This is a genomic window from Rhodococcus sp. ACT016, assembly GCF_050477185.1.
Lineage (GTDB): Bacteria > Actinomycetota > Actinomycetes > Mycobacteriales > Mycobacteriaceae > Prescottella.
In genome coordinates, this window is the sequence record NZ_JBEAET010000001.1 from 1,131,113 (window position 1) to 1,246,455 (window position 115,343).

The window sequence follows — 115,343 nt, forward strand, 5'->3', positions numbered from 1 at the left end:
CTGCGTGCGCCGAAGATAACCCGTGAGGAACTGATCGAACTCCTCGTCACCGCGCTGCCGGCGGTCGCACTCAGCGCGTCGGCCGCTGCGACGCTGCTCGGCGACTGACGGACTCCTCGCGTTTCGCGCACTTGTCGCGGTCTCGGGACGTCCTGGCTCGCGCATTGCGCACTTGTCGCGGAGTGCCCGCAACGACACCGGCCCGCCCACTCCGGAAGAGTGGGCGGGCCGGTTCGTCTCAGCCTGTCAGCCGATCAGGCAGGTCACTTCGTGGGCGTGAACGCCGCGTCGATGATCTCCTGCTGCTCGACCGCGTGGACCTTGCTCGAGCCCGACGACGGCGCCGACATCGCACGCCGCGAGACGCGCTTGATGCCTGCCAGCTTCTCCGGCAGCAGCTCCGGCAGGGCCAGGCCGAGGAACGGCCATGCACCCTGGTTCGCCGGCTCCTCCTGGACCCAGAAGAACTCGTTCACGTTCGGGTAGCGGTCCAGCGTCTCCGCGATGCGGCGGCGCGGGATCGGGTACAGCTGCTCGATCCGGACGATCGCGACGTCGTCGCGGTTCTCCTTCTGCTTCTTCGCCAGCAGCTCCCAGTAGATCTTGCCGGAGGTCAGCAGCACGCGCTTGACCTGGGTGCGGTCGCCGCCCTGGGTGTCGTACGACGGCTCCTCGAACACCGAACGGAACTTGCCGGTCGTGAAGTCCTCGAGGTTGCTGACCGCAGCCTTGTTGCGCAGCATCGACTTCGGCGTGAACACCACCAGCGGGCGGCGGATGCCGTCCAGGTGGTGACGACGCAGCAGGTGGAAGTAGCTGGCCGGGGTCGACGGCATCGCGACCGTCATCGAGCCCTCGGCACACAGCTGCAGGAACCGCTCGATGCGACCCGACGTGTGGTCCGGGCCCTGGCCCTCGTGGCCGTGCGGCAGCAGCAGCACGACGTCGGACAGCTGGCCCCACTTGGCCTCACCGGACGAGATGAACTCGTCGATGATGGTCTGCGCGCCGTTGACGAAGTCGCCGAACTGCGCCTCCCACAGCACCAGGGCGTCGGGGTTGCCGACCGAGTAGCCGTACTCGAAGCCCAGGCCCGCGAACTCGGTGAGCGCCGAGTCGTAGACCATGAACTTGCCGCCGTTGTCGGCCTCGTTGGCGAGCTCGGCGATCGGGTTGTACTCGTCGCCGTTCTTGCGGTCGATCAGGACCGAGTGGCGCTGCGTGAACGTGCCGCGACGCGAGTCCTGACCGGCCAGGCGCACCAGGGCACCCTGCTCGGCCAGCGAACCGAATGCGAGCAGCTCGGCGAACGCCCAGTCGACGTGGCCCTCGCGGGACATCTCGTGGCGCTTCTCGATGACCGGCTTGACGCGCGGGTGCACCGTGAAGCCCTCGGGGACGTTGACGAACGCATCGCCGATGCGGGCGAGCGTGGCCGCGTCGACCGCGGTGGTCAGGCGGGCCGGCGGGGTCTGGTCGAGCTCGACCGACTCCGACGGTTCCGGCTTGAACTTCTCGAGCTCGCGGACCTCGTTGAACACCCGCTCCAGCTGGCCCTGGTAGTCGCGCAGGGCGTCTTCGGCTTCCTTGAGCGAGATGTCGCCGCGGCCGATCAGGGCCTCGGTGTAGCTCTTGCGGACGCTGCGCTTGGTGTCGATCAGGTCGTACATCGCCGGCTGCGTCATCGACGGGTCGTCGCCCTCGTTGTGACCGCGACGGCGGTAGCAGATCAGGTCGATCACGACGTCCTTGCCGAACTTCTCACGGAAGTCGACCGCCAGCTGCGCGACCCAGACACAGGCCTCGGGGTCGTCGCCGTTCACGTGGAAGATCGGCGCGCCGATCATCTTCGCGACGTCGGTGCAGTACTCGGACGAACGCGAGTGCTCCGGGGCGGTGGTGAAGCCGACCTGGTTGTTGACGACCACGTGCACGGTGCCACCGGTGCGGTAGCCGCGCAGCAGCGCCAGGTTCAGGGTTTCGGCCACGACACCCTGGCCGGCGAACGCGGCGTCACCGTGCAGCATCAGCGGCATGACGGTGAAGCCGTCCTGGCCCTTGTCCAGGATGTCCTGCTTGGCGCGGACCAGGCCCTCGAGGACCGGGTCGACCGCCTCGAGGTGCGACGGGTTCGCGGTGAGCGAGACCTTGATGTCGTTCTCGCCGAACATCTGGATGTAGGTGCCCTCGGCGCCCAGGTGGTACTTCACGTCGCCGGAGCCGTGTGCGGCCGCCGGGTTCATGTTGCCCTCGAACTCGGTGAAGATCTTCGAGTAGGGCTTGCCGACGATGTTCGCCAGCACGTTCAGGCGACCGCGGTGCGGCATACCGATCACGACCTCGTCGAGGCTGTGCTCGGCGGCCTGGTCGATGATCGCGTCCATCATCGGGATGACCGACTCGGCGCCCTCGAGCGAGAAGCGCTTCTGGCCGACGTACTTGGTCTGCAGGAAGGTCTCGAACGCCTCGGCGGCGTTGAGCTTGCTCAGGATGTACTTCTGCTGCGCGACGGTCGGCTTGACGTGCTTGGCCTCGACGCGCTCCTGCAGCCATGCCTGCTGCTCGGGCTCGAGGATGTGCGTGTACTCGACACCGATGTGGCGTGCGTACGCGTCCCGCAGAATCGACAGGACGTCGCGCAGCTTCATCCGCGACTGGCCGTGGAAGCCGCCGACGTTGAACTCACGGTCGAGGTCCCACAGCGTCAGGCCGTGGCTCGTGACGTCGAGGTCCGGGTGGCTGCGGAACTTGTCCTTGACGAACTGCAGCGGATCGGTGTCGGCCATGAGGTGGCCGCGGTTGCGGTACGCGGCGATCATCTCGAGCACGCGGGTGCTCTTGTCGACAGCGCCCTCCGGCACGTCCTTGCGCCAGCGGACCGGCTCGTAAGGAATGTGCAGCGAGTGGAAGATCTCGTCGTAGAACTCGTCGCTGATCAGCAGGTTGTGGATCGTGCGCAGGAAGTCGCCGGACTCGGCGCCCTGGATGATCCGGTGATCGTAGGTGGAGGTCAGCGTCATCAGCTTGCCGACGCCCATCTCCGCGATACGCTCGTCGCTGGCGCCCTGGAACTCGGCGGGGTACTCCATGGCACCGGCGCCGATGATGGCGCCCTGGCCCTGCATCAGGCGCGGCACGGAGTGCACGGTGCCGATGCCACCGGGGTTGGTCAGCGAGATCGTGACACCGGAGAAGTCCTCGGCAGTGAGCTTGCCGTCACGCGCACGACGGACGATGTCCTCGTACGCGCCGTAGAACTGCACGAAGTTCATCGAGTCCGTGCCCTTGATCGCCGCGACGACCAGTGAGCGGCTGCCGTTCTTCCCCGGCAGGTCGATGGCGAGACCCAGGTTGGTGTTCGCGGGAGTGACGACGTTCGGCTTGCCGTCGATCTCCGCGAAGTGGCGGTTCATGTTCGGGAACGCCTTGACCGCCTGCACGATCGCGTACCCGAGGATGTGCGTGAACGAGACCTTGCCGCCGCGGGTACGGGCGAGGTGGTTGTTGATGACGATGCGGTTGTCGAACATCAACTTCGCGGGGATTGCGCGGACGCTGGTCGCGGTCGGGATCGTGAGCGAAGCCGACATGTTGCGGGCGACCGTTGCGGCCGCGCCACGCAGAACCTGGTTGGTGTCCTGGGTGGGGGCTTCCGCCTTCGGAGCAGCAGCGGGCTTCGGGGCGACGGTCGGCTTGGGAGCAGGCGCGGGAGCCGGAGCCGGAGGCGGGGTCGCCGCCTTGGGTGCGGGAGCAGGCGCGGGAGCTGCGGCAGGCGCCGGAGCCGCGGCACCGTTCGCGGCCTTGGTGGCGACATCACCGGCGCTGAGCGCCTCGCCGTTCCCGGTCGCATTCGCCGCGTCGGGCGAGTAATCCGTCAGAAACTCGTGCCAACTTGCGTCCACGGATGAGGGATCATCCTGGAAGCGTTGGTACATCTCGTCAACCAACCACTGGTTCTGTCCGAACTGGGAAGTAGAGCTGCTGCTCACGGCAGGTGTTCGCCTCGTTTCTTTCTTCGGTACCCGATCAGAGCGCCTATACACATGAGGCTAGCCTCCGCGCGTCGAGCTCGGGCATCCGGTCCGTCGCGTGTCGGCTGTCTCACATTGTTGCGATGGGATCACCATCGATGACGGTTCTCGTCGACGAATTATTCCCCTGTTCGCGCTCGGCTGCATCACAGAGTTGTGCGTAATGTCCACCCGCCCGCCGAAGGGCGTCGTGACCTCCGGTTTCGACGATTCGGCCCTTGTCGACGACAACGATCAGATCGGACTGTGCGGCCGTCGCCAGGCGGTGCGCGACCACGACCGACGTGCGCCTTCGAGTGACCATTCGGTTCGATTCGAGGACCATCCGCTCGGTCGCCGGATCGAGTGTCGCGGTCGCCTCGTCGAGCAGCAGGATGTCCGGGTCGACCATCTCGGCGCGGGCGAGCGCGATCAGCTGGCGCTGGCCCGCCGACAGCCCCTGCCCGCGTTCCCCGATCGGCTGGTTCATGCCACCGGGCAGGGCGGCGATGGTCGGCAGCGCGCCGACCGACCGGGCGGCGGCCTCGATCTCCGCGCGGCTCGCGTCGGGCCGCCCGTACGCGATGTTGCTCGCGACGGTGCCGGTGAACAGGTGCGCCTCCTGCGGCACGACGCCGAGGCGGCCGCGGTAGCCGTGCAGCGGATAGCGCCGCAGATCCTCGTCGTCGACCCGGACCGAGCCGGACGTCGGATCGTAGAAGCGGGCGAGCAGCTTGACGACCGTCGACTTGCCGGCGCCGGTGCGGCCGACGAGCGCGACCGTCGTGCCGGCTGGGATGTGCAGGTCGATGTCGCTCAGCGCGTCGGAGTCGGCGCCCTGGTAGCGGAAGGTGACGTCGTCGAAGGCGACGTCACCGCCCAGGTGGCCCCCGACGGGGACCGTGTCGCTCGGGTCGGCGGTCTCGATCGAACTCGGGGTCGCGAGCAGGTCCGCGATCCGGCGCAGGCCGACGTCGGCCTGCTGGTAGCCGTCGAACACCTGCGACAGCTGCTGGATCGGGCCGAACAGCAGACCCAGGTAGAGCACGAAGGCGACCAGGGTCCCGGCGGTCGCGGAGCCGTCCGCGACGCGCTGGGCGCCGACGAACACGACCGCCGCGAGCGCCAGGTCGGACAGCAGCGTGATGAACGGGAAGTACACCGAGATCGCGCGCTGGGAGCGCATCCGGCTGCGGCGGTAGCTATCGGCGCGTTCGGCGAACCGGCGTGCGGCGAACTCCTCGCGGCGGTACGCCTGGGCGGCCCGCAGGCCCGCGATGTTCTCCTGGAATTCGGCGTTGACCAGCGAGATCCGCTCCCGGGACACGCTGTAGGCGGCGCCGGAGACGCGTCGGAACACGAGGGTCGCAACGGTCAGTGGGAGCAGCGCCGAGAGCGCGACGACGGCCAGCGTCACGTCGGTCACGAGCAGTGCCACCGCGATCCCGGCGAGGGTGAGCAGCGCGACGACCGCGGTGGACAGGCCTGTCTGGATGAACGACGACAGCGCGTCGACGTCCGTGGTCATTCGCGTCATGATCCGGCCGGACAGTTCGCGCTCGTAGTAGTCGAGGCCGAGTCGTTGCAGGTGCGCGTAGCTGCGCACCCGCAGCCCGAACAGCACCCGTTCGCCGGCCCGCGCCGTGATGACGGTGAGTATCGCGACGACCAGCCAGCCGATCAGGGCGAGTGTGGTGCCGACCGCGGTGGCCGCCCACAGCGGCCCGTAGTCGCCCGGGGCCACGCCGTGGTCGATCGCGTACCGCACGATCGACGGGAACGTGATGCCGATCAGCGAGTCCAGCGCCAGGCACACCACGACACCGGCGAGCAACCAGCGGACCGGATGCAGGAGCCGGCCCAGCCGGAACTCGGAGTCGTCGCGGCGCAGTCGGGCGGTGTCGGTGTGCGGGTCCTCGTCCGCCGGGGGAAGCGCGTCGACGGCTCGTTTCAACTCCGGCGTCGCGGCCACCCCGCCGAGCGCGCCGGCCATGTGCCCGCCGCCCCCGTGCCCGCCGCCGCCGTGACCAGCCGGGCCTCCGGGCCGGCCGGCCCGGCCGGTGGCGCTGCCGTCGGCGTCCGCGTCGGTCTCCACGTCCGGCCACAACTGGGCCTCGGTCGGCTCGGCCACCGGGACCGCGCCGTCCGTCGGGGTGTCCTGCGGATCCGGCGCGGACAGCAGCGTCCGGAACAGCGGGCACCGCTCGTCGAGTTCGTCGACGGTGCCGATGTCGACGACCCGGCCGCCGTCGAGGACCGCGACGCGATCGGCCAGGGTGAGCGTCGAGCGGCGATGAGCGAGGATCAGCGTCGTGCGGTGGCGCCCGTCGCGTAGCGCCTCGAAGATCGCGGCCTCGGTGCCCGCGTCCACCGCCGAGGTCGCGTCGTCGAGGATCAACACGCGCGGATCGACGAGCAGCGCGCGGGCCAGTGCCACGCGCTGACGCTGCCCGCCCGACAGCGTCAGGCCCCGTTCGCCGACGACGGTGTCGTAGCCGTCCGACAGTGCCGAGATGAACTCGTCGGCCTGTGCGAGCTTGGCGGCGATGCGGATCTCCTCGGCGCTGGCGTCGGGGCGACCGAGCGCGATGTTCGCGGCGATCGTGTCCGAGAACAGGAACGGTTCGTCGAACACCAGGCCCACCGCTTCGCGGAGTTGTTCCGCACGCAGCTCGGCGACGTCGAAGGATCGGCCGTCGCTCGTGAGCGAGACGGTCCCGGAGCCGGGCGTGTAGAAGCGGGGCAGGAGCAGCGAGAGCGCGGTCTTGCCGGACCCGGCCGGGCCCACGACCGCGACGGACTCGCCCGGCGCGATGGCCAGGTCGAGGCCGGTCAGGACGTCCCGGCCCTCGTCGAACCCGAAAGCGACGTCATGCAGTTGCACCCCGAGCGGGCCGTCGGGGAGGTCGATCGGGTGCGCCGGATCGGAGACGTCGGGCTCGGTGTCGATCACCTCGTAGACCCGCTCGACAGCCGCGCGCGACAGCTGGGCCATGATCACGACCTGGGACAGCGTCCGGGTGGCCGCGGTCATCGTCGCCACGTATGTGGCGAAGGCGAGGAAGGTGCCGACGGTGATCGATCCGTGCAGCGCGAGCCAGCCGCCGAGCGCGATCACGCCGACCAGCCCGAGCTGGGGGAGCGCCGCCATCGACGGTGCGAATCGGGCGTTGACCCGTGCCGCGCGCATCCGTTCGGCGTACAGGGTGCGTCCCAGGCCCTCGAGCTGATCCACCGCGCGGGACTCCTGCCCGAAGCCCTTGACCACACGGACGCCGGTGACGGTCTCCTCGACGTGCTGGGCGAGGTCCGCGGCGCGCTGCTGCGCCGACCACGTCGCCGCGAACAGCGTCGGCCGCACGAGGTAGACCACGAGCCCCACGGCGGGCACCACGACGAGAGCCACCACTGTCAGGAGCGGCGACAGCCACGCCATGATCACCAGTGCGAGCGCGAACTGCAGCACGACACCGGCCGACATCGGCACCATCGCGAGCAGGCCCTGCACCAGTTGCAGGTCGGTGATCGAGCGGGACACCACCTGCCCCGTCCGGATCTGGTCCTGGCCGCGGCCGTCGAGACGTTGCAGCGAGCCGAGCAGCCCCAGCCGAATGTCGTGCTGGACATCCAGCGACAGCCGGCCGGCGAGCATGCGGCGTCCGTACTGGCAGCCGAAGCGCACGCACGCGAGGGCCGCGATGAGCGCCGCGATACCGGCGATGACGTCGGTGGCGGTGGATTCGCCGCTCGACGCGGCGTCCAAGGCAACCTTCGTCAGCAGTGGGAACACGATGTCGATGACCGCGGCGATCACCGTGACGGTGAGCGCGCCGACCGCCGTCCGGCGGTGGTTCCAGCACTCGGCGCCGAGTCGTCGAATCCAGCCGCGGCGACCGTCGGCCACCGATGTCGCGTCCTGTGTAGCCATCGCGATCAACGGTAGTCCGTGGTTCGGACAAGCCCGGACAAGCCCGGACAAGCCCGGACAAGCCCGGACAAGCCCGGACAAGCCCGGACGGCTCAGGTGATGTCGCGGGTGCGGGTCGCCCACCAGCCGAGGCCGCCGGCAGCCGCGGCCCACAGGATCAGGCACAGCAGCGACAGCGCGGTGTTCGGTGCCGACGCGAGGCCGCGGTCGTCGACGATGCCGATGAACGCGCTCACGGTGACCGAGCCGGGCAGCCACTGGCCGACGGCATCGAGATGGAGTCCCGCCAGGATGGCCCGGACGATTCCCTCGCCCATCACGTACCAGACGACGATCGCGACGGTGCTCGCGATCGACGACGCGGTCAGCAGTGCCAGCCCGGCTCCGATGAGGGCCCACAGCGCCGAGGCGAGCAGGCCCACCGCGAGGACCGCGATCATCGGACCGTTGATGCGGACGTCGTCCGACCCGGTTACGAGCAGCACCGGGACGCAGACGAGTTCGATGGCCAGGCAGTACAGGAGCCCGAAGAGCGCGCTGACCAGAAGCTTGGCGGCCACGACGTGGTCGCGACCGCGGGTGGTGAGAAATGTCGTCGTGATCGTGTTGTGCCGGTACTCGGTGCCGGCGTTGACGGCGCCGAACAGCGCCGCGAACACGAATACGAGTGCGAGCGCGACCAGGAGTCCGATGGCGCCGGCGGCGGTCCTCACTCCTCGGTCGTCCGCTTCGTCGGCGATCGCGGAGATGAGCGGGAGGCTGATCGTCCCGGAGAACAGGCCGACGACCAGCGGTGCGAGGCCCAGCGCCCACCAGAACTTCAGGGTGGTGACCTTGCGGAACTCGGACAGCAGCAGGTTGGTCGTCACTGGCCGACTCCATTCGTTCCGGGTCCGTGGCCGGGTGGCGTTCCGTAGCCGGACGGAGGTCCGTGGCCGGGCGGTGGGGCGTAGCCGGGTGGCGTTCCGTAGCCGGGAGGCGGCCCGTATCCCGGGGGCGGACCGTACTGGCCTGTCGGAGCGGCTGGACCGGGCGCCGCGAACTGTCCCGAGGTCATCGCCAGGAACACCTGCTCGAGGTCCACGTTCTCGGTGGTGGCGCCGAAGACGGTGACGTCGGCGTCCGCGGCGATCCGCCCGACGGTGACCGCATCCGATCCGGCGATGGCGATTCGGCCGTCCGGTAGGTGCCGGACGTCGGTGTTGCCGGTCGAGGCGAGTGCGGTCGCCAGGCGCACCGGGTCGGAGCAGGCCACGAGGAGGCGGGCACTGTTGGCCGCGCGCAGTTGGTCCATCGAACTCTGGTGGACGAGGACGCCGCGGCTGACGACGACGACGTGGTCGATCATCTGCTCCACCTCGCGGAGCAGGTGGCTGGAGATCAGCACGGTGCGGCCCGACCGGGCGAACCCGACGAGGAATTCGCGCAGCCACGCGATGCCCTCGGGATCGAGTCCGTTGGACGGTTCGTCGAGCACGAGGACCTGCGGGTCGCCGAGTAGAGCCGTCGCGAGGATCAGGCGTTGGCGCATGCCGAGCGAGAACGTGCCGGCTTTGCGGTCGGCGGCCTCGGTCAGGCCCACCAGGTGTAGCACCTGCCGGGCGCGGTCGTCGGGCACACCGATGGCGGACGCGTACACCCGGAGATGGTCGAGCGCGGTGCGTTTCGGGTGGATCCCGCGGGCGTCGAGCACGGCGCCGACTGCGCGGGCCGGCTCGGTGATCGCTCCGAACGGGACCCCGAGCACCGTCGAAGTGCCCGCGGTGGGCCGGACGAGCCCGAGCAGCATCCGCAGGGTCGTCGTCTTCCCGGACCCGTTGGGGCCCAGGAACCCGGTGATCGAACCGTGCGGAACGGAGAAACTCAGATTCGACACGGCCTGAACCGATTTGAACTGTTTGGTCAACCCGTACGCCTCGATGGCGGCGGGTGGGCCGGTCGGTACGCCTGAAATCACTGATCCCCCCTCGATGTCAGTCGAGTGAGACTAGCGGAGAGACCGATCGGTCCGGGCTGCGCCCGACGAATGCCGCTGCGGCGGCATCGGGCGCAGCCCGTCCGGCCTACTTGTTCAGCAGGGCCTCCATCTGGGCGATCTCGGCCTGCTGGCTCGACACGATCTGCTGCGCCAACTGCCGCACCTGATCGCTCTCACCGGTGTTCAGGATCTGCTCCGAACTGGCGACCGCACCCTGATGGTGTTCGATCATCATCTCGATCCACATCCGGTCGAACTCGGGTCCGGTCGCGTTCTCGAGGGCCTGCATCTGTTCGGCGGTCATCATGCCGTGGCCGCTACCCTCCATCCCCGGCATTCCCGGGGTGCCCATCGGCATGCTGGTCATGGGGCTGCCGTGGTCCATCTGTCCGTGATCCATGCCGCCGGCGGTGGTCTCGCTCGGCTCCGGCACGCCCCACGCCTTCAGCCACCCCTCCATCTGTTCGATCTCGGGTGCCTGGGCCTTCTCGATCTGGGCTGCCAGCGCGACAACGTCCGGGTTGCTGCTGCGGCTGGGAACGAGTTGGGCCATCTCGATCGCCTGCTCGTGGTGCGGGATCATCATCTGCACGTACGCCACGTCGGCCTCGTTGTGGGCACCGCCCTGCTCGGTGCCGGATGCGCCGGCCGTCGTCGTGACCGCGGTGCCGGTCGAGGTGTTGTCGTTGGACTCGTTGTTCGCGCACCCGACGACGAGGGTGACCGCGGCAGCTGCGGCGCCGATACCGACGAGCATTCGTTTGGTGTTCATGATCTGTGCTTTCTGCGTGAGTGATTCAGGGGACCGGACTGCGGCCGGAACGGCTCGGTGCCGCGCCGCAGTGGCCCTGTCACACCCGCAGGATGCACAGAGAGGACAGAAATTCGGACGTCGTCGGAGCGAAGGGCGGTGCGCGTCCGGCTCGCCGCGCGGGACCCGACGCGCGATGGATCTGCACGCGCTGCGCCCGAGCGGTCCTGAGCAGCAGCCACACCACCAGGGCCAGCGTCGCGGCCAGCAGCACCGCCAGGCACATGTGGAAGCCGAGGTGGTTCAGCGGGTGTGCGGGTTCGTGGTCGGGTGCCGGGGCCGTGTCCATCGGAGAACCGGTGCCACCGGACGCGTGCTCCGCTCCGTGACCGCCGCCGGCGGTGGCCATGGAGACCGTGGAACTCAACGGCGCGGTAGTCACGTGATGCATCGCGAGGATGCCGAACAGGAGCGCACACAGAGCCGCGAAGCGGGTGATCGACGCTCGAACCTGCCCGGCCATGGATTCAACTGTACCGACCGGGAGGATGCGTTCAGCGGCGCAGGAAGGGCAACACTTCGGCGAGGAATTCGCTGGGGCAGTCCAGCTGCGGGCAATGTCCGCAACTGGGGATGATCGCGATCCGGCGGTCCGCGGTGACGGCGATCCGCCGGGCCGCCCGCGCAGGCGTGAGGAGATCGTTCGCACCCCACAGCAGCAGTGCCGGCACTGCGAGGTCGTCGATCATCGCCGGTATCGGCAGGTCGGCGATCTCCTGGATGACGACACGGCCGAGGGCGAGCAGGTCGGCCACCTGTCGCTTGGTGGCGTAGTGCTGCGTGTAGTCGGCGCGCACGCGTGCGTCCGCGCGGCGGGGGTGTCGCAGTGCGGCACCGGCGTAGACGGCGCCGATCATCTGCTGGACGTACCGGTCGGGGACGGGCCCGGCGAGGACACGCGCCACCCGGTCCATACGCAGTTGGGTGCCGCGCGTCCACGACCGCGGGATCCGGGTGATCCCCGGCATGTCGGACAGGACGACGTCCGCGACTCGGTCCGGTCGGGCCGACGCCCACGCGAGCGCGGTGACGGCGCCGAGCGAGTTGCCGATCACGCTGACGTTCCCGGACTCGCCGTCGGTGAGTGCGCTGAGGGTCTCGACGTAGCCCTGGATGAGCGGCTCGCGCCAGGTGCCCGCGCTGCGCCCGAATCCGGGCAGGTCCACGACGAGGACACGGAAGTGCCGAGCCAGCGTCGGTGTCACCTTCTGCCAGGTGCCGCCGTGGTCCGAATAGCCGTGCAGCAGAACGACGGTGCGATCGCCCGATCCTGCGGACAGGACGTGGAGACCATCGTGACGTTCGGTTCGCACGGCGATCCTCTCGTCGGGCCGGCCGGTCAGGACCGGGCGCTGCGTGGCTCACGTGGCGGCGGGACGACGTGCAGCCGCGCACGGCCGACCGTCGTGGCGAGGAGATCCGGCCAGACCGCCGGAGCGGGGCCGAACGCCTCACGTGCATTGTCGATGACCCCGCGGCCGATCGCGCGGTTGCCGGCACCGCCGATCACCGCGCCGACCCCGGCGGGGAGCAGTTTGCCCAGGATGAGGGCACTGCGCTTGGCGGCATACTTCGTGACGAACTTGCGCACGAGGGAACTGTTCATCGCCCTCATCGTCCCGGGCGGGATCCGGCCGGTGACGAGCCGGGCCCAGTTGGTGGCGGTCAGGCCGGTGGCCCGCTCGACGATCTCCATGCCCGATTCGCCGAGCGCGACGGCCAACACGAGCGCACGGCGCTGCTGGTGGTCGTGCGGGGAGATCCCGTGGACGGACGCGATGGCGAGGGTCAGCAGCGCCGACGCCTCGAGGAAGAACGCGGTCTCCGCGCCGACGGCGGCGATCGATGCCGCGGTCCCGACGGCCGGCACCGCGGCGGTGGCGCCGACGGCGCTGCCGCTGCTCGTCACCGCGGTCAGGAACATCTTCTCCATCCGCTCGACGATCTGGGCGGGCGTGTCCTGTGGGTGGGCGCGTCGCACCCGCTCGACGTACCTGACGACGGTCGGTGCCTGCAACCGGCTCGCGTTGTCGAGCACCGAGACGATCGTCGATTCGATCCGCCCCTGCTTCTCGGCCATCCCAGTCCTCATCTCGGTATCCCGTTTCCGGCGTGCGGGGTCCGTGTCCGACTATATGGAACCCGGGCGGGTGACCCCGGAATTCCCAGGCAGGGAGGGATTGCCGTGGGGAGGCCGGTGTGCGGTCCGCGACTCCGAGGCGCGCGGTTCAGGCGCGCTGGGTGGTGGCCCAGTGTGTCAGTGGCACAACCTCTTCCGGGCGCGGTGGGTGCGGCGGACTGCCGTCGCCGAAGGGGTGCCCGCCGAGGGCCTCGCGGTTGTGCGGCTCGAGCCAGTGCGACAGATCGGGTCCTTTCGGGACGATCTGCGTCGGATTGATGTCCTTGTGGACGATGTAATAGTGCTGCTTGATGTGGGTGAAGTCGATCGTGTCCCCGAAACCGGGCGTCTGGAACAGATCCCGCGCGTAGTTCCACAGCACCGGCATTTCCGACAGCTTGCTCCGATTGCACTTGAAGTGTCCGTTGTACACGGCGTCGAAGCGGGCGAGCGTCGTGAACAGCCGGACGTCGACCTCGGTGATGGTGTCGCCCACGAGGTATCGCTGGGTCGACAGGCGTTCGGTGAGCCAGTCGAGGCGTCCGAACAGTTGGTCGTAGGCGTCGTCGTACGCCTCCTGTGAGCCGGCGAAGCCGCAGCGGTAGACGCCGTTGTTGACGTCCCGGAACACCAGGTCCGCAACCTCGTCGATCTTGTCGCGCAGGTCGTCCGGGTACAGGTCGGGTGCGCCTTCGCGGTGGTACTGCTTCCACTCGGTCGACAGGTCCAGCGTGATCTGCGCGAAGTCGTTGGTGACCACCTGGCCGGTCGCGATCTCGACGATCGCGGGCACCGTGATGCCGCGAGGGTAGTCGGGATAGCGGGCGAAGTATGCGTCCTGCAGACGGGGGATCTTCAGGACCGGGTCGACGCCGCCGGGATCGAGGTCGAAGGTCCAACTGCGCTCGTCGTGGGTCGGTCCGCAGATTCCCATGGACAGAACGTCTTCCAGACCGAGGAGTCGCCGCACGATGATCGCCCGGTTGGCCCACGGGCACGCGCGGGCGACGATCAGGCGATACCGGCCCGGTTCGACGGGGTAGCCGTCGCGCCCGTCGGCGGTGATCCGCGTCGGGATGTAGTTCATGTCCCGGCTGAACTGTTCGCCCGTTTCGACGAAGCTCGCGCCGACGTCCGCCGGGCGGGACCCGTCGCGGGTCTCGGTCGTGGGTTCAGTGCCGTTGTCACTCATCGCGCATCAGCTCCGTGTGTCGCCCCCTTTCACACGGTACTGGGCGCCACCGCGATCGACACGTACGTTCCGAGTTCCTCGAATCCGAGACCGGCCGCCAACCGACGGGACGCGATGTTGTCGCGGTGCGCGCGCCACTGGGGGATCAGGCCCGCGTCGAGGGCGTCGTTGGTGGCGAGTCGGGTTGCGGTGGCCGCGAACCCGCGCCGACGGGCGGGCGGGGCGGTGAGTGCGCCCATGTCGGCGATGATCCCCTGCCACTCCGCGTAGCCGGCGGAGGCGAGCGGGCGGTGCGCGTCGTCGACGACGGTGAACCAGTTCGCCTTGGTTCGCAGCCCCGCCTCGGCGACGTCGTCGGGAGGGCACGCCGCCTCGAGTGCCAGGACGTGCTCGAACTCGTGCGAGACCAACGGCTCCTCGACGGCGATGCCCTTGCCGAAGTCGCCGGCCCAGCCCAGCTCGACCGGTCCGGAGCTCCGCCCGGAGTGGTCCTTCGCGAGCGCGAGCAGGCCACCGGATCGGGCGAGCTCCTCGTCGGAACACGACCGCGCGCGTTCCACCGCCCACGCGGGGCCCACCAGCGCGCCCGCGCCGGCGATCGTCACGAAGCGAATGCGGTCGTCCGCGTCGTCGATCCGGACGTGGCGGCCCGCGGAATCGTCGAGCGCGCGATCGGTGAGGCCGAGTTCCCGCGCCCACGCGAGTCGGATGATGTCGATCTGATGGCCGTCCACGTCGTCAACGGTAGTGCGGTGCCCGGGCGGCGACGCCGACCGGATCGCCTCGTCCGGGTATCGATGCCGCCCCGTCGGCGTACCGTCGAATCTGCAGGGGCTCGAGGGAGTGGGGCGGACCATGTCACCCACCGCACGGAGCAAGGTCGGCAATCTGCCCTCCGCGCTGACGACGTTCGTGGGACGCCGCCGCGAGGTCCAGGCGACCAAGCGATTGCTTTCCGAATCCCGGTTGCTGACGTTGATCGGCATCGGCGGAGTGGGCAAGACGCGGCTCGCGCTGGAGGCCGTCGGTAGCGTGCACCGTGACTTCCCGGACGGGGCGTGGCTCGTGGAGCTGGCGGAGGTGCACGAGGCGGACCTCGTCCCGGACACGGTCGCGGCGGTGTTCGGGTTGCACGACATGGCCAGCCGTTCGCCGACGGACCTGCTGGTCGAGCATCTCGCCGGTCGAGACCTACTGCTGGTCCTCGACAACTGTGAGCACCTGGTGGATGCGGTCGCGAAGCTCGTCGACGTGCTGCTGCGCGAATGCCCGGGGTTGCGTGTCCTCGCGACGAGCCGTGAGCCGCTCGGCGTGGGAGGCGAGGCGCTGTTCCTGGTCCAACCGCTACCCGTCCCGGATCCGACGGCGCCGCCCACCCTGGAGGCGCTGCCGCGATACGAGTCCGTGAACCTGTTCGTCGACCGCGCCCGCACCGTGGTCCCGGATTTCGCTGTCACCGAGGACAATCGGGCGGCGATCGCCCAGATCTGTCACCGGCTCGACGGACTGCCGCTGCCGATCGAGCTGGCGGCCGCGCGCATGCGGGCGCTGTCGGTGGAGCAGATCCTGCAGCGGCTCACCGATCGATTCCGGTTGCTCACCACCGGCAGTAGGGTCGCCCCTTCCCGCCAACAGACGCTGCGCCTGAGCGTCGACTGGAGCTACGAACTGTGCACCCCGGAGGAGCGTCGGTTGTGGAGTCGGCTGTCGGTGTTCACCGGCGGCTTCGAGCTGGACGCGGTCGAAGGTATCTGTGAACACGCCGCCGGAACGGGGATGGTGGTGGACCTGGTGGCGTCGTTGGTCGACAAATCGATCCTCACCGTCGAGGAATCCGGTGCGGCCGTCCGATACGGGATGCTCGAGACCCTGCGCGACTACGGCCTGGAGAAGCTCGACGAGATGGGCGAGCGCACGGAGTGTCGGCGTCGACACCGGGACTGGTACCTCGGTCTCGCCGAACGTGCCGACGCGGAGTGGATCGGTCCTCACCAGGTCGACTTGATCTCGCGGCTCACTCGGGAGACTGCGAACCTGCGCGAGGCGCTGAAGTTCTGTGGGCGCGAGGCGGGCGAGGGCGCGCGCGGGGTACGGATGGCGACTGCTCTGTTCCCGTTCTGGTTCTGCCAGGGAATGTTCGGCGAGGCGCGGCGCTGGCTCGCCCGCGGACTCGCGGCATCGGACGAGCAGCCCGAACCGGTGCGCGTCACCGCACTGTGCGTCGCCAGCCATCTCGCGGCGATGCAGCAGGACTTCGTGGACGGGGCCGAACTCGTCGGACGGGCGGAGCGGCTCGCGGCGGTCATGGGCGATCCGGCCGTCGACGCGATGGTCGCCCAGTCCGCCGGCCGGCAGGCGCTCTACCGGGGCGACTTGGGGGCGGCGCTCGAGTTCCTCGAGGGGGCGGTGGCGCCGCTCCGGGAGCTTCCGAACCCCCACCGATTGATCTGGGCGCTGCAGGCTCTCGGCCTCGTCGCTGGGATGACCGGTGACGTCGCCCTCGCGCAGGCCTGCCACGAGGAGGTCCTCGCGATCACTCGGGCGCGCGGCGAGTGCGAGTACCGCGCCCGGTCGAGCTACCTGCTCGGGCTCACGCTGTGGCGGCAGGGCGCTCACGATCGGGCCTCGGCGGTGCTGAACGAGGCACTGCCGCTGACCGGATTGGTGGACGACCACTACGCGGGTGCGGGTTGTCTCGAGACGTTGGCGTGGGGTGCGGCCGCCGATCGGCAGGGGGAACGGGCCGCGGTCCTGTCCGGTGCGGCGGAGGCGCTCCGGCAGGCCATGGGCGTGCCGCCCGTCCTGATCCCGACCATGTTGGCGTGGCACGAGGAGTGCCGCAGACAGTGCCGCCGGATCCTCGGCGACCGCGCGTTCGAGGTGGCTTTAGCGAAGGGGGCCGAGCTGACCCTCGCCGAAGCGGTCGACTACGCGCTCGGCCGAAGGGACGCCCTCAGCCCGTCGCGGGCCGACATGGAGGCGCCGACCGCGCCGATGCGGATCGTGACGCCGTCGGCCGAACCCCCGGCCCTCACCCGCCGTGAGCGTCAGGTCGCCGACCTCGTCGCGCGTGGGCTCACCAATCGGGAGATCGCCGAGACACTCGTGATCTCGCAGCGGACGGCGGAGGGTCACGTCGAGCGGGTACTCGCCAAGCTCGGGTACGGGTCGCGTGCGCAGATCGCGGCGTGGGTCGCCGAGCAGCGCCACGAATCTACGCCCTGAGCTGCAGAAATCGCCCTTCGAGCGGGCCGGGAAACGAACCGTACGTGCGGTGTTACAGCACAAACCACGTATGGATACCGGTATATCGACCGTCGCGTGGACCGGGTGCGGGCCGCGAGTCTGTGATCGGACACCCCAGATGCCACGAGACGAGGTACCCGATGCGTGCACAGACACAGTTCCACCCCACGATTGATCGACGGTCGGGTGTCGGGCCGTCGTGGCGGGAGTTGGAGCTCGGCGGGCAGTCGGTCGCGTACGGGGTGGCCGGGCGCGGACGCCCGGTGGTGTTCCTGCACGGTTTCGGGCTCACCCACCGCACGTACGCGGGGGCTATCGAACGACTCGCCGCCACCGGGGCGCGCGTCTACGCGCCCGCGTTGCCGGGGTTCGGCGGCACCGACCCCCTGTCCTCTCAGCGGCTCGGTTTCGGCGAGTACGCGCGGTGGGTGGGCCGGTTCCTCGACACCGTCGGCGTCGACGAGCCGGTCACCGTGGTCGGGCATTCGTTCGGCGGTGGGGTGGCGCTCGCATCGGCGCACGACCTCGGCGATCGAGTCTCGGAACTGGTGCTCGTCAATTCCGTCGGCGGCGGTGCGTGGGCGCCGAGCGGGGCCGTGCGCGACATCCGGCACCGCCCGCTGTGGCGATGGGGCGTGTCCGCAGCCGTCGACGCCGTCCTGACCGGCACTCCGGTGTCGGCGATGGCGGCGATCGCGGGGGACGCGTTGCGCAACGTGGTCCGCGGTCCGGCCGAGTTGTGGCGCATCGGTGAACTGGCGCGGACTGCGGATCTGCGGGTGGAGGCCGATCGGATCGCCGAGCGGGGCTTGCCCACCACCCTGTTGTGGAGCCGGGGCGACACCTTCATTCCGCACGCGAGCTTCGAGTCGCTGCGCAACGCGCTGCGCGACCCGCGCGTGCACCGGGTCGCCGGCTGCCACGGTTGGCTGATCGGCAACCCGGACGCTTTCGGCCGGGCGGTCACGGAGATCTTCGGCTCGGTGACCGCCCCCGCCGCGTGACCGCTACAGCCCCAGATCGCGGCCGACGAGTTCTCATGATCTCGTTCGAGCCCGCCCAGATCTTCGTCACGCGCGCGTCCATCCAGGCGCGAGCGGCGCGGTACTCCTTCATGAAGCCGTAGCCGCCGTGCAGCTGGACGCAATGGTCCAGGATCTCGTTCTGCACCTGCGCGCTCCACCACTTGGCCTTCGCCGCGTCGATCGCGGTGAGCTCGCCGGCGTCGTGCGCGGCGACACAGTTGTCGACGTACGCCTGCGTGACGTCCAGCTTGGTGACCAGTTCCGCGATGAGGAACTTGTTCCACTGCATCTGGCCGATCGGCTGACCGAACGCCTTGCGCTCCTTGGCGTACTCGATGGTCTCCTCGAGGATCGGGCGCGCGTGCGCGAGGTTCGCGACCGCGGCACCGATCCGCTCCTGCGGCAGGAGCTGCATCATGTGGATGAACCCGCCGTCGAGCTCGCCGATCATGTTTGCGCTCGGCACCCGGACGTTGTCGAAGAACAACTCGGCGGTGTCGGATTCGGGCTGGCCGACCTTGTCGAGCTTGCGGCCGCGCTCGAAGCCTTCGGTACCGGCCTCGACCGCGAACAGTGTGATGCCGCGCGCCTTCTTCTCCGGGCTGGTGCGGGCCGCGACGACCACCAGATCGGCGCTGTATCCGTTGGTGGTGAAGGTCTTGGAACCGTTGATGATCCAGTCGTCGCCGTCGCGCACCGCGGTGGTCTCGAGCGCCGCCAGGTCGGAGCCACCGGACGGTTCGGTCATGCCGATCGCGGTCACCATCTCGCCGGAGCAGAACTTGGGCAGCCAGCGCTCCTTCTGCTCGTCGGTGGTGAGCTTGACGAGGTACGGCGCCACGATGTCGTAGTGGATGCCCAGGCACGAGCTGAAGGCAGCGCTCGCGCGGGCGAGTTCCTCGCCGAGGACGGCGTTGAAGCGGTAGTCGCTGCCGCCGTACTGCTCGGGCACCTCGAGGCCGAGGAAGCCGTTGCGCCCGGCCTCGAGCCACACCTCGCGGTCGATGTACCGCTGCATACTCACGGGTAACTTAGGGCTCGCCGTCGTGCGGTCCGGTCCGGAGTCGGTTGTGGCACGCTGTCGCCATGGCAGCAGAATCCTCCACGCCCCCGCGGCCTACGCGGCTCGAACGCTCGACCACCGGAGCCGGTGCCGAGATCGCGATCCTCACGCTCGACCACGGGCCGCTGAACCTGTTCGACGGTGCCATGTTCGATGCCGTCACCGCCGACGTCGCCGCCCTGACTGCACGACCGCCGCGCGCGGTTCTGGTGCGAGCCGAGGGCAAGGTCGTCTCAGGCGGGGTCGACGTCCACGTGTTCGACGGCCTCGCCCCCGACCAGGGCGCCGCGCTGTGGGAGTCGTTGTTCGCGCAGATCTGCCACCCGCTCGAGGCGTTGCCGTGTCCGGTGGTGTTCGCGGCTCACGGACTGACTCTCACCGCGGCATTCGAGATCGCGCTCGCGTGTGACCTGGTCGTTGCAGCGCCCAAGGCCCGGTTCGGCCTCGTCGAGACCGTCGTCGGGTTGACGCCCTCGATGGGCGGCCCGCAGCGCCTCGCGGAACGAGCGGGTTCCGGCCGGGCCCGCGAACTGGTGATGACCGCGGACCTGTACGACGCCGCGACCCTGCGTGACTGGGGTGTCGTCAACTACGTGTCCGAAGACGTCGACGCCGACGCTCGGGCGCTCGTCGCGAAACTCGCGGACGGGCCGACGCGGGCGCACGCGGCGACCAAGCAGATCGTCGGGGCGTGGCGGTCGGGCGGCGTCGCGCACGCGGACTCGGTCACCCCGGGGGTGTCGGGCGCACTGTTCGGCACCGACGACCTGCGGGGTGCGGTGCGCTCCTTCCTCGACGTCGGACCGGGGCACGCGACGTACACCGGGAAGTGACAGCGCGCAGACCGCGCGGTTCGTCCCGCGCCGATGTGACGGGGGTCATATAGTCGTGGCGAACACGACTCGGTGGAGGTGGCTATGGCGTCACTGCTGGAGTACCCCGTCGCGGACGGTCTGTCGCGTGACGATCGGATGGTGCGCTGCGCCGACGGTCTGCTGCGCTACCGCGGACTGACGTCGTGCCTCACCGAGCTTCTCGACGTCGCGGCGCATCGTTTCGCGGGGTCCGAGGCTGTCGTCGACACCGCTGTCGGCGCGCGGTTGACGTATGCGCAGCTGTGGACGTCGGCATCCCGGGTGGCCGGGGGCCTGCTCGATCGAGGTGTCGGCATCGGCGACCGGGTCGCGATCCGGATGCCGAACGGCGCTCGGTGGGTGGAGGCGTTCCTCGGCGTCCTGCTCGCGGGCGGGGTGCCGGTGCCCGTGCATCCCGGGTACCCGGACGCGACGGTGCGTCACATCCTTTCGGACAGTGGTAGCGACCCGGTGCTCGGCGAGGACCTGCCCACCGGGACCCCGTTCATCGACGACGGTGCGGCACTGAGCGATTCGGCTCTCCTCTTCTACACGGGCGGTACCACGGGGATGCCCAAGGGCGTCGAACTCTGCCACGAGAACGTGCTCTCCACGATCGAGGCCGTGGTCCGATCGTGGGGTTCCGACGCGGACGGCGCCCGGCACGCCATCGCGCTGCCGCTGAGTTCCGCGTCGGCGTGCGTCCTGCAGTTGCTTCCCACCCTGGTCTCCGGTGGGACGGTCGTCCTCGCCGCCGAGTTCGACAGTGAGACCCTGCAGCATGCGATCGACGTCGAAGGCGTCGAACGACTTTCGGTGCCCGGCCGATTGTCCCGGGAACTGGCACGCGCGTCGGCCGGCTCGGAATCGCTGCGGTTCCTCTCGCTCGACGACGAACTCGTGTCCGAGGCGACGCTGGATCGCCTGCACCGACAGTTTCCTACCGCCGACATCGTGTCGGGCTGGGGGATGACCGAGACCGGCGGCGCGGGCATGGTCCTGCGGACGGCTCCCGCGGCGGGCCGGCTCGAACTGCCGCACGACGGAATGGAGTTCGCGGTCTCGGGCCCCGAGATCGATGCGGGCGTGGGGGAGCTGTGGTGCCGCGGCCCGAGCGTGATGCGCGGGTACTGGGGTGATCCCGCGGGCACGGCCCGCACCACCGCGGGTGGCTGGCTCCACACCGGCGACGTCGTGCGGATCGAACCCACCGGGGACATCCGGTTCGTCGGCCGAGCCGCGGAGGCGGTGGAGATCCCGCGCGGCGTGGTCTACAGCCGCGAGATCGAGGAGGCCCTGCTCGACTGCCCCGGTGTGGACGAGGCGGTCGCGGTGGGGGTCATGACGCCCCGTGGGCCCGATCTGGGCGTGGTCGTCGTGCCCGAGCCGGGTGTCACGCTGCGCCTCGACGCGGTTCGTGATTTCCTCGACGAGCCGCTCGGCCACCGCCTGCCGCGACGACTGTGCGCGAGTGCGACGGTGTTGCCGCGCAGTGCCACCGGACGAATCGACCGTCGGTCGGTCCGTGCGTGGCTGGAGGATTCGTGTTCCACGACGAAGGGAAGTGTCGATGTCGGATGAGGTTCTGCTCGAGCGGCGTGATCGCGTACTGGTGATCACGATCAACCGCCCGGACGCGCGCAATGCGATCAACGCCGCGGTGAGCCGTGGCCTTGCCGCGGCGGTCGACGAACTGGACGCCGACGACGGGCTGTCGCTCGCGATCCTCACCGGCGCCGGCGGGAACTTCTGCGCGGGTATGGATCTCAAGGCATTCGTGGCGGGCGAGAACGTCGTCACCCCCGGCAAGGGGCTGGGGTTCACGGAGGCGCCACCGCGTAAGCCGATGATCGCGGCCGTGGAGGGCTACGCGCTCGCCGGCGGCACCGAACTGGTCCTCGCCACCGACCTGGTCGTGGCGTCGCGGGCGGCGAAGTTCGGGATCCCCGAGGTCAAGCGGGGGCTGGCGGCCGGCGCTGGTGGCCTGCTGCGGCTGCCGCAGCGGATCCCGTACCAGAAGGCGATGGAGTATGCGCTGACCGGAGATTCGTTCACCGCGGAGGAGGCTGCCGCGTACGGGTTCGTCAACACCCTCACCGAACCAGGCGAGGCTCTCGCGGGCGCGCTCGCTCTTGCCGACCGCATCACCGCCAACGGGCCGCTCGCGGTGGCGAAGACGAAGGAAGTGATCGTCCGATCCGGTCAATGGTCCGCGGACGAGGCGTTCGCCCGCCAGCTCGAGGTGATCGCCCCCGTGTTCGTCTCCGAGGATGCGCGCGAAGGTGCCACCGCCTTCGCGGAGAAGCGTGCACCCATGTGGAAGGGGCGCTGAGGGGATGACTGCGACACCGCTCGCGGAACTGCACATGCACATCGAGGGTGCGCTCGGACCGGAGCTGATCTTCGCGCTGGCCGAACGCAACCGGATGCATCTTCCGTACAGCGGACTCGCCGACCTCGAATCCCGCTACGAGTTCACCGATCTGCAGTCGTTCCTCGACCTGTACTACGCGAACATGGCGGTGTTGCGGACGGCCGAGGATTTCGCCGACCTCACCCGCGACTACCTGCGACGGGCCGCCGCGGCGGGAGTGCGGCACGCGGAACTCTTCTTCGATCCGCAGGCGCACGTGTCGCGGGGCGTGCCGCTGCAGGTGGTGCTCGACGGGATCCTCGACGCGCTGGCCGCGAGCGAGAGCGAGCTCGACGTGAGCAGCGGGCTGATCGCGTCGTTCCTGCGGGACGAGCCCGTCCACGACGCGGAGGAGGTGCTCTCCGAGATTCTGCGGCTGCGGGCCCCGATCATCGGTGTCGGGCTCGATTCTGCGGAGGTCGGCTATCCGCCGACGCTGTTCGAGGACGTGTTCGCGCGCGCCCGGGCCGAGGGTCTGCACGTTGTTGCGCACGCCGGTGAGGAGGGCCCGCCCGAATACATCTGGCAGGCACTGGATCTGCTCGGCGCCGAGCGGATCGACCACGGCGTGCGTTGCCTCGAGGATCCGGCCCTCGTGGAACGGCTGGTGGACGAGGAGATTCCGCTGACGGTGTGTCCGCTGTCGAACGTTCGTCTGCGCGTGGTGGATTCGATGGACGAGCATCCGCTGCGCACGATGCTGCGCGCCGGGCTCCGGGTGACCGTCAACTCCGACGATCCGGCGTACTTCGGCGGGGACATCGGAGAGAACTTCGCGCAGTTGCGCGATCGGCTCGCGCTCACCGACGACGAGGTGGACCTGCTGGCACGCAACTCGATCGAGGCATCGTTCGCGTCCCCTGCCCGCAAGGCGGAGTTGCTGCGCGGGTAAACGGGTTCGCAATCCATCCGCACGGGCCGGTGCCCGCCCCCGACGAGGGGCGGGCACCGGGGCGGAAGGTGGTCAGCGTCGTGCGGTGACCAGCTTGACGAGAAACAGGAGGACGATCGAGCCGAACAGGCACGTGAAGAAGCTGAAGATCAGACCGCCTCCCTCGACGTCGAGAAATGCGCCCAGGATGAAGCCGCCGATGAGCCCGCCGATTACTCCCACGAGGATGTTGAGGAGAATGCCCATCTGTTCGTCGGTCTTCATGATCTTGCTGCCGATCCAGCCCGCCAGACCACCGATGATGATCCAACCGAAGATTCCGAGAGATAGCACGAATGCTCCTTTCGTTCAGAAACACCGAAGAACAGTCATTGGGCTCTTCCCTTCTTCGCCGGGGCAGACCCGCAGTGGTGTATTGCCCAACTGGGCTGTGCTCAAACCTCGATTCCAGCTCGGATCGGTGATGTCGTCGTAGTCCGCGGTAACGGCCGTGTCTCGGTCGTACATGGTGGACACATCTGCTCGATGGACCGTCCGCTGCGATTCTCTGTCGAACTTCGTCCACGGTGTCACGATTGTCGTGTGGACGTGGACGCCGTCGCCGACGAACTGTATGGGCTGGATCCGTCGGACTTCGTGACCGCTCGCACCTCTTTCGTGCAGCAGGCACGTTCCGCGAAGGAGCGTGACGCGGCCCGGGCGATAGCGGGGCTGAAGAAGCCGACCACTGTGGGATGGCTCGTCAATCTGCTCTCGCGTGAGCTACCCGACGAATTGGGCACCGTGCTCGCGTTGGGCGATGCGCTGCAACGAGCGCAGCGACGCCTCGACGCCGAGGCGCTCCGTGAACTCACGCAGCGGCGGCAACGACTGGTGAACGCACTGGCGTCGAAGGCGGGCGCATTGGCCGGCGGACGGGGCCGCGTCGTGAACGACGCTGCGCTGCGGGAGGTTTCGCAGACCTTGAATGCCGCTATGGCGGATCCCCTGCTCGCGGAGACGGTGCGTCGGGGCCGTGTCCTCGCTGCGGCGAGCTACAGCGGGTTCGGTCCGGCGGGTCTCGAATCCGTCGATGTGGGTGAAGACGAGTCGGACGAGGAAACGGCTGGAGCGGCTCCGGGTGGTGCACCGGCGCGGTCGGAGCGACGCGCCCGCGACCGTGAGGACGCACTGGCGCGGGCACGTGCCGAGTTGCGCTCTGCTCGCGAAGAGGCACACCGCGCTCGTACCGTGCTGTCGGGCGCCGAGAAACAACTCGGGGAGATCCGCTCCGAGGCGGCCGAGGCGGAGGATGGTGTCCGCGCACTCCGATGCGAACTGGACCATCTGGAGGAGCGGGTCGAATTCCTCGCTCGGTCCGAGGCCAATGCAGTCCAATCCGTTTCGACTGCACGCACCGACGTCGATCGCCTGGATCAGCTGGTCGCCGAGGCCGAGGGCATCGTTTCCGGCCTCGATCGTCGCTGAGACTCGGGCGTTCAGAGGCGTAGGTTTTGCGGACGCGATCCCCGGGAATCCGACAGGGCGGTGGAACAGTCCCCGACCTTGTCGGGTCGTCCGGCCGGGCGCGGAAAGCGAGGATCCGATGAGCAGAACGGTTGTGGTGCTCGGAGCGGGCGTGGGTGGTTTGACCGTCGCGACCGAACTCCGCGCGCGTCTCCCGGAGTCCGACCGGATCGTGCTGGTGGATCGCTCCTTCTCGGGAGCCCTGGGGTTGTCGTCGCTGTGGGTGCTGCGCGGTTGGCGCACGCTCGACCAGGTCCGGGTCCGGCCGACAGCGGCGGCGCTTCCCGGCATCGCGATGGTGACCGCGGAAGTCGAACGCATCGACACCGACTCGCGGACGGTGCACTGTGACCCCGGTGGGCTGATCGGCTACGACGCCCTCGTCGTCGCGCTGGGCGCCGACCTGAACCCCACTGCCGTTCCGGGTCTCGATGAGACCCTGGCGTCGGACAAGGCCGGACAGTTCTACACACCCGAGGCAGCCGAGAGGTTGCACCACAGCACCGACAGCTTCGGCTCGGGACGACTCGGGGTGCTGGTCACTGCGATCCCGTTCAAGTGTCCCGCGGCACCGTACGAGGCGGCGTTCCTCATCGCCGACCTCCTCGGCGAGCGGTTCACCGGCGGGGCGGTGAGCGTCGACGTCTTCACCCCGGAACCGCTGCCCATGCCCGTGGCCGGCCCCGACGTCGGCAAGGCCCTGGTCGGGATGCTCGAGGCCCGAGGCATCGGCTTCCACCACGGCAAGGCGGCCGTCGGGATCGACCCGCGGACCCGCACGGTCACCTTCGCCGACGACACCACCGAGTCGTTCGACCTGCTCGCGGCCGTTCCGCCGCACTCGGTGCCCATGGCCGTGCGGGAGTCGGCGCTCTCCGGCCCGAGCGGATGGATCCCGGTCGACGCGTCGACGCTGAAGACCGGCGTCCCGGACGTCTGGGCCATCGGCGACAACACCGCACTGATGCTCGAGATGGGTAAACCGCTACCGAAGGCCGCGATTTTCGCCGAGGCCGAAGCGACCGTGGCCGCGCACCAGGTCGCCAGGCACCTCGGGTACGACGCCCCCGACACCGGATTCGCCGGTCTCGGCGCCTGCTACGTCGAGGTCGGGGCGGGCATGGCGGCGAAGGGCGTCGGAGATTTCCTGGCGACACCCGCCCCGGTCGTCACCCTGCACGAATCGAGCACCGCGTCGCACGAGGAGAAGGTGCAGCAGGAGCGCGACTGGCTCGCGCGCTGGAACGTGGCAGGGTGACGAGGCCCCGCTGACTTTTGACTGGCTATTGCCGGGCCGAACCGGTCCGACCACCGCGCGCCCAGAACAGGACTGGAATGAGCAGCAGTGCCAGTGCGCCGCCGCCGAGGGACAGCGTGGCGTAGTCGGTCGCCGACATCACCACGCCGGACATCGCGCCGCCTCCGGCACCCGCGAGGGCGATCAGGACGTCGATCGTGCCCTGTGTGCGCGGACGGTTCTCCGGCACGGTGGCGTCGACGACGAGTGCGGTCCCGGAGATCAGTCCGAAGTTCCAGCCGAGGCCCAACAGCGCCAGCGCCACGATGAGCAGTGCGAGCGAATCGCCGGGTGCGACCGCCGCGGTGATCCCGGCCAGCAGGAGCGTGGCCCCCGAGGCCGCGGCCATCGGTAGACGTCCGACCTTGTCGACGAGGACACCGGTGACCAGGGAGGGCAGATACATTGCCCCGACGTGGATTCCGATCACCAGTCCCACTTCGCCGAGACCGTGGTGGTGGGCGCGCATGTGCACCGGGGTCATCGTCATGATCGCGATCATCGCGACCTGTGTCAGCACCATCACCGCCGCGCCCACATAGGCACCCGGACCGGGCCGCGGGGCGGCGCCGGTGGGGTCGCTCGTGACGGGGTTGCCGGCGTCGATCCGGCGTGCGAGGAGGAACGGGTCGGGGCGCAGCAAGACGAACAGGGCGGTGCCGGCAGCAAGGTACGCGACGGCCGCGAGGAGGAACGGCCCGGACAGGGCCGGCAGGCCGAGGGCGGTCGCGAGGTCGCCGAGCGGTTCGACGAGGTTCGGGCCCGCCACTGCGCCGAGCGTCGTGGAGACCATCGCGACGCTGATCGCGGTACCGCGCTGGGCGGCCGGAGCGAGATCGGTTCCCGCATAACGCGCCTGAAGATTCGTTGCGGTACCCGCGCCGTACACGAAGAGCGCCACGAACAGCAGCGGCACGCTGTCGGCCATCGCGGCGATGACCACGCCGATCGCACCGACGCCACCGGTGGCGAACCCGAGACCGAGTCCGATCCGCCGCCCGCGGGACTGCGTGATCCGGCCGACGAGGAACGCCGCGAGCGCCGAGCCCAGCGTGAACAGCGCGGTCGGCGCTCCCGCGAGGCTGTCGGATCCCAGCATCTCCTGGGCCAGCAGCGCGCCGACGGTGATTCCGGCGGCGAGGCCGGCGCCGCCGAGGATCTGGCTCACGACCACGACGGCCAAGGTGCGCTTCTGCACCCGCCGGCGTTCGGCGTCGTCGAGCGTCATCGCCTCCGCGATCCCGGCGTCACTTCGCGATACCAAGGTCGACCTCCTTGCTCACGCGCCACTCGACGACGCCCTCGTCCATTGCCTTCGCATCGATACCCTGGTCGCCTAGCCACCGGGCCGCCTCACGCGCCAACCGGCAGAACTCGCCTCGGCAGTAGACGACGACCTCGGTGCCGGCGGGGATCTCCCGGTACCGATCCGGGAGTTCGGCCAGCGGGATCGAGACGGAGCCGGGGAAGTGGCCGGCGTCGAACTCCTCGCGCGGACGGACGTCGACGACGGTCATCGCCGACGTGACCGCAGACGGATCGATGGACGGGGTGGTCCGCCCCGCGTCGGCCTGCTCCATGTACGCGACCAGCGTCTGCCGCAGGTCGGGGTAGCGTCGCAGCCCCACGCTCTTGGCCGCCAGGAACAGCTCGGCGACGTCGTCGCCTGCGAGCCGGTAGTAGATCGTCGTGCGTTCTCTGCGGGTGCTGACCAGGCCGGCCTGCTTGAGGGTCTGCAGGTGACCGGACACGGTCGTCACACCCGTGTCGGACATCCGCGCGAGTGTCTCGACCGAGTGTTCTCCCTGCGCGAGCAGCTCGATCAGCTCCAGCCGACGCCCGTTCGCCATGGCCTTCACGACCTGTGCCAGGGATTCGAAGACCGCCGTCTTCTCCACTGCTCCCATATTCCCAAGATCCATGGAATAACAATTTAGCAGCCGGGTGGGGAACGGCGAAGGCGGCCGACCCGAAAGGGTCGACCGCCTTCGTCGCAGGTCGGTTCCTGCCGTCAGATGCGCTCGTAGATGGTGGCGTTCGCGGTGCCGCCGCCCTCGCACATCGTCTGCAGGCCGTAGCGGCCACCGGTGCGACGCAGGTGGTTGATCAGCGTCGTGGCCAGGCGCGCGCCCGAGCCGCCGAGCGGGTGGCCGAGTGCGATCGCGCCACCGAGCGGGTTGAGCTTGTCCGACGACGCGCCGGTCTCGAGCTGCCACGCCAGCGGCACCGACGCGAACGCCTCGTTGACCTCGAACGCGTCGATGTCGTCGATCGACAGCCCGGCCTTCTTCAGTGCCAGCGCGGTCGCCGGGATCGGGCCGGTGAGCATCTTGACCGGGTCGTCGCCGGCGACGACGGCGGTGTGGATGCGGGCGAGCGGCGTCAGGCCCAGAGCCTTCGCCTTCTCCGAGGTCATCACGAGGACCGCGGCAGCGCCGTCGGAGATCTGCGACGCGCTACCGGCGGTGATGACGCCGCCCTCGAGGAACGGGGACTTGAGCTGGCTCAGCTTCTCGGTGGTGGATCCGCGGCGGATGCCCTCGTCGGCGGCGAAGACGGTGCCGTCCGCGAGCGTGAACGGCGCGATCTCGGCGTCGAACGCACCCGCGTCCTGCGCTGCCGCGGCACGCTCGTGCGAGGCCACCGAGTACTCGTCGAGCTGCGCGCGGGAGATGTTCCACTGCTGCGCGATCAGCTCGGCGCCGACGCCCTGGTTGAAGCGGCCGTTGAAGCCGGGCGCCTCGAGCTGGGCTGCGTAGCGGTCGCGCGCCGGGCCGGCGGAGTCGCCGGTGCCCGGGACGTTCGACGAGCCGAGCGGAACCGCGGTCATCATCTCGACGCCGCCGGCGACGATGACGTCGGCCTGGCCCGAGATGACCGACGCGGCGGCCATCGAGATGGTCTGCTGCGACGATCCGCACTGGCGGTCGACGGTCAGGCCCGGCACCGACTCGGGCCAGCCGGCGCCGAGGACGGCCATGCGCCCGATGTTGCCGGTCTGCATGCCGACGCTGTTGACGTTGCCCCAGTAGACGTCGTCGACGACGGCAGGGTCGATGCCGGTGCGCTGCGCGATCGCGCGGAGCACGTGCGCGGACAGCTCCACGGCATGGACGTCGGCGAGCGATCCCTTCCGCTTGCCGACAGGGGTACGGACTGCCTCGACGATCACTGCGTCACGCATGGCGCCTCACTCTCTCCGAAGTAAATGGATTGAGTGTAATCAGTTAGCGGAATTGGAGACGGTGCTCTGTGAGCGAGCTCACTGGGGTGCGGCGACGATCCCCGTCCCCGCCACCTGTTCCGCGAGCGCGAGGACGTCCCGGTCCCGCCCGGCCGGCCCGACGATCGACAGGCCCACCGGCACGCCGTCGGTGGTCTTCACCGGGACGGTCGCCGTGGGAAGTCCGGCCACGGTCGCCACCGACGTCAACAGCCCGGTGGTGCGCAGCACCGCCGCGACGTGGACACTGCCGGGATCGTCGGTGGTCGACGGCGCCTGCGACCCCGTCGTCGGCAGGAGCAGGACCCGCGACCCGATGAAGTCCCGCACCGTCTGCGCGGCCACCCGCACCTCTTCCAGGCTGCGCTGGTACGTCGACTCCGTGACGGTCGACCCGGCCAGGAAATTCGCGCGGGCCTCGTCGCCGATCGTTCCGGTCGCCGTCGACACCCAGCCGCCGTACTGCTGCCACGCCTCGTACCCCTGGACCGCGACGATCGCGTCGTACCAGTCGGGCAGGGCGGCGATGTCGAGGTCCGCCTCGGTGAGTGTGGGCAGGCCCGACCGCTTCCACTTCGCCAGTGCGTCGCGAACCGCCGACTGGACGCGATCGTCGGCGACGGCCAGGAGCCCCGGGCTGGTCACCGCCGCGCCGAAATCGGCGTCCGCCACCGACGGCAGCAGGACGCCACCGACCTTCGCGAGGGTGGCCGCGTCGGAACACACCCAGCCGACGTTGTCGAACGTGCGGGAGAGCGGCATCAGGCCCTCGGTCGACACCGCCTCGTGGGTGGGGCCGAAACCGTACAGACCCTGGTACGACGCGGGGATTCGCACCGAACCCGTCGTGTCCGGACCCAGGCCGACCGACACGGCGCCCCGCGCGACGGCGGTCGAGGCCCCCGATGTCGCCCCGCCGGGGATGCGTCCGGCGGCCGCCGGATTGGGCGGGGTCCCGTATGCGGAGTTGAGGCCGGAGTGGCCGAACCCGAAGTCGACGGTCTGCGCGATGCCGAGCACCGACGCGCCGCGCGCGAGCAGGCGGGCGATGCTGTGCGCCGTGGTGGTCTCGATCTGCGCCTGGCCCAGCCAGACCGGATTGCCGGCGCCGACGGCCTGCCCCTGCACCGCGAAGAGATCGGTGACCGCGACGGTCAGGCCCTCGGCGTGCCCGGAACCGCTCGCGGACAGCAGGGGAGTGCCCTGGACCCGCCACGTCGCCTTGTCCGCGGGGACGGAGGTCCCGCCGGGCAGCGGGGGGACGCCGGGATCGCGCAGGCCGTCGCCGCACGCCGAGAGCAGGGCGGACCCGCCGAAGACGGTGCCGATCGCGCCCAGTCGAAGGAACGAACGGCGGTCGAGGCGTGGGGTTTTCGGTCCGGTCGGCACGCCGCTCACAGTAGCGACGTGCCGACCGATATCCGAAGGATCCGCTCCCGTGTCAGCCCAGAACCTGACGGAGATAGTCGTTGTCGAACGTTCGACTCGCGTCGAACTTGTCTCGGACGGTGCAGAAATCGTCGAACCGTGCGTAGGTGGGACGCAGGTCCGCGGCGGTGCGGCCGTGCATCTTGCCCCAGTGCGGTCGACCGTCGACCGAGCGGGCGATCGCCTCGACCGCGTCGAAGTACTCCCGGTGATCGCGCCGGTGGTACTGGTGCACCGCGATGTACGCGCTGTCGCGGCCGTTGGCCGTCGACAGCCAGACGTCGTCGGCGGGGGCGAACCGCACCTCGACCGGGAACGCGATGTTGCAGTCGGAACGCTCGAGCCAGTTCGCGATCTCGCGCAGGGTGTCCTTCACCGCCGCCTGCGGCACCGCGTACTCCATCTCGCGGAACCGCACCCGACGGGGCGACGCGAACACGCGGTAGCTGCGGTCGGTGAACTCCCGCGCCGACAGCGCCCGCGCGGAGATCTGGTTGACCTGCGGGATCGCTGCGGGGAACGCGGTGGTGAGCCGGTTGATGCCCTCGAACAGGGTGTTGGAGAGCAATTCGTCGTCGATGTAGCCGCGCACGCGGCCCACCGGCTGCAGCGGCGTGTTGCCGGGGAGTCGGGTGTTCCGCTTCGTCAGAACGCGATTGGTGTGCGGAAACCAGTAGAACTCGAAGTGGTCGACGGTCGCGAGGTCGTCCTCCAGGCCCTCGAGCGTCGCGTCGAACGTTGCCGGACCCTCGACCGCGCGCATCGCGTACGCGGGCTGAACGGCCAGGTCGAGCTTGGTGATGACGCCGATCGCCCCGAGGCTGATCCGCGCAGCCTGGTAGAGGTCGGGATTCTCGCTGTCCGAGCAGTCGACCACCGAGCCGTCCGCGAGGACGATCTGCAGGCCGCGGATGAGGGTGGCGAGCCCGCCGAATCGTGCGCCGGTTCCGTGGGTTCCGGTCGAGAGCGCGCCGGCGATCGACTGCACGTCGATGTCACCGAGGTTGATCATCGCCAGCCCGCGCGACCACAGCTGCTCGTTCAGGCTCCGCAGGCGAGTTCCGGCGAGCACGGTCGCGATCGGCCCCTCCGGCGTGGTGCGGACCGCTTCGATGCCGGCGATGTTGTCCAGGCTGACGAGGACGCCGTCGGTGACGGCGACGCCTGTGAACGAATGTCCCGCCCCCACGGCCTTGACGCGTAACCCCTGCTCGGTCGCTCGTGCGACGAGCGCGCTCAGCTCGGCAACCGATCGAGGGGTTTCGAATCGGTGCGGTGTCGACGAGTGGGTCCCCGCCCAGTTGCGCCACGTGTCTTGTGCCATTCCAGAGACTATCCACTTGGACGAGCGTCCAGGCAAATGAAACGCGAAAATTCAGTTCTGGGTTTTACGATCGGGGGATGTTGAATCGGCTCCCTGCGGAAGAACGCCGCGCCCAGCTCATCGAAGCTGCACTGAATATCGCCGAGCGCGGCGGAATCGCGTCCGTGACGATCCGCGCCGTCGCGGAGGAGGCCGGTGTTTCGCTCGGCGTCGTGCACTACTGCTTCGAGAGCAAGGAAGCCCTGGTCGCGGCCATGGCGGAGAGCCTGGTTCTGCAGCTCAGCGCCGGCATGCGCGAGGCGTTCGCGGCGGTGTGGGACTCCCAGGAGCTGAATGGTCTGCGGGACCTGCGCGAGGTGCTGCACACGGGCCTGACCGGAATGTGGCCGCTCGTCGAGGCCACCGCCGATCGTCAGTTGCTCACCTACGAAATCACTGCGTACGCACTGCGGCACCGGGCCGCCGGTGCGCCGCTCGCCGGAAGTGTCGCCGACGAGCAGTACCGAATCATGGACATCGAGGCCACCGTCTTCCTCGAGGAGAGCGCCCGCCGCACCGGGTGCGCGTGGACGGAACCGGTCGAGGCGATTGCCCGGTTCGCGCTCGCGGTGATCGACGGAATCGTGCTGCGCTGGCTCGTCGATCGCGACAGCAACGCGATCATCACCGAGCTGGACGACCTGGTGCGCATCGTCGCGAGCAAGGCGGTGGAGCCGGAACCGGACCTGGACAATCGTTCAGGAGAGTGATCGACTGGTCCGGACGCCGGCCTTCTCGGACTGACGAACGGAACTGATGTGACTGCCACGATCGACCGACTCACCGCCGCCACCACTCATCTCGATCCACCCCTGGCGGCCTTGGATCTCCCTACGCTGCACACGAATGCAGCCGATCTCGTCCGGCGGGCGGAGGGTACGCCGGTACGAGTGGCGAGCAAGTCGGTGCGGTGCCGCGCAGTCCTCGAGATCGCGCTCGGATCCGGTCTGACGTCGTCGGGCGGTTTCCGCGGCATCATGTCGTACTCGCTGCGGGAGGCGATCTGGCTCGCCCGTCAGGGCGCCGAGGACATCCTGATGGGCTATCCCACGGTCGACCGCGACGCCCTCGCCGAGCTCGGCTCCGACGCGACCCTGCTCGACCGGATCACCCTCATGGTCGACGACGTCGCGCAACTCGACGTCGTCCGCGCCGCGGTCGGGACGGACCGGGCACGGCCGCGGATCTGCCTCGACGTCGACGCCTCCCTGCGGATCGGGCCGGCGCATCTCGGGGTTCGCCGCTCGCCCCTGCGCGAACCCGCCGCGGTGGCACGGCTTGCACGGGTCGCCGATGACCGCGGGTTCGCCGTCGTCGGCGTGATGTTCTACGAGGCCCAGATCGCGGGCCTGCCCGACACCAGCTTCGCGGTGCGGATGGTCAAGAGGGCGTCGGCGGCCGAGTTGTCCACGCGCCGAACCGCGGTCGTCGATGCCGTCACCGACGTGGTCGGGAAGCTGGAGATCGTCAACAGCGGCGGCACCGGTTCGCTCGAGGTGAGCTCGGCCGACTCGGTCGTCACCGAGGTCACCGCCGGCTCGGGCCTGTACGTGCCGACGCTGTTCGACCGCTACCACTCGTTCACGCCGCGGCCCGCGATGTTCTTCGCGCTGCCGGCGGTCCGCAAGCCCACCTCGCGCGTCACGACGCTGTTCGGCGGCGGCTACATCGCCTCCGGGCCGGCAGGCAATTCGCGGGTTCCGGCGCCGGTGTGGCCGCGGGGGCTGAAGCTGCTGCGCAACGAGGGCGCCGGGGAGGTCCAGACCCCGGTCACGGGTGGCGCGGCCGCGGAACTGGCCGTGGGCGACCGGGTCTGGTTCCGGCACGCGAAGGCGGGTGAGCTGTGCGAGCGCTTCGGCGAGGTGCACCTGGTGGACGGTGACGGTAAGGCAACGGCGGCACCGACCTACCGCGGTGAGGGCCGCTGCTTCGGGTGACGGGGCGCCTCGCCGACCAGTCGCATGAACGCCCCCAGTTCGGTCAGCCCGGCCGGCGTCTCGGGTAGGTAGTGGGTGAGGGTGCGCGAGCGCACGATCACCGCGCACCACTTGCCCCGGGACACCGCGACGTTCAGCCGGTTGCGGGAGAGCAGGAACGACATTCCGCGGGGGACGTCGTCGACCGAGGACGCCGTCATCGACACGAACACCACCGCGGCCTCGCGCCCCTGGAACTTGTCGACGGTTCCGACGAGGACGTCGGTGAGTCCGGCCGCCGCGAGGTGGTGCCGGATCATCCCCACCTGCGCGTTGTAGGGCGCGACGACGAGGACGTCCGACTGGCCCAGCGGCCGGGTGCCGTCGAACGCGCTCGGGTCGGTCCAGGGCCGGCCCATCAGTCCGACGATGCCGGCGGTGATCTCGCGGGCCTCCTCGGCCGAATCCGTTGCGTTGCCGCGGTGGTCGAGCACGACGGTGTGCACCCCCGGATCGACGCCGTCGAGGTGGCGGGCCGTCGTCACCGGCTCCTCCGAACGCAGCCTGCCGTCGTACGACAGCGCGGAGACGGGTGCACACAGGGCGGGGTGCATCCGCCAGGTGCGCTCGAGGAAGTAGCCGCGGTCCGGCGGGAGGGAGTCGTGTCCGTGCGCGAGCCGGCCCAGCGCGGACTCGTCGACGGGTTCGGGATGGGTGCCCTGGCTGACCTGCGGCAGTTGTTGCGGGTCGCCGAGCAGCAGCAGGTTCCTCGCCGCCGCGCCGACCGCCACGGCGTTCGCGAGGGCGAACTGCCCGGCCTCGTCGATCACCAGCAGGTCGAGGCTGCCGGGCGGAACCCGGTCGGCGTGCGCGAAGTCCCATGCGGTGCCGCCGATGACGCAGCCGGTGCCCGCGGACGCGTCGAGGAATTCCGCGTAGGCGTTGGCGGTGATTGCCGTCCACCCGCGCTCGTGCCCGTGCCCGTCCTTCTTGGCGACGAGTCCGCCGTCGACGCCCGCCGCGACGACCGCGTCGAGCATGTTCTCGACCACTGAATGCGACTGGGCCACCACACCGATCCGCCACCGATGCCGGCCGACGAGTTCGGAGATCACCCGAGCACCGGTGTAGGTCTTGCCGGTGCCGGGCGGACCCTGCACACCCAGATAGGAATGGTCCAGATCGAGCACCGCCGCGGTGATCGTCGCCGCGGGATCGGTGCCGCGCCCGAGTCCGGGCAGCGGGGAACCGCTGCGGGTGCGGGGCGGGGTCCGCAGCAGGATGTCGACCGCGGCGTCGCGTGGCATCCCCGGGAGTGACTCGGCCATCGCGTCGGCCGCGGTCGCGATCGCGTTCTCGATCCGCACCGTGGCGACGGGGTGCCCGGGCGCGGTTGCCATCGGCAGATGGTCGTATTCGACCGTGCCGATGAGCAACTCCTCGACCACGACGACGTCGTCGAAGTTGTCGTCGGTGCCGACCGACAGCACCACCGCGGTCGACGTTCCGCGCTGCGTGGGGTTCTCGCCGGCGAGGGCCTCGGGGACCGGCGGCTGGTAGAGCGTGAACACCTCGGCGCCGGGGACCAGCGTGCTGCCGGTGCCGAGACTGCCGGTCAGCCGGAGATGTCGGCGCAACTTCCGCTGCCTCGGGCTGCTCTTGTGCCAGTTCTGCAGCACCTCCGCATGCTCGACCCGGAGCACGTCGCGGGTGTCGGCCCAGTCGTCCACCGCCTGCGTCAACCTGTCGAAGTGCGCCCACCAGAACGGCTTCCGTTCCCGGCCGTGGTATCCGATCGCAGCCGCCATGAGCGCGGCGGCCTGCTGCTCGGCCGACCGTCCGGCACGCGGACCGTCACCGGCGAACCGTCGCAGCGCTCGTTCGGTGTGCCCGGCCGTGTCGTCGTCGACGGCGGGAGGGGCAGGCGCGCGACGGTGCGGGCTCACGCCGTGCTCGGTGGCGCGGGCCAGCAGCCAGGACCGCAGCTCGCGGGTGGAGACACAGTCGTACTCGTTGTAGTCGGCGATACCGCGCAGCACCTCGTCCGCGTCGTCGCTCCGCCCGCGGTCGCGGAGGTCGCAGTACCCGGCATAGGCCACAACCGAATCAGCGGCGTTCGTGACGTCGCCGCCGCGCAGCCGGTCGCCCATGTACAGCGGCTCGAGCTTCTTGATGCTGTACGAGCGTTCCCCGATCCGCAGCGCCGAACGGACGATCGGGTAGAGGTCCACCAGCACACCGGCACGCAGTAGGTCGTCGACGGCGTCCTCGCCCACGCCGTGCCGCCCGGCCAGGCGCAGCAGCGCGGACTTCTCGTATGCCGCGTAGTGGTAGACGTGCATGCCCGGATGCTCGGTGCGCCGGGCGTCGACGTAGTCCAGGAAGTCGATCAACGCGCGTCGTTCCTGGCGGCGATCGTGGGCCCAGAACGGCCGGAACACCGGATCCGTCGACGGTTCGACCGGCTCCTCGAGCACGCCGAACAGGTATTCGAGACCCCAGTCGTTCGAACCTGGTTCGGTCCACAGCGGGTCGCCCTCGAAATCGAAGAACACGTCGCCGGGGTCGGGCTGGGGGAGGGCGGCCAGCGCGTCGGGGTCGAACACCTCGACGACGTGGCCGTCCTCCCGCTCCCCACGCAGTTGGATGGCGGCCTGCGCACGCAGCGCCGCGAGGGTTCGGCCGGACAGATCCGCGACGGGGCCCGTGTGTGCGGCGAGATCGTCGATGGTGGAGACGCCCGCCGACACCAGCTTCTGCCGACTGCTCGTTCGAATCCCGGCGACCAGCAACAGGTCCCGATGCCGTTCGATCTCCGGTTCGCACGCATCGCAGTGGCCGCACGCCAGATACCGCTCGTCGCCCCACCCGACTGGGACGCCACCGGCGCGGTGCTCGTCGAGCACGCGTTGCAGGTCGGCGCGCCGCGCGGCGTACACGGGTGCGAGATCGGCGAGGGCGTGAACCGAATCCGAGCCGTCGCCGAGCAGCAGGTGCACCGCCGATCCCGGCCGGATCCCGGCACCGGAGAGGGCGTCGGCGTACGCCGCCAACTGGAGCAGCGCGGGGACCTCGGGGTGGCGGGCCAGTTTGGCGTCGTACACCGTGTACGCGCCGTCGTCGTCCCGGACGAGGAAGTCGCAGAACCCGAGGAAGCGTCCGTCGAAGAACGTGCCCTGGTAGATCACCGGCGCGCCCGCGTGGGCGGCATCGACGGTGGCCCGGTGGGCGTCGTACAGGCCGGTGGCGGTGTACTCGGGGCGCGGAATCGTCTCGACCCGGCCGAAGCGGCGTTCGAAGTCCTCGCGCACGCGGCGCTCGTGTGCCGCGCCCAGTCGGGAGGTCCGCTCGAGCATGGGGTCGGAGGTGGATCCGGATGCGACAGCGGTGAATCCGAGGATCCCGTCGAGTCGCCTCAGTAGCGCGAACTCGCACGTCGCCGCGAGCGTCAGGTCGCCGGCGCTGTAGACCACGACGTCGTCGAGGAGGAACATCGCACCCCTTTCGGGTCGGTTCCGGCAGATTGTGCCACCGGGTGCCGACAGGGCGGGTGCCGCCGACGGCCGCGTCGACGGCGGTCCGCACAATGGACGCATGCCGTTCATCCCCGGTGCCACCGGACAGATCCACTACCGTCACTGGCCCCTCGGCTCCGGCGAGGGGCCGGCCCGGCCGCGGGCCGGGCTCGTCTTCCTGCACGGGATGGGGCAGCACACCGGTCACTATCACCGGTTCGCCGCCGGTCTCGCCGCCCACGGAATCGAGATGTGGGGCATCGATCAGGCCGGGCACGGGCTCTCCGAGGGGACGCCCGGCGCGCCCGGCGCGCTCACCGATCTGGCCGACGACGCCGCCCGGCTCACCGAGATCGCCGCCGGTGACCGACCGGGCCTGCCCCTGGTGCTCATGGGCCACTCACTCGGCGCGGCGGTGTCCGTCACCCTGCTTCGGCGCGGACGTGCACCGTTCCGTGCAGCCGTACTGTGTGGCACACCCAAATCGGTTGTGCAGCAACAGGAGACGTCCGACATTGCGGATCCAGGGTTTCCGGTGCTCGCGATCCACGGCGTCGACGACCGGCTCGCGCCGATCGACGGTGTGCGCACCTGGACGTCGGGGCTCGCCGGCGTGGCCCTGCGGGAGTACCCCGACACCGGACACGACCTGCTGCACGAGAAGATCCACCGGACGGTCACGAACGATGTCGCCGACTTCGTACTGGGCGCTACCGTGGCCTGATGGATTCCGAGAGTCTGTTGTCCGCGCTGCGTGAACAGGGCGAGATGCTGTCCGCGACCCCGATCGTGGCGTTGTCCGAACCGGTGCCGACGGTTCCCGGTTGGACCGTCGAACACGTGGTGCGACACACCGGCAAGGTGCACCAGTGGGTGCTCGCGGCACTGCAGGCCTCGGCCGACACACCGCTGCCGCAGATTGTTCGCGTCGGCGACATGCCGAGGGGCCCGGAATGCATTGCCGCGTACCGACTCGCGTTCGACGCGCTCGTGGACACCTTCACCCGTCTGGACCCCGAACACCCGGTGCCGACGATGGTCGGACCGGGCACGGTGTCCTGGTGGCTGCGGCGGCAGACCCACGAGGTGTCGGTGCACCGGATCGACGTGTCCGACACCCTGCGGGCCGCCGGCGGCCCGAGCGTTCCCGAACTCGACCCGGAGATCGCCGCCGACGGTGTGGACGAGTGGGCCCACGTCTTCCTGGGTCGGCTCGCCCGGGACGGGCGACTGCCGGACTCGCTCGACGGCCGCGCCATCCACCTGCACGGGACGGACACCGAGTCGGCGGAATGGCACCTCGCGTTCGAGCCCGGTGCAGTGACGGTGACGCGCGAACACCGCAAGGGCGACGTCGCGCTGCGCGGTCGCGCGCAGGACCTGTTGCTCACCATGTGGCGGCGACGTCCGCTCGTGCGCCTCGACGCGGTCGGGGACGTGAACGTCGCGCGCGACCTGCTCGAGTCCGCGGCGTTGTAGGTTCCGGACGGCTCGGGGCCCGGACGCCGACGGTGTCCGGGCCCCGAATCGTCTTCTCGCGCTTACGTGTAGATGCGCGCGATGGACTCCGCGTGCTGCTCGTGGATGATGTTGCGCTTGAGCTTGAGCGTCGGCGTCAGCTCGCCCGAGTCGACGGTGAAGTCGACCTCGAGGATGCGGTACTTCTTGATCTGTTCCGCGTTGGACACCTTCTTGTTGCCCTCGGACACCGCGGCATCGATCTCGGCGACCAGATCGGGATGCGTCACGAGATCGGCGATCGGGGTGTCGGCCGGCAGGCCGTTCCGCTCCAACCAACCGGGCAGGGCCTCGGGATCGAGTGTGATGAGGGCGCCGATGAACGGCTTCGCGTCGCCGACCACGAGGCACTGGCTGATGAGCGCGTGCGCACGCAGCGCGTCCTCGAGCACTGCCGGGGCGACGTTCTTGCCGCCCGAGGTCACGATGATCTCCTTCTTGCGGCCGGTGATCGAGACGTAGCCCTCGGTGTCGATCGAGCCGAGGTCGCCGGTGTGGAACCAGCCGTCGCGGATCGAGTCGGCCGTGGCCTCCTCGTTGTGCCAGTAGCCGTCGAACACGACGGGGCCGCGAATCAGCAGCTCGCCGTCCTCCGCAATCTTCGCGGCGTGGCCGTTGATCGGCTTGCCGACCGTCCCGACCTTCTGGTCGCGGGTCGTGTTGACCGTGACGGCCGCGCTGGACTCGGTGAGACCGTAGCCCTCGTATACCGGGACGCCCACGCCCCGGAAGAAGTGGCCGAGGCGGGCGCCGAGCGCGGCGCCGCCGGACACCGCGCGGTCGCACTCGCCGCCCAGCGCGGAGCGCAGCTTCGAGTAGACGAGCTTGTCGAACAGCGCGTGCCGCAGCCGCAGACCGAGACCGCCGCCGCCGGTCTCCTGCGCCTTGCTCCACTCGATCGCGGTCTCGGCGGCCTTGGCGAAGATCTTGCCCTTGCCGCCGTCCTCGGCCTTCTGCTTGGCCGAGTTGTAGACCTTCTCGAACACGCGGGGGACCGACAGGATGAAGTTCGGCTTGAACACAGCGAACTGGTCGAGCAGCGTGGTCAGGTCGGCGGTGTGGGCGACGGTGACCTTCGCGTCGAACGCGCCGAAGGAGATCGCGCGCGCGAATACGTGCGCGAGCGGCAGGAACATGAGGGTGCGCTTGCCCTCCTGCATCGCGTCGCCGAGAGCGATCTGGACGGCGGCCGACTCGGCGTAGAAGTTCGAGTGCGTCAGCTGCACGCCCTTGGGGCGCCCCGTCGTCCCGGACGTGTAGATCAGCGTCGCCGGCGACGACGCACGCACCTGGTGGCGTCGCTCGTGGAGGGCGTCGTCGCCGACGCCCGCACCGCGGGTGACCAGTTCGTCGATGGCGCCGGCGTCGATCTGCAGGACCTCGCGCAGCGCGGGGGCGGCCTCGGCGACATCCTTGATCCGTTGGGCGTGCTCGGGCGTCTCGACGACAAGTAAGGATGTCCCGGAGTCCTCGAGGATCCATTCGGCCTGGTCGGCGGACGACGTCTCGTAGATCGCGACAGTGCAGCCACCCACGGTCCAGATCGCGTAGTCGAGGACCACCCACTCGTAGCGGGTGGCGGACAGGATCGCGACGCGGTCGCCGAGTTCGATGCCGGACGCCATCAGGCCCTTCGCGACGGCCTTGACCTCCTTGGCGAACTGGGCTGCGGTGACGTCGACCCAGCCTCCGTTGCCCGGCTTCTTGAAGGGCACGAGATTCGGGCATTCCGCTTCGTACCGGAAGACCGTGTCGGCCATGGACGCGTCTTCCGGAATTGTGAACGACTGTGGAACCGAATACTCACGCACTTTGACCCCTCCAAGAAATGACATGACGGATGTGCATTGCATCACACTTGGGGTTTCATTGCACTAAGTTCGGTGCCCGATTTGCGGCATTCGGGGCCACCACCTGGGGGAATACATGTAACTGTAAGTCCTGCTAACTTTCTGCAGGTAGCGGGCTTGGCGAGTCACGGGACGCGGACGGAGTGGTCCTCGCGGGTGCACCTCCACCGCCGCACGGCGTGCTCGAGTGCCGCCGCGGGGACGTCGAGGCGGTCGGCTGCCGCGGCGAGCAGTATCGCCGGCGGGGAATCGTCGTCCGTGTCGGTCGCCGAGGACGCCAGGGCTGAACGGACGAACTCGTCGGTTGCGGCGGCTGTGTCGTCGTCGGCGCCGGGCGCACCGGCGAGCAGCAGCAGGTGCTGCCACGTCGTCTCGTCACGGGCGCCGCAGGAGTTGTCCCAGGCGGTGCGCAGGTCGTGTCGCGTTCCCTCGTTGCGGGTCGCCCCCACCAGGTCGCCGATGGAGTCGATCTGCAGGTCGTGGAGGCGCTCGGCGGCGCGCTGGATCTCGATGGCGCGCAGCGGCGCCGTCGACTCGGAGTAGCGGCGCTTGTAGTTGCCGATCTTGCCCGCCCACTGGTCGGCGCTGCCCGCCTCCTCGAATGTGCGGAGCAGGGCACGGGCGCCGTCGGTGATCGGTCCGGCCTCGTGGGCGCGCCGGTACGCGAGGTACCTGTCGACGACGGTTCCGGCGTCGGCGAACCGGGTGCCGGCGGCCTGGACCGACTCGATGATGCACAGGGCCAGGCTGTTGCGGTACTCGTCGGGCGGAACCCACCCGGCCGGGTCACCCAGCCGTTCTCGACAAGCCCGTGTCACCGTCTGTACTTGCTGTTCCGAGACGCTCACGGATCCTCCCTGACTTCGCGCGGGCCTCCGAAACGTGTATCGCCGGTGAGGGGGCTGGTGTTGCACCGGTCACGTTCCGGGTTTGCACGCCCGCGCCAACAGATCTGTCACCTCACGGTCGTCGAGCTGGTGGAAGTCGATGTAGGCGCCGCCGACGCCGCCGAGGTTCGCGGGGACGTATGGGCAGACCACCTCGTCCGCGGTTATCCGCAGCCGCGACATGGCTTCGGGGGACGCGACGGGTACCGCGACCACGATCCGGCCGGCGCCCTGGGCCCGCGCCACCTGGCAGGCGACGGCGGCCGTGGCGCCCGTGGCCATTCCGTCGTCGACGAGGATCGCGGTCCGTCCGGTCAGCGATGTCCGCGGGTGCCCGCCCCGCAGCGTGTCGGCCCGACGCTCGAGTTCCCGGCGCTCCCTGGCCCGCACCGCGTCCACCGCCTCGCGCGATACGTGGCCGAGGCGGACGACATCCTCGTTGAGCACCTCCGCATCGCCCTCACCGATCGCGCCCATCGCGAGCTCCGGCTGCCACGGCACGCCCAGCTTGCGGACCAGGATGATGTCGAGCGGCGCGCCGAGCGCGTCCGCAACCTCGAATGCGACCGGGACGCCGCCGCGGGGGAGTCCGAGTACAACCGGGTCCGCTCCGCGGAGGTGGCTCAGCGACTTGGCCAGCGCGCGACCGGCTCTCGCGCGCGTCGCGTAGTGCATGCGCGTGCTCCGTTTCGCTCTCTTCCGACGATACGCCCGTGGGCGCGGAGGCGGGCGGATACAGTTGATCAACCAATCAATTGATTGAATCAGCGATGGGTATTCGATCGACGAGTGGAGAATCGATGTCCGACGATCATGTCCACCCCTACCGGCTGGGGATCCCGTTCGACGTAATGCCGGTGCCGGTGGTCCCCGAGCACTGCGTGTCGATCGACGCCGGCCCGGTCCGGTTCGCGGTCGAGTCCCGGGTGCTCACCAACGAGATCATGATGCAGGGCCTGGCGGATGCGGGAATGGAGATGCCGGACCCGGAATACGTCGCCCGGCTGAACCTCGACGACTCCGGAATGTCGTTGCACGTCTTCGGAATAGACGACGGTCTCGAGTATCTGCGATTCGACTGTTTCGAGAGCGAGCCGCACTACCACTACGTCGATCACGGTCGCGGCGTGAACACCGTCGTGCGGATCGACAACGTCGCCGAGGCCGATCCCGTCGGGTGGGCACTGGCACGCATCTCCGAGCGGCTGCCCGAGATGCTCGCGCACGCGGGGGCGCCCGCGCTCGCGGCGGATGTGCGAGCTCGATGGGTCGAGGTGGAAGCGGGTATAGCGCCCGTCGGCGAGTTGTTGCGCGGCAATCGCCGCTGAGTGTGCGGACGGGCCACGGCGGATCGCTCCGTCGTGGCCCGTGCCGGGACGAGTCAGTCGGCCGTCGAGACCAGGTTCCCGTCGATGTGTGCCTGGTAGGCGGGCAGATCGAGCATGCCGTGACCGGACAGGCCGATCACGAGGACCTCGGGCTCGGTCAGGCCACGGGCGTACTCGGCGGCCGCGGCTATCGCGTGCGCCGACTCCGGCGCGGGCACGATGCCCTGTGTGCGCGCGAACAGCACGCCCGCGTCGAACGAATCCCGCTGGTCGACGGCCTGGCCGGTGACGTAGCCGAGCTCGACCGTGTGGCTGAGCAGCGGAGCCATGCCGTGGTAGCGCAGGCCGCCGGCGTGGATCGGGTCCGGCACGAAGTCCTGGCCGAGGGTGTGCATCTTCAGCAGCGGCGTCAGGCCTGCGACGTCGCCGTGGTCGTAGCGGTACTCACCCTTGGTGATCGACGGGCACGCGGCCGGCTCGGCGGCGATGATCCGCGTCTGCGCCTTGCCGTGCAGCACCTCGCGAATGAAGGGGAACGCCAGGCCGGCGAGGTTGGAACCGCCACCGGCGCAACCGAACACGACGTCGGCGTTCGCCTCGCCCGCGTTTCGCAACTGCTCGACGGCCTCGAGGCCGATCACCGTCTGGTGCAGCACCACGTGGTTGAGGACGCTACCCAGCGCGTACCGGGCGTCGGGGTCGTTCGCGGCGACCTCGACAGCCTCGGTGACCGCCATGCCCAGCGAGCCCGGGGTGTCGGGGAAGTCGGCGAGCATCTTGCGGCCCGACTCGGTGAGGTCCGACGGGCTCGGGTGCACCGTGCCGCCGTAGGTCTCCATCAGGTGCCGGCGGTATGGCTTCGACTCGTACGACGCGCGCACCTGCCACACCTCGAGGTCGATCCCGAACTTGGCGCACGCGAACGACAGCGCGCTGCCCCACTGGCCGGCGCCGGTCTCGGTCGTGATCTTCTTCACGCCGTCCTGCGCGTTGTAGTACGCCTGTGCGACCGCCGTGTTGGTCTTGTGGCTGCCGACCGGGCTCACGCCCTCGTACTTGACGTAGATGCGGGCCGGGGTTCCGAGGGCCTTCTCGAACTCCTGCGCGCGAATCAGCGGCGCGGGCCGCCACGTCCGGTACGCCTCACGGATCGGTTCGGGAATCTCCACGTACTGATCGGTGGTGACCTCCTGCGCGATGAGCGCGCTCGGGAACAGAGCGGCCAGGTCAGCGGCCTGAACCGGCTCCTTGGTACCCGGGTGCAGGTGGGGCGGCGGGGCGACCGGCAGGTCCGCGACGATGTTGTACCAATGGGTGGGGATGGGTGTCGTATCGGACACTGCGGGTTCCTCTCGAAGTGACGGGGGGTCGCCCCACATTGTGATCCCGGTCATTCCGGACATGCGGGCGGGGTCGTCCTGCTCCGGTTCCGACCCGAAGCCCTGAACGGGAGTTCACGATACGGATCGGCCCCGAAAGCGGTACGCGAATTCCCGGTCACGGGTTCGGCGGGGAGGCGCGGAGCGAGGGCCATACCACGCATCGACTAAACTGACTGGTCAAATGAGTGACACCGAGCGTGACCCGCAGACCGACGACAATCCCATCACCTTCGCCGACCTCCAGATCGACGAACGGGTGCTGAAGGCCCTTTCCGACGTTGGCTACGAGTCGCCCTCGCCGATCCAGGCCGCGACCATCCCGACGCTGCTCGAGGGTAAGGACGTCGTCGGCCTGGCCCAGACGGGGACCGGCAAGACGGCCGCGTTCGCGATTCCGATCCTGTCCCGCCTCGAGGTTGATCGGAAGGTGCCGCAGGCGCTGATCCTGGCGCCGACGCGTGAGCTCGCGCTGCAGGTCGCGGAGGCGTTCGGCAAGTACTCGGCACACATCCCTGGTCTCCAGGTGCTGCCGATCTACGGCGGTCAGGCGTACGGCGTCCAGCTGTCGGGTCTGCGTCGTGGCGCCCAGATCATCGTCGGCACGCCCGGTCGCGTGATCGACCACCTGGAGAAGGGCACGCTCGACCTGTCGAATCTCGAGTACCTCGTCCTCGACGAGGCCGACGAGATGCTGAAGATGGGCTTCCAGGACGACGTCGAGCGGATCCTCGCCGATACGCCCGAGTACAAGCAGGTGGCGTTGTTCTCGGCCACCATGCCGCCGGCGATCCGCAAGATCTCCAAGCAGTACCTGCACGATCCCGTCGAGATCACCGTCAAGGCGAAGACCGCGACGGCGGCGAACATCACGCAGCGGTGGGTCCAGGTGGCGCACCAGCGCAAGCTGGACGCCCTCACCCGCATCCTCGAGGTCGAGTCGTTCGAGGCGATGATCATCTTCGTCCGCACCAAGCAGGCCACCGAGGACCTCGCCGAGCGGCTGCGCGCCCGCGGCTTCTCGGCCGCCGCGATCAACGGCGACATCGTCCAGGCTCAGCGTGAGCGCACCATCGGTCAGCTCAAGTCCGGTGCCCTCGACATCCTCGTCGCCACCGACGTCGCGGCCCGCGGCTTGGACGTCGACCGCATCTCGCACGTCGTCAACTACGACATCCCGCACGACACCGAGTCGTACGTGCACCGCATCGGCCGCACCGGTCGCGCCGGACGCACGGGTGACGCGCTGCTGTTCGTGGCGCCGCGCGAGCGGCACCTGCTCAAGTCGATCGAGCGCACCACCCGGCAGCCGCTCTCCGAGATCCAGTTGCCGACCGTCGAGGACGTCAACGCGCAGCGTGTCGCGAAGTTCGGCGACTCCATCACTGCGAGCCTGAGTTCCGACAATCTGGCGCTGTTCCGCAAGCTCATCGAGGACTACGAGCGCGAGCACGACGTGCCGCTCGCCGACATCGCCGCGGCGCTGGCGGTGCAGTCGCGCGATGGCGAGTCGTTCCTCATGGAGCCGGAGCCCCCGGCCCCGCCGCGTCGCGAGCGTGAGCCGCGGGAGCGGCCGGCGCGTCGCTTCGACGAGGGCGGTCCGAGTGGCCCGCGCGTGGGTCGCGACGGCCAGGAGTTCGCGACCTACCGGATTGCGGTCGGCAAGCGTCACAAGGTTGTTCCGGGCGCCATCGTCGGTGCCATCGCGAACGAGGGCGGCCTGCGTCGCAGCGACTTCGGGCACATCAGCATCCGCCCCGATCACAGCCTCGTCGAGCTGCCGGCGAACCTGCCGCGCGAGGCGATCGAGGCGCTGCGGGCGACCCGGATCTCGGGTGTGCTGATCCAGCTGCAGCTCGACCAGGGCGCGCCGGCGGGACGGGCCGGCCGTGGCGGTCGCGACGATCGAGCGAGCGGCAAGTTCAGCCGCGGCAAGGGCGACAAGTTCGGGAAGCGTCGGCCTCGGGACTGACGTTCACCTGGGGAAACAGCGTTTCGAACGGGCGCCGGTGGGTCTTGGACCCACCGGCGCCCGTTTCTGTGAATGAGATCGTTCGTGTGACACAAGTGACTCCTGTTCTGTAATGTGCCTCACAGTTTGGGGTCGGGGGGATCCGCGCAATTCCGAGCAAGGAGGCACGAGCGTGGCCCACATGATTCGTCGAGGATTGATCGCAGCAGGACTCATCGCTGGTGGCGCAGTCGGTTTGGCCGTACCCGCCGCCGCGCAGCCCGACATCGCAGGTTCGATATCTCAGGTGGCCGACGTGGCCAACGGTCTCGCCGACGTCGTGTCGTCCGTGAGCGGCGGCAGCAGTGGCGGGACCGGGAGCGCAAGCCTGTTCGCCGGCAGCGGCGACATCGCGATTCCGCTTCCCATCCCCAGCCCCCGTGGCCTGGCGGCCCTCGCCGCGGCGACGACCCAGACCGGAAAGCCGTACCTGTGGGGCGGCAACGGCCCCGACGCGTGGGACTGCTCGGGACTGGTGCAGTGGGCGTTCCGGACTGTCGGGATCTCGCTGCCGCGCACCAGCCAGGAGATGGCACGTGACACTGGCGGCATGCTCGTCCCGGTGTCGGCGCTGCAACCCGGCGACATCATCACGATGGACACGTACGACGTTGCCGGGCACGTCGGCATCTACGCCGGCAACGGCATGGTGTTCAACGCCTACGGAACGGGCGTCCCGACCGGGCTACGGCCGCTGTCGGACTTCAGGATTCACAACATCCGCCGGTTCTTCTGATCAGCGCAGGACCTCGGTGAGGACCGGCGAGCCGGTGTCGAACTGCGTCCGGTACAGCTCGGTGTAGCGTCCGCCGGCAGCGAGCAGTTCGGAGTGGTTGCCGCGCTCGATGATTCGGCCGTCCTCGACGACGAGGATCTGATCGGCCGCGCGAATGGTGGACAGCCGGTGGGCGATGACCACCGCGGTCCGTCCCTCGAGGGCTTCGCCGAGCGCATCCTGCACCGCGGCCTCCGATGTGGAGTCGAGGTGCGCGGTGGCCTCGTCGAGGATCACGACGCGCGGCTGCGCCAGCAGCAGCCGCGCGATCGTGAGCCGTTGCCGCTCACCACCGGACAGTCGGTAGCCGCGTTCGCCGACGACGGTGTCGAGGCCGTCGGGCAGCGATTCGATCAGCGATTCGAGGTTCGCGCGCCGCAGCACGTCCCACAGGTCGGCCTCGGTCGCGTCCGGCCGGGCGAGCAGGAGGTTCGCTCGCACCGATTCGTGGAACAGGTGGCCGTCCTGCGTGACCATGCCGACGGTCGCGCGGATCGAATCGGCGGTCAGGTCGCGCACATCGACACCGCCGACCAGGACGGCACCCGAATCGACGTCATACAGGCGCGGAAGCAGTTGCGCGATAGTCGACTTGCCGGCGCCGGACGACCCGACGAGCGCGACCATCCGGCCCGGTTCCACGCGGAACGAGACGTCGTGCAGCACGGTGGAACCGCCGCGGGTGTCGAGGCCCGCGACTTCCTCGAGCGAGGCGAGCGAGACCTTGTCGGCGGAGGGGTACGCGAAGTCGACCGATCGGAACTCGACGGACACCGGTCCGGCCGGGGCCTCGACGGCGTCCGGCTTCTCCGCGATGAGCGGCTTCAGGTCGAGGATCTCGAAGACGCGCTCGAAGCTGACCATCGCGCTCATGACGTCGACGCGGGCACTCGCGAGTGAGGTGAGCGGGGAGTACAGCCGGGTCAGCAGCAGCGCAAGCGAGACGACAGCGCCGGCCTCGAGTTGCCCGCGCAGCGCGTAGTAGCCGCCCAGGCCGTAGACGAGTGCGAGCGCGAGGGCCGAGACGAGGGTCAGTGCGGTGACGAACACCGACTGCAGCATTGCGGTGCGGACACCGATGTCGCGGACACGGCGGGCGCGCACCGCGAACTCGGCGGACTCCATAGACGGACGGCCGAACAGCTTGACGAGCGTTGCGCCCGGCGCCGAGAACCGTTCGGTCATCTGCGTACTCATCACCGAGTTGTGGTTGGCGGCCTCGCGGCTCAACTGGGCCAGGCGGGTGCCCATGCGCCGCGCCGGGATCACGAACACCGGCAACAGCAGCAGCGACAACAGCGTGATCTGCCACGAGATGCTCACCATCACGACCAGGGTGATCGCCAGCGTGACGATGTTCCCGACCACGCCGGAGAGGGTGTCGCTGAACGCCCGCTGCGCGCCGATGACGTCGTTGTTGAGACGGCTGACGAGCGCGCCGGTGCGGGTGCGGGTGAAGAACGCGATGGGCATCCGCTGCACGTGATCGAACACCGCGGTGCGCAGGTCGAGGATGAGGTCCTCACCGATACTCGCGGACAGCCACCGGGTGAGCACCGACATGCCCGCCTCGACGAGCGCGATGGCCGCGATGGCCGACGCCAACACCACCACGACCCGGGCATTCTTGCCGGCGACGATCGCGTCGACCACGTGGCCGGCGAGCACGGGGGTCGCCACCGCGAGCGCGGCGGTGACAACGCTGAGCAGCACGTACCACAGGATGTGGCGACGGTGCGGTCGCGCGTATCCGGCGACCCGGCGCAGGCTCGCGCGGGAGAACGGGCGCCGGTCCTGTTGCGCGTGCATCGCGTTGTACATCGCGTTCCACGCGGTGACGTCCATACTCATCCGTCGCCCCTCTCGTCGGCCCCGCCACAGTAGGACGGGGGTACGACACCGAAGGTAGAACCTCGAGAATGGTTGAGGTCAAATGCGGCGGTGGGTCAGCGCGCGATGTCGACGACCAGGCGGGTCGGCTCGGTGAGGGTGTAGACGCGGTAGGAGACGTTCCGGTCGGACAGCCCGATGAGCGTTTGGTCGGTGCCCTCGAAGATTCCGGCGTCCCGCACCTCGGTGACGACGACGGGGTCCTGGATCTCGAGCGGGTTCGGGCCCGAGTACGGGTCGACATTGGTCATGAACGGCATCGACGAGCCGTCGATGAGAACCTGCAGGATGCCCTGACCGGAGACCGCGAGGGGCTTGCCGCTGCCCTGCTGGGTCGCGGTGGAAACGATCTCGGCGCGCCAGCCCGGGGTTCCGGTGCCGCCGAACTCGTAGACCACGCGGTCGAAGCCGTCGTGCTTGCCGACGCGGATGTCGGTGATGGTCAGCGCGGCATCGGCCGACGCGGCTGCGGTCTGCGGGGCGGTCCCGGTCGGCGCCGCGGTGAGCGTGCCCTCGGCCGCGGACGCGTGGGCGGTGGTCTCGCGGTCCGCGTCGGCGTCGACGGTGGAGGAGGAGGTCATCGACGTCGTCGAGGCGGTCGGCTCGGATTCGGCGCTGGTGCATCCCGCGAGAGCGAGTGCGGCGACAGCGACGGACGACATGGCGAGGGTGCGGCGGGACCGGTAGTGCGTCATGCCTCGCGATGTTAGGTGCCGATGCCGGGTCGGTCCGACTTCGACGCGGCGTCGTAGCCGATTCGGTATGTGATGTCGGAGACTCGTCAGTCGCCGGCCAGGGCGTCGCGCAGGTAGGCGAGGTCGTCGGCGATCCCGTCGGCGGGGGTCTCGAGGATCACCGGGGCGTCCGCCGCGGAGGCGACGGCGGTGAGCATCGCGGGATCGATCGTCCCGGTGACCAGGTTCGCGTGCCGGTCGCGGGCGGAGTCGAACTCGTCGCGCGAGTTGTTGAGGTGCACCAGATCGATCCGGCCCGTGATCGCCTTGATCCGTTCGACTATGCCTAGCAGTTCCTCGCCGCCTGCCCACGCATGGCAGGTGTCGAGGCAGAACCCGGCGCCGAACTCGCCGACCGCGTCCCACAGTCGTCCGATCGCGTCCAGGTGCCGGGCCATCGCGAAGTCGCCGCCGGCGGTGTTCTCGATGAAAATGGGGACGGGGAACCCACCCTTGTCCTGTTGGCGTTCGAAGAGCTTGCGCCAGTTCGTGACACCCGCGGCCGGGTCCTCGCCGTCGCGGACGTGGCCGCCGTGGACGACGAGGCCGATCGCGCCGATCTCGGCCGCCGCCGCGGCCTGGTCGGCGACCGCCTTGCGCGACGGCATCCGCAGTCGATTGTTGAGACTTGCGACATTGATGACGTACGACGAGTGCACGACGACGTCGATCGGGCTCTGCAGGATCTGTTCGGTCCGCGGATGTGGCTCGGGCTTGTCCCATTGCTGTGGGTCGGTGAGGAACAACTGCACGATGTCCGCACCGAGACGTTCGCCGGCCCCGATGGGGTCGGCGTCCTGTCGGACGTGGGCTCCGATCCGCATGGACCGAGGGTATCGGGGGAACCGGGTCATTGTCCCGGTCAACGGGAAACCGGCTACGGCGGTCCGGTCGGCCTGCTTCTGTGGTGGTTGGCACAACAGTAGATGCGGGAGATCGAGACCACATGGGCAAGTTGGAAGGAAAGGTCGCGCTCATCACGGGCGCCGGCCAGGGCGTCGGTCAGGGCGTCGCGTTCGCGCTCGCCAAGGAGGGCGCACGGATCGCGGTGTCGGGGCGGACCGAGTCCAAGCTGATCGACACGTGTGAGGCGATTGCCGCTTTCGGCGGCGTTGCCGAACCGGTGGTCGCGGACGTTTCGGACGCCGACGACATCACACGCGCAGTCGACACGACCGCCGCACTGTTCGGTGGGGTCGACATCCTCATCAACAACGCAAGCCTCAATCCGCTGGGGCCGATCAACGACCTGAAGCCGGAAGTGCTCGAGCGCGCGTACAACTCCGGGCCGGTTGCGACGTTGCGGACTATGCAGGCCTGCTACCCGTACATGAAGGAACGCGGCGGCGGCGCGATCGTGAACATGGTGTCGTCCGTGGCGGTTCGGTGGGACGCCAGCGGGTACGGCGGGTACGCGTCGGTGAAGGAGGCGGTCCGCGCGCTCACTCGCGCGGCTGCATGCGAGTGGGGTGTCGACAACATCCGCGTCAATGCGGTTGCCCCGCATGCGATGTCGCCGGGCCTGCAGCGCTGGACGGAGGCGCGTCCGGAGGAGGCTGCCGCGTTTGTCGCCAGCATTCCGATGCGCCGGATCGGCGACTGCGAGACCGACATCGGCAACGCCGTCGCGTTCCTCGTCGGGCCCGACTCGGCCTACCTGACCGGCGCGACGATTCCCCTCGACGGTGGTCAGGCCCGCTGGTCGTGAATCCCGCGTAGTTCGACGAACCGGTCCGGGCGCTTCCCGGTGCGTGTGATGATGAGATACCACGCATCGGGAGGACCCGGCCATGGCTGCGGAGTTCACGGGCAAGGTATCTGTCGACATCCGGGATTCGACGCCGGACTGGGCGCCGTTCGCGGAACCTCGTGCGCCGGAAGGTGCGCCGAATGTCCTGTACCTGGTGTGGGACGACACTGGGATCAGCACGTGGGACTTCTACGGCGGGCTGGTCGAGATGCCGAACCTCCGGCGCATCGCCGATCGGGGCGTGTTGCTGAGCCAGTTCCACACCACCGCGCTGTGCTCGCCGACGCGGGCCGCGCTGCTGACCGGTCGGAATCCGACGTCGGTGGGGATGGCGACCATCGAGGAGTTCACCGACGGGTTCACGAACGCCAGCGGTCGGATCCCGGCCGATACGGCGTTGCTGTCGGAGGTGCTGAGCGAACGCGGGTGGAACACCTACGCCGTCGGCAAGTGGCACCTGACTCCTCTGGAGGAGTCGAATCTGGCTGCCACCAAGCGTAATTGGCCGCTTTCGCGGGGGTTCGAGCGGTTCTACGGGTTCCTGGGCGGCGAGGCCGACCAGTGGTATCCCAATCTGGTCCACGACAATCATCCGGTGGAGCCGCCGTACCCGCCCGAGGACGGCTATCACCTGTCGAAGGACTTGGCCGACAAGTCGATCGAGTTCATCCGCGACGCCAAGGTCATCGCTCCGGACAAACCGTGGTTCCTGTACCTCTGCCCGGGTTGCGGGCATGCGCCGCATCATGTTTCGAAGGAATGGGCGGACCGGTACGCCGGCCGTTTCGACATGGGCTACGAGCGGTACCGCGAGATCGTCCTCGAGAATCAGAAGCGGCTGGGGCTGATTCCGGCGGACACCGAACTGTCGCCGATGAATCCGTATGCGGACGAGGTGAGTGCGGACGGGGTGCCGTGGCCGGTGGGGGACACCGTGCGCCCGTGGGACTCGCTCGACGACGACGAGAGACGCCTGTTCTGCCGGATGGCGGAGGTGTTCGCCGGGTTCCAGAGCTATACCGATGCCCAGATAGGGCGGCTGCTCGACTATCTCGAGGACTCCGGGCAGCTCGACAACACGATCGTCGTGCTGCTCTCGGACAACGGTGCCAGCGGCGAGGGCGGTCCCAACGGCTCCGTCAACGAGTACAAGTTCTTCAACGGTTACCCCGACCGGGTCGAGGACGGGCTCGCGAAGATCGACGCCCTGGGCAGCCCGGAAACGTACAACCACTACTGCACCGGGTGGGCGATGGCGTTCAACACGCCGTACAAGCTGTTCAAGCGGTACGCGTCCCACGAGGGCGGGATCGCGGACCCGTGCGTGATCTCGTGGCCGGACGGCCTGTCCGCGCGCGGCGAGGTACGCGACAAGTACATCAACGTCTGTGACATCACGCCCACGGTGTACGAGTGGCTGGGCATCGATCCGCCGCTCTCCGTGCGCGGGGTGCCGCAGCGTCCGCTCGAGGGCGTCAGCTTCCGCCCCGTCCTCGACGACCCGGACGCCGCGACCGGCAAGACGACGCAGTTCTACTCGATGCTCGGGACGCGCGGGATCTGGCACAACGGATGGTTCGCGAACACCGTGCATCCGGCCGCGCCGTCGAACTGGTCGCACTTCGACGATGACCGCTGGGAGTTGTTCCACCTCGAACGCGATCGCAGCCAGGTCCGCGACCTCGCCGCGGCGCGCCCCGACAAACTCGACGAGATGCGCGAGCTCTGGTTCGAGGAGGCCGCGAAGTACGACGGGCTGCCTCTCAACGACCTCGACCTGCTGTCCGCATTCCTGAAGTACCGGCCGTACTTGACCGGGGAGCGCGAGTCGTTCGTCTACTACCCGGACGCGGCCGAAGTCGGGCCGGGCGCGGCGCTCGAGATGCGGGGCCGGTCGTTCTCGGTGCTCGCGCAGGTCAGGATCGAATCCGGCGACGTCGAAGGCGTGCTGTTCGCGCACGGCGGTCGGCTCGGTGGCCACACGCTGTTCGTTCAGGACGGGCAGCTGAAGTACGTCTACAACTTCCTCGGGGAGGACGAGCAGGTCGTCGTCTCTTCGGAGCCGGTAACACCAGAGGCTCTCGTCCTCGGGGTGCGCTTCGACCGGACGGGCGCCGCCGCCGACGGGTTCACCCCGATCGGGGACGTGACTCTGCACATCGACGACCGCGACGTCGGGTCGCTGGGTGGTGTGCGACTCCAACCGGCGATGTTCTCCGGGGTGGGGGAGGGAATCCGGGTCGGCCGCGATCCAGGCCAGTCGGTTTCGCGGCTCTACGAGGCGCCGTTCCGATTCCGCGGGGGCACCATCACGAAGGTCACGGCCGACGTGTCCGGGACGCCCTACCTGGATCTTGAGCGGGAGATCGCCCGCGCCTTCTCCCACGACTGACGGGCCATCCCCAGGTCGGGGTCCAAGATCAGGGATGTCCCCGATGGTTTTCGGTAACCGGCTCGGGTGAGGATGTTGGGCATGTCAACCGAAACCGAGATGCCCACCGAAACCACCGTTGCCGCTCGCGCGGTCAACCTGACGAAGGTCTACGGGTCGGGGGACACCCAGGTCCACGCCCTTGCGGGCGTGTCCGCGGAGTTCGCGCGGGGGGAGTTCACCGCCATCATGGGGCCGTCCGGCTCCGGCAAGTCGACGCTCATGCACTGCCTCGCCGGTCTCGATGCGGCGTCGTCGGGTTCGGTCCTGATCGGGGCGACGGACCTGACCACTCTCTCGGACAAGCAGATGACGCAGCTGCGCCGGGATCGGATCGGATTCGTGTTCCAGGCGTTCAACCTGGTGCCGACGCTCACCGCGCTCGAGAACATCACCCTGCCGCTCGACATCGCGGGCCGGCGCGCCGACCAGCAGTGGCTGGACACCGTCGTCGACCGGTTGGGCCTGCGGGACCGGATCGACCACCGTCCCGGTGAGCTCTCCGGTGGACAGCAGCAGCGTGTGGCGTGCGCGCGGGCGCTCGCCGGCCGGCCGGAGATCATCTTCGGCGACGAGCCGACGGGCAACCTGGACTCGCGGTCCTCGGGCGAGGTCCTGTCGATCCTGCGGGCCGCCGTCGACGAGTTCGACCAGACCGTCGTGATCGTCACGCACGACCCGCGGGCCGCCAGCTTCGCCGACCGCGTCGTGTTCCTCGCCGACGGCCGGATCGTCGACGAGCTGCGCCGGCCCACCGCCGAGTCGGTCCTGGACCGCATGAAGAACCTCGAGACGGTCTGAGGCCATGGCAGTCACCAGTTCCCCGATGCGCAAGGTATCGCTGCGCAATCTCGCCGCCCACAAGGTGCGGCTGATCCTCACCGTGCTCTCGGTCGTGCTCGGCACCGCGTTCGTCGCCGGATCGTTCGTCTTCACCGACACCCTGCAGAAGACGTTCGACAGCATCTTCGACGGCACCGCCAAGGGCGTCGACGTCCGGGTCAGTCCGGTCGAGCAGGGCTCGAGCGGCGTTCCGATCGCTGATGTCGACGCCATCCGCGCCGTCGACGGCGTCCGCGCGGTCGCGCCGTCCGTGGGCGGCCAGATCGTGGTCCTCAACTCGTCCGGCAAGCCCATGCAGAACGGCGGTGCACCGAGCATCGGCACGTCGTACCTGCCGCCGGACCAGCAGCTCGGCGAGCCCACGAAGTTCGTGGCCGGTACGCCGCCCGAGCAGCTCGGACAGATCGCGCTCAACGAGAGCGCCGCGAAGCGGGCCGGCCTGGACGTCGGCTCCCATACGCGTGTCCTGACGATGAGCGGCTGGAACGACGTCACGCTGGCGGGCATCTACGCCCCGGAGACCGACACCGGCGGGTACGTCGGCGCGCTGTTCACCGACGCGCAGGCGCGGCAGCTGTTCACCGACGGCAGCCACGTCGGTTACATCGACGTGGCCGGTGCGGGCGTGTCGCAGGACGAGCTGCGGGACCGGATCGCGACGGCGCTGCCGGACACCAAGGTCCAGACCGGCGCCGAGGTTCGCGAGGAGACCAAGGACGAGGTGGGCAAGGCGCTCAGCTTCGTCAACTACTTCCTGCTGGCGTTCGGTGCGATCGCGCTGCTGGTCGGCACCTTCATCATCTACAACACGTTCTCGATGATCGTCGCGCAGCGCCTGCGTGAGCTCGCGCTGCTGCGTGCGATCGGGGCCAGCCGCAAGCAGGTGGGCCGGTCGGTGGTCTTCGAGGCGCTCGTCGTCGGCGTGATCGGCAGCGCGCTCGGCATCGCGGCCGGAGTCGGCCTCGCGTACGGCCTGCGTGGTCTGCTCAACGCGTTCGATCTCGGCCTGCCCGAGGGTCCGCTGCAGGTCGCGCCCCGCACGATCATCGTGGCGCTCGTGCTCGGCGTCCTCGTCACCGTCGTCAGCGCGTACGCGCCGGCCCGTCGCGCCTCGAAGGTGCCCCCGGTCGCGGCCATGCGAGAGGAGTTCGCGTCCACCGGCGACACCCTCAAGGTCCGCACGCTGATCGGTGCGATCGCCGCAGTCCTCGGCGCACTCGCGCTCGTCGTCGGTGCGCAGTCGACGGGTGGCGGCGCGGCGGCCATCGTCGGCCTCGGTGCGCTCGCCCTGGTCCTCGCGGTGCTGCTGGCCGCGCCGGCGCTGTCCCGGCCGATCGTCGGCGGTCTCGGGGCGGTGTTCGCCAAGCCGTTCGGTCCGGTGGGCCGGCTCGCCCGCACCAACGCGGTGCGTAATCCCAAGCGCACGGCCGCGACGGCGTTCGCGCTGACCCTCGGGCTGATGCTGGTGTCGGTGATCGGCGTGTTCGGGGCGTCCGCCAAGTCGAGTGTGAACGCGCTCGTCGACAAGGGCGTCGAGGCCGACTTCGTGCTCACCGGGCCGCAGGGCATCGGCGTCCCGGCGGGAGCCGCCGCGGCCGCCGCGCAGGTGACCGGAGTCGAGCAAGCGGTCTCCCTCCACGGCGTCGCCGTGAAGATCGACGACGAGGACGTGTTCGGTACGGCCCTGAGCGGTTCGCCCGACGGCGTGCTCGACTACACGATGAAGGAGGGCACCTCCTCGGTCACCGGCACCGACATGATGGTCAGCGACAAGGAGGCCACCGATCACGGCTGGAAGCTCGGCACCCCGGTCACGCTGACGGACCGCGACGGCGAGCAGGTCACCACGACGGTGACCGGTATCTACGCCGACAACCAGCTGCTCGGCCCGTGGGTGGTCTCCGACCAGGTGTACCAGGAGGTGACGCCGCTGAGCATGCGCACCGAATGGGCTGTGCTGGTCAAGGCGGCGCCGGGTTCGAACCTGACCACGATGGCGTCCGACCTCGCGACCGCGACCGACCCGTTCGTCGTGGTGCAGGTCCAGGACCGGGAGCAGTTCAAGGGCACGCAGGGCCAGCAGATCGACATGCTGCTCGCGGTGCTGTACGGGCTGCTCGCGCTCGCGGTGGTCATCGCGATCCTCGGCATCGTCAACACGCTCGCTCTGTCCGTCGTCGAACGGCGGCGCGAGATCGGCATGCTGCGCGCGGTCGGGATGCAGCGGGCGCAGGTCCGGCGCACCATCTACCTCGAGTCGGTGCTGATCGCGGTCTTCGGTGCTCTCGTCGGCGTCGTACTCGGCGTGGTCTTCGGTTGGGGCTTCGTGCGAACGCTCGCCGATCAGGGCCTGGACCAGATCTCGGTCCCGTGGGGTCAGGTGCTGGCGATGTTGATCGGGTCCGCGGTGATCGGTGTCCTCGCGGCCCTGTGGCCGGCGAGCCGGGCGGCGCGGACCAAGCCGCTGGAGGCCATCGCCGACATGTAGTGGCAGCCCGTCCGAGGACGGTACCGCCGCGGCCCGACGCCGCGGCGGTACCGTCTTCCGAGTGAGCAACCTGCAGGACATCGGTGATCGCGACGGCTGGCGCTGCTGGCTGTGCGACGAGCCCGTCGACCCGGACATGTCGGTCAACGATCCGCGTGGACCGAGCGTCGACGGCATCAGTACCGCGAAGAAGAGCAAGGGCAAGTCGGTTCAGGAGCGCCTCGCGCACCGGGCTTGCAACACGAAGAAGGGCGCAATCAAGCCGGTCGTGCCGTGGCCGGACGCGCTGTTCGTTGTCGATCCGGCGCCGATCATCGGTGTCGTCGAGCAGCTGAGCCGCAAGGGTGGCCGGGTGGCGGTGGCCCGCTGTCCCGGCCAGTCGGATGCCGAGGCCGCGGGCGAGTGGCTGCTCGACCGCCTCTCGCGGCTCGCACCGGATCTGGCGCTGAGGACCCGCGTGGACGCCGGCGGCGGGGGATATCTGCTGGTCCTGGAGACTCGCTAAGAGCCTGGACAAAGCCGCCGTTCGACACCCCGGAGGGAGTAGCGTTCGCATCGAGGACCACTGTGATCCGTGCGTGTGAAGGGAATCGTCGATGAACTTGGCCCTGACCGTGGAAGAACGCGCGTTCCGGGAGGAGATGCGGACGTTCTTCCGCACCGAGATCCCCGCGGAGATTCGGGAGCGGGTGGCCTCGGGCGCACAGATCGGTCGCGACGACTTCGTCGCGACGCAGCGCATCCTCAACGCGGCGGGACTGGCGGTGCCGCACTGGCCGGTCCGTTGGGGCGGTCGGGACTGGACCGTGGTGCAGCGGCACATCTGGCTCGACGAGATGCAGTTGGCCGCGGTTCCCGAACCGCTCGCCTTCAACGTCAACATGGTCGGCCCGGTCATCGCGACGTTCGGCTCGGATGAGCAGAAGGAACGGTTCCTGCCGCCCACTGCGAATCTCGACATCTGGTGGTGCCAGGGGTTTTCCGAGCCCGGTGCCGGCTCGGACCTGGCGTCGCTGCAGACCCGTGCGGTGCGCGACGGCGACCACTATGTCGTCAACGGGCAGAAGACGTGGACGACGCTGGCGCAGTACGCCGACTGGATCTTCTGTCTCGTCCGGACCGACCCGCATGCCCCGAAGAAGCAGGCGGGTATCTCCTTCCTGCTCGTGGATCTGAAATCACCGGGCGTCACGGTCCGTCCGATCCGGCTGATCGACGGCAGCTACGAGGTCAACGAGGTGTTCTTCGACGACGTCCGTGTTCCCGCCGAGAACCTGGTCGGCGAGGAGAACGCGGGGTGGAGCTACGCGAAGTTCCTGCTCGGCAACGAGCGCACCGGTGTCACAGGTGTGGGCCGCGCCAAGGTCAGGCTGGCCCGGGCCAAGGAACATGCGGCGGCCACGCCCCTCGGATCGGGCACCCTGCTCGACGATCCGTTGTTCGCGGCCCGTGTCGCCGAACTCGAGAACGAACTGCTCGCGCTCGAACTGACCCAGCTGCGCGTGGTTGCGAGTTCGGCCCACGGCAAGCCCGATCCCGCGTCGTCGCTGCTGAAGCTGCGGGGTTCGGAACTGCAGCAGGCCGCGACCGAACTGCTGGTGGACGTGGCCGGGCCGGACTCGTTGCCGTTCGAGGCCGGGCCCGACATCGCGACGCCGTTGTGGGCGCAGCGGGCCGCTCCGAGCTACCTCAACTATCGGAAGGTGTCCATCTACAGCGGGTCGAGCGAGGTGCAGCGCAGCATCATCGCGTCCTCGATCCTCGGACTGTGAGGCGGGGTATGGACTTCGAACTCGACGACGAGCAGAAACTGCTGCGGGACACCACGCGCAACCTCCTGGACCGGAGCTACGACACCGAGGCCCTCGCCGCGGTGAAGGCGACACCGCGGGGGTGGAGCGAGGACTTGTGGCATCGGCTGGCCGAAACGGGCCTGCTCGGACTCGGCTTCGCCGACGAGCACGGTGGATCGGGGGCCGGCCCGGTCGAGGTCGGGCTGGTGATGACCGAGTTGGGGCGGCGACTCGCGCCCGAACCCGTGCTGGACGCCGTTCTCGTGCCGGGCAGCGTGATCGCGGACGTGGGCAGCGAGGCGCAACGACAGAAGATCCTGCCCGCCGTCACCGGCGGCGGCCTGCTGCTGGCGTTCGCCCACGCCGAACCGGGATCTCGCTGGCCCGCACTGGATGTGACCACTCGTGCTGTCCGGCAAGATGATTCGTGGACCGTTGTGGGAACCAAGAACCCCGTCCTGCACGGCGACTGCGCCGACACGCTGGTCGTCTCGGCGGCACTGCCGGACGGCGGGGTCGGCCTGTTCCTCGTGGAGGCAGACGCCCCCGGCGTGGCTCGCACGAGGTACGCCACGCACGATGGCCTGCGGGCCGCGCAGATCGAATTCCGGGACGCCGCCGCGGAGCCGCTCGGTGACGGCGCGGACGCCGCGGACGCCAGTGCCGCGATCCGCGCCGCCCACGTCCGGGCGCAGGCCGCGTTGTGTGCCGAGGCGGTCGGCGCGATGGCGGAGGCCCTGCGGCTGACCACCGACTATCTCCGCACCCGTAAGCAGTTCGGTGTTCCGCTGGCCAGTTTCCAGACCCTCACGCAGCGCGCCGCGGATATGTACGTGTCGCTGGAGTTGGCGCGGAGCATGAGTCTGTACGCGACGATGTCGCTCGCAGACGGTGTGGTCGATCCCGTGGTCGCGTCGCGCGCGAAGTTGCAGATCGGCCGGTCCGCGCGGCACATCGGGCAGGAGGCAATCCAGATGCACGGCGGTATCGGCATGACCGCCGAATATGCGGTGGGCCACTACGTGTCCCGGTTGACCGCAATCGAACACACGCTCGGCTCGGCCGACGACCACCTGCGGGTGCTCGCCGCCGACGTCGCCGGGCACGACATGGTCGACGTCGCGGACTAGCCGGGTTCGCGGGGGCGGCGGGAAGGGGCAAGGTGGTGGCGAGCAGAGTCGAGTTCACGGTCCTGGGTCCTGTCGCGGCCACGCGTGACGGGAGACAGATCATCCTCGACCAGCAGCAGCGAGCTCTGCTCGCCTCGCTGTTGGTGGCCTTCCCGCACTCGGTGGACATCGAGCGGTTGCGCGCTCAGGTCCGGTACACGGGCGCCGCCGCGGCCGGGAACGGGCAGGCCGTGGACGGACCGGACCACCTCGAACGGGCGCTCGAGGAGTTGAGCCGCCGGCTCGCCGACGGTGTGCCCGACGCGGACAGCGTCCTGGCGCGGGAGGGCCCCCGGTACCAGCTGGTCGTCCCGCGCGACGCGGTGGACTGGGCCCGCTTCGTCGACGAGGTCCGCCGTGGTGACGCCATGCTGGAGCGGGCGCCCGATACCGCCGCCGACGCCTACCGTGAGGGGCTGCGCCAGTGGCGCGGTCTCGCGTACGAGGGCCTTCCGATGACGGCGTTCGCCGACACCGTCTTCGTCGAGTCCGAGGTGGCGCAGCTGACCAAACTCCGGTTCGAGGCACGGCTCTCGCTGGCCCGCGCCGAGCTCGAGGGCGGGGCCCCGGCGTCGGCCGCGGTGGAGGCCGAGGCCGTCGTGGCGGATCATCCCCTCAACGATCGCGCGTGGGAGTTGCTGGCGCTGGCGCTCAGTCGGTCCGGTCAGCAGCCGCAAGCCTTGGCGGCAATTCGGCGCTGCCGCGCCATCTTCGACGACCGGCTCGGTAGTGAGATCGGGGCGGGACTGCGGCGCATCGAGGCGGCCCTCATGACGAAGGACACCGTCTACCTCGAGTCGGCACAGGTCACGCCACCGGTCGAGCTGTCGAATTCGAACCTGATCCCGCCGCGGACCCGACTGGTCGACCGTGAGCGAGACGTCTCGTCGCTCGTCCAACTGCTCGACGAGCATCGGCTCGCCACCCTCGTCGGTCCCGGCGGGGTGGGAAAGACGCGACTCGCGGTCGAGGTGTGCCGACGATACGAGGCGCCGGACGGGCCGTGGGTCGTCGATCTCACGAAAGTCAGTGACGGCACACTGATTCCGTCGACGATCGCGACGCTCCTGAGGTTGCCGGGTGTCGGATCCGCGATGCACCTGGCCGAGACCATGGCGGCCAGGTTCTGTGTTCTCGTCCTCGACAACTGCGAACATGTGGCCGACTACACCGCGGACGTCGCCCGCGCGATCCTCGCGCGCTGCCCGGACGTCCGGCTGATCGTCACCGGACGTGCCCCGCTCGGTGTCGCGGAAGAGGTCGTCCACGAGGTGTCGCCGTTGTCGGTGGACGGCTCCGCCGTCGACCTCTTCGCCGAGCGCGCCATCGGCATCAATCCGGCCTGGACGCTGAACGCGAAGAATCGGAAAGCGGTGCAAACGATCTGCCAGGAGGTCGAGGGTCTGCCTCTCGGCCTCGAGTTGGCAGCGGCGCAGCTGCACACCCTGAGCGAGAAGAAGATCGCCGCGGGTCTCGCGGACCGTTTCACCCTGCTCCGCGGAGACCCGGCGCCCGCGATCGGCCCTCGCGGGCGGATGTGGGACACCATCGACTGGGCCAACCGGCTCCTGTCGGGCGGGGAGGCGCGCCTGCTTCGCCGGATCTCGGTGTTCGCGGGATCGTTCGACGTGGAAGGCGCGACGGCGATGTGCGTGCTGGGCTCCTCGGCCCAGGTTTCGGTGGTGCTCACCGCGTTGGTGCGCCGCGGGCTGCTCCGCGTCGTCCCGGGATCGTCGCCCACCCGCTACCGGATGTTGGCCACGGTCCGCAGGTTCGCCCGCGAGCAGGCCGACGACGCCGAGTCGATCGCGATCCGCACCGCCCACCGCGGCTTCGTGCTGGGGCGGGTCGAAGCGGTGTCGACGGCGTTGCGCAGTTCGAGGGGGCGCCAGGCGCTCGGGGCGCTCGCCGCGGATCAGGCGGAGCATCGCGCGGCACTCGAATCGGCGTTCGCGGTCGACGACGCCCACTACGCGCTCGACCTGGCCGGTCGACTCGGCTGGTTCTGGTACCGGACCGGAAATGTGGGCGAGGGCCTGAAGTTCCTGCGGACCGCCCTGGATCTGGTGGCGGGGGATTGGCGGCCGCCCGAGCCGCGCGTGATGGCGCGCGCCCTGGACGGGCTGGCGTCGCTGACCTACCTGACCGGCGACGCCTCCACCGCCGAGGACGCGGTCCGGCGGGGTGGGCAGTTGTGGTCGTCGATCGGCGAGGTCGGCGAGGTGGCCCGTGACGACGCGTGGCGGGCCTACTTCGTTGCCATGCAGGGCCGTGCCGATGAGGCGGTCGAATTGGCCCGGCATGCAGTCGAGTTGGCGGCCGAGCACGGGTCGGGCTGGATCGAGGCCGAATCGCGGATGGTGCTCGGCATGCTGCTGCGGTCGGTCGGCCTGGTCGATGAGGCCAGCGCCGAACTGCGGGAGGCGATCCGCATCGGTGAACGGTACGGGCACCGCTGGGCCGTGACGTCGTCGACCTGGGCGTTGATGAAGGCCGATGCCGATGCCGGTGACGTCGAGGGAGCGCTGGCGACCATGCGGGTGCTGCGCGCCGACCTCGAGGAGGAGGGTGACGTCATCTCCTGGTTGGTGATGATCCATTCGACCGCCGCTGTTCTGGCGGAGGCGGGCCGCCCGACGGATGGCGCCGTGCTCATGGGCGCCGTGGACACCCTCGGTGCGCACGCGGGTTTCCTGCCGGCGTGGATCGACGCGGTGGACGGACCGATCGAGGCCGCGGTCGTCCACGATGCCCTCGACGACGAGGAATTCGAGCAGTACACCGCCGTCGGAGCCCACCTCAGCCGGGAACAGGTCGACCGGCTGGTAGGCGAACTCGTCGAGGGACCAGGTGGCGCAACCACTTCGGATGTCGGTGTCCGGCGGGACAGCGGTGCGGCTGGGGGCGGTTCCTAGGCTGCTCGTGATCCGGCGCGGATGTGTGTCGGGAACTACGTTGCTGACCAACGCCACTCACAACACCGCTGCCGTCGTGAGAGCAGATAGCGGATGGAGGTCCGATGAGGAGTGGAACTGCGGCTCTCATTGGTGATCGAGTTCGGCTGCGCGGCGCTCCTCGCGGATGTGGACAGCGGCTTCTCTGTCTTCACGCTCGACCGCGTCTGCTTCGTCGAGCACGCGAGTCAGACTGGCGGCTGGGATGACCACCGCGCCGGACGCGTCGGCATACACGTAGTCTCCGGGTGTGACTGTCACGCCGTCGATTTCGACCGCAACGTCGGCCGCGTACGGCATCACGGTGTCCCCGCCCCAGCGGGTCGCCTCGCCACGGCACCAGGTCGCGAAGGTAAAACTGCGCAGTTGCTCGAAATCGCGCAGCCGGCCGTCGGCGAGTACACCTGCGAGCTGGTGGTTCTCGACTCTGGACAGCTTCGTGCCGCCGCCGTGGGATGCGTCGGGGTAGCCGCCGCTGGACAACACCAGCACCTGCCCTCCCGGGTCCTGACCGATCGCGTCGTAGAACAGTTCTGCGAACCCGAGGTCGACTTGCGGTACATCGTCACGGTAGGGCAGGTACGCGATAGTCGCTGCCGGGCCGAACAGCGGCCGGTGTGGTTCGGGACTCTTCAGGGCAAGGATGTGCGAACGGTGACGATGGACGCGACCCATCGCATCGACCAATGTGGCACAACCCAGTTCGGCCGCTCGCGTCCCGGGATCGTTGTCGTCAACGTCGTTCATGCGGCTTCGTCGCCCCTTTCCTTCTCTGGCGCTTGCTATCTCGGCTGTGACCAGCGGCCAGGGTCGTCCTCGAGCGAGGAGCGATCCCAGTCGCCGTGTTCGGCGGCGGCCTCGTAACTTGTCTGCAGGAATGCAAGAAGCGTTCGGTCGGGGTCATCAGAGGTGCGCACCACTTCGTAGGGCAGCAGGAATTCTCCTTCGTCGCGGCTGTAACTGGCCGGCGGCGGGTGGACGGGATGGCTGGCGAAGCCGTCGGGCTCTGGATAGGCGTAGGCGTAGAACGCTCCTTCCTCGCCTCCGCCGGGCCAGAATCCGCAACTACTGAGTTCTCGTGAGTAGCCCTCGACCATCACCCAGTCACCCAAGTTCGGGGCGCCGCCAGGGTGCGTGGGGGCGCGGCGGCCGGAGAATCTGGTGCACGCAAGATCCATTGCACCCCAGAAGAAGTGAACCGGGCTGGACTTGCCGACGAAGCGGCAGCGGAAATCGCTCATCACCCGGTTGGCCTGAAGTAGCTGCCTCCAGAACATGTGCGCTGCCTGGGAGTCGTATGAGGCGTGTTCGAGATCGTCGGCGAACGGAATCGCAGTTTCGACCTCGTTTGGGTGCGACTGGATGTGTGCGTCCACGCCGAGCTCGTCGAGCGCGCGGAAGGTTCGCGCGTGGAACTCGGCTACCGACATCGCCTGCAGCGCGACATGCCGGGTCGAGCCATCTGTCGTGCGGATCAGGAGTTGGTGGTCGATGAAGTCGAACTGAATATCGAAAGCCGCTGCACCGTAAGGTATCAGTGATGTCGTGAGACCCCGTGGGTTGACATACAGCGTCACATTCCACCAGTGGTTCAGCAGCGACGTGTTACGCAGTCTCAGCTTGCCGACGATCTGAAGCCACATGTGCAGGGTCTCGCGCGTGTCGGTCCAATCGTCGATGCGCAGCCGAGGCCAACCCTCTGCGCCGTGGTGCTGTGCGTCCATTGTCTCCCTCGGCGTGTGCGCTATCGGTGTTCGGGGTTGTCGGCTCCTGGCCGACACCCGGCATCCCACTCGCTGCGCTGATTGCCGTAGGCGGGGATTCCGTCGTGGGTTCGCAACATCCGGGCAAGATGAAGCAGGTTGTAAGTCATGAAGGTGGTGTTGCGATTGGTGAACTCGTTCTCCGGTCCGCCCGAGTGGGGATCGAGATATGAGGGTCCGGGCCCAGCCTCCCCGATCCACCCGGCGTCAGCCTGCGGGGGAATCGTATAGCCCAAGTGCTGGAGGCTGTACAGCACATTCATGGCGCAGTGTTTGATGCCGTCTTCGTTGCCAGTGATCAAGCACCCGCCGACCCGGCCGTAGTAGGCGTATTGGCCCCGTTCGTTGAGCAAGTTCGAACAGCCGTACAGCCGCTCGATTACTCGTTTCATCACCGAACTGTTGTCGCCGAGCCATATGGGCCCGCACAGCACCAGGATGTCGGCGTCCAACACACGACGGAACAGAGCCGGCCATTCGTCGACGGCCCAGCCGTGTTCGGTCATGTCCGGCCAGACCCCGGTCGCGATGTCGAGGTCGACCGCGCGCACGATGTCGACCTCGACGCCGTGGTGGCGCAGGATCTGCGAACTGAGCCGGATCAGTCCCTCAGTGTTGCTGACTTCGGGCGATCGTTTCAACGTTGCATTGATATAAAGAGCCCGCACGCCGTCGGCCGGCAGGCCCACCGCGTCACCTCGATGCTCGGCCCCTGCACTCATTGGCATCTCCTAGAGTCTCCTCCTCCGTGTGGGCCGAGGCGCGGCGCCGAGCCGAAAGCCCCCGCGACCCATCCCGCCGCGAGTCGTCTGCGAGCGCGCCGCACCGCCCTTGGTCGGCTACCCCTCTGGTGCCGACGTAAACATCGGCAGCCTGCCAACCTCGACAATCTGCTACGGCACGCCGGTCGAGACCGGCTCCGGGACCGTGGTCGCCTCGCCCACGGTTCCTGATGGGCGCGGACACCGGACTCTCGTCATCGTGCTCGGCGCCGGTGTCTGGGTGGCTCCCTGACAGCACCGCAGCATTTCGGGAGTAATACGCAAAGGAAAGCAGTGCACACAGGTATGGCGTCAAGATAGTCGCCGCGTGCGGAATCCCGCGAGTGAACGCGCCTGGTGACACATTGGCAATGGACCTCGGCACCGATGGCGGCTACCAGAGTCGGTATTCAGCCGACCGGCCGCACCCATTCGAAAGCGTGTGCCTCGGAACGGGTTCCCTCGGCGGTGCGGGACCGGTTGGGCTCATCGAGTTCCGTGAGCATCGGTATCGCGATGTCGACGAGTCCGGTGAGCGTGCTGGGGGTGAGCCATTCGGGGCGGGTCGCGAACGCGATGTCCTCGGTGGAGGTGTTGCCGCTGGCTCCGGGCGCGAAGGGGCAGCCGCCGAGTCCGCCGAGGGAGCCGTCGACGACGTTCGCGCCGGCGCCGATCGCGGCGAGGGTGTTGGCGACGCCGAGGCCCCACGTGTCGTGGCCGTGGAAGACGATGCGGCGCTGTGGTGATTCGGCCTTCACCCGTGCGACCAGGGCGGCCACCTGTGCGGGGACGGCCTGGCCGAGGGTGTCGGCGACGACGATGTCGTCCGCTCCGTCGGCCCGCGGGTCGTTCGCGATCGACAGCACCCGATCGGCCGGGACCTCACCCTCGAACGGGCACGTGAACGACGTCGCGATGCACAGCTGGATTCGTCCGCCGACGGCTCGGGTCAGCTCGATCGCGGCGGGCATCGCGGCGAGGCTGTCGTCGGTGGAGCGTCCGATGTTGGCGCGGTTGTGCGACTCCGACGCCGAGAAGCAGTACTGGAAGTTCCGGGCGCCGGCGGCCGCGGCCTTCTCGACGTGGCGCGGCGTGGCCACCCACACCCAGCAGCGGTCGAGTTCCTCGGGCGTCAGTTCCCTGATCACCTCGAGGGTGTTCGCCATCGGCGGCACCAGGTCGGGCCGGGCCATCGAGCCGACCTCCAGTTCCGGCACTCCCAGCGCCAGCAGGCCGCGGGCGATCTCGAGCTTGCGTTCGGTCGACAGCGGCTTGCCGGTCAGCTGGAGCCCGTCGCGCAGCGTGACGTCCCGCAGGATCGACTGGGGTGCAAACGAATAGGTCATCAGGACTCCGTCTCGGCGATGATCCGGTCGATGTCGGCCGCGGACTTGCCGAGCACCGATGCGAGCACCTCGCGGGTGTGCTCGCCCAGGTCCGGTCCCACGTGGTGGATCGGTAGTGATTCGTCACCGATCACCGGGACGATCCCCGGGAAGCCTACGGGCTGAGGGGAGTCGGCGCCGGTGTCGACGTCGAATGTCTGAATCATTTTGCGGGCGTTGTACTGTTCGTCGTCGACGATGTCGGCGGCGGTGTAGATCGGTCCGGAGGGGACGTTCGCCGCATCGAGGATCCGCAGCGCGTCGTCGCGGGTGTGCCGGGAGGTCCATTCGCCGATCGCGGCGTCGAGTTCGTCGCGGCGCGCCCACCGGCCGGCATTGGTCAGCAGTTCCTCGTCGGCGGCGAGGTCGGGGCGCTCGATCGTTTCCATGTAGCGCTGGAAGATCGCGTCGCCGTTGCCCGAGATGATGATGCTCGTGCCGTCGCTGCACGGATACGCGTTGGACGGGGCGATGCCCTCCATCCGGCCACCGACCCGCTCGCGCTTGACGCCGTACGCGAGGTAGTCGGGGACCAGCGATTCCATCATCGACATGATGGACTCGTTGAGGGCGACGTCGATGATCCGCTGCGACAGCGGGAGCGCCGTCCCGGTGCACGAGGTGCGTTGGTAGAGGGCCATCACCGAGCCGAACGCGGCGTACAGGCCGGCGATCGAGTCGCCGATCGACACCCCCACCCGCACCGGTGGCCGGTCCGGGTCGCCGACGAGCTCCCGGAAGCCGCCGAGGGCCTCGGCGACGGCAGCGAACCCTGGCCGCTCGGCCAGCGGCCCGGTCTGTCCGAACGCCGAGATCCGGGTGATCACCAGGTCCGGGTTGACCGCGTTCAGCTGTTCGGGGCCGATGCCCCACTTCTCGAGCGTGCCGGGGCGGAAGTTCTCCAGCACGATGTCGCACTCCGTGGCGAGATCGAGCACGAGCTGCCGGCCCTCGTCGGAGCGCAGGTCCAGCACGATGGACTTCTTGTTCCGGTTGATCGTCCGGTACAGCATCGACGTGCTGCCCGAGTACAGGCGCCAGTTCCGCAGCTCGTCACCGGTGCGGGGCCGCTCCACCTTGATCACCTCGGCGCCGAAGTCGGCGAGCAGTCGGCCCGCGGTGGGCGCGGCGATGTAGTTGCCGAGTTCGAGCACGCGGACACCGTCCAGCGGCCGCATCGGGATGTCCTGCGTCATGCCTCGATTCAATCAGCTTCCGACCCGCCGTGGTTTCCCGTCCATCGGGAAGTGACATGCACGGATGCCCGCGCCTACGGTGTGCTGAATGAGACGTCGGCCACACTTCGGGTGTGGCCTCCCCGACGACGGATGGAGTGCAAGGTGGGTCTGAGTTCGGATCGGATCGTGGTGGTCACCGGAGCGAGCCGCGGCGCAGGCAAGGGAATCGCGCTGGCCCTCGGCGAGACCGGCGCGACGGTGTATGTGACCGGACGGTCCAAGGCCGAGGGGGACGCGCCACTGCCCGGCACGGTGTTCGCGACCGCGGAGGAGATCACCCGCCGCGGCGGCACCGGCGTCCCGGTGGTCCTCGACCACGGTGACGACGCGCAGGTCGAGGCCTTCTTCGCGCAGCTGCGGGAGGAGCACGGGCGCCTCGACATCCTGGTCAACAATGCGTTTGCGATCCCCGACGCATTGACGGCGAAGGGTGCCTTCTGGGAGAAGCCGCTGTCGCTGCTGGACGTGTTCGACGTCGGCATGCGGTCGAGCTACGTCTCGACCTACTACGCGGCTCCACTGCTCGTTGCCAACGGCGAGGGCCTGGTCGTGAACACGTCGTCGTTCGGCGGCACGTGCTACATGCACGGTCCCGCGTACGGGGCCGGCAAGGCTGCCGTCGACAAGATGGCCCACGACATGGCCGTCGATTTCCGCCCGCACAACGTCGCGGCCGTCTCGCTCTGGATGGGTCTGCTCCTGACCGAGCGCACCAAGGCCGGATTCGATGCGAACCCGGGCGCGTACGACGGCCTGGCGGCCACCGCCGAGTCGCCCGAGTTCCCGGGACGCGTGATCGACGCTCTCGCGAAGGACCCGGAGCTGATGAAGCGCAGCGGCCAGGTCCTGGTGGGCGCGGAAGTCGCCCAGGAACTCGGCGTGACGGACATCGAGGGGAAGCAGCCGCCGTCGCACCGGCAGTTCCTCGGCAATCCGCCGGTGTTCTCCGACGCCGTCATCGACTGACGACACGCGCGAATTCTGGAACAGTGGTGGGCAGAAGGCTCCTCGAGGAGGCACGATGCCCGCACCCGACCCGTCCGCCGCGTCCGAGCGCCGCGCGCGCATCAACGAACAGGTCCGCTGCTGGTGCGAGCGCGCGCGTCTCGACGGTCGGCACCTGCCGCTGTCCGACGCCGCAGCGGTGCTGATCGCGGCCGGACGGGTCGACGCCACGACGCGCGCGATCCTGGCGGCTCGTCGCCGCGCAGGTCGGACCCTGCCGTCGATCGGCGGCTTCGGCGACCTGCGCCTGTTGGCCGACGAGCACGCCCGGATCGTGCGCAAGTCCGCGTCGCAGCGCCCGGGACCGGTGCAGCTGGCGTATCGCTACCGGGCCGCCGAACTGGGAAAGCGGCTCGACGGCCTGCGGTCGGCGGTCACGATGTCGAACGCGCACTATGCCGGGGGCGTGCGGGCAATCCGCCGGGACCGCCGCGACGGAGTGCACCTCGACCCCGAACAGCGCGACGCGCTGTTCGGGGCGTTGACTCGGACCCCGGCGCCGCTGCCGGTACACCGGCGGCACCTGCACGATCTGCGCAACGCGATGCTCGAGGGCACGGCGTCGCGGGTGACCCGCGTGTCCGAGCACACGAGGGCGCAGGACGTGGGCCGACGGGCCGCAGACGTGTTGGAGCGTGCGGTGGAACCCGACGACGACCGGTTCGCCGACCACTACGACACCCTGTTGTTCCTGGCCGGCACGCTGTACGACCGGATCGAGGGTTCCGCGGCGTGGCACTCGGAGCACTTCGCGATGCAGCGGGCGCAGCTCGACCTCGCGGAGGAACTCACCCAGATCGCCGTCGACACCGTTGCGCTGCACGGCATCGTCGGCGAACTCGACGACGCGCTCGCCTCCACCCCGGAGGCACGTGAGCACGTGGAGTCCCGTCGCGACGCGCTCGCGCCGGTGTGGGACCAGTTGGTGGACAGGGTGGCGGCCCTCGCCCGGATCGGGGATCTGTTGGCGCAGGCCGAGATCCAGCTCCGTGCGATGGAATCGATGCGGTGGGCCACCAGCCTCGACACCCGGATCGACGAGCTGATCGCGCGTTCCGGGAACCGGGAGATCTCAGCCGAGAACACTCACCAGGTCGGTGATCAGCTCGGGGGGGTCGAGGAGCTCATCGGGACCTTCCGCAGCACCCTGGGCGGCGACATCGCGGCGTTGACCGCGCGTGGAGTCCAATAGGTTCGGATTCAGGTCACCAGCCGCGCTCGGCGAGGCGGTGCGGCTGGGGGATGTCGTCGACGTTGATGCCGACCATGGCCTCGCCCAGGCCGCGGGAGACCTTCGCCAGGACGTCCGGGTCGTCGAAGAAGGTGGTGGCCTTGACGATCGCGGCGGCCCGCTCGGCCGGGTTGCCGGACTTGAAGATGCCCGAGCCGACGAACACGCCCTCGGCGCCGAGCTGCATCATCATCGCCGCGTCCGCGGGGGTCGCGATGCCACCGGCGGTGAACAGGGTGACCGGGAGCTTGCCGGCCTTGGCGACCTCGACGACCAGATCGTACGGGGCCTGCAGTTCCTTCGCGGCGACGTACAGCTCGTCCTCGGGCAGCGAGGTCAGGCGGCGGATCTCCTGGCGGATCTTGCGCATGTGGGTGGTGGCGTTGGAGACGTCACCGGTGCCGGCCTCGCCCTTCGAGCGGATCATCGCGGCGCCCTCGTTGATGCGGCGCAGGGCCTCACCGAGGTTGGTGGCGCCACAGACGAACGGGACGGTGAAGGCGAACTTGTCGATGTGGTTCTCGTAGTCGGCGGGGGTGAGGACCTCGGACTCGTCGATGTAGTCCACGCCCAACGACTGCAGGATCTGCGCCTCGACGAAGTGACCGATGCGGGCCTTGGCCATGACCGGGATCGACACGGCCTCGATGATGCCGTCGATCATGTCCGGGTCGGACATGCGCGAGACGCCGCCCTGGGCGCGGATGTCGGCGGGCACACGCTCGAGGGCCATGACCGCGACGGCGCCGGCGTCCTCGGCGATCTTGGCCTGCTCGGGGGTGACCACGTCCATGATGACGCCGCCCTTGAGCATCTCGGCCATGCCCCGCTTGACGCGTGCAGTGCCGACCTGGGGGAGCGAAGCGGCGGCGGATGATCCCGTGGGGGTGGTGTCGGTGGTACTCACAGCTGTGTCGTCCTTCGTAGATCGGGGGAGGGGTTTGGCGAGGGCTCAGACGGCCATACCGTCGAGGAACACCGAGATGCAGTCCTCGGACAGCTCGCCGAGTGTGTAGGGGTCGTCGGGCTTGCGCCAGTAGACGGTGAACCACACCGAGTCTCGGAGGAATCGGTGGAACACCTTGGAGGGGACGTCCTTTCGAAGGACGCCGGCGTCCTTGCCGGCCTCGATGGCGTCGAGCCAGATCGTCTGGATCTCGTCTGCGAGGTCATTCGCCGCGGCGAAGTCGCGGAGCTTGCGCAGATTGGGGAACTCCGCGTGATAGACCTTCGTCGCGTCGGGCCGGACTGCGCCCATCGCCAGGGAGACGTCGACGATCGCCTTCAGCCTGGCGCGCGGCTCGAAATGCTCGAGCCCGGTCGCCCGATAGTTCGCGAGCAGGTCCGAGAGGAACCCGGTGACCAGTTCGTTGACGATCGCGCCCTTCGACCGGAAGTAGTGGTAGAGCGCGCCGGCGTTCAATCCGACCACGTCACCGATCTCGCGCATCGAGGTCCCCGCGATGCCGCGCTCCGCGAAGAGCGTTGCGGCCGCGTCGAGAATCTCGGACTTCCTGTCTTGGGGTGCTGACACGTCAGTCCCTTCCATTTTGAACACTCATTCAACGACATTAGCCGCGACGGCCTGGGTGCGTCAAAGCGGTGCGATCCGGGCGCCACGATCAGAGTCGAACGTCGTTGTCGGCGCGCCGATTTAGGGATATCCGTGGCGCCGGGCCTCCGGCGCGGCGGTCTTGACGATCGGAACCGCCCGGCTTATATTCGCCTTGAATGAACGTTCAATAGACGTTATTCAAGTTTGAGGGTGGCGCCACTGGAACGAGGTGGACTGCGCGGCTGTCGTGCGGTGTCCGCATCGATGTGGCGCCCGCCCGAGCTCTTTCCGCCCGGTTTGTGGGGCGAGACCACGTGATGTCCGCGCGAACCGCCTGCGCGGACCCTTTCCGAAATCGACGAGGAGATCCAATGACCAGGGTTGTCTACGCCCGCAGTGTGCACGACGAGCGCGAGATCGAGGCCTGCCTCGAGGTGTTGCGTGGTGGTCCGTTCGCTCTGAAGATCGGCAAGAACGTCGCCGAGATGGAGCGCCGGGTCGCCGACCTCTACGGCAAGAAGCTCGGCCTGATGTGCAACTCGGGTTCGTCCGCGCTGTACCTGGCGCTCGAATTGCTCGACCTGCCCAAGGGTTCCGAGGTCATCACCTCTCCGCTGACGTTCTCGACCGACGTGTCGCCGATCGTCCGCGGCGGGTGGATCCCGGTGTTCGTCGACGTCGAGCCCGACACGTACAACGTCGACGCGTCGAAGATCGAGGAGCTGATCACCGACAAGACCAAGGCCATCCTGGTTCCCAATCTCGCCGGCAATGCACCCGACTGGGATGCCATCCGCGAGATCGCGGACCGCCACGGCCTCAAGGTCATCGAGGATTCGTGCGACTGCATCGGCACCACGCTGCACGGCACCAAGACCGGCTCGCGGTCCGACATCACCGTCACCAGCTTCGCTATGTCGCACATCATCACGTGTGCCGGCAACGGTGGCATGGTGTGCCTCGACGACGAGAAGCTGCGCGACAAGGGTCTGATGCTGCGGCGATGGGGTCGCCGGTCCGAGCCGCACCTCTTCGGCTCCGAGCAGGCGCGGACCGGGCGGGTGTTCCGTGAGGACCTCGACGGCGTCGCCTACGACAACGACTTCATCTTCGACGTCCTGCCGTGGAACTTCGAGCCGTCCGAGCTGGGTTCGGCGTTCGGGTTGGTGCAGCTGAGCAAGCTCGACGTCAACTACAAGCGTCGTCACGAGATCTTCGACGCGTTCACGGCGGCGTTCGGCGCGTACCCGTCGCTGTTCCGCCTGCCGAAGCCGCTCGCGGGCTTCTACACGGCGTGGCTCTGCTACCCGGTCACGGTTCGCGAGGATGCGGGCTTTGCCCGCTCGGACCTGCAGGAATCGCTCGAGGGTGCCGGAATCGACACCCGCACCGTGTGGAGTGGCAACGTCACGCGCCATCCGATGATGAAGAACGTCGAGTACCGCATCCCGGAGGGCGGTCTGCCCTTCGCCGACGAGGTCTTCGAGCGTGGGATGTCGCTCGGCATGAGCCACGGCATGACCGACGAGGAACTCGATCACGTGGTGGCGAGCATCCACGCGTTCGCGTCGAAGTTCGCGACTCCGGTGACCGCCCAGTCGTAGGACCGGCCCGGGTGGGAGCCTCACCACCCGCGTGCCGAGTCCACCGCGCCACGAGCCCCCGACTTTCGAGTCGGGGGCTCGTGGCGTTTGGGCGCAACCGGCGTCCCGCTTCCGCAATGCATGGAACCTCGTTCTAGAGAATCTTGGGGTTCTGGCTTGACTTTCCACCCTACGACACTAACCTCGAAGTCAATCGTATAGAACACGGTTTCACATTGCGTCTCTGATCAGGAGTGTCCATCGTGACGAACGAAACGCCCTACATCCTCATTTCCGCGGACAGCCACGCCGGCGCCGATCACGCCACCTACCGCTCGTACCTCGAATCGAAGTGGCACGAGGAGTTCGACGCGTGGCGCGGCAGGTACAAGAACCCGTACCGCGACCTCGTCGACGACGGCCGAACCCGCAACTGGGACAGCGAGCGTCGACTGCGGGAGACGCAGGGCGACGGCACCGTCGGCGAGGTGCTGTTCCCCAACACGGTGCCGCCGTTCTTCCCGAGCGCGGCTGTGCTGGCGGGCCCGCCGCGGGCGGAGGACTTCGAGAAGCGCCTCGCCGGCATCCGCGCCCACAATCGGTGGCTCGAGGATTTCTGCAACGACGCTCCCGCGCAGCGTGCCGGCGTCGCACAGGTGTTCCTCAATGACGTCGACGAGGCCGTCAAGGACGTCGAGTGGATCAAGGAGAACGGTCTGCGTGGCGGCATCCTGCTGCCGAACCTGGCGCCCGACGTCAAGTGGGTCAAGCCCCTCTACGACCCCGAGTACGACCGGCTGTGGAAGGTCTGCGAGGACCTCGGCGTCCCGGTGAACAGCCATGCCGGCACGGGCCTGCCGGACTACGGCCGCTACAAGACCTCGTCGCTGCTGTACATCAACGAGGTCGGCTTCTACTCGATGCGTCCGCTCGTGCAGATGATCCTCTCGGGCGTCTTCGAACGGTTCCCGAAGCTCAAGTTCGCGGTGTCGGAGCAGGGCTGCGCATGGGCGCCGGACCTGATGCGCCAACTCGACACCGTCGACCTGCGCGTCAAGCGCACCGGCCGGATCGGTGAGCTGTTCTACAGCGAGGACGAGCAGCTGCCGCTGCGCCCCAGCGAGTACTTCCGCCGCAACGTCTGGGTCGGCGCGACGATGCCGTCGGCGCAGGACATGGCCTCGCGTGACACCCTCGGCGAGGGCAAGTTCATGTGGGGCAGCGACTACCCGCACAACGAGGGCACTTACCCGTTCACCCGTGAGTGCATCCGCCAGGTCATGCACGACGTGGACGAGACCGAGCTGCGGAAGCTGTTCGCGGAGAACGCCGCCGAACTCTACGACTTCGACCTGGACGCGCTGGCCCCGCTGGCCGCGAAGTACGGGCCCACGCCGTCGGAGGTCGCCCGGCCGCTCACCGAACTGCCCGAGAATCCCAACGACGTCCTGCTGCGCGAGTCCTTCGCCGAGCAGCTCGAGGCGGAGCTCGGCGCGTGACGGGCCGGTTGCAGGGCCGCCGGGCGATCGTCACCGGTGCCAGCCGCGGTATCGGTGCGGGCATCGCGCAGCGGCTGGCGGCGGAGGGTGCCGCGGTCGCGATCGTCGCGCGCACGGTCGACGAGCCCGATCGCGGGTTCGACGGCACGCTGGCCGAGACCGCGCATCTGATTCGGTCGGCCGGCGGCACGGCCGTGATCGTGCCGGCCGCGCTCGAGGATCCCGAGTCCCGTGGCCGCATCGTGGCGGAGGCCGAGCGTCAGCTCGGTGGCCCGATCGACATCCTGGTCAACAACGCCGCGGCTGCGATCTTCCAGCCGCTGCGGGATTATCCGGCGAAGCGGGCCCACCTGACGTTCGAGGTGAACGTGCATGCGCCGCTGGACCTTGCACAGCGGGTGATCCCCGGGATGCGCGAACGTGGCGAGGGCTGGATCGTCAACATCACCAGCGGCACGGCGCGGATCAGGCCTGTCGAACCGCTGGCACGCGGCGTCACCGAGCTGGACGCCGATATCCACGGCACCACCCTCTACGGCATGAGCAAGGCCGCGCAGGACCGGATGACGGCGGGCCTGGCCGCCGAGCTGAACGGCACCGGGATCCGCGTCAACGCGGTGCGTCCCCGCTCCGCCGTCGCGACCGCTGGCGCAATGACTGTGGCTTCGAGCATGGTCGGATCCCAGTGGTTCGTTCCCGAGTCGCTCGAGGAGATGGTCGAGGCGGTGACGTGGCTGTGCGACTGCGCTCCGCCGTACACCGGCAACGTGGAGGCGAGCCTGGACATCCTCGAACGTGAAAGAATCACGGCCCGGGATCTCCGGGGCAGGCCGATCGCGAAGGAGCAGAACGCATGACGCCCTACGACGGCATCCCGATCATCGACACGCACATCGGGTTCCGCGAATCCGGCTACGACGAGTACGCCTTCATCACGCGGCAGACGAAGGACCGGCAGAGCCGGGACGAGTTCAGCATGCCCGCGCAGTACATGTTCAAGGGCGTGCCGGACCTGGCGACCGACGATCCGATCTCGGTGACGCTGCACGAGATGGACAAGCACGGCATCGAGATCGGCATGGTCAGCATGGCCAAGGAGTCGGGGCAGCGCGCGGTCAAGATGTTCCCGGACCGGTTCGTGCCGCAGGGGTCCGCGGTCGACCCCAACGACATCATGGGCACGCTGAACCGAATGACGCGGGAGTACGAGGAGTTCGGCATCGTCTCGGTGAGTTCGTTCGCGGCGGGCACGTTCCCGCAGGTCGCGCTCAACGCTCCGCAGATGTATCCGATCTACGCCAAGTGCGTCGAGCTGGACATCCCGATCTTCGCGTGCGCGGGGATCGCCGGGCCTCGGGTCAAGTCGTCGGTCCAGCACGTCGAGCTCATCGACGACGTGATGTTCGACTTCCCGGACCTGGTCTTCGTCACCCGACACGGGTGCGAGCCGTGGGAGGAGTTCGCGGTCAAGCTGATGCTCAAGTGGCCCAACCTCTACTACTCGACGTCGGCGTTCGCGCCCAAGCACTACCCGACGGCGATCGTCGACTACGCGAACACCCGCGGAGCCGACAAGATCATCTACGCGGGCTACTTCCCGGCCGGGTTGACCCTGGACCGCATCTTCGGCGACATGCCGCACGTGCCGTTCAAGGACGAGGTATGGCCGAAGTTCCTGCACGAGAACGCCCGCAAGGTGTTGAAGCTGAAAGGTTGATCGGACATGCCGATCGGTATCGGAGCAGACCACGACGCACTCGCCGACGCGCTCGCGCGGTTCGCCGCGCGGGAGACACCGGTGGAGCGGACGCGCACCCGGTTCCCTCACCTCGCCCGGGGTGAGCGGCCGGACCACTGGGAACAACTGGTGGGCATGGGGATTCCGTCACTGCACATCGCCGAGGAGTACGACGGCGCCGGCGCGGGGCTGCTGGAACTGGCGGTGGCGCTGGAACAGTCGGGCCACGGACTGATCCCCGGCCCGCTACTCCCGACGGTGACGGCAAGCGCCGTGGTCGAGGCGCACGGCACCGACGCCGTGCGCAAGGCGCTGCTGCCGCGCTTCGCGGCGGGGGCGACCGGCGCGTGCGGTCTCGAACCCGGGACCGTCACGCTCGAGGGCGACGGCGACGAGGTCATCGCGACGGGCACAACCGTGCCGATCCTCGGCGGGATCGGCGCGGACATCCTGGTGCTCGCGGGACAGTGCGATGAGAAGCCGGTCTGGTTCGTCGTCCCGTCCGACGCGGACGGTGTCGGGCGGGTGGCCGAGGAAGGCGTCGACCTGACCCGTGACATCGGACGGATCCACCTGTCCGAGGTGCGGATTCCCGCCGACCACATCCTCGGCGCACTCCCGGAGGAGGTCGCGGCACTCACGGTCGTCCTCCAGTGCGCCGAAGCCGTCGGTATCGCCAGGTGGGCGCAGGAGACCAGCCTCGCCTACGCGAAGATCCGCGAGCAGTTCGGTCGGCCGATCGGGTCCTTCCAGGCGATCAAGCACAAGTGCGCGCAGCTGTTCATCCGGGTCGAGGTGATGACCAGCGCCGTGTGGGACGCCGCGACGGCCGCGACGGCCGCGACGGCCGCGACGGCCGCGGACGGCGGGGACCGGGAGCAGGCGGCGCTGGCCGCGGCTCGTGCCGCGACGGTGTGCCGCCGCGAGGCCGTCGACGTGGTCCTGGACTGCCTGACCCTGCTCGGCGGCATCGGCAACACGTGGGAGCACGACATCCACCTGTACTGGCGGCGGGCGGTCAGCCTGCTCGCGCTGGGCGGATCGCAGGACGAATGGACCAGGCGTGCGGGAGAATTGGCGCTGGCGACCGAGCGGCACGCGGCACCCGGAGTCGAGGACCGCCCCGAGTTCCGGGCACGGGTCGCCGCGACAATTGCCGAGGCCGGAGCACTCGACCCGGTGTCGGCCCGCGCGTTGCTGGCCGAACGTGGCCTCGTCTCTCCGCACTACCCCGAACCGTACGGACTGGGTGCGGATACCGCAGGGCAGCTCATCATCGCCGAGGAGTTCGACCGCGCGGAGATGGCGCAGCCGACGACCGTGATCGGGGAGTGGGCGCTGCCGTCGATCCTCCAGTACGGCACGGACGAGCAGACGGGGCGTCTCGTCGCACCCACTCTGCGCGGCGAGATCGTGTGGTGTCAGCTGTTCTCCGAGCCGGGCGCCGGCTCCGACCTCGCATCGCTGACGACGTCCGCCACCAAGGTGGACGGTGGCTGGCGCATCGACGGCAGCAAGGTGTGGAATTCCAAGGCACACGAGGCGCACTGGGGTATCTGCCTGGCGCGCACCGACCGGGACGCGCCCAAGCACCGCGGCATCAGCTTCTTCCTCGTCGACATGAGCGCCCGCGGAGTGGAGGTGCGGCCGTTGCGGGAGGCCAACGGCGACAGCATGTTCAACGAGGTGATCCTCGACGGCGTCTTCGTGCCCGACGCCGACCTGGTCGGGGCACCGGGGGAGGGGTGGAAGGTGGCCCGCACGACGCTCGCGAACGAGCGGGTCGCGATGGGCACCACGCCGGTGGCCGGCGGACACCGGTTCGACCCGATCGAGGTGGCCCGGGCGCTGGTTCCGCGGAGTCAGCGCGATGCGCTGCCGGCACTCGGCCGGATCACCTCCACCACCGGCGCGCTCGACGCGCTCGCGCACCGCAGTGTGCTCAAGCGTCTGTCCGGACTGAACCCCGGCGTCGAGGCGAGTGCCCTCAAGGCCGCATCGGCACGGCACATCACCGACGCGGCGGCGCAGGTGCTGGAGTGGTTCGGTCCGGAGGCCGCGGTGGGCAGCCTGGGCCCGGACGTGTCGGGCGGCGGTCGTGCGGCCAAGGCCTATCTGTCGACGCCGTCGCTGCTCATCGGCGGCGGCACCCTGGAGATCCAGCTCAACGTGATCTCGGAGCAGATCCTGGGGCTGCCCCGGGAGCCGCGATGAGCGCGCGACTCCTCGACGGTCACGTCGCGGTCGTCACCGGCGCAAGCGAGGGTCTCGGCCGCGCCGAGGCCCTCGCTCTCGCGGATGCCGGTGCGCGCCTGGTGATCAACGCGCGCAGCGAGCGCATCGACGACGTCGCCGACGAGATCCGACGCGCGGGCGGCGACGTCGTGACGGTTCTGGGTGATGTCGGTGACGAGTCGACGGCCGATCGACTCGTCACGCGTGCCGTCGAGGCGTTCGGTCGCCTCGACATTCTCGTGAACAACGCCGGCATCATTCGGGATCGCATGGTGTTCAACATGTCTGCCGAGGAATGGGACGACGTCCTGCGGGTCAATCTGCGCAGCACGTTCCTCACGACGCGCGCAGCCACCGACCACTGGCGGCGCCGGGCGAAGGAGACGGGGGAGCCGGTGTACGCGCGCATCGTCAACACGTCGTCCGAGGCGTACGCGTCCGGGCCGCCGGGAGCCGCCAACTATGCGGCGTCGAAGGCCGGGGTCGTGGCGCTGACGATGTCGACGGCGCGCGGGTGCGGCGCGTTCGGGGTGCGTGCCAACGCGATCTGCCCACGCGCGCGGACCGAGATGACGAGTGACGTGTTCGGTCCCGGTCCGGAGGCGGGGGAGGATCCGCTGTCCGCCGAGCACATCACCCCGCTGGTGGTCTATCTCGCGTCTCCGGCGGCCGATCCGATCACCGGCCGCGTCCTGGTGGCGTACGGCGATCGGATCGACGTCATGTCGGCGCCGACGGCCGAGGTGAGTCTTCGGTCGGCCTCGCGGTGGAGTCAGGACGAACTGCACGACGTGCTGGGCGGGCACCTCGCTCCGGTGCCGCCGGCAACGGACCAGGTGGTGGCGGGTTGACGACCGCTAGGCTGGACGCGTGACCGAATCCGCTGCCGTGCCGCTGAGTCCCGACGACATGACCGACACGCAGCGCGATCGTCGACGGCACCTGCTCGACACCGTCATCGAGATGCTCGCCGAGACGGGCCCGGACCGGATCCAGATGCGTGAGGTCTCCGAACGGTCGGGGGTCGCGCTCGGGACGCTCTACCGGTACTTCCCGGCCAAGCAACACTTGCTCGCTGCGGCGATGATCGCATGGAACGAGATTCTCGCTGGTCGCTTGGCCGAGGAGAAGGCCTCGGGGAGTCGTGCGCGGGGATCGGTTCTCGAGCGGGTCATCGACCTCTACACCAGGCAGATGAAGGCGTTCCAGCGCGGCCCCAACTTCGCTCGTCTCGAGGTGGAACTGCAGACCTCGGACGACCCCTACGTCCGCGACACCCTCGACGAGCGATCAGCGTTCAACCGGACGGCGCTGTTCGAGTTGATGGACGGTGTGCCGGCCGAACTGGCCCGCCTCGCGTCGCTGTCGATCGGCAGCACGATGCTCAACTCGCTGGTCCTGTGGACCACCGGAAGAATCGGGTTCCCGGAAGCGCTCCGCAACGTTCAGGACGTGTCGCGGCTGGTGCTCGGGGACTACGCGTAGCTGCGACGCTCGACAACCGAACGATCCACCCGATCTTCGAACGGCAGCCTCGCCGACCATCCTCGACGCTCCTCGACAGCACTGCCCCGAGAACGGGTGTTGACGGGACAGGGAAGCCTCTGTGCAAGGATCGTAGGCCAGATGGAGAAGCGGAAACGGAGCCGTCGCGGGACCGGGCAGCAGCTGCGCGGGGAGATCCTGGACGCTGTCGATCGGTTGTTGGAGCAGGCAGGCGGGTACGACGGCCTGACCATGCGACGGGTGGCCATGGAGGCGGGCGTCACGGCGGGCGCCATCTATCTCCACTTCGACGACAAGGCGAGTTTGTTCTGGGCGTCGTTGGCGCGGCACTTCGATGCACTGGCCGCGAGCATGCTGGACGCCGAGTCGGGAGTCGGAGCGGACGGTCGCGACCGGCTGGAGGCGTTGGCGCATGCCTACTGCCGGTTCGGCCTGGCGAACCGCGGCCCGTACCGGCTCATGTTCGAGATGCAGCAGCCCATTGCGGGCGCTCCCGGTCCGCACATCCACCCGGCGACGCGGGTTACCGACGTCCTCACTCGCGGTGTGGCCCAGTGCCGGGAGGAGGGGTATCCATTGCGGCTCCCGGTACTGCAGACCGCGCAGACTCTTTGGATGGCTCTGCACGGCATCGTCGCGGTGCAGCAGGTCCTCCCGTTCCGCCCGGTAGCCGACGAGGGTGAAGGCGGAGCTGCGGCGGGCGCAGCGCCCGCACCCGAGCAGTTCGTCGACTACATCCTCCAGCTGGCCGACGGTGTCCTGGTAGGCCTGGTCGGCACCGCGCGAGGAGACGGTCCGACACAAATCGCCGACACCGAAGTGGAGCGCGAGCTGCGTGCCGCGCTCGGGGCACGATCCCAGGCTCCAGTAGCGGATTGAGCTGGAGCACTGGGACGTTCAAGACCGCACGCGCACCGCGCTACGAGACGCATGGCGTGATGTGAGCGTTGCCGCCGCCGGTCAGGACGCGCCGCCGGCGAACAAGGCGGCGATGGCATCGGCCAGGTCCGGGGAAGGCGAGCCCATCGCCGTCATCCCCGCGTCGATCCGGATGGCTTGCCCGCGGATGGCCTGGGAGCTGTCGGTGGCGAGGAACAGTGCAAGGTTGGCCACGTCCTCGGGCTCGGTGAGCCGGTCCGTGGTCTGGTGGCGCACGACCGCATCGCGCAGTGCGCCAGGGAATTGCGGTGCTGCGCCCTTGGAGAGAACCAGCGAGGGAAAGATCGCGTTGGCGTTGATGCCTTGGCGGCCGTGGGTGGTGGCGATGAATCGGGTCAGCGAGGTGACGGCTGCCTTGATCGACCCGTAGGCGACGCGGTTGATATCACCGGTCTCACCCTGCATGGACGACGTGATCACGATATTGCCCCCGCCTCGCGCTACGAGGTGCGGGATGGCGTGCCGGGTGCCGTAGACCACGCCCATCAGGTTGACGTGGAAGGCCAGTTCCCATGCGGAGTCGGGCGTGCTGACGACGTCATGGTCGTCGGCCGCCGCCGCTCCGGCGTTGAGATGTACCACGTCGAGACCTCCGAACGCGTCGACGGTGGCCTGGATGCTGGCGCGGGTCTGCTCTTCGTCGGCGACGTCGACAGTGAGGGAGATGGCTTCGGCGCCGTCGGCGCGGAGCCGTGCGGCGACCTTTTCGGCGGCCTGGGTGTCTATGTCTGCCACGGCAACCGCGGCGCCCTCGCGGGCGAAGAGCTCTGCGGTCGCTTCACCGATGCCGCTTCCTGCGCCGGTGATGTAGGCGGTCTTCCCGTCGAGTCGCGCAGTCATCTGTTGCCTCGCCTTCGTATGTCGTTGCGGTAGCTTGCATCTAAAGCTAAACATTGTTCAGTTAGTGAGTGCAAGGGGTCGACCGGACCCTGTCCCGACCGTCGTGCTGACGGGGCGGCCCGCAGGCTGATACGAATCAAGGCGTCAATAGTCCACTGCTGCAGCTAGTTCCAGCGCGGTGGGGCGGTGCGGTCGGCGACGATGTGTCGAACGAGTGGAGATACGGATGATCGAGTTCAAGAGAGTGGTGAATCGGAGTGAACCGCACTACGCCTGGCGCGCCGACCGATGCTGCGCGTTGCCTGTGCACCGTCGGATGGATGAACGGCACCGTCGGTCACTGGTCGCCGTGGCCACTGCCTACCAGGCGCGCACCGGTCGGCTCGGTGACGTCGCGAATCCGGAAGACAGTATCAGTCTTGACGATGGAGACTTGGTGTGGCGCAAAGGTAGCCAGTGCCTGATCTTCACTGTCGTGGAAGTGACTGCTGGTGACTTCGTCCGTGCCGTCCGGCTGACGTCGGGCGAGTGGACGACAGTCGCCGATTGGCCGGTCACTCCGACGGATCCTGTCGGCACCGCACGCACAATCTGGCAGTTGATCCTGCTGGTCCAGGCCGAGATCGAGGATTCGGGCATGTTCTAGGTGATTCGGCGAAGTTCCAAAGCGGCTGTCCTCGCGGGCGCGATTTGGAATCCCGGCCCGGTCGTCGGCGAGCGAGTCGGCAGCCGACGTCACCTGCGGGAATCCCGTCGACGGTATCGGGCGCGGGCGATGAGTAGAATCATGTTCCATTCGTATCTACACAGAGTGCCCGGATCGACTGCCAAATGGTATTGCTTTGGGTCTGCAACGAGTGCATGGTCGGTGGAACGTGATTTCACTACGTCGAATCGGGAGTGTCGATCGTGAGGAGAGAACGGCCGTACGTCCGCGTACGCGAACGCCGACGGAGCCGACGTGATCATCCCGGCGGGTTACTTCCCGGTGGAGCGGACCCGCACCCGGTTCGAGGCTCTCGGTTGTCAGAGTCCCAGGGGGATAGCGGCACCCGAGATCGGGGTGGAGTCGTCCGAGAGGAGGAACGCGATCACCTTCGCGATGTCGGCCGGATCGACCCAGTTCGCCCGGTCGGAGTTCGGCATCGCGGCGCGGTTCGCGGGCGTGTCGATCACCCCCGGCAGCAGGGCGTTCGATCGGATGTGGTCCTTCTTGTACTCGACGGCGATCGACTCGGCGAGAGCGAGCACCGCGGCCTTGGACGTGCTGTACGCGGTGCCGCCCGGGAACGGCTTCAGGGCCGCGCCGGACGACATCGACACCACCGAGCCGCCGCCGTTGGCGATCAAATGCGGCAGTGACTCACGCAGGACCGCGTACGTGGTGCGGACGTTGAGATCCAACTGGCGGTCGATCGCCTCGGCGTCGGCCTCGTGGGTGCGAGGTCCCGACTCGAAGCCCCCGACGAGATTGACCAGTGCCGTCAGGGGCGAGTCCGGATCCGCCGCGGCGACCGCGACAGCCTCGGCCAGTTCCACCGGAACTGCCACGTTGCACCGGACCAGGGCGAGTCGATCGTGCTGGTCGAGCCGCGCTGCCTCGGACGGCTCGATGAATGGCACGACGACCCGCCAGCCGAGGGACAGTAGGTGGTTGGTGACGTGGACGCCGAGGGCGCCCGTGCCGCCGGTGACCAATGCAGTTCCCGTCATCGGAATCTCCTTCGCTGGTTCGGCTCAGCGGTCGTAGGACGTAGGCGGGACCGCTGAACAGGAGGTCGAGGAACTCGTCCACTGCGGACGACGCGAACTCTGGTCATGATCGCAGCAGAACGCGTGCGCTGCAAGCAGCCATACCGCTCTGCTCGGGCGAGGACACGTCGCGTCCGGTCGGGTTGTCCCGCGCGGGAACGGACGTCCTGCGGGCACGATTGTGCGCGCGGGATGCGGCTCTGCGCGCGGGACGAACGCGACCTACTCGCAGGCGATTCCGTCGTTGTCCCGATCGAGGTGCTGCGCGTACCCAGGCTGTCCTCGGTAGATCGGAGTGACACCCGCCTGACGCGCCTCGGTGCAGTTCTTGTAGTAGGCCTGCGGGCGCGGCGCGGGAGCCTGAGGTGCGGGAGCGGGCTGGGGAGTACCCCGAGGCGCGGGAGCCGGAGCAGGTGCGGGTGCGGGCGCCGGCGCGGGCCTGGGCGCGGGTGCTGCTGGAACTGGTACGGGAACAGGCGGAAGGATCGTTCCGATTGCGTCGGCCGAACCGGTGGGAACGAGATTCGCGATCTCGACGGGCAGGTAATCGCGGAGCGTTGCAGCCCGCATCGGCGTTCCCGGTGCCGGCGGAAGCAGCGGCTGAACCGCATCGGCGACGAACTGGGGGATCGCGTTGGCAACTTCCGGCGGCAGGAAATCGTGGACGGTCGACGCCTGCGCCGCGGCGGGAACCGCGGTGACGAGCGCTGCACATCCGATGACACCGATGACGAAACTGCGGGCCTTCATGACACCTCTCTCGATGGATGACAACGTCCGGATGGACGAGGTTCCGCCGATTCTGACAGCCTCGATATGGAGGAAAACCACCTGGTCGGTGTTTTTCGATTCGACCTCGGAATGGTCTTGTGGTGCTGTATAAGCTCCCTGGCGAGCAGTGACTGTGCGCGCGGTGCCGACGAGCCCTACTGGTCGTCGAGGTCGTCGAACAGTGACGGCTGGATCGGTTCCTCGATGGGGAGAGAGTGTTCGGGCTGGTTGTCCGACAAAACGTCTCGATCGGATTCGAGCTTTTCGGAGGCCTTCTCCGCAGGCGTCTCCGGCGCGTCACCGATGGTGGCGGGCGTGGCGGTCGGGAAGTGCAACTTGCCGCCGAAGTGGGTGGCGAACTCCTCGTCCACCCCGCTGAGGAAGTCCCCCAGGTGTTCGACCATGTCGACGAGGTGCTGGGGCACGAACGGGTCGGCGAGCATGTCGATCATGACCCGTAGACGATCCTCGTACAGCGCGAAGCGCAGGTACGGCCAGCGCCGGTTGAGGTCGGAGATCAACTCGGATGCGCGAGTGCGACCACTGATGTCGCGCACCAGCGGCGCCCACAGTTGCACCTCGGGGGTGCTCTCGTTCGCGATCACGAGCGCCAGAGCGGAACCGAACCGCAGGACGATGTCGCCGTCGGAGTCCCGTTCCGGGACCTGGCCGGACATGTCGGCCAGGGTCGAGGCGATCACCTCGCGCAGGTGCTCGGTGTCGCGCGGCCTGATCGCCACGTGCCGGTCGAGTGCGACCGGTCGGGGCGCGACGCCCCCGGGCTGGGTGGGGTCGGGTGCGCCGTCGGCGCCGAGGTGGTGGAGGGCGAGGAAGCTGGGGTGCGGGACGTCCCACGTGTCCCGGAATACCGACACGGTCATCGCCGCGAGCAGGTCGGCCCACCGCGCGGCCTTCTCGACGACCAAGGTGGGCTCGTCGTCTTCGCCGAACTCGGCGAACAGACTGGGTTCGGCGGCGGCTGGTGGGGGTGTCCAGCCATGCGCCAGCAGCCGCGTGCGGTCCGCGTCGGACAGTCGTCGACGTGGGGGCAAGTGCAGGGCGGCGGGGATCTCGCAGCGGACGACGGGGCCGTCAGGCCCGGCGACCAGTTGGCACTGGACGAACGGCACGCGGCCGTCCGCCTCGTCGGTTTCGCACGTGGTCTCGATTACCAGCTGGTCGTCGACGACGATCGCTGCGATCCGGTCGGCGAGGTGCGCCCGATAGGAGCCCCAGGCGTCTTCGATCGCTCCGTCGAAGTCGCCACTGGCGGACCTGCTCGAGAACTCGGACACAGTAGATACGGTATCGCGCCGGTGGGGAGGCGCTGGAAGAGGCGGTCCGATCAGGCACTGACGGTCTGGACCGACAGCTGGTTCAGTCCCTCAGCCGTTCCGGAGCACCCCTTCGTCGGATACGGGACGAAGATCGAGCCGGTGTCGTTGGGCGGGTAGACGCGCAGGCCGGCGACATCGGTCGGGGCACAGGTGTCGGCCGGGTAGTTCTCGACGTTGACGGCGCGCACCATCGCTGTCGCGGTGCCGTTCGGTGCGAGGGACACCGCGCCGTCCGACTCCCCGGACCGCGTGGCGGCGGCACCAACCTGGGCGCCGTCGGGGCCGCCCTGGACGTAGGAGACGCCGGGGAAGCCGTCGAGCACGCACGTCCGTCCACCGACGTTCGTGAACACCAGCGGAAGTTCCGTCGAGCCTGCCGCTCCCTGCGTCTGGCCGAGGGTGAGCCGAAGTTCGCTCACCGCGCAGCCGTCGGGGTGGGCGGCGGCGTTGACCGTCGAATCGGGCGAGGTCGCGTTGATCGAGGTTGCGGCCGCCGGCGCCGCCGTCGTGGCCGGCGGGGCCGAGCCGGCGGCCGGAGACGGCTCCGGGGTTCCGTTCTTGTCCGTGCTGCAGCCGGCCGCAGTCAGGGCGGCGGCCGCTGCAAGTATCCCCAGACCGCGGAATGCGAATGACTGTCGATTCATGCTGGTGCTCCCCGGGATCGGCGGCAGGTCTCCTCGTGAATATCGCACGCTTTCCGTGACTCCGCTGATCAGTTCGTCGCGCAAAGTCTCTTTCGTCCGGGTCGATCGACACGAGATCGTCACGCCGCGTAGCCCGCACGTAACACCGGCCGACCTAGCGTAAACGGCGACGTATACACACGGTTGGACCGTTGTCTTCGGTCCATGTGAGAAGGCGGTCGACGATGACGACGACACTCGAGACCCCCAACCCGACCGACAGCGTGCGCGCGGCCTACGCGCGGATCGCGGCGTGCGGTCGACCGGAGGTCTGGATCCGGTTGCGCGCAGAGGTCGACGCCCTCGCCGACGCGGCCCGGGTCGAGGCGCGGATCGCCGCGGGCGAGGTGCTGCCCCTCGCCGGAACGGTGTTCGCGGTCAAGGACAACATCGATGTCGCCGGGCTGCCGACCACGGCGGCCTGCCCGGAATTCGCCTACATACCGGAGGTCTCGTCGCCGGCGGTGACGCGCCTGTCGGCCGCCGGTGCGGTGGTGCTCGGCAAGACCAACCTCGATCAGTTCGCCACGGGGCTGGTCGGTACTCGCAGTCCGTACGGAATCGTCCGTGCCGCACAGTATCCCGAGCGTGTGGCGGGCGGGTCCAGCTCGGGGTCCGGTGCGGCGGTCGGACTCGGGCTCGTGGATTTCGCGCTCGGCACCGACACCGCGGGGTCGGGCCGGGTGCCGGCGGCGTTCAACGGCGTCGTCGGGATCAAGCCGACGATCGGGTTGGTGCCCACGCTCGGGGTCGTGCCGGCGTGTGCCGACTTCGACTGCGTCACGGTGCTGGCGCCGACCGTCGCCCTCGCCGGGCGGGTGATGTCGATCATGATCGGACCCGACGCGGCGGACCCGCGCAGTCGGACGTGGCCGGCCGACGTGGTGCTGTCCGCGCCGGCGCGTCCCCGGGTCGGTGTGCCGATCGACGCGCAGTTGGAGGTGCTCTCGGACAGCTACCGGCGCAGCTTCGCCGCGACCGTGGACCTCGCGACCGAATCCGGGATGGAGCTGGTGCGTGTCGACGTCGCACCCCTGCTCGAGGCGGCGCGACTGCTCTACGACGGCGCGTTGGTCGCCGAGCGGTTCGACGCTGTCGGGGACTTCGTCGTCGCGCACCCGGACGCCACCCTGGACCCCACCGTCGAAGCCATCGTCCGCGCTGCCGCGCACAAGCCGGCGCACGAATTCGTCCACGACACAGGCATCCTGGTGACCGCCAAGCACCACGCCGCCGCGCTGTTCGCCGACGTCGACGCGCTGTTGCTGCCCACCACGACCGAGCATCCACTCGTCGAGGACGTGCTTGCCGACACGGTCGAGACCAATCGGCGGCTCGGCACGTTCACCAACTTCTGCAACCTGCTCGACATGGCGTCCGTCGCGGTGCCCGCAGTCGGCGGGCCCGGGGAATCGTTCGGTGTCATGACCGTGACGGCGGCGTTCGGTGATCAGGTTGCGCTCGACATCGCCGCCCGCCTCGCCGGCAGCGACACCGCCGTTCTGGCTCCGGAGGTGGGTGTGCGGCTCGCGGTGTTCGGGGCCCATCTGCGTGGTCAGCCGCTGCATCACCAGTTGCAGGCTCTGGGGGCCCGGTTCGAGCGACCGGTGTCGACCACGGACGACTACCTGATGGTGCGCTTGGATTCGAAGCCGCCCAAGCCGGGGTTGGTACACGTGCCGGGCGGCGCGGGACGCTCGCTGCCGGGGGAGTTGTACCGCATCTCTCCGGCCGGGCTCGGCGCGTTCCTGGCCGCGCTGCCGGCGCCGATGGCGCTGACCGCCATGACCCTCGCGGACGGGACCACCGCCGTCGGCTTCACCTGCACTCCGGCCGCGGCTGCGACGGGCGTCGACATCACCGACTTCGGCGGGTGGCGTTCGTTCCTCTCCGGGGCTCTGGCGTGACGGTTGCCGACCGGTCGAAGCCTCGAAATGGGCCGAGCCGCCTGCGTTCACGTGACGGATGTCACGGAACGCAGGCGGCTCGTTTCGTCGGGGTGTGCGTCGCTACCGCTCGTCGGCGGCACTCAGCCGGTCGAGCATTCGGTCGAAGGCGGGACCGTCCGGGCCGAGGTCGTCGAAGCGCGACTGCGCCGCGTCACGGTGGGTCGACGCGAGGCCGCGGGCGATGTCGCTGCGTCGGCGCACGGCAGCCAGGATCAGTGCGTCCAGGTCGACGATCTCCTGCTCGAGGCGGTTGAGCATGGCTGCGTCGGCACTCCGGGACGATCCGGCGGTGTGGACGGCGAACGATTCGGTCCGAACGGTCACATCGTCTCCTCGAGTCTCGGTGGCAACGGCGCAATTGCGACGCTGTCTCTTAGTTAGTCGCAGCAGCGGACTACACGTTACGTCCGGTACGTGATCGCCGCCGATTTCGATCGGAGGCGTATAGTTGCACTGTGCAACACGAACTGGCGGTCGATGACGTGGCCGCGGTGCATGCCGAGCTGGTCCAGCTGGCACGCGAGTTGGTCACCGGGGGACGCGACATCGAAGGCGGGCCGTCGTTCGCCCAGCACTCGGTGCTCTCGTTCGTCGCCCGCCACCCGGGGTGCCGGGCGACCGACATCTCCGACGCCTTCGGAGTCAACCGGTCGACCGTCTCCCGTCAGTTGCGCGGATGCCTCGAGGCCGGATGGGTGCGAACCGAGCCCGGCACGGTGCGGAACGGGTACCCGTTGCGGTTGACCGCGGAGGGTGTGGCCGTGCTCGCCGATGCGGATCGGAGACGGTTCGACGAGGTCCGTACCCGGGTGCGCGGATGGACACCTGACGAGATCGCTCAGTTCGCTCGCACCCTGCGTCGGTTCCGTGACGCACCGGTCCCGACGGACGCCCACGACGCCACCGCTCGAGTTGGAGATGACGCACATGCGTGAGTACGGCACCCCCGCCCGTTTCACCGTCGCCGAAGACGAGTCGATCGTCCACACCGTGTTCGAACACGCGCGCCGCACTCCGAACCTGGTGCTGTTCTCCCGGCCGCGCGGCGGTGCGTGGGTGGACGTGGACGCCACGGAGTTCGCCGACCTGGTCACGGGTGTCGCGAAGGGTCTCGTCGCGGCCGGGGTGCAGCCGGGGGGTCGGGTGGCACTGCTCTCGCCCACGCGGTTCGAGTGGACGCTGTTCGACTTCGCGATCTGGGCTGCCGGTGCGGTGTCGGTGCCGATCTACGATTCCTCGTCGCCCGAGCAGATCCGGTGGATCATGGAGGACTCAGGGGCGGTGCTCGCGATCGTCGAAAACGCCACGCACGCAGCGGGGTTCGACGGTGTTCAGGGTCGCCTCTCGCGATTGCTGCAGATCGAGGACCGAGCCGTCGAGAAGTTGATCGCCGAGGGCGCCGGGCTCGACGACGACGTGATCCGCGAACGCGTGTCCGGCATCCGCACCGACGATCTCGCGTCGCTGGTCTACACGTCGGGCACGACCGGACGCCCGAAGGGCTGCATCCTTACCCACCGGAACTTCCTGTCCGAGGTCCGCGGAATCCTCTCGGCGTCGATCGGCGAGGTGGCCCGTCCGGGGAATCGGATGCTGACCTTCCTGCCGCTGGCGCACGTGCTGGCGCGCGCGGTCTCGCTCGCGATGTTCGTGGCCGGCGGGACGCAGGCGCACTGGTCCAACTTCGGCACCGTCGCCGGGCAGTTCCAGCGGTTCCGCCCCCACGTGATCCTCGGGGTGCCGCGCGTGTTCGAGAAGGTCCGCGACAGCGCGGCGCACGCCGCGGAGAAGGGCGGCCGAATCCCGCAGGCCGTCTTCGTGTTCGCCGAAACCACCGCGGTCGCCTACAGCGAGGCGCTCGACGCCGGCGGCCCGTCGCTGCGACTGAAGCTCTACCACGCCGTCGCGGACCGCCTCGTCTACAAGAAGTTGCGTGCCGCGATCGGCGACGAGTGCTGGTGGGCGATCTCCGGCGGTGGCGCCCTAATGCCGCGGCTGGGGCATTTCTTCCGCGGCGCCGGTATCCCCATCTACGAGGGCTACGGACTGACGGAATCGACTGCGGCCCATTGTGTCAACATTCCCGGGCAGCAGAAGATCGGGTCGGTCGGAAGGCCGATGGGGGGCAACACCGTCAGGATCGCCGACGACGGTGAGATCGAGCTGCACGGCGGCGTCGTGTTCGATGGCTACTGGGGAAACGAGACCGCGACTGCCGCAACACTTCGCGATGGTTGGCTCCGCACCGGCGATCTCGGTGAGCTCGACGACGACGGCTATCTGACGCTGACGGGCCGGAAGAAGGACCTACTCGTGACCGCCGGCGGCAAGAACGTCTCGCCGGGGCCGCTCGAGGACCGACTGCGATCGCACGTCCTGATCTCGCAGGCCGTGGTGGTGGGCGACGGCCGACCGTTCATCGGGGCGCTGCTGACCCTCGATCCCGAACCGTTCGAGAACTGGAAGGCCGCCAACGGCAAGCCCGCGTCGGCCACCGTCGCCGACCTCGCGACCGACCCCGATCTCCGCGCGGCCCTGCAGTCCGTGATCGACGACGCGAACTCGACGGTGTCCCACGCGGAGGCGATCAAACGCTTCGAGATCCTGCCGACTGACCTCACCGAGGAAGCCGGCGAGCTCACCGCGACGTTGAAGATCAAGCGGAACGTCGTGGCCGAGCGCTACGCAGCCCAGATCGAGTCGATCTACCGGGGGCGCTGAACCGCCGTCCGACCTGGCCCGATCCGCCCCACGCCGGTGGGCCGGCGGAGGTGATCGGGCCCGGCGCCGATTCCTGCCCCGATCGGCGCATTGCTGGCATTTCGCCCAGTACGTCCAATCGCGCTGATTGGGTGGTCTCGACGCGCTACTCTCACGTCCGGCATTGGAGAATATCCGCTCTTCGGTCGCCTGTTTGTTCAGTCTGAGGTTGGACGTGAAGGGTCGTTTGCGTGGGGTCGGAAGGGTCTTCTGCGAAGTCGGTTTTCGCAGAACTTGATGTAGCGAGTATCGGGTCGGTTTCCGGAACCGGAGCCTCGGTCGCCAGTGCCACCGAAGGCGAAGTGCTACCACTGTCCGCGGCGCAACGAGGGATCTGGTTCGCCCAGCACCTGATCGAAGACGTCCCGATCGCGATCGCTCAGTACGTCGAGATCCTCGGCGATCTCGACGTCCACGCACTGTCGGAGGCGTGCGCGGCGGCAGCCCGCGAGCTGGGCACCGGACTGCTGCGGATCGTGGAGATCGACGGTGAGCCGTATCAAACGATCGACCACTCGCTGAACGACAGGACGACGCATCTGGATTTCCGCGGCGAGTCCGATCCCGTCGCGGCCGCCCAGGCCTGGATGCGGCGCGAGTACAGCACCCCGACGAACCTGCTGACGGGGAAGTTGGTGGAGTCGGCGACCCTGCGGATCGGTGACTCGCACTACTACTGGTACGCCCGGATCCACCACATCGCCCTCGACGGGTTCGGGGCCATGACCTTCGTGAACCGGACTGCCGAGCGGTACACCTGCGCCGTGACCGGTGTGGACCTCCCGGACTGGAAGGCTTACGGGCTCCGTGAGGTCAGCGAGGACGAGGCGCGGTACCGCACGTCCCCGCGGTTCGAGACGGACCGCCGGTACTGGGCCGAGCGGACCCGGGACCTGCCGCACCCGATCAGCCTCGCCGGCCGGTCCGCGGAGGTCGGACCCCACTCCCAGCGGGTCACCGGCCCGCTGCCGGCCGCCGTGGAGTCCGCGATGCGCCGGATGGTGGCCGACGTCGACGGCACGAGTTTCGCCGCGATCGTGGTCGCCGCGGTCGGGGCGTTCCTGTCCCGGTTGACGGGTGAGGACGACGTGGTGCTCAGCCTGCCGGTGTCGGCCCGCACCACCGCCAAGCTGCGCCGGTCGGGCGGCATGGTCTCGAACGTCGTGCCGATCCGGCTCGACACCGGCGGCGGTGTCACCTGCGCGGAGTTGGCGCGACGGGCCCAGGTGGAGCTGACGGGCGTCCTGCGTCACCAGCGTTACCGGCACGAGGACATCCGGCGGGACGCGGGCGTGAGCGGCGGTCGCCGAGGGTTCTTCGGTCCCGCGGTCAACATCATGATGTTCCACGGCGAGATCCGTCTGGGGCACCAGGTCGGGACGCTGCACGTCCTCACCACCGGTCCGGTCGAGGACCTCGCGGTGAACATCTATCCGGCGGTCGAGGGCGAGGGCGCCCACGTCGACTTCGAGGCGAATCCCAACCTCTACACACCCGAGGCGCTGGACGCGCATCATGCCCGATTCCTCGAGTTCCTCGCGGCCTTCGCCGAATCGGCCGACGCTGTGGTGGCCGGCCTGGACGTGATGCGTGCCGACGAGCGCGCCGCGCTGGTGCCGCTGCACGGTGCGCCCGCCTGCCCGCCGCGGTTGCTGCCCGACCTCCTGCGTCGAGGAGCCGAGATCGGCCCCGACAACGTCGCCATCGTCTCGACCACCGGTGAGACCTCCTATCGGGACCTCGACGCGATGTCGAATCGATTGGCGCGGTTGCTCATCGGCCGCGGCGCCGGACCGGAGACATTCGTCGCGATCAGCATGCCGCGCTCGGCGGACGCGCTGGTCGCGGTGTGGGCGGTGGCCAAGACCGGTGCGGCGTTCGTGCCGATCGACCCGTCGCTGCCCACCGATCGCATCGTCCACATGCTCACCGATTCGCGGGCCGCTATCGGGCTCACGTGTGCCTCCGCGTGCCCGGGGCTGCCCGACGGTGCCGACTGGCTCGTCGTCGACGACGAATCGGCCCGCGTTGCCGTGGAACACTTCTCGTCGGACGCGATCGCGGACGCTGATCGGCTCGCGCCGGTCGGGATCGCGAACACCGCCTACATGATCTACACGTCGGGATCGACGGGACTCCCGAAGGGTGTCCTCGTGACCCACGCGGGGCTGTCCGCGTTCGCCTCCGGTGCACGCCCCGAACTGAACATCGGCCCGCAGTCCCGTGTGCTGCGCTTCTCGTCGGCGAGTTTCGACGCGTCGGTGTTCGAGATGCTCCAGGCGTTCAGCTCCGGCGCGACGATGGTAGTGGCGCCGCCCGACGTCTACGGCGGCCTCGAACTTGTGGATCTACTTCGCCGGGAACGTGTTTCGCACATCATCTCTGCGCCCACACTCATGAACACGGTCGATCCGCGGGGGCTGAAGGAGCTCGAGGCCGTCGTCGTCGGTGGCGACGTGTGCACGCCGGACCTCGTCGAGCGGTTCGGTGACGTCTGCCGGTTCACCAACACCTACGGACCCACCGAGACGACCATCGTCATCACCGCCGGGGACCCGCTGGTGCCCGGTGGCCCGATCACGATCGGCCGTCCGGTCCAGGGCGCGGGCGCCGTTGTCCTGGACCGCAAGCTGCGCCCGGTCCCCGCCGGCGTCGTCGGCGAGCTGTACCTCACCGGCCCCGGCCTGGCCCGCGGCTACCACCGTCGCGCCGGACTCACGGCCGACCGATTCGTCGCGGATCCGTTCGGGGAACCCGGCACCCGCATGTACCGCACCGGCGACGAGGTGCGGTGGACGGCCGGGCACGAACTCGAGTACGTGGGCCGGTCCGACTTCCAGGTCAAGATTCGGGGCTTCCGCATCGAGCTCGGGGAGATCGACGCGGCGCTGCTCGAACAGGACGGGGTGAACTTCGCGGCCACGGTCGCGCACGAGCGGGCCACCGGTCCGGTGCTCGTCTCGTACGTCCGGATGGATCCGGGTGCGGAGTTCGACGCCGCGGCCGTGGTGGCGGGCGTCGCGCGAATCGTGCCGTCGCACATGGTGCCCGCGGCCGTGGTGCAACTCGACCACGTCCCGGTCACGTCCGCCGGCAAGCTCGATCGCCGGGCGCTCCCGGTGCCGGAGTTCGGCAGCGACGCCGAGGAGTACTGCGCCCCGTCGACGCCGGCCGAACGGGTGATTGCCGACATCGTCGCCGAAGTCCTCGGTCTCGACCGCGTCGGCGTGCGCGACTCGCTGTTCGCGCTCGGCGGCGACAGCATCGTGGCGATGCAGGTGGTCTCGCGGGCGCGTGCCGCCGGGCTCGGGTTCACGGCCCGGGAGGTGTTCGAGCACAAGACCGTGGCCGAGATCGCGCGGGTGGCCGTGCCGATCGACGGCGAGCCGCAGGACACGCTCGCGGAACTTCCCGGCGGGGGACTCGGGGTGATCCCGTTCACGCCGGTGATGTACGAGATGGCGGCGCGCGGACCGTTCGACGACTTCCACCAGTCGGTCCTCCTCACGGCGCCCGGTGATCTCGACGAGCGGCGTCTCGTGGAGACCGTCGGTGTCGTGGTGGACCACCACGACATGCTCCGAAGCCGTCTGGACGCGGACCCGTCCGGGGTGCCGACGCTCACCGTCGGCGCACAAGGGACGGTCGACCCGACGGATCTGGTCGCTCGGGTGTCGGTGACGAGCGGCCCCGGCACACGCGCCTTCGAGTCTGCGGTCCTCGACGAATGTGACCGTGCCGCAGGTCGTCTCGATCCGCGGTCCGGGATCATGCTCCAGGTGGTCTGGCTCGACGCCGGCGACCTCGGCGGCCGGGTACTCGTTGTCGCGCACCACCTCGTGGTCGACGGCGTCTCGTGGCGGATCCTCGTGCCGGACTTCGTGATCGCGTGGGTGCAGGTCTGCGCCGGCGGGGTCGTCGAGCTCGCCGCCACGGGCACGTCGTTCCGGCGCTGGACCCACGGACTGCGGGACGCGGGTGCCGCGGGCACGTACGGTGAAGAACTCGGCCGGTGGCGCGAGATCCTCGCCGGGCCCGACCCCCTGGTCGGTACGCGTCCGCTCGATCCGCGCATCGACACCGTCGCGACCACCGAACGTGTTCACGTGGAACTCGGTGCAGCGGTGACGGACACCGTCCTCGGTCGGCTTCCCGACGCCTTCGGGTGCGGTGCCGCCGACGGGCTGCTCGCGGCGTTGACGATGGCGGTCGTGCACTGGCGGCACGAACACGGATCGCCCGCACGGTCGCTCCTTCTCACGCTCGAGGGTCACGGTCGTGAGGAGGAGGCGCTTCCCGGCGCCGACCTCGCGCGCACGGTGGGTTGGTTCACCAGCACGTTCCCGGTGCGCCTGGCACTTCCCGACATCGACCTCGGTGACGCGTTCGCGGGCGGTCCGGACGCCGGTGCGGTGATCAAGGCGATCAAGGAACAGACACTCGCCGTGCCCAGCCGCGGAGTGGGTTTCGGTGTGCTGCGGCACCTCGATCCCCGCACCCGGGACGAACTCGCGGGCCTGCCGCACCCGCAGATCGGCTTCAACTACCTGGGCCGGTTGGGCGTGGGGCAGGCGGCTCAAATGTCGACCGGATGGTTGCCGGACCCGGCGGCCCCGGACCTGGTTGCGAACAGCGGTTCGGCGATGGCGGTCGCCGCCGCCGTCGACATCAACGCCATGGTTACCGACGGTCCCGACGGGCCGCGCCTGACCGCGACCTTCGCCTATCCGACCGGGGTACTCGGTGACGCCGAGGTGGCCGAGCTGGCCGACCTGTGGCGCCGGGCCCTCGAGGGCCTCGCCGCCCACGCCGAACTGCCGGGTGCCGGTGGGCTCACCCCGTCGGACGTTCCGCTGGTCGCGGTGTCCCAGGGCGAGCTCGACCGGTGGGAGCACCGCTACCCGGCGGTGCGCGACGTGTGGTCGCTCTCGCCGCTGCAGGCCGGCCTGCTGTTCCACGCACGCCTCGTCGCGGACGGCGTGGACGTGTACACCGCGCAGCTGCGGATGGACCTGACCGGCCGGGTGGACGCGGCCCGCCTGCGGTCGGCGCTCGACGCGGTCGTCGCACGCCACGCGAACCTGCGCACCGCGTTCGTCTACGACGACTCCGGGACGCCCGCCCAGCTGGTCCTCGACCACGGCGCAGTTCCCTGGACCGAGGTAGATCTGCGGGGGCTGTCGGCCACCGATCGCGACCGTGAGCTGAACCGGATCCTCGACGCGGATCGCACGACCCGATTCGAACTCGACCGCCCGCCCCTGCTGCGGGCCACGCTCGTCCGGCTCGCAGCCGACGAGTATGCCTTCGCGGTGACCAACCACCACATCGTGCTCGACGGGTGGTCGATGCCGCTGCTGGTGCGCGAACTCCTGGTCCGCTACGCCGCCGGCGATACCACCGCGGTGCCCGAACCGCGCCCCTACCGCGACTTCCTCCACTGGCTCGCCGCGCGCGACGACGACCAGTCGCGGCAGGCGTGGCGCACCGCCCTCGACGGGTTCGCCGAGCCCACGCTGCTCGCGGGCACGGACACCGACACCGGCACGTCCGACGTGCCGATCGAGATCGACGTCCCGGCGTCTCCGGCGCTGTACGACGGCATCACCGATCTTGCTCACGCTCTCGGGGTTACCGTCAACACGGTCATCCAGGCGGCCTGGGGAATTCTGTTGTCCCGCAACACCACACGATCCGACATCGTGTTCGGTGCGACCGTGTCGGGGCGGCCGCCGCAACTGGCGGGCGTCGAGGAGACGCTCGGGTTGTTCATCAACACCATCCCGGTGCGCCTGCGGACCGATCCGGCCGAGTCGATTGCCGCGATGCTGTCCCGGCTGCAGGGCGAGCAGGCCGAGATGCTCGACCACCACCACGTCGGTCTCGCCGAGATCCAGGCGATGGCGGGGATCGGTAACCTCTTCGACACTCTGACCGTGTTCGAGTCGTATCCGATCGAGCGGGCCGGGTTTGACGAGAACACCGACATCGCCGGAATGCGGGTGCGCGGCCTGCAGGGACTCGACGCCACGCACTACCCGATCACGCTGATGACCCTGCCGGACATGCGCATGACGTTGCGGTACCGGGCGTCGTCGTTCACGGCCGACGAGGCCGCGACCCTGGCCTCACGTCTGGTGCAGATCCTCGCCCGATTCGTCGCCGACCCGGCACTGCCCGTCGGCGACGTCGACATCCTGACCACAGGTGAACGTGTCACCGTCGTCGAGGCCTGGAATGCGACAACGCACGCGGTCCCGGCAACGACCCTCGTCGGATTGTTCTGCGAGCAGGTCGCGCGCACCCCCGACGCGCCGGCCGTCTCCTTCGGAGACGTCACGCTGTCGTACGGGGATTTCGACGCCCGCGTCAACCGTCTCGCCCGGCACCTTCTCGCGGCCGGGGTCAGCCCGGAGACGTCGGTGGGCATCGCGCTGCCGCGGTCGATCGACATGCTCGTCGCGATCTACGCGGTGGTCACCGCGGGCGCAGCTTATGTGCCGATCGATCCGTCGCAGCCGGCCGAGCGCGTCGGATACGTCGTCTTCCAGTCGGAACCTGTTCTGGTCCTGGCAGATTCGGTGACAGTGGAACTTCTACCGGCCGACGCGCCGACGGTCGCCCTCGACACCCTGGTACTCGACCACCTCGATTCGGCGCCGCTGACGGTGGAGGAGCGGGTCGGGCTGTGTCCCGAGAATGCCGCCTACGTGATCTTCACGTCGGGCTCCACGGGACGACCCAAGGGCGTCGCGGTCCCGCACGCCGGCATCGTGAACCGGCTGGCGTGGATGCAGGACGCCTATCCGCTGGGCGACACCGACGTGGTGCTGCAGAAGACGCCGGTCACGTTCGACGTGTCCGTGTGGGAGTTGTTCTGGCCGTTGCAGGTCGGTGCACACTTGGTGATTGCGGAGCCTGACGGCCACCGCGATCCGCAGTACCTCGAGCGGGTGGTGCGCGATCACGGTGTGACGACGCTCCATTTCGTTCCGTCGATGCTGGACGCGTTCCTCGCCGGCGCCGATCTGGCCCGGTGCACCTCGTTGCGCCGGATCTTCACCAGTGGTGAGGCGTTGCAGGCCAATACCGTCGGTCGGGTCCACGAGTGCGTCGACGTCGAACTGCACAACCTGTACGGGCCCACCGAAGCGTCGGTGGACGTCACCTATCACCGGACCCGGGCCGGTGAGGTGTCGGTGCCGATCGGTGCCCCGGTGTGGAACACCGCTCTCTACGTTCTGGATTCGCGTCTGCGGCCGGTTCCGGTGGGTGTGCCGGGCGAGCTGTATCTCGCGGGTGCCCAGTTGGCCCGCGGTTACGTGGGCAGACCGGATCTGACGGCCGACCGGTTCGTGGCGTCGCCGTACGGTCCGGCCGGGATGCGCATGTACCGCACCGGCGATCTCGTGCGGTGGACCGTGGCGGGGGAGCTCGAGTACATCGGCCGCAGCGACTTCCAGGTGAAGCTGCGCGGACAGCGCATCGAGCTCGGGGAGATCGAGGCGGCGCTGCTCGCACAGCTCGGTGTCGCCCAGGCGGTCGTCGTGCTGCTCGTCCACGAGGTCGCGGGGGAGTACCTGGCGGGCTACGTCGTGCCGCACGCGGGCGCGGAGGTTCGCGAGGCTGACCTGCTCGACGCCGTGACGGCGATACTGCCGGGGTACATGGTGCCGTCGGCGCTCGTCGTGCTCGAGGCGCTGCCGGTGACGGCGAACGGCAAGCTCGATCGCCGGGCGCTGCCCGCGCCCGAGTTCGCGAGTACTGCGGAGTACACCGCTCCCGGAACTCCCACCGAGTACGCGATCGCCGGCGTGTTCGCGGAAGTTCTCGGGCGCGAGGCCCCGATCGGCGTGTCCGACAACTTCTTCGACCTCGGCGGCAACTCGCTGGTGGCCACCCGGCTGCTGGCGCGGGTCAACGCCGACTGCGACGTGCAGCTCGGCGTGCGCGAGCTGTTCGACGCACCCACGGTGGCGGGGCTCGCGGCCGCGGTCGACGCGTCCCGCGGCGGTGGCACTGCCCCGGCGCTCGAGGCGGCCGTGCGTCCCGCGCGTATTCCGTTGTCCCCGGCCCAGTCCCGGATGTGGTTCCTCAACCGGTTCGATCCGCGATCCCCGGCGTACAACGTGGCAGTGGCCCTGCGGATGACCGGTGCGCTCGACCGCGAGGCGCTCGTTGCGGCGGTCGCCGACATCATCGAGCGACACGAGTCGCTGCGGACGGTGTACCCCGACTCCGCGGACGGGCCCTACCAGCGGATTCTGTCGATCGGCGAGGCCTTGGACGAGATGGCACTCGACGACCTCGGTCGAGTCGAGTCCGAGTCCAACCTCGACGACCGCATCCGCGCCGCGGTGTCCTCGGGGTTCGATGTCACGGAGCAGATCCCGATCGACATCACCTTGCTGCAGGAGAGCCGCGACAGCCACGTTCTGGTCGTCGTCGTGCACCACATCAGCATCGACGGCTGGTCGATGGACGTGCTCGCTGCGGACTTGGTGCGGGCGTATTCCGCGCGGGTCCGCGATGAGGCACCCGCGTGGGCGCCGTTGCCTGTGCAGTATGCCGACTACGCGCTGTGGAAGCACCAGGTCCTGGGCGCCGAGGATGATCCGCGATCTCTCGCGGGCCGGCAGATATCCTTCTGGTCGGCCGAGCTGGCCGGAGTGCCGGAGGTGCTCGAGCTGCCCGCCGACCGGATCCGGCCCGCCACGCCGAGCTATCTCGGTAGGACTGTCGGCGCGACGATCGACGCCGACATCTACGAGGCCGTGTGCGCCCTCGCGCGTCGCGCCAATGCGACGCCGTTCATGGTCCTGCATGCGGCCCTCGCCGTGCTGCTCGCGCGGCTGAGCGGCGCCGACGACGTGTCGATCGGCACCCCGGTGGCCGGTCGCGGCGAACAGGAACTCGACGACGTGGTCGGCATGTTCGTCAACACCCTCGTGCTGCGCACCGAGATCGACCAGGCGGTGTCGTTCGCCGGACTGCTCGACGAGGTCCGCGGCACCGATCTCGCGGCGTACGCGCATGCGGACGTCCCGTTCGAGCAGCTCGTCGAGGTCATCAGCCCCGCGCGGTCGACCGCGCATCACCCGCTGTTCCAGGTGGTGCTCGCGTTCGAAGGTCCGAAGCCGCGGTCGATCTCGCTTCCCGACGTCGAAATCTCCTCGGAGGAACTTGATTTCGGTATCGCGAAGTTCGATCTCCAGGTGGAGGTGGCGGAGCAGGCCGGTTCGGGTGCCCGGGTGACCTTCACCTACGCGTGCGATCTGTTCGACGCCGAGACCGTGCAGGGCTTCGCGGACCGGTTCGTGCGGCTGCTCGGTGCCGCGGTCGCGGATCCGGGCGTCCCGGTCGGTGACCTCGACCTCCTCGACGCCGGCGAGCGGGCGGTGCAGCTGTCCGACCCGACGGACCTGGTGCCGGTGCGGTTGCTGCCGGATCTGCTCGCGGACGCGGTCGTCGACCGCGCCGCGGTCGCCCTGATCCACGGCGACCGGACGCTGACGTACGGCGACCTCGACGACCGCTCGAACCGACTGGCGCGGATGCTGATCGGTCAGGGCGTCGGACCCGAGTCGTTCGTCGCGCTCGCCCTGGCGCGTTCGATCGAGTCGGTGTGCGCGGTCTGGGCGGTCGCCAAGACCGGCGCCGCTTTCCTGCCGGTCGACCCGACCTACCCGGTCGAGCGCATCGCCCACATGCTCACCGATTCCGGTGTCCGCGTGGGTATCACGCTCGGTGAGCACCTGGAGGCCCTGCCCGACGCCGTGGCGTGGACCGTCCTCGACGACACGTCGCTGCTCCCGGGCGACGGGCACGTCGCGTCGCCCGTCACCGATGTCGACCGCTTCCGCCCGCTACGCCCCGAGAATCCGGCGTACATGATCTACACCTCGGGTTCCACCGGTGTCCCCAAGGGTGTTGCTGTCACGCACGTCGGATTGGCGGCCTTCGTCGCCGAACAGCAGCGTCATTACGGTGTCGATTCGAGTTCGCGCACGCTGCATTTCGCGTCGCCGAGCTTCGACGCGTCGATTCTCGAGCTGCTCATGGCGTTCGGGGGAGCGGCGACGGCGGTCGTGGTCCCGGTCGGGGTGTACGGCGGCGAGGAGCTCGGTCAGATTCTGCGCGCCCAGCGGGTGACGCATGCGTTCGTCACGCCGGGTGCGCTGGCGACGGTCGATCCCGCGGGGCTCGACGACCTGCGCGTTGTGGTCGTCGGCGGCGACGCCTGCGACGGCGCGTTGGTGCGTCGCTGGGCGCCGGGCCGCGCGATGTTCAACGCCTACGGTCCCACCGAGTCGACCATCATGGCCACTCACTACGGACCCATGGATCCCGCCGCGGATGTCCTGATCGGCGGGCCCGTGCGCGGCACCGGCATCCGGGTCCTCGACCGCCGGCTGCACCCGGTTCCGGTGGGCGTCGCGGGAGAGCTGTATGTGACGGGGCAGGGCCTGGCCCGCGGCTACCATCACCGCGCCGCCCTGACCGCCGAGCGGTTCGTCGCAGACCCGTACACGGGCGGCGGACAGCGAATGTACCGCACCGGCGACCTCGTCCGTCGGACGGCGACGGGCGAGCTCGAATACCTGGGGCGCACCGACTTCCAGGTCAAGGTCCGTGGTCATCGCATCGAGTTGCGGGAAGTGGACGCGGTCCTGGCGTCGCATCCCGCGGTAGACGTCGCGGTGACGGTGGGGCATCGCGGTGGCGGTGCCGATGCGCTGGTCTCGTACGTCGTGCCGGCGGCCGGGCAGACCGTCGATCTGCACGAGATCGTCGTGCATACGCGTGGCCGGCTCCCCGAATACATGGTGCCGTCGGTCGTCACCGTCGTCGACGCGTTGCCGCTCACCCCGTCCGGCAAGATCGACACCAGAGCCCTTCCGGCGCCGGTGTTCCCCACCCGCGTGTTCGTTCAGCCGCGCACTCAGACCGAGGCGATCGTCGCGGACGTCTTCGCCGACGTTCTCGGCATCGTCGGGGTGGGCGCCGAGGACGACTTCTTCGACCTCGGCGGCAATTCGCTCAGCGCGACCCGCGTCGTGGCCCGGGTGAACGAGTTGCGCCGCACCAGGATCGGTGTCAGGGAGCTGTTCGACGCTCCCACTGTCGCCGCGCTGGCCGCGCGAGTGGACCACGCGCAACCCGAGGATGACCGACCGGTTCTCGCGGCCGGCCCCCGCCCGTCGCAGCTGCCGCTCTCGCCCGCGCAGCAGCGGATGTGGTTCCTCAACCAGTTCGATCCCGCATCCCCGGCCTACAACATCCCGCTCGTGGTGCGGCTGACCGGTGCGCTCGACGTCCCGGCGCTGCAAGCCGCCATCGGTGATGTACTCCAGCGCCACGAATCGCTGCGCACCCTCTTCCCGCAGTCGGAGGACGGGCCGCACCAACTGATCGTGCCTGCCGAGGAGATCGTGCTCGACCTGGAGCCGGTGACCGTGCCGGGCGAGGAAGGGCTCCGAACCGCGATCGCCGAGGTGCTCGCGGCCGGATTCGACGTCACCGCCGCCGTCCCGGTGCGGGGGCGGCTGCTGCGGGTCGCCGACGACGACGTCGTGCTCGTCCTCGTCGTCCATCACATCAGCGCCGACGGTGTGTCCACACTCCCGCTCGCCCGCGACGTGATGACCGCCTACACGAGTCGCACCCGCGGCGAGGAACCCGACTGGACGCCGCTGGCCGTCCAGTACGCGGACTTCGCGTTGTGGCAGCGGCGGCTCCTGGGCGACGAAGCCGATCCGCGCTCACTTGCCGCGGAGCAACTCGGCTACTGGAAGGAGCAGCTCGACGGCGCCCCGGCGGTGGTCGATCTGCCGCTGGACCGGCCGCGTCCTGCCGTCGCGTCGTATCGTGCCGCGCGCGTCGACTTCACGATCGGCCCCGACGTCGCCCGGCGTCTCGAAGAGATCGCCGCGGAGCACACGTCGACCTTGTTCATGGTGCTGCATGCGGGACTGGCGGCCGTGCTCGGCCGGCTCGGCGCCACCACCGACGTGTCGGTGGGCACCCCGATCGCGGGGCGCGGCGAGCGTGCCCTCGACGACCTCGTCGGGATGTTCGCGGGCACGCTTGTGCTGCGTACCGAGGTCGATCCGGCCGAGCCGTGGGACCGGTTGCTCCGCCGTGTGCGGTCGGTCGATCTCGCCGCCTTCGCGCACTCGGATGTGCCGTTCGAACGCGTCGTCGAAGTGGTGGATCCGCCTCGCTCGCAGGCATATTCGCCGCTGTTCCAGGTGGCACTGTCGGTCCAGAATCACGGCGAGGCGGTCCTCGAGCTTCCCGGTGTGACGGCAACCGTCGTCGATCCGGGCGCCGACGTCGCGAAGTTCGACCTCGAGTTCACGCTCCGCTCCGCTGCGTCCGACGAACTGCTCGGCTCGTTGACCTTCGCGACGGATCTCTTCGACCCCGAGACCGCGGCCGGCATCGCCGACAAGCTCGTGCGGGTCCTCGCTCAGGTCGCCGCCGAACCGTCGGTGGCGGTCGGGGACATCGACCTGCTCGACGACCACGACCGGGCTCTCGTGTCCGCGGCGCCGCTGCCGCTGACCGTCGCCCCGCGCACGATGGCCGAGATCCTCACCGCCGGTGCGGCATCCGCGCCCGAGGCGGTGGCGATCCGCGGCGGCGACGCCGCACTGACCTACGCCGAACTCGACGCGCGGTCGAACCGGCTGGCCCGCTTGCTGCTCGAGCTGGGGGTCGGGCGCGAGCGCTTCGTCGCGCTGTCGTTCCCCCGGTCCGTGGATTCGATCGTCGCAATGTGGGCGGTCGTCAAGACCGGTGCCGCATTCGTCCCGGTCGATCCGGCGCACCCGGCCGACCGCATCCGTCACATGCTCACCGATTCCGGCGCTGACGTCGGCCTCACCATGGCCGTCGTGGTCGACGGACTGCCCACCTCCACGCAGTGGCTCGTGCTCGATTCCGATGCGCTCGAGCAGGAGTGTGCGGTTCTCTCGGCTGCTCCGGTGAGCGACGCCGACCGCGGCGGCCCGATCGAGCTGACCAACGCCGCGTACATGATCTACACGTCCGGCTCTACCGGTCTGCCCAAGGGCGTGGTCGTCGAGCACACCGGTCTGTCCTCGTTCTGCGCGGACGCCCGGACCGAACTGGCCCTGTCCCGGCATTCGCGGGTGCTGCGGTTCTCGTCGTCGAGCTTCGACGCGTCGGTGTTCGAGATGCTCGCGGGCTTCAGCGCCGGCGCCACCCTCGTCGTCGTGCCGCCCGCGGTGATCGGCGGGCACGAGCTCGCCGACGTGATCCGCGAGCAGCGGGTCACCCACATCCTCACCGCCCCGGCTGCCCTCGGAACGGTCGACATCGACGGCCTGGACTCCCTCGAGACGGTGATCGTCGGCGGCGATGTCTGCCCACCGGAGTTGGTCGAGCGATTTGCACCCGGCCGCGGGTTCTTCAACAGCTACGGCCCCACCGAGACGACGATCATCATCACGATGACCGAGAGGCTCTCGCCCGGCGAACGGATCACGATCGGCACCCCGATCGCGGGCGCAGGGGCGATCGTCCTCGATTCGCGTCTACGTCCCGTTCCGGTCGGAGTGATCGGTGAGCTGTACCTGTCCGGTCCCGGTGTTGCCCGCGGCTACCACCGACGCGCCGACCTGACCGCGTCGCGGTTCGTCGCCGGGCCCGGCGGCGAGCGCCTCTACCGCACCGGCGATCTCGTCCGGCGCACCCGCGACGGCCTGCTCGACTTCGTCGGCCGTGCCGACTCCCAGGTTCAGCTGCGCGGCCTGCGCATCGAACTCGGCGAGATCGAGGCCGCGCTCGTCGACTCCCCGGAAGTAGCGCAGTCGGTCGTGGTGCTGCACAGCGACACTCGTACCGGCGACCACCTCGTCGGCTACGTGGTCCCCGAGCGGGGGACATCATCCCTCGATCCGGACGACCTGCGGGACCTGGTTTCGGAGTCGTTGCCCGCGTACATGATTCCCAGCCGTATCCTCGTACTCGATCGGCTGCCCGTCACGGCGGGCGGCAAGTTGGACCGCCGGGCACTGCCGGTGCCCGACTTCGTCTCGACCCGCGAGTTCCGGGCCGCGTCGAACCCGGTGGAGGAGCAGATCGTCGACGTGTTCGCCGAGCTGCTCGGGGTGGACTCCGTGTCAGTGGACGACAGCTTCTTCGACCTGGGCGGCAACTCGCTGCTCGCGACCCGGCTCATCGCCCGGGTCAACGCGGTGCTCGGGACCACGCTCGGCATCCGCGAGCTGTTCGAGCACCCGTCCGTGTCCGCCCTCGCGGGCCGCGCCGAATCGGCGCGTGGTGCGACCGGTCCGGAGCTGGGCACGCTCGCGCGACCGGACCGGATTCCGCTGTCGCCGGCGCAGCAGCGGATGTGGTTCCTGAACCGGTTCGATCCGACATCGGCCGCCCAGAACGTCCCGATTGCGCTTCGGTTGTCCGGCGTCCTCGACATCGCCGCACTGCACGCGGCGATCGCCGCGACCGTCGAGCGGCACGAGGCGCTGCGAACGGTCTACCCCGATTCGCCGGAAGGGCCGTGCCAGGTGATCGTCCCTGCCGCGCAGGTGGTCCCAATGCTCGAGCCGATCGACGTCGATTCGGACTCGATCCTGTCGGCGGTTGTCGGACTCGCGAGTACCGGATTCGACGTCACCACCGAGGCGCCGCTGCGGGTCGCGCTGCTGCGGGTCGGACCCGACGATCACGTGCTCGTGCTCGTCGTACACCACATCTCCGCCGACGGATTCTCTGTCGCACCGCTGGCGCGGGACGTGATGGTCGCCTACTCGGCGTTCCGTCAGGGCCTCGAGCCGTCGTGGGCACCGCTGCCCGTGCAGTACGCCGACTACAGCCTGTGGCAGCGCGCCACGCTCGGCGACGAGTCCGATGCCGCATCCACGGCCGCGCGCCAGATCGGCTACTGGGCAGCAACGCTCGCGGGTCTGCCGACTCAGCTCGACCTACCGACGGATCACCCACGGCCGGCTGTGCAGTCGTACCGTGGGCAGACGCACGCCTTCACGCTCGACGCATCGCTGCACCGGGCGCTGCTCGGACTGGCGCGCCGACAAGGCACGACGCTGTTCATGGTCGTGCACGCCGCGTTCGCGACCCTCCTGAGCCGGCTCACCGGCACCTCGGACATCACGATCGGCACGCCGATCGCGGGCCGCGGCGAACAGGCGCTCGACGATCTGGTCGGCATGTTCGTCAACACCCTCGCGCTGCGGATGGACGTGCGCGGCGACGCCACCTTCGCGGACCTGCTGGACCAGGCGCGCGCCACCGACCTGGCCGCCTTCGCCCACGCGGACGTGCCGTTCGAGCGGATCGTCGAGGTGCTCGATCCCGAGCGGTCCACCGCGCGGCACCCGCTGTTCCAGGTCGCGCTGTCGCTGCAGAACCTCGGCCGCACCCGGTTCGAGCTGCCCGGTCTCGACATCGAGGCCGTCGACGCCGGATTCGAGCCCGCCAAGTTCGATCTGCAGCTCACGCTCGTCGACCACCGCGACGACGACGGCGAGCCCGCGGAGATCGCGGCGTCGTTCACCTACGCCGCGGACCTGTTCGACGAATCGACCGTCGCCCGTTTCGGGCACCGGTTCGAACGCCTGCTGCGCGCCGTCGTCGCCGACCGCCGCACGGTGATCGGGGACATCGACCTGCAGGGCGAAGCCGAGCGCCGCACGGTGCTGGTCGAGTGGAACGCCACCGACCACGAGGTGCCGCGCACGACGTTGCCGGCGCTGTTCGCGGAGCGGGTGCGCGCCACACCGGACGCGCCGGCGGTGTCCTTCGGCGACGTCATGCTGTCCTACGCGGACTTCGACGCACGCGTGAACCGTCTCGCCCGGTACCTCATCGGTGCCGGGGTGGGGCCGGAGACGCTTGTGGGCATCGCGATGCCGCGGTCGATCGACATGCTGGTGTCCATCTACGCAGTGGTGACAGTCGGCGGCGCCTACGTGCCGATCGACCCGTCGCAGCCGGCGGACCGGGTCGGGCACGTGATCGAACAGGCGGAACCGGTTCTGGTGCTGACGGATTCGGAACACACGACGCTTCTGCCAGCCGCGGCCCCGGTCGTTGCTGTGGACGCCCTTGCGCTCGATCACGTCGATTCGGCCCCGTTGACGGTGGAGGAGCGGGGCGACCTGTGTCCGGACAACACCGCGTACGTGATCTTCACGTCGGGTTCGACGGGGCGCCCCAAGGGCGTTGCGGTCCCGCACGCGGGCATCGTGAATCGGTTGCTGTGGATGCAGGACGCCTACCCGCTGGACACGACCGACGTGGTGCTGCAGAAGACGCCGGTCACGTTCGACGTGTCAGTGTGGGAGTTGTTCTGGCCGTTGCAGGTCGGTGCACACTTGGTGATTGCGGAGCCTGAGGGGCACCGCGATCCGCAGTACCTCGAGCGGGTGGTGCGCGATCACGGTGTGACGACGCTCCATTTCGTTCCGTCGATGCTGGACGCGTTCCTCGCCGGCGCCGATCTGGCCCGGTGCACCTCGTTGCGCCGGATCTTCACCAGTGGTGAAGCGTTGCAGGCCAACACCGTCGACCGTGTCCATTCGCTGGTCGACGTCGAACTGCACAACCTGTACGGGCCCACCGAGGCGTCGGTGGACGTGACCTACCACCGGACGCGGGCCGGTGAGGTGTCGGTGCCGATCGGTGCCCCGGTGTGGAACACCGCTCTCTACGTTCTCGATTCGCGCCTGCATCCCGTTCCGGTGGGCGTGCCGGGCGAGCTGTACCTCGCGGGCACCCAGCTGGCCCGTGGCTACGTGGGCCGACCGGATCTGACCGCCGACCGGTTCGTGGCGTCGCCGCACGGACCGACCGGGACGCGCATGTACCGCACCGGCGACCTGGTCCGGTGGACCGTGGCCGGGGAACTCGAGTACATCGGCCGCAGCGATTTCCAGGTGAAGCTGCGCGGACAGCGGATCGAGCTCGGGGAGATCGAGGCGGCGCTGCTCGCGCAACCCGGTGTCGCGCAGGCCGTGGTGGTGCTGCTCGTTCACGAGGTCGCGGGGGAGTACCTGGCGGGCTACGTCGTGCCGCAGGCCGGTTCCGAATTGCATGACGCCGAGCTGCTGGACGCCGCTGGAGCGCTGCTGCCCCGATACATGGTGCCGTCCGCGCTTGTCGTGCTCGAGACGCTGCCGGTGACGGCGAACGGCAAGCTCGATCGCCGCGCACTGCCCGCGCCCGAGTTCGCGAGCACCGCCGAGTACATCGCGCCCCGGACCCCCACCGAATTTGCGCTTGCCACGGTGTTCGGGGAGGTCCTCGGGAACGAGACCTCGATCGGCGTCTCCGACAACTTCTTCGACCTCGGCGGCAACTCGCTGGTGGCGACGCGGCTGCTGGCGCGAGTGAACGCCGAGTTCGGTGTGCAACTCGGCGTGCGCGAGTTGTTCGACGCACCCACGGTCGCGGGGCTCGCGGCCGCGGTCGAGGCGTCCCTGGCGGGCGGTGCCGTCGCGGCTCTGGAAGCGACGTCGCGCCCCGCGCGTATTCCGTTGTCCCCGGCCCAGTCTCGCATGTGGTTCCTCAATCGCTTCGATCCGCGATCCCCGGCGTACAACGTGCCGGTGGCCCTGCGGATGACCGGGGCTCTCGACTGCGAGGCACTCGCTGCGGCGGTCGCCGACATCATCGAGCGACACGAGTCGCTGCGCACGGTGTACCCGGACTCGGCGGACGGTCCGCACCAGCGGATACTGTCGACCGGTGAGGCGCTCGACGAGTTGGCGCTCGACGAGCTGGGTGTCGGGGAGGCCGTCGGATCGGACCTCGCCGACCGCATCCGCGCGGCCGTGTCCGCCGGATTCGACATCACCGCGGAGATCCCGATCGAGGTGACGCTGCTGCGGGAGCGCCCGGACAGCCATGTTCTGGTCGTGGTGGTACACCACATCAGCATCGACGGTTGGTCGATCGACGTGCTCGCTGCCGATCTGGTGCGGGCGTATTCGGCGCGGGCCCAGGGCGAGACGCCGACGTGGTCGCCGCTGCCCGTGCAGTACGCCGACTACGCACTGTGGAAGCGTGAGGTGCTGGGCGCCGAGGACGACCCGCAGTCGCCGGCGGCCCGGCAGATCGCCTTCTGGTCCGCCGAGTTGGCGGGGGCGCCGGAGGTGCTCGAACTGCCCGCCGACCGTATCCGCCCCGCGGCTCCTACCCACGCGGGAGCCAGGGTCGACACCTCGATCAGTGCGGACGTCTACGACGCGGTGTGTGGCCTCGCCCGTCGCGCCAACGCGACGCCGTTCATGGTCCTGCATGCGGCGCTCGCCGTGCTGCTCGCGCGGCTGAGCGGCACCGACGACGTGTCGATCGGCACCCCGGTGGCCGGTCGCGGCGAGCGGCAGCTGGACGACGTCGTGGGCATGTTCGTCAACACTCTGGTGCTGCGCACCGAGATCGACATGTCGACGTCGTTCAGCGAGTTGGTGGGCGAGGTCCGCGGCACCGATCTCGCAGCGTACGCGCACGCGGACGTCCCGTTCGAGCAGCTGGTCGAGGTGATCAGCCCCGCGCGGTCGACCGCGCATCACCCCCTGTTCCAGGTGGTGCTCGCGTACCAGGCCGCCAAGCCGCAGTCCATCTCGCTCGCCGGCGTCGAGATCTCCTCGGAGGAACTCGATTTCGGAATCGCGAAGTTCGATCTGCAGGTCGACGTCGTCGAATGGCACGACGAACACCGCAGCGCGGGTGCGTGGGTTGCGTTCACGTATGCGTGCGATCTGTTCGACGCGGAGACCGTGCAGGGCTTCGCGGACCGGTTCGTGCGGCTGCTCGGTGCCGCGGTCGCGGACCCGGGCGTCCCGGTCGGTGACATCGACCTCCTCGACGCCGGCGAGCGGGCGGTGCAGCTGTCCGACCCGACGGACCCGGTGCCGGTGCGGTTGCTGCCGGACCTGCTCGCGGACGCGGTCGTCGACCGCGCCGCGGTCGTCCTGATTCACGGCGACCGGACGCTGACGTACGGCGAACTCGACGACCGCTCGAACCGGCTGGCGCGGATGCTGATCGGTCAGGGTGTCGGACCCGAGTCGTTCGTCGCGCTCGCCCTGGCGCGTTCGATCGAGTCGGTGTGCGCGGTGTGGGCGGTGGCCAAGACCGGTGCCGCTTTCCTGCCGGTCGACCCGACCTACCCGGCCGAGCGCATCGCCCACATGCTCACCGATTCCGGTGTCCGCGTGGGTATCACCGTCAAGGATGACCTGGACGCGTTGCCCGACACGGTGACGTGGACCGTCCTCGACCACGACCATCTGCCCGCCTCCGGCGCCCCGATTGCCGACGCCGAGCGGGTTCGGCCGCTGCGTCCGGAGAACCCGGCGTACATGATCTACACGTCCGGCTCCACCGGTGTGCCCAAGGGCGTGGTGGTCACGCACGCGGGACTCGCGGCGTTCGTCGCCGAACAGCAGACCCGCTACGGTGTCGATTCGATTTCGCGCACGCTGCATTTCGCGTCGCCCAGCTTCGACGCCTCGATTCTCGAGCTGCTCATGGCGTTCGGGGGAGCGGCGACCGCGGTCGTGGTCCCGGTGGGAGTGTTCGGCGGTGAGGAACTGGCCGCGGTTCTCCGGGACGAGCGGGTGACGCATGCGTTCGTGACACCCGGTGCGCTGGCGACGGTCGACCCCGCGGGGCTCGACGACCTGCGTGTCGTGGTCGTCGGCGGCGACGCCTGCGACGACGCGTTGGTGCGTCGCTGGGCGCCGGGCCGCGCGATGTTCAACGCTTACGGGCCGACCGAGTCGACCATCATGGCCACTCACTACGGACCCATGATTCCCGACGAGACCGTGCTGATCGGAGCGCCGGTGCTGGGCACGGCAGCGCGAGTCCTCGACCGCCGTCTGCACCCGGTCCCGGTCGGGGTCGCCGGCGAACTGTACGTGACCGGCCAGGGCCTCGCCCGCGGCTACCACCGGCGGTCGGCGCTGACTGCGGAGCGGTTCGTGGCGGACCCCTATGCATCCGACGGTTCCCGCATGTACCGCACGGGCGACCTGGTGCGCCGGACGGCGACGGGTGAGTTCGAGTATCTGGGCCGCACCGACTTCCAGGTGAAGGTGCGCGGTCATCGCATCGAGTTGCGGGAGGTGGACGCGGTCCTGGCGTCGCATCCCGCCGTCGAAGTGGCCGTCACCGTCGGGCATCGCAGCGGCGGTGCCGATGCGCTGGTCTCGTACGTCGTGCCGGCCGGCGGGCAACCCGTCGACCCTCGGGACATCGTCGTCCACGCGCGCGGACGGCTCCCCGAATACATGGTGCCGTCGGTCGTCACCGTCGTCGACGCCCTCCCGCTCACCCCGGCGGGGAAGGTCGACACGCGCGCACTGCCCGAACCGGTGTTCCCGACGCGGGAGTTCGTACAGCCGCGCACACAGACCGAGGCGATCGTCGCGGACGTCTTCGCCGACGTTCTCGGGATCGTCGGGGTCGGGGCGGAGGACGATTTCTTCGACCTCGGCGGCAACTCGCTCAGTGCGACGCGCGTCGTGGCACGGGTGAACGAGTTGCGCCGCACCAGGATCGGTGTCAAGGAACTGTTCGACGGGTCCACCGTGGCCGCACTGTCGGCTCGCGTGGATCGGGCCCAGCGTGAGGACGACCGTCCCGCGCTGACCGCAGGTCCGCGCCCACCGCAGCTACCGCTGTCGCTCGCGCAGCAGCGGATGTGGTTCCTCAACCAGTTCGATCCCGCGTCACCGGCCTACAACATCCCGCTGGTGGTGCGGCTCACCGGTGCGCTCGACGTGTCGGCGCTGCAGGCCGCGATCCGCGACGTGCTCGTTCGGCACGAGTCGTTGCGCACGCTGTTCCCGCAGTCGGAGGACGGGCCGCACCAGGTGATCGTGCCCGCCGAGCAGGTCGCGCTCGACCTGGATCCGGTGACTGTGTCCGGCGAGGCCGCGTTGCAGGCCGCGATCGTCGACGTGGTCGCAGGCGGGTTCGACGTCACTGCGGCCGTCCCGGTGCGTGGCCGACTGCTCCAGGTCGCCGCCGACGACGTCGTGCTCGTCCTCGTCGTGCATCACATCAGCGCCGACGGTGTGTCCACACTTCCGCTCGCGCGGGACGTGATGACCGCATACACCCAGCGGGCTCGCGGCGAGGAACCCGACTGGACGCCGCTGGCCGTCCAGTACGCGGACTTCGCGCTGTGGCAGCGGAGGGTCCTCGGCGACGAGGCCGATCCGCGCTCGCTCGCGGCACAGCAGCTCGGTTACTGGAAGGAGCAGCTCGACGGCGCCCCAGCGGTGCTGGAGTTGCCGCTGGACCGTCCGAGGCCTCCGGTCGCGTCGTATCGCGCGGCGCGCGTCGACTTCACGATCGGGCCCGACGTCGCCCGGCGTCTCGAAGAGATCGCCGCGGAGCACACGTCGACGTTGTTCATGGTGCTGCACGCGGGACTGGCGGCCGTGCTCGGCCGGCTCGGCGCCACCACCGACGTGTCGGTGGGCACCCCGATCGCGGGGCGCGGCGAGCGTGCTCTCGACGACCTCGTGGGCATGTTCGTCAATACGCTCGTGCTGCGTACCGAGGTCGATCCGGCCGAGCCGTGGGACCGGTTGCTGCGTCGTGCGCGGTCGGTCGATCTGGCGGCGTTCGCCCAGTCCGATGTTCCGTTCGAACGCGTCGTCGAAGTGGTGGATCCGCCTCGATCGCAGGCATATTCACCGCTGTTCCAAGTGGCACTGTCGGTCCAGAATCACGGCGAGGCGGTCCTCGAGCTTCCCGGCGTGACGGCAACCGTCGTCGATCCCGGTGCTGACGTCGCGAAGTTCGACCTCGAGTTCACGCTCCGCGCTTCGGCGTCCGCGGGACTTCTCGGGTCGCTCAGTTACGCGTCGGATCTGTTCGACCCCGAGACCGCAGCCGGTATCGCCGACAAGCTGGTGCGTGCGCTCGCTCAGGTCGCCGCCGATCCGTCCGTGCCGGTCGGGGACATCGACCTGCTCGACGACCACGACCGGGCTCTCGTCTCCGCGGCCCCGGTGCCGCTGACCGTCGCCCCGCGAACGATGGCGGAGATCCTCACTGCCGGTGCGGCATCCGCGCCCGAGGCGGTGGCGATCCACGGCGATGGCCTGGCTCTCACCTACGCCGAGCTCGACGCGCGGTCGAACCGGCTGGCCCGGGTGCTCTTCGGGCGGGGTGTCGGCCGGGAGCAGTTCGTCGCATTGTCGTTCCCCCGCTCGGTCGATTCGATCGTCGCCATGTGGGCGGTCGTCAAGACCGGTGCCGCATTCGTCCCGGTCGACCCGGCGCACCCGGCAGACCGCATCCGGCACATGCTCACGGACTCGGGTGCCGGCGTGGGGCTCACGACAGCGACCGTCGTCGACCGACTGCCGACGTCGACGCGGTGGCTGGTACTCGATTCCGACGAGCTGGAACGCGACTGCGCCCAGCGGTCGGACGCCGCCGTCACCGATCACGAGCGCGGCGGGCCGATCGTCCTCACCAACGCCGCGTACATGATCTACACGTCCGGCTCCACCGGTCTGCCCAAGGGCGTGGTCGTCGAGCACACCGGCCTGGTGTCGTTCTGTGCCGACGCCCGGGCGGAGCTGGCGCTGTCGCGACACTCGCGGGTGCTGCGGTTCTCGTCGTCGAGCTTCGACGCGTCGGTGTTCGAGATGTTGGCCGGTTTCAGTGTCGGTGCCACCCTCGTGGTGGTGCCGCCGGCGGTGATCGGCGGGCACGAGCTCGGCGAGGTGATCCGCGAGCAGCGGGTCACCCACATCCTCACGGCCCCGGCCGCGCTGGGCACCGTCGACACCGACGGCCTCGACTCGCTCGAGATGGTGATGGTCGGCGGCGACGTGTGCCCCCCGGAGTTGGTCGAGCGGTTCGCGCCCGGCCGCCGGTTCTTCAACAGCTACGGCCCCACCGAGACGACGATCATCATCACGATGACCGAGCCGCTGTCGGTCGGCGAACGGATCACGATCGGCACCCCGATTGCCGGTGCCCGGGCCACGATCCTCGACTCGCGTCTGCGCCCGGTGCCCGTCGGGGTGATCGGTGAGCTGTACCTGTCCGGTCCGGGTGTCGCCCGCGGCTACCACCGACGGGCGGGGCTGACCGCGTCGCGGTTCGTCGCCGGGCCCGGCGGCGAGCGCCTCTACCGCACCGGCGATCTCGTCCGGCGCACCCGCGACGGCCTGCTCGACTTCGTCGGCCGC

Annotated in this window: 76 protein-coding genes and 1 pseudogene (2 of these 77 running past the window's edge); 39 read left to right on the forward strand and 38 right to left on the reverse strand. The window is 69.2% G+C overall.

The genetic code is table 11. The annotated features are described in order from the left end of the window. Positions 1 to 108 carry the final stretch of a TetR/AcrR family transcriptional regulator gene (locus ACQ5DX_RS05430; protein ID WP_430331653.1) on the forward strand. Its footprint begins 504 nt before the window's first position, so the window shows 108 of its 612 coding nt (coding positions 505-612); its start codon lies off the left edge, out of view; the stop codon is at positions 106 to 108. A gap of 155 nt (positions 109 to 263) precedes the next feature. Here the strand turns inward: ACQ5DX_RS05430 and ACQ5DX_RS05435 are convergent, their stop codons facing one another. The 10 genes from ACQ5DX_RS05435 to ACQ5DX_RS05480 all read right to left on the reverse strand — a co-directional run bounded on the left by ACQ5DX_RS05435 (position 264) and on the right by ACQ5DX_RS05480 (position 14,772). Next, entirely contained in the window at positions 264 to 3,989 is a 3,726-nt protein-coding gene (locus tag ACQ5DX_RS05435) for a multifunctional oxoglutarate decarboxylase/oxoglutarate dehydrogenase thiamine pyrophosphate-binding subunit/dihydrolipoyllysine-residue succinyltransferase subunit (RefSeq protein WP_430331654.1), read from the reverse strand. 112 nt (positions 3,990 to 4,101) lie between these two features. After that, complete coding sequence (locus tag ACQ5DX_RS05440) at positions 4,102 to 7,938, reverse strand: ABC transporter ATP-binding protein (RefSeq protein ID WP_430331655.1); 3,837 nt, start codon at positions 7,936 to 7,938, stop codon at positions 4,102 to 4,104. Positions 7,939 to 8,030: 92 nt separating this feature from the next. Further along, positions 8,031 to 8,807 (reverse strand): ABC transporter permease, encoded by a 777-nt coding sequence (locus ACQ5DX_RS05445; protein ID WP_430331656.1) that lies wholly within the window; start codon positions 8,805 to 8,807, stop codon positions 8,031 to 8,033. Further along, positions 8,804 to 9,895, reverse strand: coding sequence for an ATP-binding cassette domain-containing protein (locus ACQ5DX_RS05450; RefSeq protein ID WP_430331657.1), 1,092 nt, complete (start codon positions 9,893 to 9,895; stop codon positions 8,804 to 8,806). Before ACQ5DX_RS05450 ends, ACQ5DX_RS05445 begins: the two co-directional genes overlap by 4 nt. 106 nt (positions 9,896 to 10,001) lie before the next feature. Further along, positions 10,002 to 10,688, reverse strand: a complete 687-nt coding sequence (locus ACQ5DX_RS05455) for a DUF305 domain-containing protein (protein WP_430331658.1) — start codon at positions 10,686 to 10,688, stop codon at positions 10,002 to 10,004. Between the two features lie 79 nt (positions 10,689 to 10,767). Continuing rightward, the gene (locus ACQ5DX_RS05460) at positions 10,768 to 11,190 is read right to left on the reverse strand and encodes a DUF6153 family protein (protein ID WP_430331659.1); all 423 of its coding nucleotides are present in this window, start codon (positions 11,188 to 11,190) and stop codon (positions 10,768 to 10,770) included. 31 nt (positions 11,191 to 11,221) lie between these two features. Next, a complete protein-coding gene (locus tag ACQ5DX_RS05465) occupies positions 11,222 to 12,040 on the reverse strand; it encodes an alpha/beta fold hydrolase (protein WP_430331660.1) in 819 nt (272 codons plus the stop codon). 26 nt (positions 12,041 to 12,066) lie between these two features. Beyond that, positions 12,067 to 12,807 carry a hypothetical protein gene (locus ACQ5DX_RS05470; protein WP_430335550.1) on the reverse strand — a complete coding sequence of 247 codons (741 nt, stop codon included), beginning with the start codon at positions 12,805 to 12,807 and terminating at the stop codon, positions 12,067 to 12,069. 148 nt (positions 12,808 to 12,955) lie between these two features. Then, positions 12,956 to 13,933: a glutathione S-transferase family protein gene (locus ACQ5DX_RS05475; protein ID WP_430335551.1), complete on the reverse strand. Its 978-nt coding sequence runs from the start codon at positions 13,931 to 13,933 to the stop codon at positions 12,956 to 12,958. A gap of 134 nt (positions 13,934 to 14,067) precedes the next feature. Then, positions 14,068 to 14,772 (reverse strand): GNAT family N-acetyltransferase, encoded by a 705-nt coding sequence (locus tag ACQ5DX_RS05480; RefSeq protein WP_430331661.1) that lies wholly within the window; start codon positions 14,770 to 14,772, stop codon positions 14,068 to 14,070. Between the two features lie 121 nt (positions 14,773 to 14,893). Between ACQ5DX_RS05480 and ACQ5DX_RS05485 the strand changes: the two genes are divergently transcribed. Together ACQ5DX_RS05485 and ACQ5DX_RS05490 are read left to right on the forward strand one after the other, a co-directional pair. Next, positions 14,894 to 17,263, forward strand: coding sequence for an ATP-binding protein (locus ACQ5DX_RS05485; protein ID WP_430331662.1), 2,370 nt, complete (start codon positions 14,894 to 14,896; stop codon positions 17,261 to 17,263). A 161-nt stretch (positions 17,264 to 17,424) separates the two neighbouring features. Next, positions 17,425 to 18,288 (forward strand): alpha/beta fold hydrolase, encoded by an 864-nt coding sequence (locus tag ACQ5DX_RS05490; RefSeq protein WP_430331663.1) that lies wholly within the window; start codon positions 17,425 to 17,427, stop codon positions 18,286 to 18,288. 3 nt (positions 18,289 to 18,291) lie between these two features. Here the strand turns inward: ACQ5DX_RS05490 and ACQ5DX_RS05495 are convergent. Next, positions 18,292 to 19,324, reverse strand: a pseudogene (locus tag ACQ5DX_RS05495) (acyl-CoA dehydrogenase family protein); the annotation flags it as partial. Positions 19,325 to 19,395: 71 nt separating this feature from the next. On the opposite strand from ACQ5DX_RS05495, the gene ACQ5DX_RS05500 reads away from it, so the two are divergent. From ACQ5DX_RS05500 to ACQ5DX_RS05515, 4 genes are all read left to right on the forward strand, one after another. Then, positions 19,396 to 20,205: an enoyl-CoA hydratase/isomerase family protein gene (locus ACQ5DX_RS05500; protein WP_430331664.1), complete on the forward strand. Its 810-nt coding sequence runs from the start codon at positions 19,396 to 19,398 to the stop codon at positions 20,203 to 20,205. Positions 20,206 to 20,289: 84 nt separating this feature from the next. After that, complete coding sequence (locus ACQ5DX_RS05505) at positions 20,290 to 21,807, forward strand: class I adenylate-forming enzyme family protein (protein ID WP_430331665.1); 1,518 nt, start codon at positions 20,290 to 20,292, stop codon at positions 21,805 to 21,807. Further along, positions 21,797 to 22,558 carry a crotonase/enoyl-CoA hydratase family protein gene (locus ACQ5DX_RS05510; protein ID WP_430331666.1) on the forward strand — a complete coding sequence of 254 codons (762 nt, stop codon included), beginning with the start codon at positions 21,797 to 21,799 and terminating at the stop codon, positions 22,556 to 22,558. Before ACQ5DX_RS05505 ends, ACQ5DX_RS05510 begins: the two co-directional genes overlap by 11 nt. A gap of 4 nt (positions 22,559 to 22,562) precedes the next feature. Continuing rightward, positions 22,563 to 23,531 carry an adenosine deaminase gene (locus ACQ5DX_RS05515; protein ID WP_430331667.1) on the forward strand — a complete coding sequence of 323 codons (969 nt, stop codon included), beginning with the start codon at positions 22,563 to 22,565 and terminating at the stop codon, positions 23,529 to 23,531. A 72-nt stretch (positions 23,532 to 23,603) separates the two neighbouring features. Here the strand turns inward: ACQ5DX_RS05515 and ACQ5DX_RS05520 are convergent, their stop codons facing one another. After that, positions 23,604 to 23,864, reverse strand: coding sequence for a GlsB/YeaQ/YmgE family stress response membrane protein (locus ACQ5DX_RS05520; RefSeq protein WP_430331668.1), 261 nt, complete (start codon positions 23,862 to 23,864; stop codon positions 23,604 to 23,606). A 249-nt stretch (positions 23,865 to 24,113) separates the two neighbouring features. Here ACQ5DX_RS05520 and ACQ5DX_RS05525 point away from each other — a divergent pair, with 249 nt between their 5' ends. Together ACQ5DX_RS05525 and ACQ5DX_RS05530 are read left to right on the forward strand one after the other, a co-directional pair. Next, positions 24,114 to 24,998, forward strand: a complete 885-nt coding sequence (locus ACQ5DX_RS05525) for a hypothetical protein (RefSeq protein WP_430331669.1) — start codon at positions 24,114 to 24,116, stop codon at positions 24,996 to 24,998. Between the two features lie 118 nt (positions 24,999 to 25,116). Beyond that, positions 25,117 to 26,295 (forward strand): NAD(P)/FAD-dependent oxidoreductase, encoded by a 1,179-nt coding sequence (locus ACQ5DX_RS05530; protein ID WP_430331670.1) that lies wholly within the window; start codon positions 25,117 to 25,119, stop codon positions 26,293 to 26,295. 25 nt (positions 26,296 to 26,320) lie between these two features. On the opposite strand, the gene ACQ5DX_RS05535 is transcribed toward ACQ5DX_RS05530, so the two are convergent. From ACQ5DX_RS05535 to ACQ5DX_RS05555, 5 genes are all read right to left on the reverse strand, one after another. Then, entirely contained in the window at positions 26,321 to 27,562 is a 1,242-nt protein-coding gene (locus ACQ5DX_RS05535; protein ID WP_430335552.1) for an MFS transporter, read from the reverse strand. Between the two features lie 19 nt (positions 27,563 to 27,581). Beyond that, the gene (locus tag ACQ5DX_RS05540; RefSeq protein ID WP_430331671.1) at positions 27,582 to 28,256 is read right to left on the reverse strand and encodes an ArsR/SmtB family transcription factor; all 675 of its coding nucleotides are present in this window, start codon (positions 28,254 to 28,256) and stop codon (positions 27,582 to 27,584) included. 89 nt (positions 28,257 to 28,345) lie between these two features. Continuing rightward, positions 28,346 to 29,518 (reverse strand): thiolase family protein, encoded by a 1,173-nt coding sequence (locus ACQ5DX_RS05545; RefSeq protein ID WP_430331672.1) that lies wholly within the window; start codon positions 29,516 to 29,518, stop codon positions 28,346 to 28,348. Between the two features lie 78 nt (positions 29,519 to 29,596). Continuing rightward, the gene (locus ACQ5DX_RS05550) at positions 29,597 to 30,946 is read right to left on the reverse strand and encodes an amidase family protein (protein WP_430331673.1); all 1,350 of its coding nucleotides are present in this window, start codon (positions 30,944 to 30,946) and stop codon (positions 29,597 to 29,599) included. A 52-nt stretch (positions 30,947 to 30,998) separates the two neighbouring features. Next, the gene (locus ACQ5DX_RS05555; protein WP_430331674.1) at positions 30,999 to 32,309 is read right to left on the reverse strand and encodes a D-arabinono-1,4-lactone oxidase; all 1,311 of its coding nucleotides are present in this window, start codon (positions 32,307 to 32,309) and stop codon (positions 30,999 to 31,001) included. A 77-nt stretch (positions 32,310 to 32,386) separates the two neighbouring features. Between ACQ5DX_RS05555 and ACQ5DX_RS05560 the strand changes: the two genes are divergently transcribed. Together ACQ5DX_RS05560 and ACQ5DX_RS05565 are read left to right on the forward strand one after the other, a co-directional pair. Next, positions 32,387 to 33,058: a TetR/AcrR family transcriptional regulator gene (locus ACQ5DX_RS05560; protein WP_430331675.1), complete on the forward strand. Its 672-nt coding sequence runs from the start codon at positions 32,387 to 32,389 to the stop codon at positions 33,056 to 33,058. A gap of 48 nt (positions 33,059 to 33,106) precedes the next feature. Next, entirely contained in the window at positions 33,107 to 34,285 is a 1,179-nt protein-coding gene (locus ACQ5DX_RS05565; RefSeq protein ID WP_430331676.1) for an alanine racemase, read from the forward strand. Here the strand turns inward: ACQ5DX_RS05565 and ACQ5DX_RS05570 are convergent. Next, positions 34,255 to 37,758 (reverse strand): TM0106 family RecB-like putative nuclease, encoded by a 3,504-nt coding sequence (locus ACQ5DX_RS05570; protein ID WP_430331677.1) that lies wholly within the window; start codon positions 37,756 to 37,758, stop codon positions 34,255 to 34,257. The genes ACQ5DX_RS05565 and ACQ5DX_RS05570 overlap by 31 nt on opposite strands. Positions 37,759 to 37,858: 100 nt before the next feature. Between ACQ5DX_RS05570 and ACQ5DX_RS05575 the strand changes: the two genes are divergently transcribed. Both ACQ5DX_RS05575 and ACQ5DX_RS05580 read left to right on the forward strand, forming a co-directional pair. After that, complete coding sequence (locus ACQ5DX_RS05575; protein ID WP_430331678.1) at positions 37,859 to 38,503, forward strand: alpha/beta hydrolase; 645 nt, start codon at positions 37,859 to 37,861, stop codon at positions 38,501 to 38,503. After that, a complete protein-coding gene (locus ACQ5DX_RS05580; protein WP_430331679.1) occupies positions 38,503 to 39,258 on the forward strand; it encodes a maleylpyruvate isomerase N-terminal domain-containing protein in 756 nt (251 codons plus the stop codon). The genes ACQ5DX_RS05575 and ACQ5DX_RS05580 overlap by 1 nt, the downstream gene beginning before the upstream one ends. A gap of 62 nt (positions 39,259 to 39,320) precedes the next feature. Here ACQ5DX_RS05580 and ACQ5DX_RS05585 read toward each other — a convergent pair whose 3' ends face one another. From ACQ5DX_RS05585 to ACQ5DX_RS05595, 3 genes are all read right to left on the reverse strand, one after another. Continuing rightward, positions 39,321 to 41,108 carry an AMP-dependent synthetase/ligase gene (locus ACQ5DX_RS05585; RefSeq protein ID WP_430331680.1) on the reverse strand — a complete coding sequence of 596 codons (1,788 nt, stop codon included), beginning with the start codon at positions 41,106 to 41,108 and terminating at the stop codon, positions 39,321 to 39,323. Positions 41,109 to 41,272: 164 nt separating this feature from the next. Continuing rightward, positions 41,273 to 41,995, reverse strand: a complete 723-nt coding sequence (locus ACQ5DX_RS05590) for a heme peroxidase (protein ID WP_430331681.1) — start codon at positions 41,993 to 41,995, stop codon at positions 41,273 to 41,275. Positions 41,996 to 42,064: 69 nt separating this feature from the next. Further along, positions 42,065 to 42,709: a phosphoribosyltransferase gene (locus tag ACQ5DX_RS05595; protein WP_430331682.1), complete on the reverse strand. Its 645-nt coding sequence runs from the start codon at positions 42,707 to 42,709 to the stop codon at positions 42,065 to 42,067. Positions 42,710 to 42,834: 125 nt separating this feature from the next. Between ACQ5DX_RS05595 and ACQ5DX_RS05600 the strand changes: the two genes are divergently transcribed. Next, positions 42,835 to 43,362 (forward strand): DUF7700 domain-containing protein, encoded by a 528-nt coding sequence (locus ACQ5DX_RS05600; protein WP_430331683.1) that lies wholly within the window; start codon positions 42,835 to 42,837, stop codon positions 43,360 to 43,362. 53 nt (positions 43,363 to 43,415) lie between these two features. On the opposite strand, the gene ACQ5DX_RS05605 is transcribed toward ACQ5DX_RS05600, so the two are convergent. Next, entirely contained in the window at positions 43,416 to 44,741 is a 1,326-nt protein-coding gene (locus ACQ5DX_RS05605; protein WP_430335553.1) for a TrpB-like pyridoxal phosphate-dependent enzyme, read from the reverse strand. A gap of 184 nt (positions 44,742 to 44,925) precedes the next feature. On the opposite strand from ACQ5DX_RS05605, the gene ACQ5DX_RS05610 reads away from it, so the two are divergent. Beyond that, the gene (locus tag ACQ5DX_RS05610; protein ID WP_430331684.1) at positions 44,926 to 46,713 is read left to right on the forward strand and encodes a DEAD/DEAH box helicase; all 1,788 of its coding nucleotides are present in this window, start codon (positions 44,926 to 44,928) and stop codon (positions 46,711 to 46,713) included. A gap of 181 nt (positions 46,714 to 46,894) precedes the next feature. Further along, positions 46,895 to 47,488, forward strand: coding sequence for an NlpC/P60 family protein (locus ACQ5DX_RS05615; RefSeq protein WP_430335554.1), 594 nt, complete (start codon positions 46,895 to 46,897; stop codon positions 47,486 to 47,488). On the opposite strand, the gene ACQ5DX_RS05620 is transcribed toward ACQ5DX_RS05615, so the two are convergent. The 3 genes from ACQ5DX_RS05620 to ACQ5DX_RS05630 all read right to left on the reverse strand — a co-directional run bounded on the left by ACQ5DX_RS05620 (position 47,489) and on the right by ACQ5DX_RS05630 (position 50,975). Beyond that, positions 47,489 to 49,378 carry an ABC transporter ATP-binding protein gene (locus ACQ5DX_RS05620; RefSeq protein WP_430331685.1) on the reverse strand — a complete coding sequence of 630 codons (1,890 nt, stop codon included), beginning with the start codon at positions 49,376 to 49,378 and terminating at the stop codon, positions 47,489 to 47,491. It lies immediately after the preceding gene. Between the two features lie 95 nt (positions 49,379 to 49,473). Beyond that, positions 49,474 to 50,112 carry an AMIN-like domain-containing (lipo)protein gene (locus ACQ5DX_RS05625; protein ID WP_430331686.1) on the reverse strand — a complete coding sequence of 213 codons (639 nt, stop codon included), beginning with the start codon at positions 50,110 to 50,112 and terminating at the stop codon, positions 49,474 to 49,476. A gap of 86 nt (positions 50,113 to 50,198) precedes the next feature. Next, positions 50,199 to 50,975 carry a deoxyribonuclease IV gene (locus ACQ5DX_RS05630; protein WP_430331687.1) on the reverse strand — a complete coding sequence of 259 codons (777 nt, stop codon included), beginning with the start codon at positions 50,973 to 50,975 and terminating at the stop codon, positions 50,199 to 50,201. Positions 50,976 to 51,097: 122 nt separating this feature from the next. Between ACQ5DX_RS05630 and ACQ5DX_RS05635 the strand changes: the two genes are divergently transcribed. From ACQ5DX_RS05635 to ACQ5DX_RS05670, 8 genes are all read left to right on the forward strand, one after another. Next, positions 51,098 to 51,859, forward strand: coding sequence for an SDR family NAD(P)-dependent oxidoreductase (locus tag ACQ5DX_RS05635; RefSeq protein WP_430331688.1), 762 nt, complete (start codon positions 51,098 to 51,100; stop codon positions 51,857 to 51,859). An 82-nt stretch (positions 51,860 to 51,941) separates the two neighbouring features. Next, positions 51,942 to 54,293 (forward strand): arylsulfatase, encoded by a 2,352-nt coding sequence (locus ACQ5DX_RS05640; protein ID WP_430331689.1) that lies wholly within the window; start codon positions 51,942 to 51,944, stop codon positions 54,291 to 54,293. Between the two features lie 72 nt (positions 54,294 to 54,365). After that, positions 54,366 to 55,133, forward strand: a complete 768-nt coding sequence (locus tag ACQ5DX_RS05645; protein ID WP_430331690.1) for an ABC transporter ATP-binding protein — start codon at positions 54,366 to 54,368, stop codon at positions 55,131 to 55,133. A 4-nt stretch (positions 55,134 to 55,137) separates the two neighbouring features. Next, the gene (locus ACQ5DX_RS05650; protein WP_430331691.1) at positions 55,138 to 57,663 is read left to right on the forward strand and encodes an ABC transporter permease; all 2,526 of its coding nucleotides are present in this window, start codon (positions 55,138 to 55,140) and stop codon (positions 57,661 to 57,663) included. A gap of 61 nt (positions 57,664 to 57,724) precedes the next feature. Continuing rightward, positions 57,725 to 58,168: a hypothetical protein gene (locus ACQ5DX_RS05655; protein ID WP_430331692.1), complete on the forward strand. Its 444-nt coding sequence runs from the start codon at positions 57,725 to 57,727 to the stop codon at positions 58,166 to 58,168. A 91-nt stretch (positions 58,169 to 58,259) separates the two neighbouring features. After that, positions 58,260 to 59,435 (forward strand): acyl-CoA dehydrogenase family protein, encoded by a 1,176-nt coding sequence (locus tag ACQ5DX_RS05660; RefSeq protein ID WP_430331693.1) that lies wholly within the window; start codon positions 58,260 to 58,262, stop codon positions 59,433 to 59,435. A gap of 8 nt (positions 59,436 to 59,443) precedes the next feature. Further along, entirely contained in the window at positions 59,444 to 60,586 is a 1,143-nt protein-coding gene (locus tag ACQ5DX_RS05665) for an acyl-CoA dehydrogenase family protein (protein WP_430331694.1), read from the forward strand. Between the two features lie 35 nt (positions 60,587 to 60,621). Further along, the gene (locus ACQ5DX_RS05670; RefSeq protein ID WP_430331695.1) at positions 60,622 to 63,540 is read left to right on the forward strand and encodes an ATP-binding protein; all 2,919 of its coding nucleotides are present in this window, start codon (positions 60,622 to 60,624) and stop codon (positions 63,538 to 63,540) included. 126 nt (positions 63,541 to 63,666) lie between these two features. On the opposite strand, the gene ACQ5DX_RS05675 is transcribed toward ACQ5DX_RS05670, so the two are convergent. From ACQ5DX_RS05675 to ACQ5DX_RS05695, 5 genes are all read right to left on the reverse strand, one after another. Then, complete coding sequence (locus tag ACQ5DX_RS05675) at positions 63,667 to 64,326, reverse strand: RraA family protein (RefSeq protein ID WP_430331696.1); 660 nt, start codon at positions 64,324 to 64,326, stop codon at positions 63,667 to 63,669. Positions 64,327 to 64,361: 35 nt separating this feature from the next. Next, entirely contained in the window at positions 64,362 to 65,303 is a 942-nt protein-coding gene (locus ACQ5DX_RS05680) for a DUF5996 family protein (protein ID WP_430331697.1), read from the reverse strand. A 20-nt stretch (positions 65,304 to 65,323) separates the two neighbouring features. Continuing rightward, a complete protein-coding gene (locus tag ACQ5DX_RS05685) occupies positions 65,324 to 66,064 on the reverse strand; it encodes a flavodoxin family protein (protein WP_430331698.1) in 741 nt (246 codons plus the stop codon). Positions 66,065 to 66,513: 449 nt separating this feature from the next. Beyond that, a complete protein-coding gene (locus tag ACQ5DX_RS05690; RefSeq protein WP_430331699.1) occupies positions 66,514 to 67,449 on the reverse strand; it encodes a hydroxymethylglutaryl-CoA lyase in 936 nt (311 codons plus the stop codon). After that, positions 67,449 to 68,684, reverse strand: coding sequence for a CaiB/BaiF CoA transferase family protein (locus ACQ5DX_RS05695; RefSeq protein ID WP_430331700.1), 1,236 nt, complete (start codon positions 68,682 to 68,684; stop codon positions 67,449 to 67,451). The genes ACQ5DX_RS05690 and ACQ5DX_RS05695 overlap by 1 nt, the downstream gene beginning before the upstream one ends. A gap of 132 nt (positions 68,685 to 68,816) precedes the next feature. Here ACQ5DX_RS05695 and ACQ5DX_RS05700 point away from each other — a divergent pair, with 132 nt between their 5' ends. Beyond that, positions 68,817 to 69,692, forward strand: a complete 876-nt coding sequence (locus ACQ5DX_RS05700) for an SDR family NAD(P)-dependent oxidoreductase (RefSeq protein WP_430331701.1) — start codon at positions 68,817 to 68,819, stop codon at positions 69,690 to 69,692. Positions 69,693 to 69,747: 55 nt separating this feature from the next. After that, entirely contained in the window at positions 69,748 to 70,923 is a 1,176-nt protein-coding gene (locus tag ACQ5DX_RS05705) for a hypothetical protein (protein WP_430331702.1), read from the forward strand. 13 nt (positions 70,924 to 70,936) lie between these two features. On the opposite strand, the gene pdxS is transcribed toward ACQ5DX_RS05705, so the two are convergent. Together pdxS and ACQ5DX_RS05715 are read right to left on the reverse strand one after the other, a co-directional pair. Then, positions 70,937 to 71,869 (reverse strand): pyridoxal 5'-phosphate synthase lyase subunit PdxS, encoded by a 933-nt coding sequence (gene pdxS, locus ACQ5DX_RS05710; protein ID WP_430331703.1) that lies wholly within the window; start codon positions 71,867 to 71,869, stop codon positions 70,937 to 70,939. 45 nt (positions 71,870 to 71,914) lie between these two features. After that, positions 71,915 to 72,496 (reverse strand): TetR/AcrR family transcriptional regulator, encoded by a 582-nt coding sequence (locus ACQ5DX_RS05715; protein WP_430331704.1) that lies wholly within the window; start codon positions 72,494 to 72,496, stop codon positions 71,915 to 71,917. A 392-nt stretch (positions 72,497 to 72,888) separates the two neighbouring features. Between ACQ5DX_RS05715 and ACQ5DX_RS05720 the strand changes: the two genes are divergently transcribed. From ACQ5DX_RS05720 to ACQ5DX_RS05755, 8 genes are all read left to right on the forward strand, one after another. Next, positions 72,889 to 74,121: a DegT/DnrJ/EryC1/StrS family aminotransferase gene (locus ACQ5DX_RS05720; protein ID WP_430331705.1), complete on the forward strand. Its 1,233-nt coding sequence runs from the start codon at positions 72,889 to 72,891 to the stop codon at positions 74,119 to 74,121. 242 nt (positions 74,122 to 74,363) lie between these two features. Continuing rightward, positions 74,364 to 75,599 carry an amidohydrolase family protein gene (locus ACQ5DX_RS05725; RefSeq protein ID WP_430331706.1) on the forward strand — a complete coding sequence of 412 codons (1,236 nt, stop codon included), beginning with the start codon at positions 74,364 to 74,366 and terminating at the stop codon, positions 75,597 to 75,599. Then, positions 75,596 to 76,456 (forward strand): SDR family NAD(P)-dependent oxidoreductase, encoded by an 861-nt coding sequence (locus ACQ5DX_RS05730; RefSeq protein WP_430331707.1) that lies wholly within the window; start codon positions 75,596 to 75,598, stop codon positions 76,454 to 76,456. The genes ACQ5DX_RS05725 and ACQ5DX_RS05730 overlap by 4 nt, the downstream gene beginning before the upstream one ends. Next, positions 76,453 to 77,316 (forward strand): amidohydrolase family protein, encoded by an 864-nt coding sequence (locus tag ACQ5DX_RS05735; protein WP_430331708.1) that lies wholly within the window; start codon positions 76,453 to 76,455, stop codon positions 77,314 to 77,316. The genes ACQ5DX_RS05730 and ACQ5DX_RS05735 overlap by 4 nt, the downstream gene beginning before the upstream one ends. Positions 77,317 to 77,322: 6 nt before the next feature. Further along, a complete protein-coding gene (locus tag ACQ5DX_RS05740; RefSeq protein WP_430331709.1) occupies positions 77,323 to 79,551 on the forward strand; it encodes an acyl-CoA dehydrogenase in 2,229 nt (742 codons plus the stop codon). Then, entirely contained in the window at positions 79,548 to 80,423 is an 876-nt protein-coding gene (locus tag ACQ5DX_RS05745) for an SDR family NAD(P)-dependent oxidoreductase (protein ID WP_430331710.1), read from the forward strand. The genes ACQ5DX_RS05740 and ACQ5DX_RS05745 overlap by 4 nt, the downstream gene beginning before the upstream one ends. Positions 80,424 to 80,481: 58 nt before the next feature. Continuing rightward, positions 80,482 to 81,057 carry a TetR family transcriptional regulator gene (locus ACQ5DX_RS05750; RefSeq protein ID WP_430335555.1) on the forward strand — a complete coding sequence of 192 codons (576 nt, stop codon included), beginning with the start codon at positions 80,482 to 80,484 and terminating at the stop codon, positions 81,055 to 81,057. Positions 81,058 to 81,198: 141 nt separating this feature from the next. Further along, complete coding sequence (locus ACQ5DX_RS05755; RefSeq protein ID WP_430331711.1) at positions 81,199 to 81,957, forward strand: TetR/AcrR family transcriptional regulator; 759 nt, start codon at positions 81,199 to 81,201, stop codon at positions 81,955 to 81,957. Positions 81,958 to 82,038: 81 nt separating this feature from the next. Here the strand turns inward: ACQ5DX_RS05755 and ACQ5DX_RS05760 are convergent, their stop codons facing one another. Next, positions 82,039 to 82,857: an SDR family NAD(P)-dependent oxidoreductase gene (locus tag ACQ5DX_RS05760; RefSeq protein ID WP_430331712.1), complete on the reverse strand. Its 819-nt coding sequence runs from the start codon at positions 82,855 to 82,857 to the stop codon at positions 82,039 to 82,041. Positions 82,858 to 83,338: 481 nt separating this feature from the next. On the opposite strand from ACQ5DX_RS05760, the gene ACQ5DX_RS05765 reads away from it, so the two are divergent. Next, a complete protein-coding gene (locus ACQ5DX_RS05765) occupies positions 83,339 to 83,503 on the forward strand; it encodes a hypothetical protein (RefSeq protein ID WP_430331713.1) in 165 nt (54 codons plus the stop codon). A 380-nt stretch (positions 83,504 to 83,883) separates the two neighbouring features. Here the strand turns inward: ACQ5DX_RS05765 and ACQ5DX_RS05770 are convergent, their stop codons facing one another. From ACQ5DX_RS05770 to ACQ5DX_RS05785, 4 genes are all read right to left on the reverse strand, one after another. Beyond that, positions 83,884 to 84,570 (reverse strand): SDR family NAD(P)-dependent oxidoreductase, encoded by a 687-nt coding sequence (locus ACQ5DX_RS05770; RefSeq protein ID WP_430331714.1) that lies wholly within the window; start codon positions 84,568 to 84,570, stop codon positions 83,884 to 83,886. A 261-nt stretch (positions 84,571 to 84,831) separates the two neighbouring features. Beyond that, positions 84,832 to 85,359, reverse strand: coding sequence for an excalibur calcium-binding domain-containing protein (locus ACQ5DX_RS05775; protein WP_430331715.1), 528 nt, complete (start codon positions 85,357 to 85,359; stop codon positions 84,832 to 84,834). A gap of 176 nt (positions 85,360 to 85,535) precedes the next feature. Then, positions 85,536 to 86,675, reverse strand: coding sequence for a T3SS (YopN, CesT) and YbjN peptide-binding chaperone 1 (locus ACQ5DX_RS05780; RefSeq protein WP_430331716.1), 1,140 nt, complete (start codon positions 86,673 to 86,675; stop codon positions 85,536 to 85,538). A 50-nt stretch (positions 86,676 to 86,725) separates the two neighbouring features. Continuing rightward, complete coding sequence (locus ACQ5DX_RS05785) at positions 86,726 to 87,361, reverse strand: DUF4232 domain-containing protein (protein ID WP_430331717.1); 636 nt, start codon at positions 87,359 to 87,361, stop codon at positions 86,726 to 86,728. Between the two features lie 224 nt (positions 87,362 to 87,585). On the opposite strand from ACQ5DX_RS05785, the gene atzF reads away from it, so the two are divergent. After that, positions 87,586 to 89,307, forward strand: coding sequence for an allophanate hydrolase (gene atzF / locus ACQ5DX_RS05790; RefSeq protein WP_430331718.1), 1,722 nt, complete (start codon positions 87,586 to 87,588; stop codon positions 89,305 to 89,307). 102 nt (positions 89,308 to 89,409) lie between these two features. Here atzF and ACQ5DX_RS05795 read toward each other — a convergent pair whose 3' ends face one another. Then, positions 89,410 to 89,673 (reverse strand): chorismate mutase, encoded by a 264-nt coding sequence (locus tag ACQ5DX_RS05795; protein ID WP_430331719.1) that lies wholly within the window; start codon positions 89,671 to 89,673, stop codon positions 89,410 to 89,412. Positions 89,674 to 89,804: 131 nt separating this feature from the next. On the opposite strand from ACQ5DX_RS05795, the gene ACQ5DX_RS05800 reads away from it, so the two are divergent. From ACQ5DX_RS05800 to ACQ5DX_RS05810, 3 genes are all read left to right on the forward strand, one after another. After that, positions 89,805 to 90,284, forward strand: a complete 480-nt coding sequence (locus tag ACQ5DX_RS05800) for a MarR family winged helix-turn-helix transcriptional regulator (RefSeq protein WP_430331720.1) — start codon at positions 89,805 to 89,807, stop codon at positions 90,282 to 90,284. Further along, on the forward strand, positions 90,277 to 92,070 hold the full coding sequence (locus tag ACQ5DX_RS05805) for an AMP-dependent synthetase/ligase (protein WP_430335556.1): 1,794 nt from the start codon (positions 90,277 to 90,279) through the stop codon (positions 92,068 to 92,070). Before ACQ5DX_RS05800 ends, ACQ5DX_RS05805 begins: the two co-directional genes overlap by 8 nt. A 230-nt stretch (positions 92,071 to 92,300) precedes the next feature. Further along, on the forward strand, positions 92,301 to 115,343 hold the 5' portion of the coding sequence (locus ACQ5DX_RS05810) for a non-ribosomal peptide synthase/polyketide synthase (protein WP_430331721.1). It continues 5,118 nt past the right edge of the window; 23,043 of the gene's 28,161 nt are visible here — the first part of the coding sequence; the start codon lies at positions 92,301 to 92,303; its stop codon lies off the right edge, out of view.

Coding starts and splice junctions, on each gene's coding strand:
- ACQ5DX_RS05440 (WP_430331655.1), bottom strand. CDS start 7,938: ATGGCTACACAGGACGCGACATCGGTGGCCGACGGTCGCCGCGGCTGG.
- ACQ5DX_RS05455 (WP_430331658.1), bottom strand. CDS start 10,688: ATGAACACCAAACGAATGCTCGTCGGTATCGGCGCCGCAGCTGCCGCG.
- ACQ5DX_RS05460 (WP_430331659.1), bottom strand. CDS start 11,190: ATGGCCGGGCAGGTTCGAGCGTCGATCACCCGCTTCGCGGCTCTGTGT.
- ACQ5DX_RS05470 (WP_430335550.1), bottom strand. CDS start 12,807: ATGGCCGAGAAGCAGGGGCGGATCGAATCGACGATCGTCTCGGTGCTC.
- ACQ5DX_RS05475 (WP_430335551.1), bottom strand. CDS start 13,933: ATGAACTACATCCCGACGCGGATCACCGCCGACGGGCGCGACGGCTAC.
- ACQ5DX_RS05485 (WP_430331662.1), top strand. CDS start 14,894: ATGTCACCCACCGCACGGAGCAAGGTCGGCAATCTGCCCTCCGCGCTG.
- ACQ5DX_RS05490 (WP_430331663.1), top strand. CDS start 17,425: ATGCGTGCACAGACACAGTTCCACCCCACGATTGATCGACGGTCGGGT.
- ACQ5DX_RS05500 (WP_430331664.1), top strand. CDS start 19,396: ATGGCAGCAGAATCCTCCACGCCCCCGCGGCCTACGCGGCTCGAACGC.
- ACQ5DX_RS05505 (WP_430331665.1), top strand. CDS start 20,290: ATGGCGTCACTGCTGGAGTACCCCGTCGCGGACGGTCTGTCGCGTGAC.
- ACQ5DX_RS05510 (WP_430331666.1), top strand. CDS start 21,797: ATGTCGGATGAGGTTCTGCTCGAGCGGCGTGATCGCGTACTGGTGATC.
- ACQ5DX_RS05515 (WP_430331667.1), top strand. CDS start 22,563: ATGACTGCGACACCGCTCGCGGAACTGCACATGCACATCGAGGGTGCG.
- ACQ5DX_RS05530 (WP_430331670.1), top strand. CDS start 25,117: ATGAGCAGAACGGTTGTGGTGCTCGGAGCGGGCGTGGGTGGTTTGACC.
- ACQ5DX_RS05535 (WP_430335552.1), bottom strand. CDS start 27,562: ATGACGCTCGACGACGCCGAACGCCGGCGGGTGCAGAAGCGCACCTTG.
- ACQ5DX_RS05540 (WP_430331671.1), bottom strand. CDS start 28,256: ATGGATCTTGGGAATATGGGAGCAGTGGAGAAGACGGCGGTCTTCGAA.
- ACQ5DX_RS05545 (WP_430331672.1), bottom strand. CDS start 29,518: ATGCGTGACGCAGTGATCGTCGAGGCAGTCCGTACCCCTGTCGGCAAG.
- ACQ5DX_RS05555 (WP_430331674.1), bottom strand. CDS start 32,309: ATGGCACAAGACACGTGGCGCAACTGGGCGGGGACCCACTCGTCGACA.
- ACQ5DX_RS05560 (WP_430331675.1), top strand. CDS start 32,387: ATGTTGAATCGGCTCCCTGCGGAAGAACGCCGCGCCCAGCTCATCGAA.
- ACQ5DX_RS05570 (WP_430331677.1), bottom strand. CDS start 37,758: ATGTTCCTCCTCGACGACGTCGTGGTCTACAGCGCCGGCGACCTGACG.
- ACQ5DX_RS05575 (WP_430331678.1), top strand. CDS start 37,859: ATGCCGTTCATCCCCGGTGCCACCGGACAGATCCACTACCGTCACTGG.
- ACQ5DX_RS05580 (WP_430331679.1), top strand. CDS start 38,503: ATGGATTCCGAGAGTCTGTTGTCCGCGCTGCGTGAACAGGGCGAGATG.
- ACQ5DX_RS05595 (WP_430331682.1), bottom strand. CDS start 42,709: ATGCACTACGCGACGCGCGCGAGAGCCGGTCGCGCGCTGGCCAAGTCG.
- ACQ5DX_RS05600 (WP_430331683.1), top strand. CDS start 42,835: ATGTCCGACGATCATGTCCACCCCTACCGGCTGGGGATCCCGTTCGAC.
- ACQ5DX_RS05605 (WP_430335553.1), bottom strand. CDS start 44,741: ATGTGGGGCGACCCCCCGTCACTTCGAGAGGAACCCGCAGTGTCCGAT.
- ACQ5DX_RS05610 (WP_430331684.1), top strand. CDS start 44,926: ATGAGTGACACCGAGCGTGACCCGCAGACCGACGACAATCCCATCACC.
- ACQ5DX_RS05615 (WP_430335554.1), top strand. CDS start 46,895: ATGATTCGTCGAGGATTGATCGCAGCAGGACTCATCGCTGGTGGCGCA.
- ACQ5DX_RS05620 (WP_430331685.1), bottom strand. CDS start 49,378: ATGAGTATGGACGTCACCGCGTGGAACGCGATGTACAACGCGATGCAC.
- ACQ5DX_RS05625 (WP_430331686.1), bottom strand. CDS start 50,112: ATGACGCACTACCGGTCCCGCCGCACCCTCGCCATGTCGTCCGTCGCT.
- ACQ5DX_RS05630 (WP_430331687.1), bottom strand. CDS start 50,975: ATGCGGATCGGAGCCCACGTCCGACAGGACGCCGACCCCATCGGGGCC.
- ACQ5DX_RS05635 (WP_430331688.1), top strand. CDS start 51,098: ATGGGCAAGTTGGAAGGAAAGGTCGCGCTCATCACGGGCGCCGGCCAG.
- ACQ5DX_RS05640 (WP_430331689.1), top strand. CDS start 51,942: ATGGCTGCGGAGTTCACGGGCAAGGTATCTGTCGACATCCGGGATTCG.
- ACQ5DX_RS05645 (WP_430331690.1), top strand. CDS start 54,366: ATGTTGGGCATGTCAACCGAAACCGAGATGCCCACCGAAACCACCGTT.
- ACQ5DX_RS05650 (WP_430331691.1), top strand. CDS start 55,138: ATGGCAGTCACCAGTTCCCCGATGCGCAAGGTATCGCTGCGCAATCTC.
- ACQ5DX_RS05660 (WP_430331693.1), top strand. CDS start 58,260: ATGAACTTGGCCCTGACCGTGGAAGAACGCGCGTTCCGGGAGGAGATG.
- ACQ5DX_RS05665 (WP_430331694.1), top strand. CDS start 59,444: ATGGACTTCGAACTCGACGACGAGCAGAAACTGCTGCGGGACACCACG.
- ACQ5DX_RS05675 (WP_430331696.1), bottom strand. CDS start 64,326: ATGAACGACGTTGACGACAACGATCCCGGGACGCGAGCGGCCGAACTG.
- ACQ5DX_RS05680 (WP_430331697.1), bottom strand. CDS start 65,303: ATGGACGCACAGCACCACGGCGCAGAGGGTTGGCCTCGGCTGCGCATC.
- ACQ5DX_RS05685 (WP_430331698.1), bottom strand. CDS start 66,064: ATGAGTGCAGGGGCCGAGCATCGAGGTGACGCGGTGGGCCTGCCGGCC.
- ACQ5DX_RS05690 (WP_430331699.1), bottom strand. CDS start 67,449: ATGACCTATTCGTTTGCACCCCAGTCGATCCTGCGGGACGTCACGCTG.
- ACQ5DX_RS05695 (WP_430331700.1), bottom strand. CDS start 68,684: ATGACGCAGGACATCCCGATGCGGCCGCTGGACGGTGTCCGCGTGCTC.
- ACQ5DX_RS05700 (WP_430331701.1), top strand. CDS start 68,817: ATGGAGTGCAAGGTGGGTCTGAGTTCGGATCGGATCGTGGTGGTCACC.
- ACQ5DX_RS05705 (WP_430331702.1), top strand. CDS start 69,748: ATGCCCGCACCCGACCCGTCCGCCGCGTCCGAGCGCCGCGCGCGCATC.
- ACQ5DX_RS05720 (WP_430331705.1), top strand. CDS start 72,889: ATGACCAGGGTTGTCTACGCCCGCAGTGTGCACGACGAGCGCGAGATC.
- ACQ5DX_RS05735 (WP_430331708.1), top strand. CDS start 76,453: ATGACGCCCTACGACGGCATCCCGATCATCGACACGCACATCGGGTTC.
- ACQ5DX_RS05740 (WP_430331709.1), top strand. CDS start 77,323: ATGCCGATCGGTATCGGAGCAGACCACGACGCACTCGCCGACGCGCTC.
- ACQ5DX_RS05745 (WP_430331710.1), top strand. CDS start 79,548: ATGAGCGCGCGACTCCTCGACGGTCACGTCGCGGTCGTCACCGGCGCA.
- ACQ5DX_RS05750 (WP_430335555.1), top strand. CDS start 80,482: ATGACCGACACGCAGCGCGATCGTCGACGGCACCTGCTCGACACCGTC.
- ACQ5DX_RS05755 (WP_430331711.1), top strand. CDS start 81,199: ATGGAGAAGCGGAAACGGAGCCGTCGCGGGACCGGGCAGCAGCTGCGC.
- ACQ5DX_RS05760 (WP_430331712.1), bottom strand. CDS start 82,857: ATGACTGCGCGACTCGACGGGAAGACCGCCTACATCACCGGCGCAGGA.
- ACQ5DX_RS05770 (WP_430331714.1), bottom strand. CDS start 84,570: ATGACGGGAACTGCATTGGTCACCGGCGGCACGGGCGCCCTCGGCGTC.
- ACQ5DX_RS05775 (WP_430331715.1), bottom strand. CDS start 85,359: ATGAAGGCCCGCAGTTTCGTCATCGGTGTCATCGGATGTGCAGCGCTC.
- ACQ5DX_RS05785 (WP_430331717.1), bottom strand. CDS start 87,361: ATGAATCGACAGTCATTCGCATTCCGCGGTCTGGGGATACTTGCAGCG.
- atzF (WP_430331718.1), top strand. CDS start 87,586: ATGACGACGACACTCGAGACCCCCAACCCGACCGACAGCGTGCGCGCG.
- ACQ5DX_RS05805 (WP_430335556.1), top strand. CDS start 90,277: ATGCGTGAGTACGGCACCCCCGCCCGTTTCACCGTCGCCGAAGACGAG.